This is a genomic window from Streptococcus salivarius, assembly GCF_000785515.1.
Classification (GTDB): domain Bacteria; phylum Bacillota; class Bacilli; order Lactobacillales; family Streptococcaceae; genus Streptococcus; species Streptococcus salivarius.
The window spans coordinates 127,672-243,014 of record NZ_CP009913.1; the positions used below are offsets into that span (position 1 = coordinate 127,672).

The window sequence follows — 115,343 nt, forward strand, 5'->3', positions numbered from 1 at the left end:
GAAGAGCCACCAGTGCTACCTCCTCCGACGGCTCCCATAATGATGATAATGATAAAAACAGGAAAAAAGAGAGGAAGAAGGCTAGATAATAGATACCATTTTAGTTTTTTCATCGACTCTCCTTTCTACTTAATGTCTGATATAAGCTGTAAATAGAACAGTCCCAAAGCGCCATTTAGCGTCTAAGACGACGGAATGAGCTTTCGTTTGTGCAATGATCTGGTCTTTGTCTTTTTCTGAGACTGGAAATAAAAGAAGGAAATCGACGGAGCGTTTCCCTTCTTGGTAGGCCTTAAAAAGTGTCTCTTCAAGCATTCTTGGAAAGGCTGTTCTTGAGCGTATTTTAGTATTCATTCTATTCTCCTCTCAATTGGTTTAGGCGTTGAGTTAAACGATCTCGTCGCTCGATATTGGCTCTTATCTTATCGTCTCGTGTCATAGTCTGACGATAAGCACGAGTGAAGGCATTGGAACCTTGGGCTTTATACATGGCTTGAGGATCCTTGTAAGCATCCAATCTCCGTTCTAGGGTATTGATACGGTGTTGTTTGAATGGTGACATCCACTCTTCTCTGAGCGTTTGGAATTCGTCTTCTGGACTAGGTATTCCTTCTGACATGATTGGTGTCTCATTTGGAGGTGTTGGGCTCTCTTCTTCAATCGGCTTGAAGTTATCAGGTGGTGTCTGTGTTGGAGGAATGATTGGTTCTGGATATTCTGGCGTTATTGGAGCCTCTGTTGGTACAGATGGCATGGCAGTTTCCGGTTGACTTGGTTCTTTACGGGTAAAGAAGGAACCAGCATTTTGGAAATGGCTCTTGGCATTCATCATTACTCCAGTCCCAAAACCGGCTCCAGCTAATGTAAAGTTTCCGAGGTGTTGAGCCGTCGCAAGGCTTCGTGTTGGGACTTGTGAAGCAACCTCTTTGGTCTTTGTGACGCCATGTTCAACTTTAGTCCCAATATCTGTCGCAACCATTCGAGCTTTGGAGCCAAGAACGAATTGGAGGAGTTGGCCTTTAAATCTCCAGATGAGGAAATAGATGACACCTTTAGAAACCACCGATACTAAGAGTTTGAAGACAAGACCAAATAAGAGAAGGGATGGTAAGGTTTTTAGAACTCCATCAAACCCATTTGTGACGATGTTTTCTATTATTTTTTCAATATAGAAAATAAGGAGTGTTAAGAGAGTTGTAATTGCTGGAAAAATCAAACCTCCAAACATAACTTTAAGCACTCCAAAGACCAACTCTTGCATCCTTGGGACGAATGACATGAGAAGGACTACTGGGAAAAGTAGAATCATGGTGAGGACAAGGATTTGAGCTACTACATTTAAGAGCCGGATAAGGATAATGGGGACGGCTAATACAAAGGCTTCTACAATTTTAAAAATCACATAGAACATCCGAGTGAAAATGAAGTCCGGCATAGCTGATACCCAACGGTTCTTTTCACCATCATCGTTGGCTCCGTCTCCTAAATCGTCTAAATACTTGGAACGGTCTTTGGCTTTGACAGCCTTAAAATTTCCATTCTTATCACTAGTTCCAAGGACTTTACTGTCGTCAAAGGCTTCTTCTTTCCCGTCTTGGCTGTTCTTGTATTTTCCATTTTCTTGGCCGGTATTGACAAAGACATAGGCTTTATAGGACGTTTCTGCAATGTAGCTATCCGACATCGATTTTCCAATTTTAATCGACTTGTCTTTGGCGTAGTCCACCTTAATACCTGCAATCTTTTTGGTAACGTCTTTAGAGACGTTATTGACGGTATCAAGGAGATAGAGCCCACCAGAAGTTCCAGCAACTGTCCCAAAGTACCCCAGAGCTAATAGAAGTACTAGACAGACATGAAGGAGTGTTCTTGAAAAGGAGCCTTTTGAAAAGAAATACTGGTAGAACAGGTAGAAAGCTAAAACCAAAAGCAAGGTGCCTACAAGTGATTTGTTGGTAATGTTGCCAGAATTAGAGCCCGTAAATCCGTGCCAAATACTGCTTGCTCCATGAAAGACATAGGTTTTATAGGTGGCGTAGAGATCAATCTTTTCTAAGATGCGAATGAGGAGGGAAAAGAAGCCAACGACGGCATTAAGAATGAAAAAGAAGAGGTTTACGAAGAGTTCATTAATTAGGACCCAGGCTCCATTAAAGGAGCCAAAGTTGGTTGGTTCCATGTAGGACTTTAGGGAGAAGATATCCACTCCCTTGAGCTTGGCAAAAGCTTCTTGCATCAGTTCACCTCCTAACTAGCGTATTTATTTTCGAGACTTGAAGAGACTGTTGCTTTCATTGGTTTTAGAAGCATGTCAATATCCTCAAAGAGATTATGGACGGAAATCATATTAAGATTACCGTAGACATCGTAGTAAAGGCACTGACCAGAAATCATATTATCAATCCATTCAAGGTTACTTTCAGTGACTTCGAGATTGACGTGTCTGAGAATATCTTCACGTTCAGATTTTTCATAGAAGGCAAAGATAGTCCCAAATCCAGTCGTGTCATCTTCATTTTCTGCATCGTGGACAGATTGTGTAATCAGTGCTAAGGTATTGTTTTTGGAGCGTCCAATACGTCTCATATTTTTGATAACGGCTTTTCCCTCTGCGGACTTCATGAGAATCCAAGCTTCGTCAAAGAACTCAATGGTATCTTCATTTTCATTGCGTTCTCCAAAGTGGGTACAAAAGGCCCCAAGCGCAAACATGAGGGCAATAGAGTTCCGTTCGTGGTCTGAAATCTTTGTGGAATCATCCTTTGGGAGCTTGAGGTTATTGACTTCTAGGATAGTGACTCGGGACTCATAGTTAAGACCTGGTGTGCTACCATCTGAGAAAGCGAGTTCCAAGATGGAGTTTGTCACAATGGACGTCAGGTAGCGACCCACTGAGGCAATTTCAGATGAGGAAGCCTGTCTTAAGGCTTCTAGGACATGTTTAAAGCCGACGTTTTCACCAGCTACTCGACGTTCTACGATAGCATTGATGGCTTCTGTGATGGCTGTTTTCTGGTCCATTGTGACATCATCTACGGCTTGTAGTAGAAACTCAAGCATGTTCTTTGCGACTTCTACAGCTTGTTCCTTATCAAGGACAACAATGGGGTCTAGAACTCCGTGGTTTGATGGCAGTGAGCTGTCTAGTGTCACAAAGTTAAAGTTGTCAATCTGTTTTTTGCGTTCAGGGTAGCGTCGTGCAAATTCAGGGGAATTGATTACCTCTTGATAGTGATTTCTAAGTTCTCGTTTGGGGTCAATATAGAGGGTTTTGACATTTTGTAAAGCCACACTCAAAAAGATAATCTGAGCGAGGAAAGATTTTCCTTGTCCTGTCGCACCCGTAATAATGATATGTGGGTTCTTGGTAATCTTTCCAGCGATATCTTCTTTGTTTCCGACTGTGGCATTGTAGAGGACGATATTTTTAGAGGAATCAATGGCTTTAGCGATAGAGTCCCAACGTCCCGTCCAGTTATCTACTCGTCCTATATACCAACCGATACGGTTTCCTGAGGACGTATTGGTAAAGGGCATGAGTTCTGAAAACCCACGGGCTGTGACCATATGTGTCCAAGTACGTGTTCTCTTTTGGAGGTTTTCCCCGTAGAGTAGGGCTTGAAAGAGGTAAGGACCATCTTGTGAAGCTTCACTGATTTCAACACCCATATCATCAAAATAGTTGAGAACTACTTGTCGTCTTTGACGAAGCTGATTGACGCTAGAAGCAGAGACGATTAGATAGGCTCCATATTCAATGATCTCTTCCTTGTTTCCAACTTTCTTCATCAAGTCTTTTAGGGAGATAGATCCCATGATGATTTCATCTTGTTGGACGGTGTCCGTATTTTCAGCTTCCTCCATGATGTTTCGATAACGGGTATTGGAACGTCCCATTCTCCCCTTAATTTTGTTGGTATCAATGAATTCTGCCTTGATGCGTAGTTCTACGGGAAAGTTCAAGCGTTGGACAAATTCGCTTAGGTGAAAGCCGTTGAATTGCACGGGAAACTTTCCAACAGGAAGAATAGTCACAAAAGAGGAACCATAAGGACTTTCGAGCTTGAGGAAGCCTCCTTTTAGGACTTTAATCAGGGTGTCTGTGATATTAAATTGGGAGCGATTAGCAAGGACCTCCTTTTTGTAGTGGGGAATATAGCGGAGGTATTGCATCCGCTGGTAGTAAAAGAGTTCTTCATTGGTCAGACGTTTGGCACGTAGTACAGAGAAGGCTTGGAAAATAGTGAATTCGTCACTTCTGTAATCGTCATACCATGTGGGACTCAATGCGTATTCGTAGCCAAGACCTTTTGCGATTTTCTCCGAGAACTCATTAAAACTCTCATAGGCCAAGTCTTTCACCGTTGCCCCGTGATTTTGTTTGCGTAAGGTCACTCCCACGACCCAGTCAAACTGATAAGGAATTTCCATTTCATCCGTGAGACGGTCAACCGTGTAAAGAAGGAGTTCTTCTCCCAGATCACGGCTATCATCTGCCAATGCTTCTGAAAAGTCCCTCATTTTCTCTTCTAAGAGATAATCTTTAGGAATGAGTGAAATCTCAAAGGACTTATTTTTCTGGAGCTTTTTTATCATTTGAGCAACTGTAATCTTGTGTTTGTCCTTTTTCTCTTCATCTGTAATGGTAATGGGAGTATTGGGAATACGGTAATAGGCTACCACCGTTCGATCTTTTTTGAGGGCTAGATTTTCATAGGTTTCCTTAATGGGATAGGTTAAGGTAATACTCATAAGACCTCCTTTTCTATAGTTTTGTTTTTTCAAAGACAATTTCTTCTAATAGCTCTATTCGGTCTTCATGGTAGATTGCTTTTTTATTGAGCTTGAAATCCCAGAAGTAAATCAGGTAGTCCCCAATAAAAACGTGCATCTTCTTACCGTGTGGCTCGTATTCGGTGTAGAATTTAGCAAGTTTATAGGGGAGGTACCAGTAGAGCAGTAGTGAAATAGAGTGTGTGAGTTTTGCGAGGGGAACCAGGATGACTCCTCCAAATAGCAACATAGCTACAAAAACGAAGGTAAAGACAATGAAAAAGGACAATTGCATTGGTGTCGCAAAGTACCAGAGGCGAGTCCCCTTTTTTGTCTTGATTTCCTGGATCCAATAGGGGGCATTCAAGCCCTTACTGTAGTCATAGAGTCTTTCTTCAGCCATACTTAAAGTCCTGAATCGATACCAAAGAGTCGTAGGAACCAGCCGACCACTTTTAGGATGTCTTGTCCTTTTGCGATTGAGACAATGACGGCATAGAAACCAACGACTGAGAAAAGTTGAAGCCAAGAACTGTTTCGCCAAGCCTTAATAGCCAACAAAACAGCGATAGCGGTGAGAATCCAAATCCCATCGCCTTGGAGGAAGGTACGTAGATTGTCTGTATTCATAGAGTTCTCCTAATCTTTATCGTTTGCGTAGTTGAGAGGAATGGTGTGTTCTAGTTTTGTGACATAGTAGCTCTTGTCTTTTTCTGAGAGCGTGAAGGTGAAGTTTTCAGAGTGTGTCGTTCCTCCCACCTCAAAGGTTGCTTGTACATAAGCAATGAGACCAGCCCCATCTTTCTTAAGATAGGTGTAGTCAATCGTTTTAAAGGTGGTATTAGCTACAATAGCAACGTTCTTAGCAATAAGGTTTAGGTTATCTTGGTTAGTGGTATAGTTGATAAAGAAAACCTTGAGGAACTTTTCAACCTTCTTGTGTTGCCTGTCTGAGACGTGGTCGTTGGCTGTGAGTTGGAGTTGATCGTCTTCGCTAAAGTGTCCAGCTTGTGAAGAGTCAATCGCTGAGAACCAAGGGAGTCCAGAAATGTAATATTTCCCTTCTTTTTCATCAAAGGGAATATTAAATCCCGTTACCAGTTCTTTTTCCTCAGTGTCTTTGTCATGTTGGATTATTTCCTTATATTTGACCTTGTAGGTGGCTACCTTACCTTCTACCGTGACTAATTGTGAGTAGAGCAAGGTACTTGGGTTACGCACTTGACCTTGTGCTTTGACGTCTGGAACGAAGTTATAGAAACTGTTGAGGTGTTCGACTTGTGCTTGTTGTTTATCCCCTTCTTGTGGGAGGGTGAAGTAGGCGTAGACATAGTCATTGAGGTAATACTGGAGCTTGTAGTCATACTTGCGATTAGCGTCAACAGGCTGTTCTTTTTGTTTTTGAGTCGCTTTCACTTGAGCTTGTAGTGTTCCCACTTTATTTGAGAGTGTGATGGCACGGATGGATCCCATAAGACCAACAAAAAGGAGGAATGAAATTCCTCCGATAATAGATAGATTGACGGTCTTTTTAGTGGTGACTTTTAGCTTTGGTGGACCTCCTTTCTTCTCTACCTTTTTAAAATTTGAGAGGTATTCTCTTGCTTTTAGTAAGTATCGTTTAGCTTTTATCATAGGACCTCCTTCTAGAGACTAGCGAGTTCAATGAGTTTAGAACCTTTAGCATAGAGGCGTTTATTGGCTTTTTCAATCTCACTGTTAATGTAGTAGTAGCCTCGTAATTCATTGTGGAGTTGTTCCACTAATTCAGGCTTTAGGTCTTTGACTTCTTCTTTTTTGAGAAGGGCATTTAGTTCTCCCGCCTTGGTCCAAGCTTGTTTGTGGTCTTTCTTTTTGAGTAATTCTCCAAGTTCGTTGGTAACCTGTCCAACTTTTGTTTCAAACATCGTTTTAGTAGCCATATCAATTTCCTTTCTAAATGTTTCGTGATTGTCTTTGATGGTCTGTTGAATATAAGCAATGAGAGAGGGACGCATCCGTTTATTGAGACTCAGAACCTGACCGTCTAGGGTGAAACAGGCATGTTCATAGTCGTAGAAGCCCCTATCATTTGGAGGTTTTTCGGTACATCTTCCAGCACATTCATAGTAGAAATCCTTCCCTTTTCTAAGGAGGATATACATGTTCCAAAACTCCTGATCAGGAAGAAGGAGGAAGTCTGCTTGATAGATTTTCTTGAGCATGTATTAACCCTCTAGGAGGTCCTCGTAGCCTAGTGCTTGGTAAATAAAGTCTGTATCAAACCAGAGCCAATCATTGATTTGAGTGTCGGTAGGGGTATTCCCAGAAAAGAGGTCTTCACAGATGGTGGTTAGGGTATCTATACCACCACGTTCACGGACAGTGTTTAAGGTACTCAGTCCACCAGACCAGGCTTTAAAGTTGTTTAGTGAATTGATTTCGACTTTGTATTCCATAAGAGATTTCCTTTCTAGTGTTCATAGTGTTTGTTGGTTTTGAGGAGTCTTAAGATGGCCTTCCCACGATCAGTGATTTCACCACTATTTTGAATCATTTTCATGTATTCTGTTTGCATGATCTTGTCTGCTTCAGAAACGAGTGCAAGAGAGTTTGCGACTTGATAGGTTAACCAGCGAATGGTCCGTTCGATACTGTAGGGTTGTGGACTGGTTGAGAGTTTTAGGGGTTCAACCCCTCCAAAGAGCCTTTGCCATTTTTCATCGGGCTTATAGGCTCCAAACCGGGTAACACCATCATAGACTTGGATTTCCTTGTTCACGATGCCTCTTGCGATTTCTCCGAGGTCTACTCCGTTGATGTATTCCTCCACAACCCCTTGGGCTTTCTGGTCTGAAAAGCGTAGTTCGTAGCGGTTCCAGATACCAAAAATCTCCAAGGATTCTTCCAAGGAGATATTTTCCATACGGGCGATTTCGTATCGCTTTTCATAAAAATTGAAGTAGAGCTGACTTTGACGACTCCCAAAGTAAAGGGAAAGACCGTGATTAGCTTCCATATCGTCGTTATCGGTGAAGGAGCCCCCACCTGTGATATTCCATTTTCGAATGGTATCTAGGACAATTTCTTTGGCATAGAGCTTATCAATGAGCTTTGGGATCTGGATATGTTCCTCCTCATGCCCATAGCCTTTATAGAGCTCATCTAGGGCGATATCAAGGCGTTTTACCCTGACCTCTTCGTAAGCATAGAGAATATTTTGAAGAAAGGTATGCCAAGAAATCCCCTTGTGTTCTAAGAGGAGTTCCATCTCTCGACAACCTTGACCAGAGAGTTGTAGACAAGTTTGGTAGTTATTGGTCGCAGATTTATCAAAGAAATCGAAAATCCAAATGTTTCCCCGTTGCCACAAGTGGGTATAATTCATAAGCCGTGTTTCTTGGTCAGTGAATTCGCTTAAGTGACAAAAAAGAAAGTTCTCACAGAAAGCTTCTAAATCTCGGAGACTAGGGAAAGTTAATCGCAAGTAGTCGATGTGAGCCCTGAGATTGTTTTTGTGACACTCTTGATAGTAACCGAGTTTTTCCTTGAGTTCTCGGAACTTGTCAATGGTGAGACCTCTTTCCCCTGATTCATAGGAGCGGTAAGTTCTTATCGGTAAGTTAACTGCTTGTGCAAAGGACTTTTGGCTAAGGCCTGTTTGTTTTCTGAAGTTTTTGATCTGAAAGGGACTTATTTTAGTCATTCATGGGAACACCTCCTTTTGATTAAGTGACACACTTTTTTGACCAAAGTGACACACTTTCTAAATCTTGAAATCCCAACTCCCACAAGGAATGAGGAGGGGTGGACGTGGCACTTTGGCCAAATGTAACCCCCCTATTAGAAATCGGGGGTTGAAGTCTCATCATGGCCTAGGAACTTCGGGCTACGGTCTGCGTCTGACCTGTGGTCAGGCTTGCCCTTGCCCTTGTCCTAGCCCATGATGACTAAGCGTCGCTTCAACGGCTTTTGGATAAGATTTGCGTCCTCCCTCCTCAAAGTGGATGAGACTTTCAAGAAGAAGTTCTTCTTGAAAAGGGTTGACTAGAATGGCGGATTCCGTCCGTTCAAAAACAATGCCTTGTTCTTGCAAGAGATAAATAATCTTTCGAAGTGTCACCATTTTAAGGTCCTGTTCCTCCGCAAACTCCTTGAGCGGACGTCCGTTGGTTCCAGTGTCTAGAGCTTCTTCCTCCTCTATTGGTTCAATCGGTTCTGATTGTTGGTGGCCTTCTCCAAAGACTTCAAATTCTTCGCCATTAAATTCCATAATAGGGATTTTTGCGTAGGCATCATAGAAGGAGAAGCCTTGGTCGAGAGGTACGTAAGGGGAGAAGAATTCGCCAGCCAAGTCACCGTTATTAGCGATATAGCCTCGTCCTTTAACTTTGACGCCATTGATTTCATCGAGCTTTTTAAACTCCTTGGTTTTGTTAGCATCTCCAAACATCATATCGTAACCCGTTGATTCCAAGTGACCAACTGAGAGACGCTTCATAAAGTTATCTCGAAGAGCTGTTTTGATAAACTCACCGTCAGGTCGTTGCATGGCAAAGATGATAAAGACACCAGCTTGACGGCCCTCTAGGACGAGTTGAGAGAGGTATTCCATGAGTTCCGATTGGAGGCTATAGTCACGGTCAATCTTAGCCATAAGGGCTGCCCACTCGTCCACAAGGATGAATTTGGGTGTCATACCGTAGTGCGTAAAGTTCTTCCCAGCTTGGAATTTAGGTGACGTAGACATGAGCTCGTAGCGTTTTTCCATGAAGTCAACATTTTCTTTAAAACACTGGATGATATCCTCTTTACTTGTATAGACACGACCATGAAAGACAGGAATCTTTTTGAGACCAGCTAAATCAGAGTTCTTTGGATCACAAATATCTACAAAGCCAATCTTAGCGAGTGCATAGATAATGGTCATAAGGACAACGGTTTTACCGCCACCAGTTCCCCCGCCAATGAGCAGGTGAGGCTCTTCAATATAATCCCAAGTGACGTCATTCATAAGTTGGAGTTTAGAGCCCTTGACTTCGACCTCATTAATGGTGATACGACTATCAATACGGTTGATGGCAATATCATAGGTGATGAAACGTTTATCAAAGGTTTTATTGCGAAAGTCTCCGTTAAACATGACTTCGAGAGTCGACCCAAGATTGAGAAAACGGTCCTGAAATTTATTCCCTTCTAGGATAAAATGGACTTCAATCTTGTAGCGAGACTGCTTCAGGTACACCTGAGGAAGGACAATCTTTTCAATCGTTTTGTTTTCACGTCTGATATTTTTAATCAAATAGAGGTTATTTTCTATCAGGAAGCGAGACAAAATCCGTAGGCTATTGAGCTTTTGGAAGAAGACGATTTTCTCGTAACACATGCGATTTAGTAGGTAAGCAATCAAACAAGAAGCAACAAGGATACCCCCAATATAGTAAATTTGTGGCAAGGGGTGGTCTTTTAATTCTTCTAGGTTAAGATAACAATAATTTCCAATCGCTAACAAAGAAGGGAACCACCAGATAAACCAGGTGATTCCCCGAATATGACGATAAAAGGCCCTAACTCTTATCCCACGATAGGTAAAGAGTTTCATAGTATATCACCTCCTAGTTTTCTTTCTTGTTGTCTAGAGGTTTATTTTCCTTGATGGGTGTTCCTCCACTTTTTTTCTTGATTTTAGAAGCAAAGAGCTTGTAAATATCATTACGGTTAACGTGCGTATGGGTAATCACAATATCTTCCAGCTCTACCTCTTCTCGGTATTTAATGCCTAGATCTTCAATTTCAGACTGCGCCATATCAGCAATGGTGAAAAAGAGGGTTTCGTGTTGGATAGAAGAGTGAATCGCTACAACAATACCACGGATTTCTCCTGTATTGACTTGAACGAAAGAGCCGTCAGGGTTGCGTTGGGTGCGGTCTTCTTCATAGATGATATCTGGCCCTTCAATGCCACGGAAAGAGAGCTTTCCAAGGACTTCAGGCACGTTTAGACCATCTGTAATGACACGATAGGTCTTGTCTGCAATTTGTAGTTTTTCTCCGTAGTTTAATCCGATTTTAGCCATATGTATTTCTCCTTTACTTTCTTATTTTTTTAGGACCAATTTTTCCGCAAAGACATTGAGGGCTGGGGCAACTGAATTGCCGTTTAGAGCCGTATCTGAGAGAAAAACCGGGTTGACGGCTTCTACGAGAGCGTCTTCTGGGAAGACCGTTGTAGAAGCAGGGGTAATAACGTGGAAAGCTCCGTGCTTTTCGCTATTAAGGATATGGCGTTGGTATTTGCCTTCTTTCCCAAAAATAAAGCGAGGCGCATTCCCTAATTTTTCGTAGTAGGCAGTGCCGATAAAATCTGGTTTCATAACAAGTGTTTCTGGAATCATAGGATTCTCCTTTCTGGTTTAAAGCAAAAGAAAAAGAGTTAAGCTAATTGCTTCACTCTTGAGTAATAGTGGGTAAATAGTTTCCGTTTAAACTGTCGGCTATAGAACTGAATATCACCGCTAGGGTAGTTGTTTCTGCGAGCTTCTTGGACTAAATGATTGAGGTCAAGAAGAGCTTGTGTATAGAGTTTTGCTTGTAGTTTAGGCGAGTAGCCAAACATGGCATAGGTGAATTCATAGTTATCATAGAGACGTTTACATTGTAATGCGAAAAAAAGTTTGTCATAGGGTTTCTCCTTTATTGTAAGCATAAAAAAGCTACTAAGATATAAGAAAGACTTAGTAGCTTGAGAGTAAGTCTATCTAAAAGATAGACAGCAGTAAAGAAAAGTTGTTTGGTTGGAAAGATCCCTCTTTCCACGGTGGCAACGTTTAGCAAGGTGCATTGCATGAATTACCATCGCTTTCCCGGCCAATCTCTTTAGGTAGTCCTTGTCATACCCTAGGGATTCTCTTACGCAATCTTGCGCAACCAGTTCACTTTACTATTCGGCAAAAGTGCTAATGGTCCGAAATGCGTGGAAGCCCACAAATACTTGTTTTAATCTTCACTTCAACCATTAACGGACTTGACTTTACTTATCAAAACAATTACAATAAAGGTACGAAGTTTAGTGTAGTTTGATAGTCAGTCCTCTGGTTGTCAGACGCACTTTTTATTTAATTGTCAATGATCTCACTCTGATAGTGATTATTATTTTTTTAAAAATATCGCTATCAGCTATATATATATAATATCGCTGTAGGCGATATTTGTCAAGGGTTATTTGAAAAAAAGTAAAAAATATTTTTTGAGGTTTAAAATGGAATTTTCGGAACGCTTAAAAGAGCTAAGAAAACAAGCTCATCTGACACAAGTTGAACTAGCCGGTAAATTGGGAATAGTCCAATCTTCTTATGCAGACTGGGAGAGAGGAAGGAAAAAACCAACACAAGATAATTTAGTTAAGATAGCTCAGGTTTTGAATGTATCTGTTGATTATTTAGTTGGAAATTCAGAGAAGAAAGCAGATGAGTTAGATAATATTGAATTGCTTTTTCGTATGAATTCAAAGGGATTGACTGAAGAAGAAAAAAAAAGTTTTTAGAAAAGAGTTGATAGAGTTTATGGAAGAACGGAAGAAAGCGTTTAATAAAGGGAATTAGGAAGCATATGATTAAAAGATATAGTAAATTGAACGAGTTGGTAAGAAGACTAAAAAAGGATGAAAAGAAGTCTGGAGAAAAATATTATTACAGAGGTCAAATCCATTGTTGGCCCATCCAGTCATCAGTTTCTCGTGTTAATAATAGTCCCGAAGAAATCGAAAAAACAGAATTCTTTGTGAAGAAACTTAGAGAAAATAGAACCTTAAATTTACAAAATGATGATGAATACTTGAATAAATGTCTTGCTATAGCTCAACATTACGGATACAAAACAGACTTCATAGACTTTACGACTAGTATTGAGGTGGCAGCCTATTTTGCAACGGATGGAATAGGAATGCATCCAGAATATAAATATGGTTATTTATGGAGAATTTCGGGAAAGGAAATAGAATCTATAAAGTCTGTCATTAAAAAAAGCTGTCAGACTGCTTGAACAAACTAATAGCTTAACAAATTTTCAAAAAGAGAATCTTGAAAGATTAAAGACTGCTGATTATAATCCTTTCTTTGATTTCTCTATTCCTGAACTATCAAGAATGAACAATCAAAAAGGGATATTTCTTTGGGATTTTTTAAATATAGTTACATTCTATTACTTTAAGGATAGAGAAGCAGACTTTGAATTTAGACATGATGGACAGGTATACTCAAGTAATACAATAAATACAGAGATTATTTATCCTAAACCTAATGTACTAGAATCAGAAATAGAACGGTTCAAATCAATTGAAGCAATGAAAGAATTTAAAACGTCAGATATTTTCAAAGAAGCTAATAAATTAGTCTTGAGACCACGAAATTCTCTTACTTCTTGCTACTTAAGAGATAATAAATGGCCTTGTGATTTCGGTAAAACTTCGGGATTATTTGAGCGCTCGATTAAGGAAAATATAGTAAAAAAAAGTAAATATAGAAAATGATGAAAATAATTTAGTAAATATTATAAGAAACAATCGTAATAATATAGAAAATGGAACAAAAATATCAGTTGATATTGGAAATTCGAATTTAAACAGTATTATTAATGAAACAATTGATACATTGGTTTACTTTCCGTACACTGAATCAGAGATAAAAGAAGTAGTCAAAAATATTGTTGAGTTTAATAAAATTAATGATAGTAATGTATCAGAATTGCTTTATATAGGAATGAAAGACTCTATGGGGGTAGAAAGCTATGGATATGTTCCGTTTAATATCATAGAAGAAATTATGGAAAAGAAAAGGAAAGAAATTAAAGAGAGTAATGATAAAAATCTTTCCAGTGAACTACAGCAAATGATAGATAAAAAGTACACTTGGAAATTATTTTTAGATTTAAGTCGTTACCCTAAAAAAGTATTTGAGTTTTCAGAGATAAAAAATATCTTTATTCAATATATATTACCTTATCAATTTTTATATAGATCCAAAGAGTATAGAATTTATGTTCCGACTTTCTTAGAGATTTTTGGTCCAGAGTGAATATAAATTATTGTGGACAAGCGTCCACTTTTTTTTATATACTAAACTCAACCTAAAAGGTTTAGTTAGTTTGTAGGTTGTACTTAAAGGAGGTACCATTCTTTGGATGAATTGTATACAAGAGTAAGCAGTGCAACAAAACAGGAGTTATATCAGTATATGAAGGATGACGATATTTCATTATTAGGTTATAATTTCACTTATTTTTTTCAATATTGCATTGAAGAGAATCAAATCCAAGTGATTAGCCACCACTTTTCTAATCACAAGATAGAAGGCTTGACAGTAGTTGATGAATTGGGAATCAGTTTTTCTTATGAGATAGATAATCCAAAGGTAAAACAGAATTTTACCTTATGTCATGAGTTAGGACATTTTATTCTTAAACATGATGGAAATTATTTTGCAGAATCAATTGATAATCAAGAGAACTTGCTAGAGCGAGAAGCGAATATTTTTTCCGCTGTAGTGCTAATGCCTGATATTGTTCTTCTATCAAAAATCTACTATAACTACGAGACTTTTCAACGAGTACAAAATAGTCTCGAAGTTTCAAAACAGGCTTTGTTTTTTCGTCTTTTGGACTTTCTACGGGAATATTATCCTGACAAAGATAGTGAAGTCAAACAAGCAGTTGAGGCCTATATTGAAGGGAAAAACGCTTCTATTTTTCGTTTGTTTCATGATATTAGAGAAAAAATTATAGAGGAGTTCCATCAGTTTCAACCTTCCCTTATTAATCAGGTTAAGCAGAGAGTGAGTAAAGTAGGTTTTACAACGAGTCTAGAATACCCAGATCTCTTGATTCAAGATAACTGGAAAGCAATAAAAGCAAGCAGTATCAATTTAAAAACGTGGCTTGTTTATAACAAAGGAAAGTCTATTGCCTATGTCTGGGATAAAGAAAAATTCTCAGATGAAGAGGCAAGAAAAAAGGCAGAATTACAGTTACTATTAATGTGAGGTGAAATATGTATCAACCAGAAAAACTAAAAGCTCGTAGAAAAGAGCTAAAAATGACTCAAAAAGATATAGCGGATCAATTAGGAATCAGCTATCAAGCCTATTCTGCATGGGAACGAGGCGTAAAAGCACCATCCAAAGATAAAGTAAATCAGCTAGAACAAATACTCAGAGTACCAAAAGGCTATTTTACAGAAATTGAGATTGTTCGTCTGTATAATACATTGTCGAATAGAGGTAAAAATCAAGTAGTAGAATATGCACGTGACTTGGTACAAAAAGAGACAACTCAAAAAGTGATATCAGTTTCAGAAAATCTCTATGAGTACCATGTTTACGAAAAAATGTCTGCTGGTATTGGTGCATCAGTTTATGATGATAGGGATTATGATATTGTCTACTTTGATGAAGAATTAGCTCATGATTTTGCCTCTTGGGTATCTGGGGATTCCATGGAACCCAAATATCATAATGGTTCAGTAGCTCTTATCCGTGAGACAGGTTTTGATTATGATGGGGCAGTCTATGCTGTAGTATGTAATAACCAAACCTATATTAAACGAGTTTACCGTGAAGAAAATGGTTTGCGATTAGTTTCTATTAATCCAAAGTACAGGGCTATCTTTCTCCCATATGATGAAGACCCACGAGTAGTAGGAATCATTGTTGGGAATTTCATACCATTGAAAGAAAGGAGAAGCAAGCGATAAACTACTAAAACAGATATTTTAGATAAAAGTACTCTCAAGTATATCAAGGTATTTGATGGAAAATAGTTTGGGTTCCATAGTCAAACTAAGGAAATTGTCTTTTTTTGAACTAAAGTTTAGTGTAAAAAGTGTATACTAAACCAACACCGTATCTGGTGATTTTTTTGCTAAGGCGTTACAATAATATGGCATAAACGATTTTACCGATTTTGGGTAGAAGTATAATCGTAAAGTTTGTTATGCGTTATGAGGTAATACATTGTTCTAATGAGACGATGTATAGAGGCAATCGTGTGTGGTTTGGTTGAAGTCACTTGCGATTGTCTTTTCCATTTTAGTTTTACCTTAATTCGCTTGTTGTAATAATCAATATGGTCTACAATAGTTTGTTTCAATTGGTTAATTGACTTAAACATCTTCTCATAACCATAAAACATTGCCGATTTCAAAATACCAAAGAAGGATTCCATTATACCCTTTTATGTACTAATCCCTTTACGTGACATGTATAATTGGCTCTTTTTATCCCTTGAACATATAATTTAAGTACCTTGAATATACAATATAAGTGCACAATAAAAACTCATAAGATTTTCTAGTAAAATAGAATTGAACGAACTAATTAAATTACTTTTAGAAGAATGTCGAAAGGAAATTCTGTTACCAAATCTCGGACAATTTCCATTTTTCTTTTTGTTCTTTGGAGCACTCTCAACTTTTTTAGAACAGCATTCTCCGCTCTCAAGTACTCATTTTCTGCTTGAAGACGTTCTAATTCTGTCATCTTTTTTCGTTTTTTTCTTTGGTTTACATCCTATTTTAGGTGGTTTCCTTCTTATTTTTTCGACAATAGTATACTCGTTTTTCTTATATTGTATTATCCAATTTGGAAGTCATCTACTATTAGGATAGCATAATCTAGAGATACACTTCTTTGTGAACGACCTTCAAGCAGAAGTTTATCAATGATTTTTTATTTTAATTCAGGAGAATAGTAATGATTCCTTCCTTTTTGACGGCCCTTATTCCATAACGGTCAATTAATCTCACCATGTACTTTAGATCAGAAACATCTACTCCAAAATGATTCGAAAATCGCTTAAAGCTTTCCCCTTCCTTTCTAAGTTTATAGATCTGACAGTTGTCCTTATAAGTCAATTTCATAAAAAAAAACACCCCAAAAGTTAGACAGAAAAAAATCTAATTTTTGGGGTTCAGTTCAATGATAGAGAAAGAGATTAATTTATTTTCACAAACAAAACATAGTTCAAGTAATCTCCAAACTCTTATTTATCCATTTTTATGCGAGGCCTTTTCACCTATTAAATTGGTGCTATTACTAAAAAAAGCAACGAAATTCTAATTCTGAACTAATTCTGAACTTAATATAATATATTAAGTATGTTCGATAGAACAAATAAATTATTAAGGAGGTACTCAAATGAGTACAAAAGATTTTAACTTGGACTTGGTAGAAGTCTCAAAAAGCAATACCGGGGCTTCAGCTCGTATTACTAGCTATTCACTTTGTACACCAGGATGCATTACTGGTGTACTTATGGGATGTCACATCCAAAGTATTGGATGTAATGTTCATGTCCATGTCAGTAAATAGCGTAATAATAATTTAGAAAATATTATAGTCTTATTAAGAGAGTTTCACCACTGAAATATTAAAGGTAAATATAAGATGTCCGTTAGCCACATAATTCATTATTGTGTGAAAATAATGAATTATGACAAACGACAAAATCTTAATCTACGAGCCTTATATACTATAAGAACAAACAAATTATTAAGGAGGTGCTCAAATGAGTACAAAAGATTTTAACTTGGATTTGGTAGAAGTCTCAAAAAGCAATACCGGGGCTTCAGCTCGTATTACTAGCTATTCACTTTGTACACCAGGATGCATTACTGGTGTACTTATGGGATGTCACATCCAAAGTATTGGATGTAATGTTCATGTCCATGTCAGTAAATAGCGTAATAATAGTTTAGAAAACATTCTAGTCTTATTAAGAGAGTTTCATCGCTGAAGTATTAAAGGTAAACATAAGTCCTCATTGTGTATAAATAATAGAAGATCAAGAAATAAGGAATTCTGTATATTATCTTACAAATATTTATTAATATAAAGTTACTACACACGCACTATGGTAACAGATTAGTACTTAATTAGCAAGTATTCTGTACTATACTGATAAATTATTAAGGAGGTGCTTAAATGGCTACAAAAGATTTTAATTTAGACTTGGTAGAAGTCTCAAAAAGCAATAATGGAGCTTCAACTCGAATTACTAGTCATTCATTTTGCTCACAAGCTTGTAAGACTTATAAGATTTTAGGATGTAATTTACTAACACACGGATGTAGGTTTCCTAGGTAGGAAGACGCTGAAATATTTTGTTGGATAGTGCATTTTTACACTATCCTATTTTTATAAGTTACTGGAAATAGGTATTTAATAATTTATAAAAGTAATAAAGGAGTCATTATTTTGATTAATTCATTTGAAGCTAGAGATTTTTTAGTTAGAAATACATATTGTTCATATAAAAATGAAGAATTTATATCGTACCAACAATTAGTTGAAAACTGTTTATTAGATCAGGTGTTCTTAGAACAGTTAGCCTTAGCTAATCCTAAGCTATTCGAGACGTTAAAAAGATATAGTTTTGGCAATCTAAAAAAGAAGAGAGAAAAAAGTTTATTTTCGTCTATTTTTAAGTACTATAAGAGGAGTTTTCAACGCTCAACGCCATTTGGTTTATTCAGTGAAACTTCAATTGGAAAATTTGCTGAAGAAGGACAAAGTAGCTTATCCTCTAATACTATTAAATGTGTTTCACTTGACAGTCAGTGGCTAATAGAACTTGTCTATAAATTAGAGAATGAATTTTATGAGTCACTTTCATTTAGTATTAATGGTTCGAACTTTGAATCAGGTGATCGTATTTTTCAACTTTATACAGTGAATAACACAGATTTAGAAGAAATTAATATCAAATTAACTAATGTTTATAAAATTATTGAAGAAGCTTGTAGAGATAAGTTCTGTAGTTATTCAGTTATCTTAGATAAAATTTTAAAAGAGTATGGACTTGAGTATCGCAGTTTGGCAGAACAGTATATTTTGGGTCTAATTAAGAACCATTATTTATTATCTAATTTACAGAAAGACTTAGTTTCGAGATTTAATCAAGAGAATTTTATAAGAATACTTCAGAATATTGACTATGAGGATAAATATACTTCTTCTTTCAAACAAATAGTAAGTTTAATTAATGAGTATAAAACCCTTAAAATCGGAAAAGGAACAAACTTGTTGTTGGACATTTATCAAAAAATGTCTAGTCTAGTTGAAAATGAAAATTATCTTCAAGTTGATTTGTTAAGTGATTCTAAGGTTAAACTAAACGTTCAACATAAGAAGGAACTTGAACGTTTTGCTAACTTTATAGGAAATACACAAAAGTCAGTTAGACGCAGCTATTTGGATGATTATAGAGATAAGTTTATCGAGAAATATGGAGTTGATCAAGAGGTTCCGTTATTAGAATTATTAGATCCTACGTTTGGAATCGGTGCTCCGTATGGTTATGTCCATCCAAAAAGCAATTTCTACGAGAATGAACCGCTTACAGAGTTTTATAGTACTCAGGAGCAAAGTAAATATCTGAGTGAATATATCCATTCAATTAGAGAAAATGTAGATATAGACTTAGAAAAATTTGAGGATTATTATCAACTAGAAGAGAATAATAAGTTTAATTTGCAAGGTTTGGAATTATTTTTTAATATTGTCGAAAATAATGGAAAACCAGCTTTCTCATTAAGTAATATTGTTGGTGGAAGTGATATTGGTAGTGCATCAGGACGTTTTTCAATTTTATCAGATGAACTTAGGAAATATCAAAAATCATTATTAGATTTTATTGAAGAAGAGGATTCAACTAAGAAAATTACGTCCTGTGAGATTGAATTTATTCCTGAAAATTTAAGACATCGGAATATCATGAGAACAATGAATGTAAGAGATAAAACTCTTTCTTTATTTACTAATAATAGTAAGAAACAAATTCATTTGAAAGATATTTATATTGGTATAAATAATGAAGAAAAATTTTACGCCAAAGATATAATAAATAATGATATTGTAAAGTTTCATGTTACGAATATGTATAATAAAATGTTATTTTGTAATGAAATTCGTTTTTTGTATGAAATTTCTTTAGATATTGATTCTATCAATTTACCATGGGAATTAATATATAGCAATTTCGATTATGTACCTAGAATTATGTTTGGTGATATTATAGTTGCTCCTGCTAGATGGAAAATTTGTGAAGGAGATATCGAGAAACTTTCTGATATTAATACCTTTTTCATAAATAAGCGAATCCCTCAGAAATTTTATCTTATCAATGGAGATAATAGGATTTTACTTTCACGTAAAGACAAATTAGACGTTGAATTTATTAAAAATGAGCTAATAAAAAAATTAAAAAAAGATAGTATCGTAGAATTACAAGAATATATTCAGGATTTTGGAATTTTTACAAAGGAAGTGACTGACAGAGTAGCTGACGTAGTAATTCCGTTTGTTAATAATGTGAAAAAAGATATTGGTATAACTGCACATGCTAAGAGAATAGATATAGAATCACGAGAAAAATTACCTTTTGATGAATGGTTATATTTGAAATTATATATTGGAGATAATAGGCAAAATGAGTTTATTAAAGAATATCTACCTAATATTCAAGAGGTAGTTGATAGCTATCAAGGAGAATTGTTTTATCTTAGGTATGCTGATCCCAATTCACATATTCGACTACGCATGAAGTGTGATAATTTATTTGATTTGTATAAACAAATTTTAAATATTATCTCTGAAGGAAGAAAGAATCGTTTGATTTCGAGTGTAGATATTTCTACATATGATCGTGAGATTGAGAGATATGGTGGCGAGGATCTGCTGTTGGAAGCCGAAAAAATTTTTTGTACTGATTCAAGATTGATGCCACGATTATTGAAGATTTGTGAAACAAATGAAATGGGGTTTAACTTAGACAGTCTGTCCATTGTAAGTGTTTATTTGTATCTTGTATTCTTCTTTGATAATGACCTTCATGAGATTATTTCTTTCTTAGAGACAGTGAGTCCTAAGAGAAATGATAAAAATAAAGATATAAATAGTGATGTTAAGGAGTATCAGAAAATTATTGAAGCTAATTGTAATGAAAAATTCTTTCTATGCTTAAAAAATCCAATAAAAAGCTTAAACAATAAAATGTTACTAAATAAACTTACAAAGCAACAACATTATTCGATAATTGATAGTATTATTCATGTTCATAATAATCGTTTAATTGGGATTGATAGAGAAAAAGAAAAATATATTTATTTTGTTCTTCGACGCATATTCATTAGTAAAACACATATTAAGTAGGAGTATATAATGGACAAAATCGAGAGCCTGACTGCAAAACAGTTTATTAGGACTATACTTACTATTCCAAATACATTGAAATTGATTTTCAATATTGAAAAAAGATATGCGATTTATTTAATTATTTTAAATGTTTTGACAGCGATGTCTTCATTGGTTAGTCTTATTATTTTTCAAGAATTGATTAATTCTATTTATTTATCATCAAGTTATTTAATTTTTGTAGTAATTATTTATTTTATTTTGCAAATACTTATCTCATTGTTGGGTCAAGTTGAGAGTTATATTGATGGGAAATTTAATTTCAATCTGTCCTATAGTATTGATAGAAAATTAATGGAAACGATTAACTCCCTTGAGTTAAGTGAACTTGAGCAGTCTGATATGTATAACATTATTGAGAAAATAACTCAAGAAAGCACCTATAAACCATATCAATTATTTAATGCAATCTTACAGGTGCTATCATCAGTAGTTACGATGATATCTAGCTTGATATTCATTGCAACATGGAATATCAGTATGGCTATGTTATTAGGAGTTATTCCTATTATTTCTTTAGTAATGTTTTTGAGGATTGGTCAATTAGAATTTTTGGTTCAATGGGAGAGAGCTAATGAAGAACGGGAGACATGGTACATAAGATATCTACTTACTCATGATTTTTCATTTAAAGAGATTAAGATAAATGATTTAAGTAGTTATTTTATTGAGAAATTTTCAAAATTTAAACAAAGCTTTATCAAGCAGGATCTTAAGATTGCTAGAAAAAAAGCATATTTTAATATAATCTTAGGTATCATATTAAATACAATTAATTTATTTATTGCTTTATCAATTATTATTTATGTAAGAGCAGGAAAACTTCTTATAGGTAATTTTGTTAGTTTAATACAGGTTGTTGCACGAGTGAATAGTTCCTCACAGTCATTAATTCAAAATATCTATATAGTGTATAATACAAGTTTATTTATCGAGCAATTATTTGAATTTATGGAGACTAATAATGTAAAGAAAGAGAACAAACAAGCTAATATTACGCATCTAAATAAGTTAGATGAAATTAATATTCATCAACTTAACTACAGATACCCAAATACAGAAGATTATGCTTTAAAAGACATCAATTTATCCTTTACAAGGGGTGAATTAGTAGCTATTGTTGGTGGAAATGGCTCAGGTAAGAGTACACTGGTTAAATTAATTTCAGGATTATATACACCATCAAGTGGTGTAATAGAATATGATGGTATGTCCGGAAAATTTTTGGATGATACATTCTATAAAGAGAATATATCAGTGCTTTTTCAAGATTATGTTAAGTATGAGTTATCATTAAGAGAGAATATAGGACTGAGTGATACTAATTCGATGAGAAAGGACCACGAAATTATTCAATTATTAGAAAAATTGGGACTAGATTTTCTTAAAGTTAATGGTAGCTATGATCTTGATTTACAATTAGGTACATGGTTTAGAAATGGTAGACAACTGTCAGGAGGGCAGTGGCAAAAAATTGCTCTAGCAAGAACTTTCTTTAAAAAATCATCCATCTATATTTTAGATGAACCAAGTTCGGCCCTTGATTCAATATCTCAAAAAGAAATTTTTGATCATTTCATTGAGTTGTCAAAAAATGATATCTCTATTTTTGTATCACATGATTTAGAAGCAGCTAAAATAGCAGATAGAATTATTGTTATGAGAAAAGGAAAAGTTGAGGACATTGGAACACACAGTGAATTATTTTCACGATGTAAGTATTATAAAGAACTATATAAATCACAGCAGTATGAGGAAATAAATGAATACGGAATTAAAACAACAGGCTATAGAGAAGATTATTGAAAAGTGGGATCGTAAACTTATCGAAAATAGAAATGAAATGGACTTCACGGAGCTAACATTTTCAAGTGGTATACCAGGAGTTGTTCTCTTACTAGCGGAGTATGGTCTCCGAGAGGGGTTTCCAAATTATAGCAATAAAATAGAAACTTACATCGAGTATATGGTTTATAAATTATCCAGATATGGTATGTTGACTGGTTCAATTTATTCCGGAGCTAGCGGAATAGCATTAAGTATTCTTCATTTACAAGAGCAACCTAATTATCATAATCTTTTTAATAGTCTTAATGACTATATAGTATATTATGTTGAGGAGCAAATTAAATCTATTGATATTGATGAAATCTCACCTCTAGATTATGATATTATTGAGGGATTGGCAGGAATACTGAACTATTTACTTCTCCTAAACGATTCTCACTATGATGAGCAGAAAGTAAAGATTGTAAATTACTTATCAAACTTAGCTAATATGGAAGATAAGCTATTAAAATTTTATATCAAATCAAATAATCAAATGTCTGAATTGGAGAATAATGTATATCCAACGGGATGCCTTAACTTAGGACTAGCTCACGGCCTTTCTGGTGTTGGTTGCGTTTTATGCTATGCGTATAGGAAGGGATTTGGGAATAATCAGACTTTAATAGCAATTAAGAATATTCTCAATATATATGAAGATTTTGAATTGACGGATTGGCAACCGTTTATTTGGAAAGATTCTTTAACTAAGGAAGAGATTACTACTAATAAGATTATCCATCAGGCAAACTTTATAAGAGATGCGTGGTGTTATGGTAGTCCAGGTATAAGCTTATTTTACTTATATAGTGGATTAATTTTAAATGATACCTACTTAAAAGACAAGGCGGAAAAAATATTAAAGGCATCTATGGATAGATTATATGGTGTAGACACAAATATGCTTTGTCATGGTTATACTGGAATAATTCAAATCTGTTCATTATTTAAAAAAATTCTTGGAACGAATTCTTTTAATAACTATATTGAAGAGTTTATTGGGAAAGAGGATGAAGTAATAAAGAGTTTTGGAGACGATGAATTAGAGTTTCTTGAAGGACTGAGTGGATGTTTACTTGCTTTTAATGAACTTGAAGATTCGACAAAATTGTCATATTGGAAACAACCATTACTACTTTTTGAAGATTTTAGCTAGAAAGGAATATAAATGGGACGACGAACAAGCATTATAGTGTCTATTTTACTTGTATTGTTGACAGGATGTGGACTAAATAATACGGAGAAAATAGAGTTTTCTAAAACAGATTTTAGACATATAACGTTTAATCACAAAGATTATTCAATCACTGATAATGAAATTTCTAAAGATAATATAAGGAATGTTTTGGTAAAAGACTATAAAGTGATTTGGATTAACTCTCATACAGGAAAAATTCTCTCAAAAGTATCAAATAACAGTTGTACACTGGCAATAATGAATATATTTCAAACAAGTGATAAACTACTGTGTATTGGTATTGATGATAAGTATTTTCAAATTGCTCCGAAAGATCAAACATCTAATCTGTTAAATATATCTAGATTCAGTAGCAAAAACACAAATATTGAATTGGACAGTGGAGACGATATTTTAATCGATGATAATAATTGTAGGAGAATATTCTACCGAGGAGAAGCTTATTACATAACAAGTGAAGAAGTATCGAGTGATAAGGTAGGAGTTTATATTGACAATTTGGCAGAGGTAAGACTCTTTGATGCTGAGACTGGAAAGAAAATTTCGAATGAGGAGCGTTATGCAATTTATAATAAGGGAGAAGCTAAAGATCGAGTGAATTGGTTTTATGGAGAAGTATATTCCATAAAGAATTCAAAAGATGATGAGTCCCTTGTGGTTAAGATTAATAATGTTTACAGGCGTGCAATGAAGGAAGAGTAGGATGAAAAGAATCATAGTTTTATTGTTTTTGGTAACTTGTATTGGGACAGTAGGAGTAAGCTATGCAGATACCGAAGATGAACCAGGTGGTCCGATAGTTTCTACAAAAGTATTTACAGATGGAGAATTACAAAACAAGAGGGAAAACTCTTCAGAAAATAAGAATATCAATTCAGATTCAAATCGATTAAATGATACTAGTAATCAAACTGGCTTAAGGGATGACTTGTCAACTGATAGTGATAATGCTGATAGTACACTGATAAATGAAGAGAGTCATAGTTTTTGGAATTATCAGTGGGACATGCAGTATGTTACCGATAATGGTAAAAGCTATGAACAATACACTCCTTCTAAGGATATTTCTGTTGGAGTAATCGATTCAGGTATTACTTTGGATCATCCGGATTTAACTAATAGTTTAGGTAGCCATTTAGAAAATTTTGTTCCCCAAAATGGTTTTGATGGTGAAGAACAAGAAGAAACAGGGGTGCTAAATTATGTCAATGATAAATTGGGACATGGTACCGAAGTTGTAGGGCAGATAACAGCGAATGGACGAGTTTTGGGAGTCTCCCCAGGTATCATTGTAAATATTTATCGTGTCTTTGGAGATTCACTTGCTGATCCTAAATGGATTAATAGGGCAATAAGAAAAGCAGCTGATGATGGTAATAAAGTTATTTCACTTAGTATGGGACAATATTTATTAATTTCAGGTTCTTATGATGATGGAACGAATGATTTGGAGACTTATGTTATATATAAAGATGCCATTGATTATGCAAGTGAGAAAGGATCCATTGTAGTTGCTTCTCTAGGGAATGAGGGTTTAAATGAACAAGATAATTCACAAATGTTGCATTATCTTAGCAGTTTTCATCATGTAAAAGAAGCAGGGATAGTAGTGGATGCGCCTTGCATATTCGACCAGGTTGTTGCGGTCGGAGGACTCGATATGTATGGGAATATTTCAGACTTTAGTAACTTCACTGATAAAGCAATCTATGCTCCTGCGGGTTCAACAATTAATCTTAAAAAGTATGGTCCTATAGAATTTTTAAATAAAGGTTTCTATTTAAAAGATTGGATTTTTACAACTAGTTCTACAGGGTGGTATCAGTATGTGTATGGAAATTCTTTTGCTGCTCCGAAAGTTGCTTCAGCTATAGCATTAATAGCAGATAAGTATCATATTACGTCACCAGAACAATTGAAACAATTTCTTTTTAAAAACTCACCGACTATTAACGGAAATAAGGTACTAAAATTAACTGATCTTTTGAATGTGGGAAATGCAGATATGTTTCTCTATATGAGTATAGAAAATAGTATATCAAACTTTAATATATATTCTAAGTCGAGTATTGATCATTCAAAGATAACACTTCAATTAAAGGATGTCCCGAAACAACTTTCTTATATTATTACCGATACTAGTATTGATCATCTGAATAATAAAATGTTGCCTCCGATGGGTGAGAAGGTAGGCTCTGATATATTGCTAATTGGTTTTTTGATGATTGATTTGTCTGCATTATTAATTTGTAATAATTTAATTATAAAGTATAATAGTGATAAGGAGGTAGAAAGTGCATAAAATTCTTATTGTAGATGATGATATTGATATTTTAAAAATGATGGAATCAGCTCTTCGATTAAAAAACTATAAGGTGGAGACGCGATCAGAAATTAATGTTCCAGTACGAACTCAAGAATTTCAAGGATTTGATGTTATATTATTAGATATTATGATGTCGAACATTGAAGGGACAGATATCTGTAAATGTATCAGAGATTCTATTTCAACTCCAATAATTTTTGTTAGTGCTAAAAATGATGAAAGAGATATTTTAACTGGATTCGACGTAGGTGGTGATGACTACATTACTAAACCCTTTAGTTTAAAACAGCTAGTTGCCAAAGTAGAAGCAAATATTAAGCGTGAGGAGCGTCGTAGGGGGATACACCAAACCTTTACTGATGTTAGACGTGACTTTGGACCTTTAACCTTCTATCTCGAAGAGAATCGTGTTTGCATTGATGGTAAAACGATTCCCTTTACTAGTAGGGAATACGATATTTTGGAACTTTTATCAAGCCATCCTAGAAAAGTATTTACAATTGATGATATTTATACACGTGTTTATGATGAGGATGCGGATGCACTTCTTCGTTCTATTTCGGAATATATTTATCAAATAAGAAAAAAACTATCATGTTATGGTGTAGAACCTATAAAAACCGTTAGAGGTAAGGGGTACCAGTGGAATGTTTAAACGATACTCTATACGCCAACGTATTTGGCAATTTATTGTTGAAATCATAACTGGTTCTCTTCTTGTGATTACTCTTACCATGGGTATGGGAGTATTGTTGAAACAAACGGGACAACTGACCTTACCATCTTCTTCGAGTTTCTCGGTTGATTTGGGTGATGTCTCTATATCAGCAATTAACCAAAAAAATGAGGCACATTCCTTATGACTATGTAATCTTTGATAAAAAATCAGGTAATATTTTGGGTGGAACCTATCAAAAAAGTGATTTACTAGCATATAAACTTGCAAATAACAATAGTGGAGATGTTGAAAAAAAGGGGGTTACTTATACCTATGCAAGTAACGAGGCAGTATCTATAGTTGTAAGACATAGCACTCTTCCAGAATTTACCAATGCTAGACTACGCCATATTAGTTATAACAAGTTTTCCTATGTAACTGTAATTGTTGGAATTTTCTTAATAATTGTTGTTTCGGTATATCGTTTAGCTAGGGAATATCAGGCTAATTTTAAAGAAATTCAAAAACTAGCATTAAATATGGGAAAATCAACTCTAGATTTTAACAACCATTTAAAAATATTAGAATTTAACGATATTTTGAACAATCTAACAGAAAAAAATAACGAATTAGTATATTTAATAAATAAAGAGAGACATGAAAAAGAAGATTTATCATTTCAAGTAGGAGCGCTTTCACATGATGTAAGAACACCCTTGACTGTTCTGAAGGGTAATATAGAGCTTTTGGAAACGACGATTATTTCTAAGGAACAAAGTGAGTTTTTAGAAGCTATGAAGCGTTCATTGTTACGATTTGATAATTATTTTTCTCAAATGATGGATTATACTAAATTATTAAATGAAGATGATCATAAGGAGTATATTTCGTTAGAATTATTTTTATCAGATACATGCTTATTATTAAAGGAGTTTGCTAATACGTATGGTGTTTCCTATCATGAAGATATTCAAGTCCATAACTTAGATATTTATATCAATAGTCATGCTTTGTCAAGAGCGATAACTAATATTTTTGTAAATGCATGCCAATATGCTAGAAAAGGTAGTAAACAGGTTTATTTAAACGTATATTTGAAACAAGATAGGTTATGCTTTTCAATATGGAATAATGGGGAACCATTTTCTGAAGGTGCAAAAGAAAATGCGAGTAAGCTATTTTATACAGAGGATTCTGGAAGGACTGGTAAACATTATGGGATAGGCTTAGCTTTTGCTAAAGAAGTAGCTTTCAGACATGATGGAATTTTAGAGTTGAGAAATCCCCCAGGGGGTGGAGCAGAAGTGATTTTACAAATTAAAGTATGATACGAGAAAGGTTGAAGCAAATGATAAACTACCCAAAAGAGATATTTTAGATAAAAGTGCTCTCAAGTATCTGCTGACTCCAAAAAAATTAGACAAATAATTTAAGTGGCTCTTTTCTACCATTTGTCAAGTCTATCATGAAATATGACAGTAGCTTTTCTGAAGTCGCTGTCTTATTTTTAACACTTATTTAGCTATAAAAGGGCATGCAAAATAACACCTCATCTAGGTATTTTTAAACAAGGTGTTACAGTAATACAGCATAGACAACTATATCGATTATGGGCGGAAGAGTAATCGTAAAGTTTGTTATGCGTAATGAGGTAATAGTAATGAGGTAATACATTGTCCGAATGAGACGATGTATAGAGACAATCGCATGTGGCTTGGTTGAAGCTATTGTGGCTCTCTGTCAACTGTAGTGGGTAACGAAAAGCTAACATCTAGAGAAGACCGGATAGGGAGCCCACTGAAAAAGTAATCTCTACAGTTTAAATAAAATAAAAAGGAGTAATCTACCTAAATATGAGATAGATTTCTCCTTTTGTTTACTTATTTTGAATTTATTAAAGTTATAATCCTCTTCATATTGACCCCGAATATAGTTGTTGTCGCTTGTAACACCATATTGAAAAGACCTGATGCTCTAGCCATATCAAGACTATGTTTGTGTTTAAGTTCCGCATTTTGAAGGGCAGATTTGACAATACTTAATATCAAAACAGTGGGTTTCCTGAGAATTATATTTCCCCGTTGTTCTTCCTATCTTAGCTTTCTTTAGTATCTGGACAAACAAAGAGACCTGCATCCTTGTTATAGAAGAATTCATCTTCTTTCCGACGAAAGCCTCTTGAAACAGCAGGATGTAGCTTAGCGACTAAATGCACACATTCTTTTTTGGTAAATTGAATATTATCTTTCCCAGAATAGGCCTTATCCCCTAGAATAGCTTCTTTGCTTACACCATTATCCTTAGATTTATGATAGAGTTCTTCTAAGACAGGACTATCACTTTTTTCACTGGATGTCACGACACAGGCTGTGATCACACGTTCATCTGTCATGGCGAGATGCTCTTTATAGCCATAAAAGGAACTATTCGCAGATTTATGGTCAAGACGATCTTCTTCTTTAACAGAGGATACCAAGTGTTCTAAATCATCCTCCATAGCTTCTTTAAGGTAATTTAATTTTTGCGAAACCGCAAGTAAAGTTATCAATTCTTTATGTTTTTCTAGGACTGATACCAACTCTTGTATATATCTTAATTCATCTTCAAAATTATCTTCTTGAGGCTTGCTAGGAAACTTCTTTGATATCTTCTGAGCATTGGTAAATTGTTTTACGCAAGACTTTTGAGTGTTCACGGAGAACCTCTTGGGGTTTCTTATGATTGTAGTGAGCTTTAGTATGGTCGCATCCATAATGAGAATTTTACTTTTAATCAAGCTATGCTCAAGAGCGCTTTGTACAGATTTAGTGATGAGTAAATCAAGTAATCGTTCATCTTTGATTCGAAGTTTGCGAAATTTAGTCAATGAAGAGGGTTCAATAATGCTATCCTCTAGAGATAGACCAAGGAAGTATTTAAAAGCCATATTAGAAAAGGACTCCACATCGGATAACTTATAGATGTCTTTTAATAAGAGATATTTGAACATCATAATCGACGAATAAGTTTTACGTCCAAAGTCAGGACGAAAATTCTTTTCTAACTCATCGTAAATAAAGCTAAAATCACAGATTTCCGTTAGCTGACGCAAAAAATGATTCTTTGGAACAACAATATCATATAGACTGGAATAGGGACTAACTTCTAAAGTTAACTGATTATCAAGTATACAATCACCTCGAGTTTAGTATAACAAAAAAGCCATCGATTGATGACTTTTTCAGTGGGCTCCCGGCTAGGTCTTCTCTTTTTTTATGTTCAGAGTCATGAATACACGCTTCTTAAAGCTGATGAAGTTTCTAAAACCGAAGCCCAGGCGTTTGATGTCTTTGATCAACTTATTAGTTGCTTCGAGTTTCGCGTTTGAATAGTCTGTTTCTAGTGCATCTTTGATGTATTATTTGTATTTAAAGTTTACAAAATAGATAAATAATAGCGTGATTCCTACAAGCCAATAAGGAAGAGTGTTGAGTGGAGTCCACTCTGTAGTGAGAACACTGTTAATAGGAAAAGTAATAGGAAGCCAATGAATAGTTAAGAAGACTTTATTACTAGCGAAAATAATAAAAATGATTTCAACCATAGAAATAACGATGTTACTCGTACTATTTAGACAAACTTGTATAAAATAATGAAAATGATTAAGAAAGACAATTAGCATCCAACTTGATATCATTAGCAGGAGACCATTAATCCAATTCTTAAGGAGGAGGTTTATGATTAACCACCCAAATAAAGAAGGCAGGGTAAGGACTAAGTCTGTTATTAAAAGTTTGACTAGCCACAGGAGTCTTTTCTTAGGGTAACTAGAGATTTCTTGATAATGATTAGCGAGTTTTTCTTGTTCAATTCCTAAAATGGATAAGAAAGCTGTCAATAGAGGATAACATAAAAAGGATAAGATAGCTAGATTAGTTAGAGAAATGCCATTAGGGACGAATCTTACATAGAGGGGAATTGAAAGAGTTTGTAGTATAGAAAAACTGATAATAAGATAGAGACATGTAGTATTCTTTAATTTAAGTAACTCACTCCGTAGCATTTGACTCCCTCCTTTTTAGGACATATGATAAAAGTAATGTCATTATCATTGATAAAATAATAATAAGTGACACTTGCAAAATGCTGGTTTGGTTTTGATTTGTAATAACGTCGCCCGATGGTTTAAGGTTTAATAAAAATTGAGCTATTTTATAGTGATAGGTATAGGGCAAGACGAACCAGAGTGGACTTTGAGCAATAAATGGTGCTATTAAAAGACAAACCAGTGTATTAAGCGCTAATAGAATGAAATGACTCATGTATTTAGACATCAGATACAGAAAAGGAATATTCCATAAAGTTGTCATCCAAATTAAGATTAATGAAGTAGATGTTTTAGTAATGTTTATTGGGATAATATCTGTGTAAATAAAAGCAACGAGATACAGGAAAGCTAGTAAGAATAAACTAGAAATCAATGTTCTCATTCCGATAAGCACCATTTTCATCAAGGTAATTTTCCAAGTGAAATGCTTGTTAGTAATATTTTGAAAATACCCTGCCTGATCTTCCAAACGTCTATCAACTATGAATAAAAGACCATTTACGAGATATAAAAAGATAGCTTCCCACCAATAGACTGAAAAAGGAACAAAAATCTGTAGTCCTCCCATTAAAAAGGCTATTAGGACAGTTAAAAACGGTATGATAATTAAGAATCTATTGGATCCTAAATGTCGTAATTTGAGCAATTCTGAGTAGAATATCTTTTGCATATCAGTACCCCCTATGAACGATTTTAAAGAATAAACTTTCCAGACTATCTACATTCTTATTCTTACCGTCATATTGTATCTTTCCTTGATGTAGAATTAGAATGTGATCGGCAATTTTGCTGATTTCTAAAAGTTGATGGCTAGAAATCAGAATTGTCATCCCTGTTACTTTTAATGAACGAATAAGGTTTAACAGTTCGTTTATACCATCAGGATCAAGTCCATTAGTAGGCTCATCGAGAATTAAAAATTGGGGATCAGTTAAAATAGCCATGCCAATTCCTAGTCTCTGCTTCATCCCTAATGAAAATTTACCCGCTTGTTTTTTCCCGGTGTTAGAAAGACCAATTATTTCTAAGGTTTCAAAAATTTTTGAATCAGGAATGTCATATAATAGCGCTTTCGTTTTTAAATTGTCATAGGCTGAAAGGTTATGATAAATAGCAGGTGTTTCAATTAATGCGCCTAATGATTGTTTGTTTTTTGATAATCCATCAAATTGAATCTCTCCATCACTTTTTGGAACCAAACCAAAGAGAATTTTCATCAGAGTTGACTTACCAGCACCATTAACCCCTAATAGACCACAAATTGTACCCGATTCAATGGTAAAAGTGACATTGTCCAATATAGTTTTATCTTTATAGGATTTTGAAAGTTGATTGATATTTATTTGCATGTGAATGCCTCCTATCAGTTATTGTTACATTCATTATAAGATCTGATTTTCAGAGTTATGTCAGAAATAACTGTTTAAATGGAAGAATTGACTGCATCTTCATAGCTAGATTGACTATTTAGTGAATTATTAAGGAACTTATATTGAATTACTCAAAAGTTAGCAGTATTTATAAAATTTCTATGGTACTAACTTGGTAGCATAAATTTTTCCAATATTATAGGATCAATTCAATATTACAGGTAGAAATATTGTATCAGTCTTGAAAAATACTGTGTTAGGTCATTACAGTACCAAAATAAAGCACATTAATCTTTTTATTGAAGATGGGGAGTTTAAATGGATTATCTATTAAAAATCGTTTTACAATCTTTGACATGAGCTACGATTATGTATTTGGAAAGTTATATTTAGAAATTGAATAATACTGGTTGAATATTTCTGGTGAAGATGCCCAGAGCGTGAATATGTGATAACATATATTTTTACTAAATTTGTATCTTTAGTTAGAATGTTAAATTAACAGAATAGATATTAGTGACTACTGTTCATATTGAGAAAATTTCAGAGAAACTCTACTTTTGATATGGTTTGAAATTAATTTTTGAATTGGAACTATTATAAAGTGGTAGAGATACTAAACTATGTAAACAAATATTTGTTGGAATTTCCCTCATCTAGTAATACCTATTAAAATTTTTTGAATTAAAGAAGTAGTATAAAACGGTTAGATGTTAATATATGGCTATTCTAAAACTATATGAAATTTAACCCTGTCAAACCAGGCTTGAAGAAAGCTCGTAAAGCATCACAATTCTCAAAACGTTAATCAATACGATACTATCAACGTTTACAGACATTCAAGAATTTTCTCTTGGATGTCTTTTTTGTATAAAAAATAGTTGTTTATCGGAAAGTTAGCTATTAATATTTATCAATGATAAAAATAGCATGTTTTAAGGGACTGACCCCAAAAAGTGAGAATTTAATAAAAAGACTTGACATAATTCGTTTACAATGGTAAACTTATTTTAAACATATTCGTTTACATCTGTAGACAACTAGGAAGGAAGGAGAATGAGCACAATAGAATTTAATACTTATATCACAGATGCAGAATGGGAAGTCATGCGTGTAGTTTGGGCAAATGATCGAGTAACTAGTAAAAAAGTCATTTCCGTATTGCAAGAAAAAATGGACTGGACACAATCCACTATCAAAACGATCTTAGGTCGATTAGTTGGAAAAGGCGTACTAAATACAGTGCATGAAGGTAGAAAGTTTATTTACACTGCCAATATTGAAGAGACAGAAGCCGTAAGGGATTATGCAGAAGATATTTTTAACCGTATTTGCAATAAGAAAGTCGGAAATGTAATAGGAAGCATCATTGAAGATCATGTTTTAAGCTTCGATGATATAGATCGACTAGAAAAAATATTAGAGATGAAAAAATCTTTTGCAGTAGAAGAAGTGGATTGCAATTGTCCAGAAGGACAATGCGAATGTCATTTACATCATCATTAAGCATAAGGAGGAATTTAAAATGAATAATGACAACAAATATTCGTCCCATAATCATTGCGGGCACAGTGGGCATGACCACAGCGGGCACAGTGGACATGATCACAGCGGGCACAGTGGGCATAATCACAGCGGACACAGTGGGCATGCCCACCATCATCACGGAAGCTTTAAGGAACTTTTCTTAAAGTCATTGCCACTAGGAATCATTATTATGTTCTTTTCCCCTTTGCATGGATTTAAACTACCATTCCAGTTTACTTTTCCATATTCTGATATTGTAGTAGCTATTTTATCTACTATATTAATTATTTATGGGGGACGTCCATTCTATCAAGGTGCAGTTGACGAATTTAAACAAAAAAAACCTGGAATGATGGCACTCGTTTCTTTAGGTATAAGTGTTTCATATTTATACAGTATTTATGCTGTGATCATTACCTACGTAACGGGTGAACACGTGATGGACTTTTTCTTTGAATTTGCTTCATTACTATTAATCATGCTATTAGGTCACTGGATTGAGATGAAAGCTATTGGAGAAGCAGGAGACGCACAAGCAGCATTGGCTAAGTTAGTACCGAAAGATGCTCACGTTGTATTAGAAGACGATTCAATTGAAACACGACCAGTTGCTGACTTACAGGTAGGTGATTTAATTCGTGTTCAAGCCGGAGAAAATGTGCCAGCAGACGGGATTATCGAGCGTGGCGAATCACGTTTAAATGAAGCTCTTCTAACTGGGGAGTCAAAAGCAGTTAAAAAAGGCCCTGGCGATGAAGTAATCGGGGGGTCAACAAATGGAGAAGGGGTTCTTTATATTAAAGTGCTTGAGACAGGTGATCAATCCTTTATCTCTCAAGTACAGAATTTAATCAGCCAAGCTCAAAGTCAGCCTTCTAGGGCAGAAAATATTGCGCAAAAGGTTGCAGGGTGGCTCTTCTATATTGCTGTTATTGTCGCGCTAATTGCTTTTGTAGTGTGGATGATTATTGGAGATATCCCAACGGCAGTTATATTTACTATTACTACATTAGTTATTGCTTGTCCGCACGCATTGGGTCTGGCTATTCCATTGGTAACCGCCCGTAGCACAAGCTTAGGAGCTAGCCGTGGCTTACTAGTAAAAGACCGCCAAGCCTTAGAAATAGCTCAAGATGCAGATGTGATGATTTTAGATAAAACGGGTACTTTAACAACTGGTGAATTTAAAGTATTAGATGTAAAACTTCTTAATGACAAATATACAAAAGAGGAAATCATTGCCTTATTGGCAGGTATTGAAGGAGGATCTAGCCACCCAATTGCTCAATCAATTATAAGTTTCGCCGAGCAGCAAAATATACGTCCAGCATCTTTTGATTCGATTGATGCGATTTCCGGTTCTGGAGTAGAGGGTAAAGCAGGTGGGCACCGTTACCAATTAATCAGTCAAAAAGCCTATGGACGTAATCTTGATATGGATACTCCAAAAGGAGCAACTCTTAGTGTCTTAGTAGAAAATGATGATGCCATTGGTGCTGTAGCTTTAGGGGACGAATTAAAACCAACGAGTAAAGAGTTAATTAAAGCTCTTAAAAAGAACAATATTCGACCAATTATGGCAACAGGTGATAATGAAAAAGCGGCTCAAGGCGCGGCAGTAGATTTAGGGATTGAATATAGATCAAATCAATCTCCACAAGACAAATATGAGTTAGTTAAAACACTTAAAGATGAAGGAAAGAAAGTTATCATGGTAGGTGATGGTGTAAATGATGCTCCTTCTCTTGCCTTAGCAGATGTTGGTATAGCTATAGGTGCTGGAACTCAAGTTGCGTTGGATTCAGCTGATGTCATATTGACTCAATCCGATCCAGGAGATATTGGATCATTCATTGATTTAGCACACAAAACAACTCGTAAAATGAAACAAAACCTATTTTGGGGAGCTGGTTATAACTTTATAGCTATCCCTCTAGCTGCAGGAATTTTGGCTCCTATTGGTATCACATTAAGCCCTGCATTAGGAGCAATCCTAATGTCTGTGTCAACAGTCATCGTCGCCATTAATGCTATGTTATTACGTTTGGATCCAAAAAATAACGGTTAACAGATTGAATGATGGAAACTCCTTAAAGTATCAAGATACAATAGTTTTACAGGAGAAAAAGAGATGTAAGTAATGGCTCTTTGTAAAATCGTGTTGGTAGAAGTAGACGATTTTTCTACCAACACGATTTTTAATTTATTATAGAACTGATTTCTGTTAAAATCCTAAAAGCCACCTATTTCGACAGTTTTATAGCTTGTTATTCTATTTTCTTGACAATAATACCACCGTCTCCACACGTTTTTTAACCATAAAAAGACACCTCCATGAGCATTTGATTATATTGTACCAAATCCAACTTGGAGGTGTTTTTATTTAATTCTCATTTACGGGGGTCAGTGCCAATTAAAATTGCGTATTTTTATTTAAAATGTATTAGAATTAAATTCATATAAAATATGCACGAAAAATAAATCAAAATTAAAAAGTACAAATTAATGAAGTGATTATTGATAAAAATAGTTAATAATTGGTTAAACAAAATATATAACTCGTTTATAAATTTATAGAAATGAACCATTATAAATCTCCTCTTAAATATTGAAAAAACCATTGGCAGTGGACATACTTTAAGACTATATATTTCTGAAACTAGTTTCACAATACAAATATTGACATGCAATTATTAATTGGTGGATTTTAAGTTGACATCTACAAAGCTTAATGTTAGAATACATTCAAAAATATATTTGAATGAGGTATTTTATGATTCAAAATGTTGTTACTTCAATAATCCTGTATTCTGGGACAGCCGTAGACTTACTTATTATCCTAATGTTATTTTTTGCCAAAAGAAAAAGCAGAAAGGACATCATTAACATCTATTTAGGACAATTTCTAGGCTCTGTTAGTCTAATATTCCTAAGTTTGCTTTTTGCATTTGTCTTAAATTATATTCCTAGTAAAGAGATTTTAGGTTTACTCGGTTTGATTCCAATTTTCCTAGGCCTCAAAGTTTTGCTTTTAGGAGATTCTGATGGAGAAGCTATTGCAAAAGATGGTTTGCGAAAAGACAATAAAAACCTGATTTTTCTAGTCGCTATGATTACTTTTGCAAGTTGTGGCGCTGACAATATTGGTGTCTTTGTCCCATATTTTACCACCTTAAATTTAGCGAATTTGATAGTGGCTTTACTTACCTTTCTAGTCATGATTTATCTCTTGGTTTTTTCTGCCCAAAAATTGGCACAAGTCCCTTCTGTTGGAGAAACTTTGGAGAAATATAGCAGATGGTTTATTGCCGTTGTTTATTTAGGATTGGGGATGTATATCCTGATTGAAAACAACAGCTTTGACATGCTAAGGACTGTGTTCGGCTAGGAGAAAAAATTATGAAAAAAGATAGTATCTGCCAAGTGAATATTATAAATCAACAAAATGTTACAACCGCAACGAACTACCTTGAAAAGGAAAAAGTCCAAAAATCACTTCGTATTTTATCAAAGTTTACCGATAATAAACAGATAAATATCATCTTTTATCTCCTTGCTGTTGAAGAACTCTGTGTCTGTGATATAGCCTGTTTACTAAATCTCAGTATGGCATCTGCCTCCCACCATCTTCGTAAACTAGCCAATCAAAACATCTTGGATACTAGAAGAGAGGGGAAAATTATATATTATTTTATAAAAGATGAGGAAATCAAAGACTTTTTTAATCAACTAGGATAACAACTATTTTTACTACTTTACCATGATTATATATAGGACTTATCTATGAAATTTTTTGATGAAAATTACTCACAAGAAATACCTACTCGTATCAAATGTTTAAGAAAAAAGTATAATTTAAAGCAAAGCGACCTAGGTAATGCAGGTCAAGTTAGCCAAGTTGAAAAGGGAGGAATTTGAAAGAATTTGTATCTTTTATTTTTTGTTTCATTTATGCCATATGCTACTGGAATAGTTAGTAGTCATTTCATGAATCATATGGCACAGCTCTTTTATGGACTGATCGTTATTGTTTCAACGGTAGCAAACTGGTTTTTACATAAAGTAATTGATAAACCCAATATAGATCAGAAAGAATTACTTGAAGCTACCGCACAATATAGGAAGTTATTGATACCTGACCTAATAATTAAAGGAGTGGGATTGATTCTATCCTTAATTCTCTATCCTCCGATTATGATGTATAGTGTTTTAATTGCGGCATTTTACATCATAACTTTAAAAACACTATCCGAAAAAAGAGTGAATAACTAAAAAACGGTGACCAAAGTTAGGTGTATTATTTTAATGCTTAGAGACCTAAACTATTCCCCTATTTTAAAAATATTGATTCAGATTTTATGAAATTAAAAAGTAGATATTGTTCAGAAAATCCTTGATATTACGCTGTTTTTAGTCCAACTGAAATCCATACTTTCCAAACCAGGTCTTAAGAAAGCTCGTAAAGCTAGCCAGTTCTCAAAACGTTAATTCGTTACTGGACAGCAGAGTACAAACGAAAACACTTTGCAGCTTGCAAGGTGTTTTTTTGTATAGATTTCTGAAAAGTGTTCAAAATCTTACTAGAGTTTTGTCTTCATCTTGAAATTCTTATAACAATGTGATATATTTATAACAGACAAGGTGTGATATATTTATAACATATTAAAAAGAGGTGACTGAAATGAAAATGTCGAAGAACTTAAAGATAATCCTTTATATCGCTAGCGTGCTTATTGTTGTATGTTTAGTATTATTTCTGGGGAATCACCTACCGATTCTAGCGAAAGGTGCTATTATGACGACGGCTTGGCTTCCTTCGTATTTGGTTTGTACGATGGTATCGGTCCTCTCAAAATCAACCTATCAAAAGAAAGAAAAAAACATGTTTGGGATTACTGCAAAATTATATACAGTGCTTGTACTTCTCTCGTCCTCGATCTATACTATTGGAGTTTGGCTGCTAACTCCTGGTTCTTTGATTAAGAATATAATGTTAGGAATTGGATTAAGTATTCAATTGTTATTAATGTTTTACTTCTTATTCAAGAGAATTAATGAAGAACCCGATGAACGATTTTATAGAAATATTGCAAAGTCCTCTTCCATTTTGTTTACAATAGCAATCTTTATATTATTGGGAATGGCAACCTTGATAGCTGTCTGTAAAGTTTTCGTTTTGAATGCTGGATTCCTTTATATTTTGGTGGCTTTTTTACTCTTATTATTTGCCATTACTTACTTTATCACTGAAAAAAGGGGATGAAATATGGCGAAAGAAAGTAAAATAAAGACTAACTTGAAAGAAGTAAGGGAAGCTTATGGTATGACTCAACAAGATTTAGCAGATCAAGTAGGAATACGGAGAGAAACGATTGTTCACTTGGAAAATAACCGCTACAACCCTTCGTTGGAAATGGCTTTAAAAATAGCACAAGTCTTTAATAAACAAGTAGAAGAACTATTTCGTCTGAAATAAGAGAAGTAAAACAATCCAATTGATTTGTGTATCAGTTTTTGGAAACTTGTTATTCTGAGACGAGGTCTTGGTAAGAGGGAGTAGTTTCAAAGGAGTTATTTTTGACTACATCTTAGTTAAAACGCTTTCAAAAATAAGATAATAGTTTATTTTTCAAGCATTTTAACCCAATAATAGAACTTTTTAGGTCGAAATGCTCTCAAAAATGCTAATGTTTCTCTAATCTATTCACTTTTGAGATCTTGCATATTATGTAGTTATCATACAAAAATGATAAAAGTGAATGAATACATTTATTTGAAAGATAATATTGTTATATACTTCAAACATATTATCAGTAAGAGGGTTTTATACGTCTATTAAATATCTTTTGATTTTTAGCCATAAAACCTCACATAATAATGAATGTATATTTTACAAATTATGCTTTTATATATGATTTAAATATGTATTTAAACTTAGCAAAGGACATAATAAATTACCTAAAATAACATTAAAATTAAAAATGATTAATTATTACTATTTGGTAACACACCTCAAAAAACCTTTGTTTGTAGGAATTGTAGGATATATTAAAAATTTAAAAAAGTTTTTAAAATTTGTTGACATATCTCTAGATAGTGTTATAATCTATAGATGTCAGGGAGGTCCTGATACTAAATATATAATAATCCATTAGAGGAGAAACAATTATGAAAAAAGTATTGCTTACATCAGCTGCAGTTCTTGCAGTATTCGCTTCATCAGCAGCAGTTTTCGCTAACGACGGTAACGTTCACACTGGAAACCTTGATAACAAAACTGAAGCAACTGGTGGTGACTTCTTCACAAACAACGAAGGTGGTCTTACTCAAGCTGCTAAAGATGGTCTTAACAACGTTGACGCAGATTCAACTAAACAAAAATTTGAAGATGCTGGTGAACACATCGAACCAAAACGTGATGCTAACGGAAACATCATCAAAGATGAGTTTGTAGTTACTGATAAAGCTAACGCTAACAAAGACGCTAAAGAAGAAGCTAAAGCTGTTAAAGCTGCAGAAAAGAAAGCTCCAGCAGCTAAAGCTGAAGCTAAAGCTCTTCCAAACACAGCAGCTGTTAAATAATTAACTGCTATTGCTAAAAAGAATATCACTGGGGCTAGAGCTTCGGTGATATTTTTCTATGGATAAAGAAAAGGATTTGACATTTCATGAGTAATCATAATCGTAAATCTACTGGATCTCGCAAAAAACTGATTGCTGGGATTTCAGCCTTAGTCATTGCTGCTTTGGCTATCTTCCTTGGCTTCCAGTTTATGTCTCCGACAGCATCGTCCTCTAATGGTGTTAAGAGTGTTTTAACGACTAAAAAAGCAAACACTTATAAAGTTTCAGATGAGGAGAAAGCCTACCTCAAAAATAAATTTGATGGTCTTGAGGCGACAAACCCTGATACTATCGCTTATGTCTATGCACCAGGGACTAAATTGGATGAGCCAGTTGTTCAAACAACGGACAATTCAACCTACTTAGATAAAACATTTGATGGAGGAAACGTTCCATATTTGGGAACGGTCTTCATGGATACAGACAATAAGAAAGATTTCAGCGATCGTTTGACTTGGCTCTTCGGTCATGCTCGAGGAAGTAAGGTTGCTGATAGTCGTATGTTCAACGATGTTAACTACTATAGTGATCAGTCGTTCTTTGATAAACACAAATATGTTGTTATTGAGACGCCTCAACGTAAGTATTATTATGAAGCACTTGCTATGGTAATTGTGCCTGAAGACACAGCTTTCTATCGTACATCATTTGAAAGTGATAAAGACTTTAAACAACAGTTGGATATCATCTATGATCAAGCAAGTGTTAAAAACAAGGATTTGAAGGTTAATGCTTCGGATAAATACCTCGTTCTTTCGACTTGTCGTGAGGAAGATGAAACGATTCGTGCTAATCTCTACTTGCGTCAAATTCCAGACTCTGAAATGTCTGATTTTGTAGCTAAACATGGTAAAGATTTGGAATACACACCAACACGTTAATTATTAACAGAACTCTACTTCGTATGAAGTAGAGTTTTTATCTTGTCTAAGAAAACAGATGCTTTCAATCGTCATGGAATTGAGATGTAACCGTTTATTAATCTTTTTTATCATCAATGGATAAGTTTTTTTGGTACACTAGAAGTATGAAAAAGGAGAGTATTATGAAACAGAGCCAGGCTAAAAAGCGTGACAATGCGATGACTAATAAGATTTTGATGGGGTTGATTGCTCTCGTCTTAGGTTTGCTTTTTCTTGAGATTTTAATTGTTCATAGTAAGAACGAACAGCAAAAGAATGCCTCGAACCAGGTACAGACAGCACGTATCATGGCTAATGGGGACTTGCTCTATCATGACGGTCTCTATATGAGTGCCCTTCAGTCAGATGGTAGCTATGATTTCACGGAGAATTTTACTTATGTGAAGCCGTGGTTACAGCAGGCTGATTTGGTCTTGGGTGATTTTGAGGGAACGATTAACCCTGATTATCCTTTGTCAGGCTATCCTCTGTTTAATGCTCCTCAATCAGTGACAGCAGCTATCAAGGATGCTGGCTATGATGTTATGGATTTGGCTCATAATCATATCTTGGATTCTGGCTTAGAGGGAGCTTTTACAACGGCTGATGCTTTTAAAAAAGTGGGAATTGATCCTATTGGTGTTTACGAAAAGCCGGTGCGAGACAAGGCGCCACTGCTCATCAAGAATGTTAATGGTATCAAAGTTGCAATACTTTCCTATGCTTATGGTTACAATGGTCTAGAGTCGAACTTGACGGATAAAGAGGTTGCAGACCACTTATCGAATTTGGATGAAAAACGTATGAAAGCCGAGATTCAGCGTGCCGAAAAAGAAGCAGATATCACGGTTATCATGCCTCAGATGGGTGTTGAATATCGTTTGGAACCGACAGATGAACAGGTTAAACTCTATCATAAGATGATTGATTGGGGTGCTGATATTATCTTTGGAGGTCATCCTCATGTGGTAGAGCCTTCTGAGGTGGTTAAAAAAGATGGACAGCAAAAACTTATTATTTACTCAATGGGGAATTTCATTTCTAACCAACGTATAGAGACAATGGATGGTGTGGATAGCGCAGAGTGGACAGAGAGGGGTGTCTTAATGGATGTCACCCTTGAGAAAAAGAATGGTCAAACCACGATTAAGACTGCTCAAGCACATCCGACTTGGGTTAACCGTACGCCTAAAGGAACGAGTTCGCCAGAGGGATACCCTTTGTATACTTACCAAACTTATATTTTAGAGGATTTCATTAAAGGTGGTAAATATAGAAATAAACTAGATGAAGAAACCAAAGAGCGTATAGATACTGCTTATAAAGAAATGAATGCCCATGTTAATTTAAAATGGAAATAAAGCTAAGATATCGCCTGAATTTGGCGATATTTTTTTGTTTATCGACAAGTTACCCACAGACTTATCCACAGGTGTGGAAAAGTCTGTCGATAGTGTTGAATCTTGATTTTTCAAGGTTTTAAAAGAAGGAAATTATTTAGGTTGTGAACAAGTTTATCCACAAGTAGTTGGGTCAGAGAGAGGATATTTTTATAAACGATATTAGTTAAATTCCTCGGAAACATTCGTCTTTTTCAAGAAAAAAGATGCAAATTTCATAAAAAATAGCATTTTTAATCAAAATATGCTAAAATTATACAAAATAAAATGATGGAGGCTTCTCATGAAAGCGATTATTACAGTTGTAGGTAAGGACAAAGCAGGTATTGTTGCGGGTGTTGCGACTAAGGTGGCAGAACTTGGCTTGAATATTGATGATATTTCTCAAACAGTTCTTGATGAATTCTTTACCATGATGGCGGTTGTATCATCGGAAGACAAACAAGATTTTACACACCTACGTGCTGAATTGGAAGCCTTTGGAGAGTCATTGAACGTTAAAATCAACATCCAAAGTTCAGCAATTTTTGATGCTATGCACAACTTGTAAGATAGGAGTAGCTTAAAATGGATATTAAACAGGTCACAGAAACCATTGCCATGATTGAGGAGCAGAACTTTGATGTTCGTACCATTACCATGGGGATTTCACTCCTAGACTGTATCGATTCAGATATCGATAAGGCGGCGGAAAAAGTCTATAACAAGATTGTATCTAAGGCTAAGAATTTGGTAGCTGTTGGTGACGAGATTGCGGCTGAACTTGGTATTCCGATTGTTAATAAACGTGTGTCTGTTACTCCGATCTCAATCATCGGTGCGGCAACAGATGCAACAGACTATGTACCTTTTGCGAAGGCGTTAGACCGAGCAGCTAAGGAAATCGGTGTTAACTTTATTGGTGGTTTCTCTGCACTCGTTCAAAAGGGCTACCAAAAAGGTGATAAGATTCTTATTAATTCTATTCCACGTGCGCTTGCAGAGACTGATTTTGTCTGCTCATCTGTCAACATTGGTTCAACAAAGACTGGTATTAACATGACAGCGGTACGTGACATGGGACGTATCATCAAAGAGGCTTCTGAGGCAGATCCAATGGGCCCAGGTAAATTGGTGGTCTTTGCTAATGCGGTTGAAGATAATCCATTTATGGCAGGTGCCTTCCACGGTGTTGGTGAGGCTGATGTTGTAATCAATGTTGGGGTTTCAGGTCCTGGTGTTGTGCAACGTGCAGTTGAGAAAGTTCCGGGCGAAAGTTTCGATGTTTTAGCTGAAACAGTTAAGAAGACCGCCTTCAAAATCACACGTGTTGGTCAGTTGGTTGGTCAAATGGCCAGCGAACGCCTTGGTGTCGAGTTCGGTATTGTAGATTTGTCTCTTGCGCCAACACCAGCAGTTGGTGATTCAGTAGCCCGTGTACTTGAAGCTATGGGTCTTGAAGTTGTTGGTACGCATGGTACTACTGCAGCTCTAGCCCTTCTTAACGACCAAGTTAAAAAAGGTGGTATCATGGCATGTAACCAAGTTGGTGGTTTGTCAGGTGCCTTTATTCCAGTTTCTGAAGATGAAGGTATGATTGCGGCGGTTCAATCTGGTCATATCAACCTTGAAAAATTGGAAGCTATGACAGCTATCTGTTCTGTTGGTCTAGACATGATTGCTATTCCTGCTGATACGCCAGATACAACAATCGCGGCCATGATTGCTGATGAAGCGGCTATCGGTGTCATTAATCAGAAAACAACAGCTGTTCGTATCATTCCTTATGGTAAGGAAGGTGACATGTTGGAACTTGGTGGTCTTCTTGGTTATGCACCAGTAATGAAGGTAAACAAAGCTTCATCGGCTGACTTCATTGCGCGTGGTGGTCAAATCCCAGCTCCTGTTCACAGCTTTAAAAACTAAGCGGATGTTAAATGCTTTGCCAATTGGTAAGGCATTTTCTGATGGTCTCGCTGGCTAGATAGTGGAGGGGATTTGTGCTATAATGAATTCAAAAATGACGGAAAGAAGGGGCGCTATGAGTGAGGTTAAGTTGTATATTGCGAGACATGGCAAAACTATGTTTAACACCATTGGTCGTGCACAAGGTTGGTCTGATAGCCCTTTGACCCCGTTCGGTGAAGAAGGTATTCGTGAATTGGGGGTAGGTCTGAAAGCAGCAGGTATTCCTTTCAAGGTCGCATATTCTAGTGATTCAGGTCGAACGATTCAAACCATGGATATCATTTTACGTGAGACGGGTTTAGAAACTATTCCTTATAAACGTGACAAACGTATTCGTGAGTGGTGTTTTGGTAGTTTAGATGGTGGCTATGACGGTGAACTTTTCTACGGTGTGCTACCGAGAACAGATGCTTTTCAAGGTAAGGATTTGCATGAGGTAACTTATCCTGAGCTTGCACAGGGTATCCTTGATGTGGATACGGCTGGTTGGGCAGAGCCTTGGGAAGTGCTCAGAAAACGTATTTTAGAGGGGTTCACAGCTATTGCAGAAAATCTTGAGAGGTCTGGTGGCGGTAATGCTATTGTCGTTAGTCACGGTATGACCATTGCAACCTTTGCTTGGTTAATTGATTCTTCTGTCGAGCATCCTTCATTGGACAACGGTTCGGTTACTGTTGTTGCTTATGAAAATGGTAAATTTACATTAGAAGCACTTGGCGATATGACTTATCGTCAGGTTGGGCGAGAGATAATAGAAAAAGAAAATGGTAAAAAATAACTATCCAAGTCGCCGTCAGGCGAAAAAGCAAACCAACTGGTTTTTGGTTATCAGTAGTGTCTTGATTGCAGTTCTTTTAGTTGTAGCAGGACTTTATTCAGTATTTGGTGTCAGTCGTACAGTCCAACAAACCAATGGATCGTCAGTAACAAAAAGTAGTAAGCAAGCTACCGATGCGACTCAAAGCAAGGATGCAAAGGGACTACCTGATGTATCGCCTAAAGACTGGCAGTTGCTTTTGGTAAATCGAGATAATAAGTCTAAAGAACTTAACCCTGAGATTGCTGATGTCGATGGTGTTTCTGTAGATGCAAGAATTGCTAAGAACGTTAAGGAGTTTTTAGCAGCTGCTCAAGAAATTGATCCAAGTTATCACTTGATATCAGGTTATCGTAGTGTTGCTTATCAGACTGAACTTTATAACAGTTATGTTCAGCAGGAAATGGCTGCTGACCCAAGTTTGACGGAGTCTCAGGCGGAGAAAAAGGTTCAAACCTATTCACAACCACCAGGAGCGAGTGAACACCAAACAGGTCTTGCGATTGATATGAGTACTGTAGATAGCTTAAATGAAGCAGATCCAGATACAGTAGCTAAAGTCAAAGAATTGGCGCCGAAATATGGCTTTGTTCTTCGTTTTCCAGATGGTAAAACATCGTCAACGGGTGTAGGCTACGAGGATTGGCATTTCCGCTATGTTGGTAAAGAGTCAGCAGAGTATATGACTGAACATAATCTTACTTTGGAAGAATATTTGGCATTATTAAAGGAGAAAGCTAAGTGAGACGACGTTTTAAACTAAAAGCCTTCATTACCTTAGTTGTTGTTTTTGCTTTAGGTATTCTCTTACCTTTGATTCTTCATGCCTCTACAGATGATAATGCTCGTGCGGTAAAGGTTGCTTACACACAGCAAGAATTTATTGAGACCTTAGCTCCAACAGCTCAAAAGATGTCTAAAAACTATGGTGTACCTGCGTCTATTCTCCTTAGTCAAGCTGCATATGAGTCAAATTATGGTAGCAGTCTTTTATCTGTTAAATATCATAACATCTACAGTCTCCCTGCTCAGCCAGGTCAAGAACGTATTCGTTTAAAGGATAGTATCTACAGTAAAGGGAAATGGCAATACCAAAAGGTGGATTTTGCAGTTTTTAAGGATTGGTCAAGTTCTATGATGACTTATTTAGAAGAACTTCGCCAAGGAACATGGGGCGAGTCGACCTATAAAGAGGTAGCAGGAACGACTAGTTATAAAGTTGCGGCAGAAAAACTACAAGCTGCGGGTTTTAGCAGTGATCCAGATTATGCCAAACACCTCATATCTATTATTGAGACCTATCATTTGTCAAAATATGATTGATAAGATTAGAGTGCCTCTGAGGTGCTCTTTTTTTGCTTTTCTAGGTCTTAAGATGTATTTTTAGCACTCTTTTTATAAGAGTGCTAATTTTTTGGTTTTTTGGGTTGACATGTTCAAGTTTAGGTGTATAATAGAATCATAAGTTAGCAGTCGATGTGTTAGAGTGCTAATAAATAGAAATGAGGTGACATCGTGATTACGCAAAGGCAAAACACTATTTTGAATTTGATAGTTGAGATGTTCACTCGTACACATGAACCGGTTGGTTCTAAAGCATTACAAGAATCAATTGATTCGAGTTCAGCGACCATTCGTAATGACATGGCCAAGCTTGAAAAAATGGGCTATCTTGAAAAAGCTCATACTTCTAGTGGGCGTATGCCAAGCCGAGCAGGTTTCCAGTATTTCGTCGCTAATTCTTTGAATCTTGATACGATTGATCAACAAGATGTTTATCAAGTGGTCAAGGCCTTTGATTTTGAAGCCTTTAAACTTGAAGATATCTTGGATGCAGCGGCGAAGCTGCTGGCAGAAATGACAGGATGTACAGCAGTGATTCAAGATGTGGAACCGACACGACAACGTCTGACTGGATTTGACATTGTTCATCTATCCAATCACGACGCTTTAGCGGTTCTTACTCTAGATGAATCTAAGCCTGTGACAGTTCAATTTGCTATTCCAAAAAATTTCTTGTCTAGTGATTTGGAAATTCTTCATAAGCTTGTTCAAGAACGTTTTTTGGGAAACACTGTCTTAGATATCCATTACCGATTGAGAACTGAGATTCCTCAGATTGTGCAAAAATATTTCAAAATAACAGATAATGTTTTAGACTTGTTTGATTATATCTTTTCACAACTTTTTAAGGAATTGATTTTCATCGAAGGTAAGGTTGCATCATTGACTTATGCCGACTTAAAAACCTATCAATTTTTGGACAATCCACAACATGTGGCACTTGAGCTTCGATCAGCTATCTCCGATGATGAAGTGACCAAGATTTCGGTTGCAGAATCAACTGAAGAAGCGCTTGAAAATGTCACAGTTATGAGTCATAAATTCCTGATTCCTTATCGTGGGATGGCACTCATGCATGTGATTGGTCCAGTTGAAATGGATTATCGTCGCATGGTTAGTTTGGTCAATGTTATTAGTAGAGTTTTGGTTATGAAGTTGACGGATTATTACCGTTACCTCAATAGTAACCATTATGAAGTTAGCTAAGATATAACATTTAAAAAGTATAGAAAGAGGTGTATGCCTTGACTGAAGATATTAAAAAAGAAGAAGTGAAAGAAGAGGAAGCTACGGAGACAACTGAAGAAGTTGTAGAGGAAGTAAGCGAACCTTCTGAACTTGAAGAAGCCCAAGCGCGTGCCGAAGAATTTGAAAACAAATACCTTCGTGCCCATGCAGAAATGCAAAACATTCAGCGACGTGCAAATGAAGAACGTCAACAATTGCAAAAGTATCGTAGCCAAGATCTGGCAAAAGCGATTTTGCCATCACTTGATAACCTTGAACGTGCTCTTGCCGTTGAGGGCTTGACTGATGATGTCAAAAAAGGTTTGGAAATGGTGCAAGAAAGTTTAGTGCATGCTCTTAAAGAGGAAGGAATTGAAGAAATTCCAGCAGATGGTGATTTCGATCATAACTTCCATATGGCAATTCAAACAATGCCTGCAGATGATGAACATCCAGCAGACACGATTGCACAAGTTTTCCAAAAAGGGTATAAACTCCACGAACGCGTCTTACGCCCAGCTATGGTAGTTGTATATAATTAATTGAAAACTTGTCCGAAATGACAGAAAACTATGAATGAAAGATAAAAAAGCAAAATAGAAATTAAAGTAAAAAGGGGAAAAACATATGTCTAAAATCATTGGTATTGACTTAGGTACAACAAACTCAGCAGTAGCAGTTCTTGAAGGAACTGAATCAAAAATTATCGCAAACCCAGAAGGTAACCGCACAACTCCATCTGTTGTGTCATTCAAAAACGGTGAAATCATCGTTGGTGACGCTGCAAAACGTCAAGCAGTAACAAACCCAGATACAATCATCTCTATCAAATCTAAGATGGGTACTTCTGAAAAAGTTTCTGCAAACGGTAAAGAATACACACCACAAGAGATTTCAGCTATGATTCTTCAATACTTGAAAGGTTATGCTGAAGATTACCTTGGTGAAAAAGTAACTAAAGCAGTTATCACAGTTCCTGCTTACTTCAACGATGCACAACGTCAAGCAACAAAAGACGCTGGTAAAATCGCTGGTCTTGAAGTAGAACGTATCGTCAACGAACCAACAGCAGCAGCTCTTGCTTACGGTTTGGATAAGACTGATAAAGAAGAAAAAATCTTGGTATTCGACCTTGGTGGTGGTACATTCGACGTATCTATCCTTGAACTTGGTGACGGTGTCTTTGACGTGTTGGCAACTGCAGGGGATAACAAACTCGGTGGTGATGACTTTGACCAAAAAATCATCGACCACATGGTTGAAGAATTCAAGAAAGAAAATGGAATCGACTTGTCAACAGACAAGATGGCTCTTCAACGCTTGAAAGATGCAGCTGAAAAAGCTAAGAAAGACCTTTCTGGTGTTACTTCAACACAAATCAGCTTGCCATTCATCACTGCTGGTGAGGCTGGACCTCTTCACTTGGAAATGACATTGACTCGTGCGAAATTCGATGATTTGACTCGTGACCTTGTAGAACGTACGAAAACTCCAGTTCGTCAAGCCCTTTCAGATGCAGGTTTGAGCTTGTCAGATATTGACGAAGTTATCCTTGTCGGTGGTTCAACTCGTATCCCTGCCGTTGTAGAAGCTGTTAAAGCTGAAACTGGTAAAGAACCAAACAAATCAGTTAACCCTGATGAAGTAGTTGCCATGGGTGCTGCTATCCAAGGTGGTGTTATCACTGGTGATGTCAAAGACGTTGTCCTTCTTGATGTAACTCCATTGTCACTTGGTATCGAAACAATGGGTGGAGTGTTCACAAAACTTATTGACCGCAACACTACTATTCCAACATCTAAATCACAAGTCTTCTCAACTGCAGCAGATAACCAACCAGCTGTTGATATCCACGTTCTTCAAGGGGAACGCCCAATGGCAGCGGATAACAAGACTCTTGGACGTTTCCAATTGACTGATATCCCAGCTGCACCTCGTGGTATCCCACAAATCGAAGTTACTTTCGATATTGATAAGAACGGTATCGTATCTGTTAAAGCTAAAGACCTTGGAACTCAAAAAGAACAAACAATTGTCATCCAATCTAACTCTGGTTTGACAGACGAAGAAATTGAAAAGATGATGAAAGATGCTGAAGCAAATGCTGAAGCAGATGCAAAACGTAAAGAAGAAGTAGATCTTCGTAACGAAGTTGACCAAGCTATCTTTGCGACTGAAAAAACAATCAAAGAAACAGAAGGTAAAGGCTTCGACACAGAACGTGATGCTGCTCAATCAGCTCTTGATGACCTTAAGAAAGCTCAAGAATCAGGCAATCTTGATGACATGAAGGCTAAATTGGAAGCTCTTAACGAAAAAGCTCAAGCTCTTGCAGTTAAACTTTACGAACAAGCTGCAGCAGCACAACAAGCTCAAGCAGGAGCAGAAGGTGCACAAACAGCAGACAACTCAGGCGACGATGTTGTAGACGGAGAGTTTACTGAAAAGTAAGATGCAAAGTCCGTTAAAGCCTCACAGTGAAAATAGGAAGATTTCTCTTTTTCACCAAGAGGTTAGGGCGTGCTCAGTTCGGTAAGGTGTTGAGCTTAGCTAGTAAATGATAAAAAGAAATCCAGAGGTTGCAAACCAGCCTCTGTTTTTCGGTAAAATAGAGGATGTCGCTTATGAAAAAAGTGCTTTGTATCATTTATCCTAATTTTTCTCTCTACGAGATAGCCTCTTTAACGAGTACTTTAGCTCTGTCTTTCGATATAACGATTGATTATGTAGCCTCAGATTATTCGATTGTGGTATCTGAGGACGGCTTGCCCTGTCAACCGACGAAAACATTGGATCAAGTACGTATAGAAGATTATTCTTGCGTGATTTTGCCAGGAATGGTCAACATAGGACCTGCCCTACAGGATGAGAAATTGATTTCGTTCTTGAGGGGCCTTGGTGAGCAAGGTATCCTCATTGCAGCCATTTCTTCAGCGCCTCTTTTATTAGCAAAAGCAGGTCTGTTGAAGGACACGAAATTTACAGGTGGAATTTGGCAAAACTTCTTTGACTATTTTGAATTTCTTCCACGTGAAAATTTCCAACCTAAAGTGGTTGTACAAGATAAAAAAATCATTACAGCCATAGGCTTTGCACATCAAGAGTTTGCAAGAAAAGTGATTCTTAGTCTAGGGTTGTCAGATTATACGGACAACTATTTTAAAGAACAGAACGAGTACGCTGAAGAGGATTTGATATTTACTCTATCAGACGAAGAGTTTGATGAAGTGAAGCGAAGTATAGAAAAGACCCTCTAAAGATTTACATGAAAATTATAGAAAGGAACAAAGAGTGTTCGAGGAATTGAACACGAGCGGAAAGCTAGGAAATTAGATAAACCTCCTAAGAAATCATGATTTCTTGTCGGTTTCCTAAATTTCAGTCGCTTTCTGTTCGCTCTTAGTATCTTGTATGAACAATACCGAATATTACGATCGTCTTGGGGTATCTAAGGATGCCTCTCAAGATGAAATTAAACGTGCCTATCGTAAGATGTCTAAGAAATACCACCCAGATATTAATAAAGAACCAGGTGCGGAAGAAAAATATAAAGAGGTCCAAGAGGCCTATGAAACTTTAAGTGATGACCAAAAACGTGCAGCCTATGACCAATACGGACCAGATGGTGCGAATGGTTTTGGAGGTCAAGGAGGCTTTGGTGGCTTCGATGGTGGTGCAGGCTTTGGTGGCTTTGAGGATATCTTCTCTAGCTTCTTTGGTGGTGGTGCTACTCGTAACCCAAATGCTCCACGTCAAGGTGATGATCTTCAGTACCGTGTCAACCTAAGCTTCGAAGAAGCGATTTTTGGTGCCGAAAAAGAAGTTCACTACAATCGTGAAGCAACATGTAAGACATGTTCGGGATCTGGTGCAAAACCTGGAACAAGCCCTGTAACTTGTGGTCGCTGTCATGGTCAAGGGGTTATCAATGTCGATACGCAAACACCACTTGGTATGATGCGTCGTCAAGTAACCTGTGATGTCTGTCATGGAACAGGTCAAGAAATTAAAGAGCCATGTCAAACTTGTCATGGAACAGGACATGAAAAACAAAGCCATAAAGTATCTGTCAAGATTCCAGCAGGTGTTGAAACAGGTCAACAAATCCGTCTTGCGGGTCAAGGTGAAGCTGGTTTCAATGGTGGTCCTTATGGAGACCTCTTTGTAATCATCAATGTTAATCCAAGTGATAAGTTTACTCGTGATGGATCAACAATTTACTATACACTTAACATTTCCTTTGTCCAAGCTGCTCTTGGTGATACTGTCGAAGTACCAACAGTTCACGGAAATGTTGAGATGACCATTCCAGCAGGAACTCAAACAGGCAAAACTTTCCGTCTAAAAGGAAAGGGTGCTCCACGTCTTCGTGGAGGTTCACAAGGAGACCAACACGTTACAGTTAAGATTGTAACTCCTACGAAGCTAAACGATGCTCAAAAAGAAGCTCTCCTTGCATTCGCCAAGGCAAGTGGAGATGAAAAAATCGCACCACAGAAAAAAGGTTTCTTCAATAAAGTAAAGGATGCCTTAGAAGATTTATAAAGGAAGGACGCTGAAGGCGTCTTTTTCTTTATGTCAAAAAATTGTCTGGGGTCAGTTGCTAATCGACCTACTTTTTATCCTTGAAAAAATCTGATATGATAATTTTATGGTTAGATACAAAGCGATAATTTCCTATGATGGTACACTTTTCTCAGGTTTTCAAAGACAACCAAATGCACGTTCTATTCAAGAAGAGCTTGAAAAGACTCTTTTACGGTTAAATAGTGGTACACCTGTCACCGTTCATGGAGCGGGGCGTACAGATGCAGGTGTTCATGCCTATGGACAAGTTATCCACTTCGACTTGCCCCAGAAGCGGGATCCAGAGAAGTTACGTTTTGGTTTAGATACGCAATGTCCAGATGATATTGATGTTGTTAGTATTGAACTTGTATCAGAAGAATTTCATGCACGATACAATAAACATAGTAAAACTTATGAGTTTCTAGTAGATGCAGGACGACCTAAGAACCCTATGATGCGTAATTATGCGACCCACTATCCCTACCCTTTAAGTTTAGCACCTATGCAGGAGGCTGCTAAGGATTTGGTCGGCACACATGATTTTACAGGCTTCACAGCTTCAGGAACTTCTGTAGAAAATAAAGTACGCACAATTACACAAGCTAGTGTATCTATCGATGAGAAAACTGGATTTTATATCTTTACTTTTTCTGGCAATGGTTTTCTCTATAAGCAAGTTAGAAATATGGTCGGCACCTTGTTGAAGATTGGAAATGGTCGCATGCCTGTTTCGCAAGTTAAGACAGTGTTGGAAAGTCGTAATCGTAATCTTGCAGGACCAACGGCAGCAGGAAATGGGTTATATTTGAAGGAGATTAGATATGAGTGATGAATTGATTTTAGCGATTTCAGGGAATGATATTTTTAGTGGTGGCGGACTTCATGCAGATTTAGCGACATTTACCACTAATAAACAGCATGGATTTGTGGCCCTTACCTGTCTAACAGCTATGACTGAGAATGGTTTTGAGGTCATTCCGGTTGATACTAATGTTTTTAAACAACAACTTGACTCACTAAAAGATGTCCCATTTTCAGCAATTAAAATTGGTTTGTTGCCTAACGTTGAAATCGCAGAATTAACGTTGGATTTTGTTAAAAAACATTCTGATATTCCAATTGTCTTGGATCCCGTTTTAGTATGTAAGGAGACTCATGACGTTGAAGTTTCTCAACTACGTGATGAATTGGTTAAATTTTTCCCTTATATCACGGTTATCACTCCGAACTTACCTGAAGTCGAACTGCTTATAGATAGAAAGGTTAAGACTCTTGATGATATGAAGCATGCCGCTAGCTATCTCAATGAATTAGGTGCTAAGACTGTCGTTGTCAAAGGTGGAAACCGCTTGGATGGTAATAAAGCGATAGATGTCTTTTATGATGGAACAGATTACAAATTGTTTGAAGAAGCTGTGCTAGACAAAAACAATACCGGTGCAGGGTGTACATTTGCTTCGAGTATAGCTAGTGAATTAGTTAAAGGGTGTTCAGAAACTGAAGCTGTGGCAAATGCTAAAGCCTTTGTTTATGAATCAATTAAACAATCAAATGAATTTGGAGTAGTTCAATATGCAAAATAAGAAAACAAAAGAGCTAACATTATTAGCTATCTTAACAGCTTTATCAGTGACCTTTGGATTCGTAGCTAAAATTCCGACTCCAACAGGGCTTTTAACTTTGGTAGATGCAGGAATCTACTTCACAGCCTTTTATCTTGGCAAGAAAGAAGGGGCAATTGTGGGAGGACTATCTGCATTTTTGATAGATTTGCTATCATCTGCTCCGCAATGGATGTTTATTAGTTTGTTAATCCATGGTGCACAAGGTTATTTTGCTGGATTTAAAGGTAACTATCGTATCCTAGGCCTTCTGATTGCTACAATTGTGATGGTGGGTGGTTATGCACTTGCTTCAGTATTTATGTATGGAACAGGAGCTTCAATCGCAGAAGTGATTCCTAATTTCTGCCAAAATGCTCTTGGCCTAGTCGTTGGATGGGTATTGTATCAAGGATTCAAAAAAGTTCAATCAAAAAAAGATTAATAGCTTTACTAAACCCTATTGACAAGCATTGATTTGGGTGATAAGATATAAAAGTTGTCTTAACTGACTTGCCACAAACTTGAAAAGGTTCCAAAACTTTAAAAAAGTTATTGACAAGACAGGTCAGAGATGATATTATAAATAAGCTGTTTCGGGAGAGACAGCGGACACGAGAAGTAAAAAAAACTTCAAAAAAGTGTTGACAAGGTGTTCTAGATTTGCTAGAATATAGAAGTTGTCTTAAGAGAGACAAAGACCTTTGAGAACTGAATAAGAAACCAAGTGCAGGGTTATGATAGAAGAATTATAACCTGTCAATTTACAAGAATAAATCGTCAGACGACGGTAATGAGTTAACGCTCGAACAATTATTAAAGTTTTTAATGAGAGTTTGATCCTGGCTCAGGACGAACGCTGGCGGCGTGCCTAATACATGCAAGTAGAACGCTGAAGAGAGGAGCTTGCTCTTCTTGGATGAGTTGCGAACGGGTGAGTAACGCGTAGGTAACCTGCCTTGTAGCGGGGGATAACTATTGGAAACGATAGCTAATACCGCATAACAATGGATGACACATGTCATTTATTTGAAAGGGGCAATTGCTCCACTACAAGATGGACCTGCGTTGTATTAGCTAGTAGGTGAGGTAACGGCTCACCTAGGCGACGATACATAGCCGACCTGAGAGGGTGATCGGCCACACTGGGACTGAGACACGGCCCAGACTCCTACGGGAGGCAGCAGTAGGGAATCTTCGGCAATGGGGGCAACCCTGACCGAGCAACGCCGCGTGAGTGAAGAAGGTTTTCGGATCGTAAAGCTCTGTTGTAAGTCAAGAACGAGTGTGAGAGTGGAAAGTTCACACTGTGACGGTAGCTTACCAGAAAGGGACGGCTAACTACGTGCCAGCAGCCGCGGTAATACGTAGGTCCCGAGCGTTGTCCGGATTTATTGGGCGTAAAGCGAGCGCAGGCGGTTTGATAAGTCTGAAGTTAAAGGCTGTGGCTCAACCATAGTTCGCTTTGGAAACTGTCAAACTTGAGTGCAGAAGGGGAGAGTGGAATTCCATGTGTAGCGGTGAAATGCGTAGATATATGGAGGAACACCGGTGGCGAAAGCGGCTCTCTGGTCTGTAACTGACGCTGAGGCTCGAAAGCGTGGGGAGCGAACAGGATTAGATACCCTGGTAGTCCACGCCGTAAACGATGAGTGCTAGGTGTTGGATCCTTTCCGGGATTCAGTGCCGCAGCTAACGCATTAAGCACTCCGCCTGGGGAGTACGACCGCAAGGTTGAAACTCAAAGGAATTGACGGGGGCCCGCACAAGCGGTGGAGCATGTGGTTTAATTCGAAGCAACGCGAAGAACCTTACCAGGTCTTGACATCCCGATGCTATTTCTAGAGATAGAAAGTTACTTCGGTACATCGGTGACAGGTGGTGCATGGTTGTCGTCAGCTCGTGTCGTGAGATGTTGGGTTAAGTCCCGCAACGAGCGCAACCCCTATTGTTAGTTGCCATCATTCAGTTGGGCACTCTAGCGAGACTGCCGGTAATAAACCGGAGGAAGGTGGGGATGACGTCAAATCATCATGCCCCTTATGACCTGGGCTACACACGTGCTACAATGGTTGGTACAACGAGTTGCGAGTCGGTGACGGCAAGCTAATCTCTTAAAGCCAATCTCAGTTCGGATTGTAGGCTGCAACTCGCCTACATGAAGTCGGAATCGCTAGTAATCGCGGATCAGCACGCCGCGGTGAATACGTTCCCGGGCCTTGTACACACCGCCCGTCACACCACGAGAGTTTGTAACACCCGAAGTCGGTGAGGTAACCTTTTGGAGCCAGCCGCCTAAGGTGGGATAGATGATTGGGGTGAAGTCGTAACAAGGTAGCCGTATCGGAAGGTGCGGCTGGATCACCTCCTTTCTAAGGAAAAACGGAATGTACTTGAGTTTCTTATTTAGTTTTGAGAGGTCTTGTGGGGCCTTAGCTCAGCTGGGAGAGCGCCTGCTTTGCACGCAGGAGGTCAGCGGTTCGATCCCGCTAGGCTCCATTGAATCGAAAGATTCAAGTATTGTCCATTGAAAATTGAATATCTATATCAAATTCCATATGTAATTAAATACATATAGATAGTAACAAGAAAATAAACCGAAACGCTGTGAATATTTAATGAGTTAGGTCGAAAGACCAAAATAAGGTTAAGTTAATAAGGGCGCACGGTGGATGCCTTGGCACTAGAAGCCGATGAAGGACGTGACTAACGACGAAATGCTTTGGGGAGCTGTAAGTGAGCAATGATCCAGAGATGTCCGAATGGGGGAACCCGGCAGGTAATGCCTGTCACTCATTACTGTTAAGGTAATGTAGAGGAAGACGCAGTGAACTGAAACATCTAAGTAGCTGCAGGAAGAGAAAGCAAAAGCGATTGCCTTAGTAGCGGCGAGCGAAACGGCAAGAGGGCAAACCGAAGAGTTTACTCTTCGGGGTTGTAGGACTGCAACGTGGACTTAAAGATTATAGAAGAACTACCTGGGAAGGTAGGCCAAAGAGAGTAATAGCCTCGTATTCGAAATAGTCTTTATACCTAGCAGTATCCTGAGTACGGCGAGACACGAGAAATCTCGTCGGAATCTGGGAGGACCATCTCCCAACCCTAAATACTCTCTAGTGACCGATAGTGAACCAGTACCGTGAGGGAAAGGTGAAAAGCACCCCGGGAGGGGAGTGAAATAGAACCTGAAACCGTGTGCCTACAACAAGTTCGAGCCCGTTAATGGGTGAGAGCGTGCCTTTTGTAGAATGAACCGGCGAGTTACGATATGATGCGAGGTTAAGTTGAAGAGACGGAGCCGTAGGGAAACCGAGTCTTAATAGGGCGCATTAGTATCATGTCGTAGACCCGAAACCATGTGACCTACCCATGAGCAGGTTGAAGGTGAGGTAAAACTCACTGGAGGACCGAACCAGGGCACGTTGAAAAGTGCTTGGATGACTTGTGGGTAGCGGAGAAATTCCAAACGAACTTGGAGATAGCTGGTTCTCTCCGAAATAGCTTTAGGGCTAGCGTCGATGTTAAGTCTCTTGGAGGTAGAGCACTGTTTGGGTGAGGGGTCCATCCCGGATTACCAATCTCAGATAAACTCCGAATGCCAACGAGATATAATCGGCAGTCAGACTGCGAGTGCTAAGATCCGTAGTCGAAAGGGAAACAGCCCAGACCACCAGCTAAGGTCCCAAAATATATGTTAAGTGGAAAAGGATGTGGGGTTGCACAGACAACTAGGATGTTAGCTTAGAAGCAGCTATTCATTCAAAGAGTGCGTAATAGCTCACTAGTCGAGTGACCCTGCGCCGAAAATGTACCGGGGCTAAAACATATTACCGAAGCTGTGGATACCTTTATAGGTATGGTAGGAGAGCGTTCTATGTGCGAAGAAGGTGTACCGTGAGGAGTGCTGGAGCGCATAGAAGTGAGAATGCCGGTATGAGTAGCGAAAGACAGGTGAGAATCCTGTCCACCGTAAGACTAAGGTTTCCAGGGGAAGGCTCGTCCGCCCTGGGTTAGTCGGGACCTAAGGAGAGACCGAAAGGTGTATCCGATGGACAACAGGTTGATATTCCTGTACTAGAGTATATAGTGATGGAGGGACGCAGTAGGCTAACTAAACCAGACGATTGGAAGTGTCTGGCCAAGCAGTGAGGTGTGATATGAGTCAAATGCTTATATCTATAACATTGAGCTGTGATGGGGAGCGAAGTTTAGTAGCGAAGTTAGTGATGTCACACTGCCGAGAAAAGCTTCTAGCGTTAATTATACTCTACCCGTACCGCAAACCGACACAGGTAGTCGAGGCGAGTAGCCTCAGGTGAGCGAGAGAACTCTCGTTAAGGAACTCGGCAAAATGGCCCCGTAACTTCGGGAGAAGGGGCGCTGACTTATGGTCAGCCGCAGTGAATAGGCCCAAGCAACTGTTTATCAAAAACACAGCTCTCTGCTAAATCGTAAGATGATGTATAGGGGGTGACGCCTGCCCGGTGCTGGAAGGTTAAGAGGAGTGCTTAGCAATAGCGAAGGTATGAATTGAAGCCCCAGTAAACGGCGGCCGTAACTATAACGGTCCTAAGGTAGCGAAATTCCTTGTCGGGTAAGTTCCGACCCGCACGAAAGGCGTAATGATTTGGGCACTGTCTCAACGAGAGACTCGGTGAAATTTTAGTACCTGTGAAGATGCAGGTTACCCGCGACAGGACGGAAAGACCCCATGGAGCTTTACTGCAGTTTGATATTGAGTATCTGTACCACATGTACAGGATAGGTAGGAGCCTATGACCTCGGGACGCCAGTTTCGAGTGAGGCGTTGTTGGGATACTACCCTTGTGTTATGGCTACTCTAACCCAGATAGGTTATCCCTATCGGAGACAGTGTCTGACGGGCAGTTTGACTGGGGCGGTCGCCTCCTAAAAGGTAACGGAGGCGCCCAAAGGTTCCCTCAGAATGGTTGGAAATCATTCGCAGAGTGTAAAGGTATAAGGGAGCTTGACTGCGAGAGCTACAACTCGAGCAGGGACGAAAGTCGGGCTTAGTGATCCGGTGGTTCCGCATGGAAGGGCCATCGCTCAACGGATAAAAGCTACCCTGGGGATAACAGGCTTATCTCCCCCAAGAGTTCACATCGACGGGGAGGTTTGGCACCTCGATGTCGGCTCGTCGCATCCTGGGGCTGTAGTCGGTCCCAAGGGTTGGGCTGTTCGCCCATTAAAGCGGCACGCGAGCTGGGTTCAGAACGTCGTGAGACAGTTCGGTCCCTATCCGTCGCGGGCGTAGGAAATTTGAGAGGATCTGCTCCTAGTACGAGAGGACCAGAGTGGACTTACCGCTGGTGTACCAGTTGTTCTGCCAAGAGCATCGCTGGGTAGCTATGTAGGGAAGGGATAAACGCTGAAAGCATCTAAGTGTGAAGCCCACCTCAAGATGAGATTTCCCATGATTTTATATCAGTAAGAGCCCTGAGAGATGATCAGGTTGATAGGTTAGAAGTGGAAGTGTGGTGACACATGTAGCGGACTAATACTAATAGCTCGAGGACTTATCCAAAGAAAGTAACTGAGACATATTGACAACGATTTGGTTTCTTGATACAGTATAGATATTCAATTTTGAGTTGAGAATACTCAGAGTTAAGTGACGATAGCCTAGGAGATACACCTGTTCCCATGCCGAACACAGAAGTTAAGCCCTAGTACGCCTGATGTAGTTGGGGGTTGCCCCCTGTTAGATACGGTAGTCGCTTAGCGCATAGGGAGTTTAGCTCAGCTGGGAGAGCATCTGCCTTACAAGCAGAGGGTCAGCGGTTCGATCCCGTTAACTCCCATAGGTCCCGTGGTGTAGCGGTTATCACGTCGCCCTGTCACGGCGAAGATCGCGGGTTCGATTCCCGTCGGGACCGTCAAGTAGAAATATTTGAGACTCGTTAGCTCAGTTGGTAGAGCAATTGACTTTTAATCAATGGGTCACTGGTTCGAGCCCAGTACGGGTCATATATGCGGGTGTGGCGGAATTGGCAGACGCACCAGATTTAGGATCTGGCGCTTAACGGCGTGGGGGTTCAAGTCCCTTCACCCGCATTAGAAAAGTTAGCCGGCTTAGCTCAGTTGGTAGAGCATCTGATTTGTAATCAGAGGGTCGCGTGTTCAAGTCATGTAGCCGGCATAAAATGCGAACGTAGTTCAGTGGTAGAACACCACCTTGCCAAGGTGGGGGTCGCGGGTTCGAATCCCGTCGTTCGCTTGAGGAGCCGGGGTGGCGGAACTGGCAGACGCACAGGACTTAAAATCCTGCGAAAGGAAACTTTCGTACCGGTTCGATCCCGGTCCTCGGCATAATATAATAATGAGCACCCTTAGCTCAACTGGATAGAGTACCTGACTACGAATCAGGCGGTTAGAGGTTCGACTCCTCTAGGGTGCATTTTTATCGGGAAGTAGCTCAGCTTGGTAGAGCACTTGGTTTGGGACCAAGGGGTCGCAGGTTCGAATCCTGTCTTCCCGATTTAGACCTTTGAGAACTGAATAAGAAACCAAGTGCAGGGTTATGATAGAAGAATTATAACCTGTCAATTTACAAGAATAAATCGTCAGACGACGGTAATGAGTTAACGCTCGAACAATTATTAAAGTTTTTAATGAGAGTTTGATCCTGGCTCAGGACGAACGCTGGCGGCGTGCCTAATACATGCAAGTAGAACGCTGAAGAGAGGAGCTTGCTCTTCTTGGATGAGTTGCGAACGGGTGAGTAACGCGTAGGTAACCTGCCTTGTAGCGGGGGATAACTATTGGAAACGATAGCTAATACCGCATAACAATGGATGACACATGTCATTTATTTGAAAGGGGCAATTGCTCCACTACAAGATGGACCTGCGTTGTATTAGCTAGTAGGTGAGGTAACGGCTCACCTAGGCGACGATACATAGCCGACCTGAGAGGGTGATCGGCCACACTGGGACTGAGACACGGCCCAGACTCCTACGGGAGGCAGCAGTAGGGAATCTTCGGCAATGGGGGCAACCCTGACCGAGCAACGCCGCGTGAGTGAAGAAGGTTTTCGGATCGTAAAGCTCTGTTGTAAGTCAAGAACGAGTGTGAGAGTGGAAAGTTCACACTGTGACGGTAGCTTACCAGAAAGGGACGGCTAACTACGTGCCAGCAGCCGCGGTAATACGTAGGTCCCGAGCGTTGTCCGGATTTATTGGGCGTAAAGCGAGCGCAGGCGGTTTGATAAGTCTGAAGTTAAAGGCTGTGGCTCAACCATAGTTCGCTTTGGAAACTGTCAAACTTGAGTGCAGAAGGGGAGAGTGGAATTCCATGTGTAGCGGTGAAATGCGTAGATATATGGAGGAACACCGGTGGCGAAAGCGGCTCTCTGGTCTGTAACTGACGCTGAGGCTCGAAAGCGTGGGGAGCGAACAGGATTAGATACCCTGGTAGTCCACGCCGTAAACGATGAGTGCTAGGTGTTGGATCCTTTCCGGGATTCAGTGCCGCAGCTAACGCATTAAGCACTCCGCCTGGGGAGTACGACCGCAAGGTTGAAACTCAAAGGAATTGACGGGGGCCCGCACAAGCGGTGGAGCATGTGGTTTAATTCGAAGCAACGCGAAGAACCTTACCAGGTCTTGACATCCCGATGCTATTTCTAGAGATAGAAAGTTACTTCGGTACATCGGTGACAGGTGGTGCATGGTTGTCGTCAGCTCGTGTCGTGAGATGTTGGGTTAAGTCCCGCAACGAGCGCAACCCCTATTGTTAGTTGCCATCATTCAGTTGGGCACTCTAGCGAGACTGCCGGTAATAAACCGGAGGAAGGTGGGGATGACGTCAAATCATCATGCCCCTTATGACCTGGGCTACACACGTGCTACAATGGTTGGTACAACGAGTTGCGAGTCGGTGACGGCAAGCTAATCTCTTAAAGCCAATCTCAGTTCGGATTGTAGGCTGCAACTCGCCTACATGAAGTCGGAATCGCTAGTAATCGCGGATCAGCACGCCGCGGTGAATACGTTCCCGGGCCTTGTACACACCGCCCGTCACACCACGAGAGTTTGTAACACCCGAAGTCGGTGAGGTAACCTTTTGGAGCCAGCCGCCTAAGGTGGGATAGATGATTGGGGTGAAGTCGTAACAAGGTAGCCGTATCGGAAGGTGCGGCTGGATCACCTCCTTTCTAAGGAAAAACGGAATGTACTTGAGTTTCTTATTTAGTTTTGAGAGGTCTTGTGGGGCCTTAGCTCAGCTGGGAGAGCGCCTGCTTTGCACGCAGGAGGTCAGCGGTTCGATCCCGCTAGGCTCCATTGAATCGAAAGATTCAAGTATTGTCCATTGAAAATTGAATATCTATATCAAATTCCATATGTAATTAAATACATATAGATAGTAACAAGAAAATAAACCGAAACGCTGTGAATATTTAATGAGTTAGGTCGAAAGACCAAAATAAGGTTAAGTTAATAAGGGCGCACGGTGGATGCCTTGGCACTAGAAGCCGATGAAGGACGTGACTAACGACGAAATGCTTTGGGGAGCTGTAAGTGAGCAATGATCCAGAGATGTCCGAATGGGGGAACCCGGCAGGTAATGCCTGTCACTCATTACTGTTAAGGTAATGTAGAGGAAGACGCAGTGAACTGAAACATCTAAGTAGCTGCAGGAAGAGAAAGCAAAAGCGATTGCCTTAGTAGCGGCGAGCGAAACGGCAAGAGGGCAAACCGAAGAGTTTACTCTTCGGGGTTGTAGGACTGCAACGTGGACTTAAAGATTATAGAAGAACTACCTGGGAAGGTAGGCCAAAGAGAGTAATAGCCTCGTATTCGAAATAGTCTTTATACCTAGCAGTATCCTGAGTACGGCGAGACACGAGAAATCTCGTCGGAATCTGGGAGGACCATCTCCCAACCCTAAATACTCTCTAGTGACCGATAGTGAACCAGTACCGTGAGGGAAAGGTGAAAAGCACCCCGGGAGGGGAGTGAAATAGAACCTGAAACCGTGTGCCTACAACAAGTTCGAGCCCGTTAATGGGTGAGAGCGTGCCTTTTGTAGAATGAACCGGCGAGTTACGATATGATGCGAGGTTAAGTTGAAGAGACGGAGCCGTAGGGAAACCGAGTCTTAATAGGGCGCATTAGTATCATGTCGTAGACCCGAAACCATGTGACCTACCCATGAGCAGGTTGAAGGTGAGGTAAAACTCACTGGAGGACCGAACCAGGGCACGTTGAAAAGTGCTTGGATGACTTGTGGGTAGCGGAGAAATTCCAAACGAACTTGGAGATAGCTGGTTCTCTCCGAAATAGCTTTAGGGCTAGCGTCGATGTTAAGTCTCTTGGAGGTAGAGCACTGTTTGGGTGAGGGGTCCATCCCGGATTACCAATCTCAGATAAACTCCGAATGCCAACGAGATATAATCGGCAGTCAGACTGCGAGTGCTAAGATCCGTAGTCGAAAGGGAAACAGCCCAGACCACCAGCTAAGGTCCCAAAATATATGTTAAGTGGAAAAGGATGTGGGGTTGCACAGACAACTAGGATGTTAGCTTAGAAGCAGCTATTCATTCAAAGAGTGCGTAATAGCTCACTAGTCGAGTGACCCTGCGCCGAAAATGTACCGGGGCTAAAACATATTACCGAAGCTGTGGATACCTTTATAGGTATGGTAGGAGAGCGTTCTATGTGCGAAGAAGGTGTACCGTGAGGAGTGCTGGAGCGCATAGAAGTGAGAATGCCGGTATGAGTAGCGAAAGACAGGTGAGAATCCTGTCCACCGTAAGACTAAGGTTTCCAGGGGAAGGCTCGTCCGCCCTGGGTTAGTCGGGACCTAAGGAGAGACCGAAAGGTGTATCCGATGGACAACAGGTTGATATTCCTGTACTAGAGTATATAGTGATGGAGGGACGCAGTAGGCTAACTAAACCAGACGATTGGAAGTGTCTGGCCAAGCAGTGAGGTGTGATATGAGTCAAATGCTTATATCTATAACATTGAGCTGTGATGGGGAGCGAAGTTTAGTAGCGAAGTTAGTGATGTCACACTGCCGAGAAAAGCTTCTAGCGTTAATTATACTCTACCCGTACCGCAAACCGACACAGGTAGTCGAGGCGAGTAGCCTCAGGTGAGCGAGAGAACTCTCGTTAAGGAACTCGGCAAAATGGCCCCGTAACTTCGGGAGAAGGGGCGCTGACTTATGGTCAGCCGCAGTGAATAGGCCCAAGCAACTGTTTATCAAAAACACAGCTCTCTGCTAAATCGTAAGATGATGTATAGGGGGTGACGCCTGCCCGGTGCTGGAAGGTTAAGAGGAGTGCTTAGCAATAGCGAAGGTATGAATTGAAGCCCCAGTAAACGGCGGCCGTAACTATAACGGTCCTAAGGTAGCGAAATTCCTTGTCGGGTAAGTTCCGACCCGCACGAAAGGCGTAATGATTTGGGCACTGTCTCAACGAGAGACTCGGTGAAATTTTAGTACCTGTGAAGATGCAGGTTACCCGCGACAGGACGGAAAGACCCCATGGAGCTTTACTGCAGTTTGATATTGAGTATCTGTACCACATGTACAGGATAGGTAGGAGCCTATGACCTCGGGACGCCAGTTTCGAGTGAGGCGTTGTTGGGATACTACCCTTGTGTTATGGCTACTCTAACCCAGATAGGTTATCCCTATCGGAGACAGTGTCTGACGGGCAGTTTGACTGGGGCGGTCGCCTCCTAAAAGGTAACGGAGGCGCCCAAAGGTTCCCTCAGAATGGTTGGAAATCATTCGCAGAGTGTAAAGGTATAAGGGAGCTTGACTGCGAGAGCTACAACTCGAGCAGGGACGAAAGTCGGGCTTAGTGATCCGGTGGTTCCGCATGGAAGGGCCATCGCTCAACGGATAAAAGCTACCCTGGGGATAACAGGCTTATCTCCCCCAAGAGTTCACATCGACGGGGAGGTTTGGCACCTCGATGTCGGCTCGTCGCATCCTGGGGCTGTAGTCGGTCCCAAGGGTTGGGCTGTTCGCCCATTAAAGCGGCACGCGAGCTGGGTTCAGAACGTCGTGAGACAGTTCGGTCCCTATCCGTCGCGGGCGTAGGAAATTTGAGAGGATCTGCTCCTAGTACGAGAGGACCAGAGTGGACTTACCGCTGGTGTACCAGTTGTTCTGCCAAGAGCATCGCTGGGTAGCTATGTAGGGAAGGGATAAACGCTGAAAGCATCTAAGTGTGAAGCCCACCTCAAGATGAGATTTCCCATGATTTTATATCAGTAAGAGCCCTGAGAGATGATCAGGTTGATAGGTTAGAAGTGGAAGTGTGGTGACACATGTAGCGGACTAATACTAATAGCTCGAGGACTTATCCAAAGAAAGTAACTGAGACATATTGACAACGATTTGGTTTCTTGATACAGTATAGATATTCAATTTTGAGTTGAGAATACTCAGAGTTAAGTGACGATAGCCTAGGAGATACACCTGTTCCCATGCCGAACACAGAAGTTAAGCCCTAGTACGCCTGATGTAGTTGGGGGTTGCCCCCTGTTAGATACGGTAGTCGCTTAGCGTTTATCCGCCATAGCTCAGTTGGTAGTAGCGCATGACTGTTAATCATGATGTCGTAGGTTCGAGTCCTACTGGCGGAGTATAGATTTCATTGCTGGACGTAGGTCTAGCTTTTTTTTTGTTTTTATCACCTTTTATAGTGACATATATGTCACTATTTTATTTCTTATTTATCTCTTATAATAGGTCTCGTAATTAATTTAATTACAAAAATTATATCTATTAATAGGAGGTTGAATGGAACAAGAAGTTTTTGTTCACGCATATGAGGTTGTTAGGCCGATTGTACTTAAGGCTAGTCGACAATATTTCATCCAACTTTGGGACCAAGCTGATATGGAGCAAGAAGCTATGATGACGCTTTATCAGCTTTTAGAAAAGTTTCCTGAATTAAAGTCTGATGATGATAAGTTACGGCGTTATTTTAAAACGAAATTTAGGAATAGACTTAATGATGAGGTTAGAAGGCAGGAGTCTGTAAAACGACAAGCCAATAGACAATGTTATATTGAAATTTCAGATATTGCTTTTTGTCTTCCAAATAAAGAGTTAGATGCTGTTGATAGGCTTGTTTATGATGAGCAGCTTAATGCTTTCCGTAATCAGTTGTCTTCGGAAGATGCTACTAAGTTAGACCGTTTGCTAGCTGGGGAGTGTTTTAGAGGTCGGAAAAAGATGATTCGAGAGTTAAAATTTTGGATGGTTGATTTTGATCCTTACAATGAAGATGATTAATTCTTAATATAGAACCTTGACTGGCAATATTGTTTAATATGAATAAAAAACACTTCGAAAGTAGATTCATCTTATCTATCTTTTGAAGTGTTTTTAATGTAATGAATTTATTTTACTGCTATAGGGTTTCCAATAAATCTTGGAAGTTCAATATTTTCTTTGATTAGGGCTTCCTGGTAAAGTTTCAAGAAGTCTGCATAGATATGAGTTTGTTGTCCATTTTTTGTAAAGATATCAATACGAAATACCAGTTGTCCAGAAGGAGTTGTGCTTAATCCAATGATATTTGGTGCTCCACAGATTTGAGGATAGTTTTCAATGTTTTCTTGATTTACTTCTTGGATGATGCTTGTCACCTTATTGATATCGGTTGACGGATAGACTGGGATATCAATTTGAGCTCTCATATCCCCTCGAGATTTGTTGGATACAATTGTGATATTTCTGTTAGGTATAAAGTGGAGAGTTCCATCAAATCCTCGAATTTGAGTAGTTCGAATACCTACGGTTGAAATAAGGCCTGTAACGGGTCCTACTTCAACTGAGTCACCGACTTCAAATTGGTTTTCTAACAAGATGAAAAAACCATTAACGACATCTGATAGGAAGCCTTGAGCTCCTAGACCAAGAGCAACCCCAGCAAGTCCTGCACCAGCAAGGAGGCTAGATACTGGAACCCCAAGGATACTAAGAAGCCAGTAAACAAGGAAAAAGTATAGCACGTAGTTCATGCAATTGTGTAGTAAACGTTCAATGGTTTTTTGTCGAGCAGGTGTTTGAATTGTCCAAGCTAGAGAGCGTCCAACTGTATGTTTAAAAAGGAAGTTGATAATCTTCTTACTAAGAAGAAAGATGATGAGAAGAATGAGGAGCTTAATCCCTTTTGTAATGAGTACCATTAGGGTCTCTTCAAAATTAAATTGTTGGATGTATCTTTGTAAAATATTCATAGCTTTAGTTTATCAAAAATTTGAAAAAGTAACAGTTCCTAACGATTTTCTTGTGATTAAATTGGAGAAAAAAACTTTTAAAAGGCTTTGAAATATGGTAAACTAAACTGTATCTATAAAAAATTTTAAGGAGAATGACTACATGTCTGTATCATTTGAAAACACAGCCACTAACCGTGGTGTGGTGACATTCACTATCGGTCAAGATAAAATTCAACCAGCTTTGGATCAAGCGTTTAACAAGGTTAAAAAGAATTTGAACGCTCCAGGCTTCCGTAAAGGACACATGCCTCGTGCCGTATTTAACCAAAAATTTGGTGAAGAAGCTCTTTACGATGATGCTTTGAATGCAATTCTTCCAGCAGCTTATGAAGCAGCGATTGCTGAACTTGGTCTTGATGTTGTTGCACAACCAAAAATTGATGTAAAATCAATTGAAAAAGGTCAAGATTGGACACTTACTGCAGAAGTTGTTACAAAACCTGAAGTAAAACTTGGTGCATATAAAGATCTTGAAGTTTCAGTTGAAGCTTCTAAAGAAGTTACTGATGAAGAAGTTGATGCTAAGCTTGAAAACGAACGCAAAAACTTGGCTGAATTGGTCGTTAAAGAAGGTGCAGCTGAAAATGGCGACACTGTTGTTATCGACTTTGTTGGTTCAGTAGATGGTGTTGAATTTGACGGTGGTAAAGGTGAAAACCACTCTCTTGAACTTGGTTCAGGTCAATTTATCCCAGGATTCGAAGACCAATTGGTTGGAGCAAAAGCTGGTGATGAAGTAGAAGTTAAAGTAACTTTCCCAGAAGACTATCAAGCTACTGATCTTGCAGGTAAAGCTGCTGTATTTGTTACTAAAGTTAACGAAGTTAAAGCTAAAGAAGTTCCTGCTCTTGATGATGAGTTGGCTAAAGATCTTGACGATGAAGTTGAAACTCTTGATGAGTTGAAAGCTAAATACCGTAAAGAACTTGAAGCAGCTAAAGAAATCGCATATGATGACGCTGTTGAAGGTGCTGCACTTGATTTGGCTGTTGAAAACGCTGAAATCGTTGAATTGCCAGCAGAAATGGTTGAAGACGAAGTTCACCGTGCTATGAACGAATTCATGGGTAACATGCAACGTCAAGGTATCTCTCCTGAAATGTACTTCCAAATCACTGGTACAACTCAAGAAGATCTTCACAAACAATATGAAGCTGACGCTGACAAACGTGTGAAAACTAACCTTGTTATCGAAGCTGTTGCTGCTGCTGAAGGATTCGACGCTACAGAAGAAGAAATCCAAAAAGAAATCAATGATCTTGCAGCTGAGTACAACATGGAAGTATCACAAGTTTCTGCACTTCTTTCACCTGAAATGCTTAAACACGATATCACTATGAAGAAAGCTGTTGAAGTTATCACAAGCACAGCAAAAGTTAAATAATATGACTAAAATCAAGTTTCTGTTGAGACTTGATTTTTTCTTCTATAAATGCTTTGACTATTGACTCTTTTTAGCGTAAAATAAAAGGTAGCGAAAAATTGATTGCTGAGCTATTTCTGATGGAAACTAGCTTGAGTAAGAATGAAGGAGAACCACTTTGGAACTAGACGTATTTGCTGGACAAGAAAAAAGTGAATTATCAATGATTGAAGTGGCCCGTGCTATCTTAGAAACACGTGGTCGTGATAATGAAATGTATTTCAATGATTTGGTCAATGAAATTCAAAATTACTTAGAAAAATCGGATGCTGATATCCGCAATGCTTTGCCATTCTTTTATTCAGATTTGAATACGGATGGAAGTTTCATTCCACTAGGTGATAACAAATGGGGCTTGCGTTCATGGTATGCAATTGATGAAATCGATGAAGAGGTCATCACATTGGAAGATACTGATGAAAATGCACCAAAACGTAAGAACAAGAAAGTTAATGCCTTCATGGATGGTGATGAAGATGCCATCGATTATAATGACGATGATCCAGAAGACGAAAACTTCACACCTGATTCTGATAGTCTTGAATATGACGACGATAGCGAAGATGATGAGAAAGCCGAAGTGGAATCTTATGACTCTGAGTTGAATGAAATTATTCCAGATGATGATTTGGATGATGTTGAGTTGTCAGAAGAAGATGATGACGATGACTATGAGGATGAGTCAAACGACTAAGTTTTCATTGACAAATGGTCTTGGATAGTTTAGACTATTTATCGGGCACCTCTTTTGAAGAGGTCATGATTAAGGCTCCCAGAGTGAAACTCTTGGGGGTCATTTTTGTTTTTAGTCATTTACTGGACTTGTCTAAGGTGAGGTACTTTGTACTGCTCCAATCAGGTACTAGGAAAGGGCTGTCGTGATTATTTGAGTGGGTAATCAATCTACTATCTGTAGTTGTTTTGAATAATATTATAAGGAGTTAACATGACAAAATATATTTTCGTCACTGGTGGTGTGGTATCTTCAATTGGTAAAGGGATTGTAGCTGCAAGTCTTGGACGTTTGCTTAAGAACCGTGGTCTTAAGGTTACGATTCAAAAATTCGATCCTTACATCAATATTGACCCAGGGACAATGAGTCCTTACCAACACGGTGAAGTTTATGTCACTGATGATGGTGCTGAAACTGACCTTGACCTTGGTCACTACGAACGTTTTATTGATATCAATCTTAATAAATACTCTAACGTGACTACTGGTAAGATTTACAGCGAAGTTTTGCGTAAGGAACGTAAAGGGGAGTATCTTGGTGCGACTGTTCAGGTGATTCCGCATATCACCGATGCTTTGAAAGACAAGATTAAGCGTGCAGCGACAACGACTGATTCAGATGTCATTATCACTGAAGTTGGTGGTACGGTTGGGGATATTGAAAGTCTTCCATTCCTTGAAGCTCTTCGTCAAATGAAGGCTGATGTGGGTTCTGATAATGTTATGTATATCCACACAACGCTTCTTCCTTATTTGAAGGCTGCTGGTGAAATGAAGACAAAACCAACGCAACACTCTGTTAAGGAATTGCGTGGTTTGGGTATCCAACCAAATATGTTGGTTATTCGTACAGAACAACCTGCTGGTCAAGGAATTAAGAATAAATTGGCTCAGTTCTGTGATGTTGCACCTGAGGCTGTTATCGAATCACTCGACGTGGAACATATCTATCAAGTGCCACTTAATATGCAGGCTCAAGGTATGGATCAAATCGTTTGTGATCATTTGAAACTAGATGCTCCAGCTGCAGATATGACAGAATGGTCTGCTATGGTTGATAAGGTACTTAATCTTAAGAAGACAACTAAGATTGCCCTTGTCGGTAAGTATGTGGAGCTTCACGATGCTTACTTGTCAGTGGTTGAAGCACTTAAACACTCTGGTTTGGCAAATGATACTGCTATTGATATTGACTGGGTCAATGCTAATGATTTGACTGCTGAAAATGTTGCCTCTCGTTTGGCTGATGCTGATGGTATCATCGTTCCTGGTGGTTTTGGTCAACGTGGTACTGAAGGAAAGATTCAAGCTATTCGTTATGCACGTGAAAATGATGTGCCAATGTTGGGTGTCTGTCTTGGTATGCAATTGACATGTATTGAGTTTGCTCGTCATGTCCTTAACTTGGATGGCGCTAATTCAGCTGAGCTTGATCCAAACACAAAATATCCAATTATCGATATTATGCGTGATCAAATTGACATTGAAGATATGGGTGGTACTCTTCGTCTCGGTCTTTACCCATGTAAGTTGAAACCAGGTTCTAAGGCAGCTGCAGCTTATGGTAATCAAGAAGTTGTTCAACGTCGTCACCGTCACCGTTATGAATTTAATACTAAGTTCCGTGAACAGTTTGAGGCTGAGGGCTTTGTATTCTCAGGTGTGTCACCAGATAATCGTTTGATGGAAGTTGTAGAACTCCCAGACAAGAAATTCTTTGTGGCAGCGCAATACCACCCAGAATACCATAGCCGTCCAAACCATGCTGAGGAACTTTACACCGCCTTTGTGACAGCAGCGGTTGAAAATGCTAAATAATAAACTAGGACAGAGTGGGGCAGCCTACTCTGTTTTTTATTGGCTCCTTTTATGCTAAAATAAAGGGAATAATAAGAAAGAACGAGGAAAACAAATGGCTAAATTCGGCTTTTTGTCAGTATTAGAAGAAGAATTGGATAAGCACCTGGACTATGATTTCGCTATGGACTGGGATAAAAAGAATCACGCTGTAGAAGTAACGTTTATCCTAGAAGCACAAAACAGTAGCAATGTGGAGACTATTGATGATAAGGGTGAAGTGTCTGATGAAGATGTCATTTTTGAAGACTACGTGCTCTTTTACAATCCAGCAAAATCACGTTTTGATGAAGAGGACTACCTAGTGACAATCCCATATGAACCTAAGAAAGGTCTATCTCGTGAGTTTTTGGCCTATTTTGCGGAGACTTTGAATGAGGTGGCGACAGAAGGATTGAGTGACTTGATGGATTTTCTATCTGATGATGGACCTGAGGAATTCGGTTTGGTTTGGGACAAAGAAGCTTTCGAAAAAGGGGAAGCTCAACTTGAAGAGAAGGAATTTTTTTGCTTATCCGAGGTATTAAAGGGAGCGAAAAAGGATGGATGCTTATTTAAAAAATCAGTTTGATTTTACAGGTGTTAAGGTTGCCTTACTCGTAGCGCAAAGTATTTTGGTTATTCTTAGAGATAATAAACCAGATATTCCTTGGCCAAATACATGGGAGTTGCCAGGTGGTGGAAGAGAAGGTCAAGAAACGCCTCTTGAATGTCTTCAACGTGAGGTCTGGGAGGAGCTTGGATTGGCTCTGAAAGAGGAATCGATTATTTGGTCGAAAATCTATCCTAGTATGTTGGATAAAGATAGGTCAGCCGTTTTTGTGGTTGGCCAAATTAGTCAAGAGCAGTATCGTGAGATTCATTTTGGTGACGAGGGGCAGGAATTTAAACTAATGCCTGTAGAGGATTTTATAAAAGCAGAAGGTGTCATTCCCCAGTTGCAGGAACGTTTTAAAGACTATTTATCAGAAAAGGAAGAAAATAATATATGGACAAATGGCAAGAACTAACGATTGAAGTTAATCGTGAGGTCGAAGAGGCGGCTTCTAATATTTTAATTGAATCTGGTAGTCAAGGTGTGGCTATTGATGATAGTGCAGATTATTTGGAAAATGCAGACCGTTTTGGTGAGCTTTATCCTGAGGTTGAACAGGTTGAGACGGTTAAAATTACGACTTATTATCCGGAGTCAGCAGATATCGAAGCTATTACTAAGCAGGTTAATGAGCGTTTGGCTGAGTTGACAGATTTTGGTCTTGAAACTGGAGATATTCACTTGGCTACTCAAGAATTGGTTGAAGAAGACTGGGCTGAGAATTGGAAGAAGTACTATGAACCAGCTCGCATTACCCACGATTTGACTATCGTACCGTCATGGACGGATTATGAGGCATCAGTAGGTGAGAAGATTATCAAGCTAGATCCTGGCATGGCCTTTGGAACCGGAACACACCCAACGACTAAGATGAGTCTTTTTGCACTCGAACAGGTGCTTCGTGGTGGCGAGACGGTGATTGATGTGGGAACTGGTTCGGGTGTCCTCTCGATTGCTAGTTCTCTTCTTGGAGCTAAGGAAATCTATGCCTATGACCTTGACGATGTGGCGGTTCGAGTGGCACAGGAAAACATTGATATGAATCTTGGCATGGAAAATATCCACGTTGCTGAAGGTGATCTTTTGAAGGGTGTAACTCAAGAAGCTGATGTTATCGTGGCTAATATTTTGGCGGATATTCTCATCCATCTGACGGAAGATGCCTACCGTTTGGTTAAGGACGAAGGTTATTTGATTATGTCAGGGATTATCTCTGAAAAATGGGATATGGTGCGTGCATCGGCTGAGAAAGCAGGTTTCTTCCTAGAAACTCACATGGTTCAGGGAGAGTGGAATGCTTGTGTCTTCAAGAAGACAGATGATATTTCAGGTGTGATTGGAGGCTAAATGCAACAGTATTTTATAAAGGGGCAAGTTGAAAATCCAGTAACTATCAAAGACAAGGATACTGTAAAGCATATGTTTAACGTTATGCGTTTAACAGAGGATGATCAGGTTGTCTTAGTTTTTGAAGACGGTATCAAGCGTCTTGCGCGTGTGACTGACCGTGAGAATCATGTCTTTGAAGTGATTGAAGACTTAAATGATAATGTTGAGATGCCTGTATCTGTAACCATTGCCTCTGGCTTTCCCAAGGGAGATAAGCTAGAGTTGGTGACACAAAAGGCAACAGAGCTTGGAGCTCAGGCTATCTGGGCCTTCCCTGCCGACTGGTCTGTGGTCAAGTGGGATGGTAAGAAGCTTGCCAAGAAGGAAGATAAACTTGCCAAGATTGCTCTAGGAGCTGCAGAACAATCCAAGCGTAATCGTGTGCCAGAAGTTAGATTGTTCGAGAAGAAGGGAGAATTTCTATCAGAATTAGATAATTTTGATAAGATTTTTATCGCCTATGAGGAAACAGCCAAAGCAGGCGAGTTGGCTACTTTAGCTCGTGAGTTGGCTCAGGTAGAGAATGGTCAGAAAATTCTCTTTATCTTTGGACCAGAAGGTGGTATTTCTCCGTCTGAGATTGATGCATTTGAAGAAGCTGGTGGCCTTAAAATTGGCCTTGGACCGCGTATTATGCGGACGGAAACGGCTCCTCTCTACGCTTTGAGTAGTGTCAGTTATGCCCTAGAATTGAATAAATAAAAGAAAGTTGGCCTTGTTCCAACTTTTTTGTATTTGACACTTTTAAGCTAAGATTGAATCTTGTCATTGGTTTTGTATGACAAATCGAGTATTTCTAAAAAAGTTGATAATCTTATATAGGTTTAATATAATTGTATTATCTTTATAAAAGGGGAAGATTTTTAATGAAAACGAATCGTTATGTGACTCAATCCGCTGTGGTTTTGGGCCTCTTTGCTCTCTTGACTGTGCCACAAGTCGTAGGGCAAGCCGATGAAGCAACGGCACCAGTACCAACTGCTTCTACCGAAACTGTGGCAGATAGTGGTACTTCTGTAGTATCAGGACAAGGAACTTCTGGGACAGCTGTTCAAGGAGGAACAGAGACTGTCTCTGCTACACCAACAACAGTAGCGACAAATGCGTCTGCAGAGCCATCAGCTAATACCTCAACGACCCAAGCAAGTCAAGAAGCCAGTGCTGTTTTGACGAATGCCAATCAGGTGACACCAGCAGTGCCAGTACAGGCTGAAACTGTAACAGAGCCTGCTCATGAGGGGCAGACCGTTGATATGCAGATTTTGTCAACAACAGACCTTCATACCAACTTGGTTAACTATGACTATTATCAAGATAAGCCGTCTCAAACAGTTGGTTTGTCTAAAACTGCTGTCCTTATCAAAAAAGCTCGTGAAACTAATCCAAATACGGTCTTAGTGGACAGTGGGGATACGATTCAGGGGACTCCTTTTGGGACTTATAAGGCCTTGATTGACCCTGTTGCCCAAGGTGAGACTCACCCTATGTACAAGGCTTTCGAGATGCTTGGGTATGACGCCGAAACGCTTGGAAACCACGAGTTTAACTATGGCCTAGAATTTTTGGATCGCATGGTTAAGGCTGCTAAGATTAATATTATCAATGCCAATGTGCGTAATGCTCAGACTGGTGATTACTATTACAACCCTTATAAGATTGTTAACAAGACCTTTACTGATACGGACGGCAAACAGGTAACACTAAAAATCGGTATTACTGGTGTCCTTCCAACACAGATTTTGGTTTGGGATAAGGCCAACCTTGAAGGTAAGGTAACCGTTGATGATCCAATGGAGGCTGTTAAGGCTATCGTTCCTAAGATGAAGGCTGCAGGAGCTGACTATATTCTTGTTGCTGCTCACTCTGGTATTGGTGATAATGAATACACTAAGAACGAAGAAAATGAGGGTTACCAAATTGCTGGTATCGAAGGCGTTGATGCTGTTGCGACAGGGCATTCTCACGCTGATTTCCCAAATGGAGATGGCACAAGTTTTTATGCGAAATATCCTGGTGTAGATGATGTCAATGGTATCATCAATGGGAAACCTGTGGTTATGGCTGGTAAATTCGGAGATCATCTAGGTATCATGGATGTTAAATTGACTTACACGGACGGCAAATGGAAAGTTGTTAACAGTAAGGCTAAGCTTGAAAAGATTGATACTAAGTCAGATGTTGCGGACAAGGACTTAATTGACATGGCAGCTCATGACCATAATGGAACAATCAACTATGTTCGTAAGGAAGTTGGTGAGACTACTGCACCAATTACTAGCTACTTTGCTCAGGTTCAGGATGATCCATCTATTCAAATCGTTAATAATGCACAACTATGGTATGCTAAAAAACAAGTAGCGGGAACAGCAGATGAGAATCTCCCAATCCTCTCAGCGGCTGCACCTTTCAAGGCAGGGACTCGTGGGGATGCGACCTACTATACCGATATCCCAGCTGGTCCATTGGCCATTAAGAACGTCGCAGATCTCTACCTCTACGACAATGTTACTGCCCTACTCAAAGTGACTGGGGCACAAATTAAAGAATGGTTGGAAATGTCTGCAGGACAGTTCAATCAAATTGATCCTAACAGCAAAGAACCACAGCAACTCATTAACAGTAGCTATCGCTCATACAATTATGATGTGATTGATGGGTTGACTTATAAGTTTGATTTGACACAACCTAACAAATACGATCGTGAAGGTAAGTTGGTTAATCCAGACGCTAGTCGTGTTCGTGACTTGGCTTATCAAGGGAAACCTATTGATTTGAATCAGACTTTCCTTGTCGTGACTAACAACTATCGTGCGACTGGTAACTTCCCTGGTGTTAAAGATGCTGCCGAAAAACGCCTCCTCAATCTTGAGAATCGTCAGGCCATCATTGATTATATCGTTAGCGAGAAGACAATTAACCCAACTGCCGATGGAAATTGGAGTTTCGTCCCTAATATTACGAATGCAGATATCCGTTTTGCTTCATCTGACAATGCGCGTGCCCACCTTGCTGGTCAGGATGCCATTAGTTATGTAGGACCATCAACACAAGCCGGATTTGCAGAGTACCGCTTGATTGTTAAGGAAAAGGCAAATCAAGTTGAGGATACGACTAAGAAAGAATCTGAGAAGTCACCAAAAGGTTCTGAGACAGCGGATCAAACTAAGCGTGAGACACCAAAAGCTACTGTAGGTGCTAGCGTGGCTAAACCTGCCCCAGCTATCCAATTGTCAAATGCTCAAGTCGTTATCTTGCCTCAAGCTCAAGTACAAGAAGCCCAAGGTTCAAGTTCAGTTAAGGCCTTGCCAAACACTGGTTCAGACGAATCTGTGTCAGCAACTTTAGCTGGTCTGGTTCTTATGACCTTGGCTGGATTCTTTGGAATCAAAAAACACGAAAAAAATTAAGCAAAGGAAAAAGCCCCTATCAGGGCTTTTTTGCTCTAGTTTTAGCGTTGGTTAAAGTTCTTTTGTGCTTCTAGGATAATAGGTGCCAGACGTTCTATATCGGACTGTGTACCGCGTAGCTCGAAGTCTCCCAACATTGGGAAACCAAAACGTTGACTGTACTGTTTGGCGGTTAGGCAGTACTGGTTATTGAAGTTACGGTTACCAGAACCGATGATACCAAAGCAACGTTTGTGATTATCATGGGCTGCGATAAAGTCCCCCAGTGGATTGGTTAGGATCTCAACATCCCCATTGTCAACGCCATTTCCTCCTTCAAGGTAGGTTGGTAAGAGTGCGACAAAGGGTTCATCTACTTGGAAGGTTTCATGATTAAGCTCTTTAATATTGATTTGGCGACATTCAATCCCGTGGTTGAGGGATAGATAGTCAGACATACGTTTGACAAAGCTTTGGGTATTGCCGCTTAGACTAATATAAACGAGGGTAAGTTGAGACATAAGCGTCCTCTTTCTATCTATATCTTGTGTTTGTTCAATCATTCTAACACAAGATATTGTGCTTTTCAAGTAAGCTCCTTGCGCTTAAGAATTGCCTATCTAGCTCTTTTTCTTTACTTGTAAAAGTGATAAAATAAAGGTTATTAAAAGAAGCGAAGGAAGAAATCATGGCTAAAGATAAAAATGTAACAGGAGAAGAAATTTTAGACATTTGCTCGGCCTATATGTCAGCAGATGATTTGAAATTAGTTGAAAAAGCCTGGCATTATGCGACAGATGCTCATAGTGGGCAATCTCGTCAGTCAGGAGAACCTTATATTATTCACCCTATTCAAGTGGCAGGTATCCTGGCAGATCTCCATCTTGATGCAGTGACAGTAGCCTGTGGTTTCTTACACGATGTCGTTGAAGACACCGAAAAAACGCTTGATGATTTGGAAGCGGATTTTGGTACGGATGTACGAAATATCGTGGACGGTGTTACTAAGCTTGGTAAAGTTGAGTACAAGTCCCACGAGGAGCAGTTGGCTGAAAATCACCGTAAGATGCTTATGGCCATGTCTAAGGATATCCGTGTCATCTTGGTTAAATTGGCCGACCGTTTGCACAATATGCGTACCCTTAAGCATCTTCGTAAGGATAAGCAAGAGCGCATTTCTCGCGAAACTATGGAAATCTATGCTCCTTTGGCCCACCGTTTAGGTATTAGCCGTATCAAATGGGAACTGGAAGATATGGCCTTCCGTTACCTTAATGAGGTGGAATTCTACAAGATTTCTCACATGATGAAGGAAAAACGTCGTGAGCGTGAGGAACTTGTGGACGAGATTGTCGATAAAATTAAGACCTACACAGCTGAACAAGGACTTGTTGGTGATGTGTATGGTCGTCCAAAGCATATCTACTCTATTTACCGTAAGATGCGCGACAAGAAAAAGCGCTTTGATCAAATCTATGATTTGATTGCCATCCGTTGTGTTATGGAGACGCACAGTGATGTTTACGCCATGTTGGGATACATCCATGAACTCTGGCGTCCGATGCCTGGCCGTTTTAAAGACTATATTGCCAATCCTAAATCCAATGGTTACCAGTCTATCCATACAACGGTTTATGGACCAAAAGGGCCTATTGAAATCCAAATCCGTACCAAGGAAATGCACCAAGTTGCCGAATACGGGGTTGCAGCTCACTGGGCTTACAAGAAAGGTATCAAGGGCAAGGTAGATTCGAAAGAGTCTGCTTTGGGAATGAACTGGATTAAAGATCTTGTTGAACTTCAAGACGCCTCAAATGGTGATGCTATGGGGTTTGTTGACTCTGTTAAAGAGGATATCTTCTCGGAGCGTATTTATGTCTTTACGCCAAATGGTGCTGTTCAGGAACTGCCTAAAGATTCAGGACCTATTGACTTTGCCTATGCCATCCATACCCAAGTTGGTGAGAAGGCCACAGGTGCTAAGGTTAATGGCCGTATGGTGCCCTTGACAGCCAAACTCAAGACAGGTGATGTGGTTGAGATTGTAACTAATGCCAATTCCTTTGGTCCTAGCCGTGACTGGATTAAGATGGTCAAGACCACCAAGGCCAGAAATAAAATTCGTCAATTCTTTAAAAATCAGGACAAGGAAGCCTCTATCACCAAGGGTCGTGAGCTTTTGATTGCCTACTTCCAAGAGCATGGCTATATTGCCAATAAGTACCTAGACAAGAAACATATTGAGGAAATTCTCCCTCGTATGAGTGTGCGTAGTGAAGAAGCTCTTTATGCCGCTGTTGGTTTTGGTGAAATTAGTGCTGCTGCTGTTTTCAATCGTTTGACGGAAAAAGAACGCCGTGAGGAAGAGCGTGCGAAGGCAAAAGCTGAAGCTGAAGAGCTAATGAACGGTGGCGAAGTTAAGACTGAGAAGAAAGAAGTTCTTAAGGTTAAGAGTGAAAATGGCGTCATCATTCAAGGTGCTTCAGGCCTCCTCATGCGTATCGCTAAGTGCTGTAACCCAGTACCTGGAGATGAGATTGAAGGATATATCACCAAGGGCCGTGGAATTGCAATTCACCGTTCCGATTGTAATAATATCAAGAGTCAAGAAGGTTATGAGCAACGTTTAATCGAAGTGGAGTGGGATGAACGTAATGCCAATAAATCTTATTTGGCAGAGATTGATATCTATGGTCTTAACCGTTCTGGTCTGTTGAATGATGTTCTTCAAATCTTGTCAAATACGACCAAGAGCATTGCTACGGTTAATGCACAACCGACTAAGGACATGAAGTTTGCCAATATTCACGTTAGCTTTGAAATTGCAAACCTTATTGAATTGACTGGTCTTGTGGATAAGATTAAAATTATTCCTGACGTTTACAGTGTTAAACGTACGAATGGGTAAGGAGTTACTGCGATGAAGATTGTAATTCAGCGCGTGCAAAGTGCCTCTGTAGTTATTGAGGATTCTACGGTTGGCGCTATTAAGCAGGGGCTCTTACTATTGGTCGGAGTTGGTCCCGAGGACACCAAAGAGGACCTAGAGTATGCAGTTCGTAAGATTGTCAATATGCGTATTTTTTCAGATGAAGATGGCAAGATGAATCTTTCTGTTAAGGATGTTGGTGGCCAGATTTTGTCGATTTCTCAGTTTACGCTTTTTGCAGATACGAAAAAAGGGAATCGACCGGCATTTACAGGTGCTGCAAAGCCTGACATGGCTAGCCAGTTCTATGACGATTTCAACCAATCCTTGTCAACTCATGTTCCTGTAGAAAGAGGACGCTTTGGCGCAGATATGCAGGTTAGTTTGGTCAATGACGGACCTGTGACCATTATTTTAGATACCAAAAATCGATAAACAAACCATTTCTCGCCTTGTGTGAGAGGTGGTTTTTTATTCTCATCGCAGGAACTATTTAGGTGATGGATTTTCATTATTTGGGATTTATTTTTTTATTTTAAGTAGACTGAATCAAGTGAATATTTAATGAAATTAGAAAATGTTGCTCTCAAATTTCTGAAAAAACCTGACCATTCATGATGAAAAAATTACCGTTTACGAGGATTACCGGAAATTCCCTTGTCTTACAAAAAAGATTAAGTTAACATTAGTTTCATAAGAAACACCAAGCGATTTTTATGAAACTAAAAATAACTCGAGTTTACAGCATGCAAATACAAATAGTGATAATTTGAAACGCCGAGGTGATTTAAACTTTTTTAGAGGGATAGAGAGATATGTCAAAGAAAGTAGCGTCAACTAAATTATTATCAGGTTTGTTTGTAGCCGGTGGTGTCCTAGGGATGAATCAGGTTGCCAAGGCAGATAACGTGGTCAGTTCAGAAGCAACAAAACCAGTTATTACAACTGAAGCAGATAACTTGGTGGTGGTACCAACTGAGGCCGTTGCTCCAGTAGCGACAACAGAAATAGGTCCATCAACTGCTACTGTTGCGACAGATACTGCAACAACAGCGACAGCTTCTACAATCTTTTCACAAGCTGTGCCAGCAGAAAGTGCTAGCTCAGAAACGCTTGTAGCCAGTGAAGCACTAGCTCCTGAGTCAGCTGCTGTGGAAACCATCACATCATCATCTGATAATGCTACTGAAGCAGGACGCCATTCAACTGCTCAAGTAACACCAGTTACAGAAGTGACAGAGCAAAACTTGAATGGTGATGCCTACTTGACAGATCCAGAAACAACAAAAGCAGCTTATAGCAAGACAGATGGTGATATTAATTATTCCGTTGTTGTGTCTAATCCAACAGCAGAAACTAAGACGATGACTGTCAACTTGACACTTCAACATGCTTCAGAAATTATCGGTCAAGATAACGTTGACCTTACGCTAGCGGCAGGAGCTTCAGCCAAGGTTTCAAACTTGACAGTAGCGTCAGAGTGGTTGACAAACAATACAGGTTACTTGGTGACAATCAGTGTCAACGATAAATCAGGCAATGTCTTGTCAAGCAAGCGCGCTGGCTTGTCTGTTGAAGATGATTGGACAGTTTTCCCACGTTACGGTATCGTAGCAGGTTCACCAACTGATCAAAACAGTATTCTTGTTAAAAATCTTGAAGCCTACCGTAAAGAGCTTGAGCTCATGAAGTCTATGAATATCAACTCATATTTCTTCTATGATGCTTATAATGAAGCTACAGATCCTTTCCCAGAAGGTGTCGATAGCTTTGTTCAAAAATGGAATACCTGGAGTCACACTCAGGTTGACACTAAGGCTGTTAAAGAATTGGTTGATCAAGTTCATAAGTCAGGTGCTGTTGCCATGCTTTATAACATGATTTCAGCAGATTCAAATCCAAAGAATCCGGCCCTTCCACTTGCTGCTTTGGCTTATAACTTCTACGATAGCTTTGGTAAGAAGGGTGAACCGATGACTTACACTATCGGTGATAACCCAACTCAAGTTTACTATGATCCGGCGAATCCAGATTGGCAAAAATACATCGCAGGTGTCATGAAATCAGCTATGGATCGTATGGGATTCGATGGTTGGCAAGGTGATACAATTGGTGACAACCGTGTGACTGATTATGAGCACCGTAACAGCACAGACGAGGCTGACTCACACATGATGTCTGATTCATATGCGTCATTTATTAATGCCATGAAGGACCTCATCGGTGAAAAGTACTACATCACAATCAATGATGTTAATGGTGGTAATGATGATAAACTAGCCAAGGCACGTCAAGATGTTGTTTATAATGAGCTTTGGACAAACGGTGGTTCAGTTATTCCAGGACGTATGCAGGTTGCCTATGGTGATTTGAAAGCACGTATCGATATGGTACGCAATAAAACTGGTAAATCACTTATCGTTGGTGCCTACATGGAAGAACCAGGGATTGATTATACTGTTCCTGGCGGAAAAGCAACTAACGGTGCTGGTAAAGATGCCCTTGCTGGTAAACCATTGCAAGCTGATGCGACTCTTCTCGTAGATGCGACAGTAGCTGCAGCAGGTGGTTATCACATGTCCATTGCAGCCCTTGCAAATGCTAATGCGGCCCTTAACGTCCTTCAAAGTGCCTATTACCCAACGCAATACCTCAGTGTGGCTAAAGACACTATTCGTAAGCTTTACAATTACCAACAGTTTATCACTGCTTATGAAAATCTTCTCCGCGGTGAGGGTGTGACAAACAGCACTCAGGCTGTATCTACAAAGAATGCTTCTGGTGAAATCCTTTCTAAAGATGCTCTTGGTGTGACAGGAGATCAAGTTTGGACATTTGCTAAATCAGGAAAAGGTTTCTCAACTGTTCAAATGATTAATATGATGGGCATCAATGCGGGCTGGCATAATGAAGAGGGTTATGCGGACAATAAAACACCGGACGCACAAGAAAATCTCACAGTTCGTCTTAGCCTAGCAGGTAAAACAGCCCAAGAAGCAGCTAAAATTGCTGATCAAGTCTATGTGACGTCACCGGATGATTGGGCAACTTCAAGCATGAAGAAGGCACAAGCAAGCCTTGAAACAGATGAAAATGGTCAACCAGTGCTTGTCATTTCAGTTCCTAAACTAACTCTTTGGAACATGCTTTATATCAAGGAAGACACAACAGCAACACCGGTAGAACCAGTTACTAACCAAGCTGGTAAGAAAGTAGATAATACCGTAACATCTGAAGCAAGCTCAGAAACAGCTAAATCAGAAAATACAACAGTAAATAAAGGTTCAGAGGCTCCAACTGATACGAAACCATCTGTTGAAGCTCCTAAACTAGATGAAACAACTAAACCAGCACCATCAGTTGACGAGTTAGTAAACTCAGCAGCTGTTCCAGTGGCGATAGCTGTGTCAGAGACCGCACATGATAAGAAAGATGACAACTCAGTATCTAATACGGATCAAGGTACAGTAGCATCAGATTCAATCACTACACCAGCTTCAGAGGCTGCAAGCACAGCTGCCTCAACAGTCTCATCAGAAGTATCAGAAAGTGTAACAGTATCATCGGAAGCATCAGAAACTGAAAATAGTTCAGAAGCATCAACTTCAGAGTCAGCAACTCCAACGACGACAGCAATTTCAGAATCACATGCAGTAGTTGAACCAGTGGCTTCTTTGACAGAATCAGAGAGTCAGGCAAGCACTAGCCTTGTTTCAGAAACTACAAGCACAATTGTCTCAGTTGCTCCGTCAGAAGTATCAGAAAGCACATCAGAGGAAGTCATCCTTGATGGACTATCAGAAAACATCAATAGTTGGAATAGACTCTCTGTAGCTCCTCGCGTCTCAGAAACCTTACCAAGTACTTCTGAAACGATTACAGAAGCAGCATCACTCTTTAGCAACTATGCAAGATATTCAGAAACAGCAAGCTCAGAATCTCACTCTATGGTAGCAGCTTCTTCAGAAGTTTCTATTGAAAAATTAGCAGTATCTATCTTGAAAGATACTGAGGGAGGCTTGTATGATGCAACAACAATCAGAAATATTGTTGAGATGATTGATAGCATTACAACAAATGTCAGCTATACTCGCAGTAGCCGTCAAGACCTTGTCAATACAGCTTCGTCAGATAACACTTACAATGGTAGTCAAGATCTTAACCTTGCAAGTAAGACAACGACGCAAGCAGGTGAAAAAGGAACAACTGAAGATCTTAAGGCTACAATTGCTAAAACAGCAAAATCTCACAAGTGGGGAGAACATGCTGTAGCTATCCTTACAGCTATTGTCCTTGCAGGTGCGGCAACCCTTGCAGCTCTTCGTAACTTCTTGATGTCAAAAAAAGTTGATAAATAATAAGTAGAACTCTTTGTGTAAACAAGGAGTTTTCTTTATACTGGCTGCTATTTTTTCTGAAAATTGTGATACAATAGAAATAGTTTGAATATTGTGTCAAAGGAGAGCCAATGATTACTGCAAATGATATCGTAAAGGCTAATGAAGTCTTAAAAAACGTGGTGGAACGCACGCCACTAGATTTTGATCGCTACTTATCTGAAAAATACGGGGCGACTATTTATATTAAAAAAGAAAATATGCAAAAGGTACGCTCTTTCAAATTGCGTGGAGCTTACTATGCTATCCATCAATTGAGTGATGAGGATAAGGCGCGTGGTGTGGTTTGTGCATCAGCCGGAAACCATGCTCAAGGGGTTGCCTACACTTGTAACGAGATGAAGATTCCGGCAACCATCTTTATGCCAGTAACAACGCCTCTCCAAAAAATTGGTCAAGTCCGTTTCTTTGGTGGCAAGTTTGTAACAATCAAATTGGTGGGAGATACCTTTGATGCTTCTGCTCAAGCAGCGCAGGAATATACCAAGTCTGAAGGGATGACTTTCATTGATCCATTCGACGATTATAATGTCCAAGCGGGGCAAGGAACTGTTGCTTATGAAATTTATGAGCAGGCTCAAGAGGAAGGTGTTTCCTTTGATAGTATCTTAGTTCCAGTCGGAGGCGGTGGCCTTATCTCTGGTGTAGCTACCTATATCAAGGATGTGGCACCATCTATGGAGGTTATTGGTGTTGAGGCTAGTGGTGCTCGTAGTATGCGTGCTGCCTTTGACCGTGGTTATCCTGTAAAACTCGAAGAAATTGATAAGTTTGCGGACGGGATTGCTGTTCAAAAGGTAGGTGCCAAGACCTATGAAGTCGCACGTAAATACGTTGACCGCCTCTTGGGAGTTGATGAAGGATTGATTTCAGAAACCCTAATTGATATGTACTCTAAGGTTGGTACCATTGCAGAACCCGCAGGTGCGGCATCAGTGGCAGCTTTGGAAGTGCTTAAAGATGAGATTAAAGGAAAAACCATCGTCTGCATCATTTCAGGTGGTAACAATGACATCAACCGTATGCCAGAGATGGAAGAACGTGCGCTTATCTACGATGGTATCAAGCATTACTTTGTGGTTAACTTCCCACAACGTCCTGGTGCCCTTCGTGAATTTGTAAATGATATCTTGGGACCAAATGATGATATCACTCGTTTTGAGTACATCAAACGTGCTAATAAAGGAAAAGGTCCGGTTCTCATTGGTATAGCTCTTAGTGACAAGAATGACTATGATGGACTTCTCGAGCGTCTTTCGGCCTTTGACCCAAGTTATATCAACCTTCACGGTAACGAAACACTATACAATATGCTTGTCTGAGGACAGGTTCAGATAATGAAAAAAGAATCGACGAACGTCGGTTCTTTTCTACTTTAACTTAGCTATAAAATGTCACTAGGCCTTATCTTCAAACTAAAACCCCAGTATTTCTACTGAGGTTTTCTTTATTCGATAATTAAGAGTCCATCTTTGATGGCGAATGGATTGTCTTTATTGATGCGGTCGTAGAACATGATACCGTTAGTATGGTCGATTTCATGTTGAACAACGATTGAGTTGTAACCACGGAGTTTAACACGTTGCTTTTCGCCTTCTTTGTTGAAGTATTCAACAGTTACACGAGCATGACGAACCACGTAACCAGGAACGTCGCGGTCAACTGAGAGGCATCCTTCGCCATCGCCCAAAGCAGCATCTTGAACAGAATGGGCAACTACTTTAGGGTTGTACATGATTTCTTGAAGGCTATATGCTTCTTTTGGTGGATTACCTTCAGCGTCTTCAGGGTTTGGAACGAGAACAGCGATAATGCGTTTTGAAATATCTAATTGAGGGGCTGCAAGACCGACTCCCCCACGAAGCCCCATTTTTTCGGCAATAACAGGATCTTGTGAGTTACGAAGAAACTGCATCATTTTTTCGCCTAGGATAATGTCTTCGTCTGATAGTGGGAAGGTTACATCTTCAGCGACAGCACGCAAGGTTGGATTTCCTTCGCGAATGATATCATTCATATCAATCATATGGCTGGCGCGGATAATTTTGGTTTGAGCGTCCATTTGTTTACCTCTATTTTCTTTGATTTACTTGTTTATAACTATAGCACAAAAGGGTTGAAAATTAAACCATCAAGGGTTAAAGTGAGGCTTTTTCTAATCGATAAAAGCCAGTTTTTCCAAGGTTTTTTTCTCTAAAATACGATAGGTTTTAAAGGCCTCTTTTTCGATAATTCCCTGGTCGATAAATTGTTTGATGACTCGCTGTACATGACGATAGCTAGTCCCAAAACGGGAAGCTAAAATGGATGGCGATAATTGAAAGATATTCTCTTCTTCACTATTCAAAATATGGGTGGCCAGACGCTCTTTGACAGAGTAGCTCGCATTCGTTGAAGCAGTGATACCTTGCTTATGCAGTGCCCTAGCCAGGTTACGTCCAATTTGGTAGAGAAAAACAGGGTCTTTGAGGAGTTCTTCTTTATTATTTAATGGGAGCTGAACTGCTTGAACCTCTTCTAAAGCAATGACTGATGATCCTGCTGGTTGGTTGGTCATGAGTTCTACATCTCCCAATATCTGAGGCTGATTGAGCGTTTCTAGGATATGTTCTTTACCATTGAAGAGAGAACGAACAATTTTTACCTTTCCTGATAAAATGTAGGTCAGCTCAGTGATAGCTTGCCCTTGGGTACAAATATAATCGTTCTTTTGAAAGGTGACTTTCTGTAATTGGTTGAGGTAGGGGGGTGGAAAGACCTGGTCAAGTTGAGGTCTTATGGTATGATTACGCATACATCTCCTTTTTTAGGACCTAGGTCCTATTTTTTAAAGTCTCCTTAGATTATAATGAAAAAATAACTATTAGACAAGTAAGGAAAGGATGTTCTTATCCCTATATTATGACACGAATTTTAGAAAAAATGAGCCTGCTTGGGCTATCCTTGCTCTTGATTTCGGCCTTTTCGATTTCAACAGCGTTACCACCTATGTTGGACTACTATAGCCCAACCTTTTCTGCCGCGCAAGTGGAGCTTCTAGTATCTGTCCCTTCATTTTCCGTAGTAGCGATGCTCTTGCTTAATTCATTTATTGACAAATGGCTAAGTGATAGACAGCTAATTGTGACTGGATTGCTCTTACTTAGTAGTGCTGGGATTTTTCCTTTTTTTGTACAAGCCTATCCTCTTGTCTTATTGTCACGTATTGCTTTTGGAATGGGGATTGGTCTTATCAATGCTAAGGCGATTGCCATCATCAGTCAACGTTATCAAGGTAAAGAGCGAGTTCAGATGTTAGGTATTCGTGGCTCCATGGAGTTGATTGGTGGAGCTTCTTGTTCTCTTTTAGTTGGACAATTACTGAAAATTCATTGGACCTTTGCCTTCCTTATCTATGGTTTTGGTTTTGTGATTTTGATTATGTATCTCCTTTTTGTGCCAACGATGGAGCAAGTGGAGAAGAAGCAGATTACAAAAAGAAAACAAGTTCTGAACAAAAAAGACCTTGGTATGATTCTTGGCATGGCTCTTTTAGCAGGTTTTGTCATCTGTATCAATTCTTCGATTAGTTTGCGCGTGCCTCTGTTTCAAGTTGCCGGTAAGACTATTGAGAGTGGTCAATCAGCCTTAGTACTGAGTTTAGAGCAGGGAATTGGAATTGTAGCTGGACTGAGCTTCGCCTCGCTTATAGGACATTTTAAAAATCGTCTTTTGACTATAGTGATGTTCTTGTTAGCGGTTTGTCTCTTTGGGATGTCAGTGGCTGGTAACTTACCGATTTTGATTTTATCTTCAGTTGGTGTTGGTTTCTTCTATAGTATTGTTTTGACAATTATCTTTAATCGACTTTCTGAGTCTATTGATAGAAATCTGTTGAACAAGGCGACAGCCTATGTCCTCTTAGGGTGTAACCTAGGGTCAGCTATTTCCCCTTATGTTTTGAAATTATTGGCACTCATATCTCCAAGTTTTAGTTGGATTTTTCTAGCCTATGCTATCGTAAGTTTCCTACTTTTCCTTGGATTTTTTCTGAATGCAAAAATGGTTAAAAAAGTCTAAGCTTCAAAAACTTAATCAGTGAAATCTTGCGATTGACAAAGATTAGTAGATGAGCTAAAATAGAGAGGTCGTAAAGACAAACCAACTCTTTCTTGGTTTTAGGAGAGCCAATCCTAAGACTCGGATGGAGCAAAAAAAGGAGAAAAAACATGGCAATCTCAAAAGAGAAAAAAAATGAAATCATTGCTCAATACGCACGTCACGAAGGTGACACTGGTTCAGTAGAGGTTCAAGTTGCTGTCCTTACTTGGGAAATCAACCACCTTAACGAACACATTAAACAACACAAAAAAGACCACGCTACTTACCGTGGTTTGATGAAAAAAATCGGTCACCGTCGTAACTTGTTGGCATACCTTCGCCGCACAGACGTTAACCGTTACCGTGAGTTGATTAGCTCACTCGGACTTCGTCGTTAATTCAAGATACAAGTGCCTAGGCCTTGTTCAATTGAATACACGAAAATGGAACTGCTCTATGATGGGGCAGTTTTTCTTTTTCACTCGGATTTTACCCGAGTGAAAAACAGCTCTCTAGATATAGAGGGCTGTTTTTTTGTATTCCTCTAAAAATTTTCTGACGATGATTAATCTATCGAACAAAAAAACTCCAAAATTAATTCTGGAAGTTTTTCTATTTTAAAATCTTTTTGATAACTGTTTGAAATTGAGGGAGTTGATGGATAGCAGTTCCGATAAGGATACCTAACATATTTAAGGTGATATCTCCCAAATCAAAGACTCCTAAATGTCCGAAGTACTGAATGGATTCGACGGAGAAAAGGGTAAGGAGACAGAGTAGGAGATTACTCAATCGTGAAGAAAAGAGGAGTCCCAGAGGGATGAACATTAACAGGTTCATGATGGGAACGAAGTGGCTGCCCCAGTATAATTCCCGAGCGAAGGAGAGGGGGTTAAGTGAGAGACCTTGGGTACCAATGTTTTTCAAGAAAAGTAGGTAGAAGAGAGCAAGAAAGTAAATGAAGTAGAGTAGGAGTAGTGTCTGTTTTTTCAGCTTTCTAGTAAGAAGGAGTTTCAAAAAAGCGTAGACAAAGTAACTCAGTAGGACAATAATGACTAGGTTGAGTAAGACTTGAAAGTAGGAGCCATAATGGGCGATGTAATGAACGTACTGTTCGAGATGCCCCCTATAAAACCAATAAGACAAGGCCAGTGAGAGCATTCCTAGTAAGATGTTACTCAATGTTTTTAATGTTTTTGCCACTTTGCTCCTCCATTTGCATATGATGAGTACACATTATATCAAAAAAAACGTTTAAAGAAAGTTAAGAAACTGTAACGAAGTTTTGATAGAATAAAAGGATAAGGCAGAATCAAAGACTAAAAAAGGACTTTGAAACAGCAACTCTACTTTTGACTAACAATTTAATGATTTTTGTAAACAGGCTATGAAAGCTTATAAAATAATTAAATTTTAAAAATTAGGAGTCAGCATCTTGTTTCAGGATTATTAAAATGTTATTATATAGTAGTGAATTTTTAACATAAAAAGGAGTTCGTCTTATGAATAAAAAGGTTTTGGCGACAGCCGGAATTGCAGCACTTGCAGTTTCTGCTACAGTTGCTAAAGCTGATGAGGTAACGACAAACGATCAAGCCTCAACAACAGCATCAGTATCATCGACAGCTACACAAGCTGTCCCAACTCAAGCCCAAGTTGAAGCGGCTAGAGAACAAGCCAGCGCTGCAAATCAAGCAGTATCGCAACAAGAGTCAGTAGTTGCTAATCATGAAGCAGCTGCCAACCAGGCTCAAGCAAACCTAGCGACAGCAGATGCTAACTTGCAAAAGGCACAAACAGCAGCCGATGAAGCAAGTCCAGAAACTATTGCTGCCGCTCAAGGTCAAGTAACTACTGCGGAAAATGCGGCTAAGGAAGCTAAGTCAGCAGTCGAAACAGCTCAATCAGCAGAAAAAACTGCCAAAGATGCAGCAGACAAACAGCAATCTGTCGTTAATACAGATCAAGCTAATGTCAATGCTAAAGCTAGTGAAGTTGCTAATGCTCAAAAATCAGTAGATGCTGCTAAAGCAGCTCTTAATGGTTCTAGCGCTTCTGAGGCAGCTTCTAACCAAGCTAAAGCACAATCAGTTTTTGACGCTGCAACAGTAGCTGAGAAAAAAGCTCAAGAAGAACTGGCAGCAGCTCAGGCAGCTGATAAAGAAAAAGCTACTGCTATTTTAGCTAAAGAAGGTCAATTGACTGCAGACCAAAATGCAGCAAACCAAGCTAAAGCAGCCTATGAGACTGCTCAAACAGTAGCTAATGAAAAGGCAGCTGCCCTTGCAGCCGCTGAAGCAGCTAAGAAAAAAGCAGAATCTTCAACAACTTCAACAGCTAATGTTCGTCAAAAATTCTCAGTGTCACAAGAGTATGTCAATGCTCTTAAGATTCATGAGTCTAAAACAGCGACAGCAGCAGAAATAGCTCAAGCTGAACAAGTCTTGAAGAACGTTAATAAACGTGATCGTGGTAACAATAGTTATCAAGACAATGAAGCAGATAAAAATGTTAAAATTAGTGATTTGAATAATCTTAGTGAAGCTCAAATTACAGATTTGTCATTGTATGCTTCAAGTTTGATTAACCAAATTCGTACAGCCTTTGGTACAACTCAAACATCTGTTTCAAAAGGTAGTGTTCTTGCAGCTGATCGTGTTTCAGATGGTTATGTAGCAGATAACTGGGGTTGGGAAGCTATTACCCATAAAAGACATGATAGTGCCGCCCTTGACCGTGCTGGTAAGTCATTTAATAGTGTAAGTATTGGTGAAAACCTTAATACATGGCAAGGTTTGACAGGACCATTTACACTTAACGACATTAAGAAATATGTCTATGAAGCTATGCTCGACTTCATGTTTAATGGTAATGAGTGGAACCATGCTCGTTCTATCTCTGGACTTACAGCAGATGGTGGTGAGGCTTACATTGGTACAGACATCAGTGTTGTTGCCGGTGCCTTTAACGTTCACGTAAACAATGTCAATAAAAATTCTATCGCTTCTGATAGTAGCTTTGACACAACTAAGATTGCTAACCCATATGTAGGTAACCAATCTCAACCATCTTCAAATGCAAATCTAGCAGCTGCAAAAGCAGCTTATGAAGCTGCTAAACAAGCTAACGATCAAGCTCAAAGTGATTTGGCTAGCAAGAAATCTGCTTCTGAGTCAGCAACTCTTAAACTTAAGAATACTCAATCAGAACTTGCAGCTCTTAAAGCGACTGCAAGCAAGTTGGCAGCTGCTCAGAATAACCTTTCTGAAAAACAAGCCGCCCTTGCAACTGCTAAATCAGAATTGGAAAAAGCTAATGCTGCAGTTGAAAATCTTAATGCTAATGCACAAGAAAAAGCAGCAGCCCTTAGCAAAGCTCAAGCAACTCTTGATGAAAAACAAGCAGAGCTTCAAACAGCTAAAGATAAACTTGCGACAAGTTCTGCGACCTTGCAACGTTTGACAAATGCATACAACGCTGCTAAGCAAGATACTGCTAAGAAACAAGTAGCATTGACACAAGCTAACCAAGCTTTGGCTTCTGCTAAGAACCGTGTAGCAGCTCTTACAAATGCTTCAGCTAACCTAGCTAAGGCTAAGGCAGAACGTGCAACGGCCTTTGCTAAATTTACTGCGGCGAAAGGTGCTCTTTCAACTGAACGTGCGAAACTGGTTGAATTGTCTGCTAAACGTGATAAATTAACGAGCGAATACACGACAGTTCAAACAGCTTTCGATAACTATATGAAAGCTAAGGCAGACAAAGAGCTTCAAACACAATTGGCTAAAGAGTATGCTAACATCATCTCTAAAGGTCTTACACCAGTACCTGTTTACGATGTAGATGGTAAAGTTGTTGCTTTCACAACACAAGAACAAGCAGCTCAAACGGCGGCTCAAATTCCTGTAAATTATGGTCAAGCAAAAGCAGAGAAACAAGCTCCTGTACAAGAAACAGACAGCTTGCCAGAAACAGACAGCTTGCCAGAAACAGGTGAGTCAACTGCAGTAGGATTCAGTCTTGTAGGTCTCTTTATGACACTATTGGCCTTCCTTGGTTTTGTTGACAGACGTACACGTCGTAACTAATCATAGAAAAAAACGGCAACTGCCGTTTTTTTATTATGAAAATGCAATCTTCTACTGAGTCTTTCATTATGTGATGGCGGACGTCAGCGACCTTCTGCGAAGTTCCATGACTAAGTTTTGAGTCTAATGTCTCAAAACTTCCGAATGCCAGAAAACTTAATAGTTTTCTGGCATTTTTTTTTCACATAGGAAAGACTCATTTGCTGATTAATATATTATCAACAAACAATAATTATTTTAAAATTATAGAGCAGAATCATATTCAATTTGATAATGGAGTTTAGTTTATCTTTTATATGAAATATTCTTAAGCGACTTTTGATATTAATTTAAAGCAATATTCTAGATAATCTTCTATTTCAGATTTAGAGAATTTGTGAAAATTAATGACTCCTAAAAATCCGATATGGCTTCTGAAAAATTTGGTGTGGTCCATAGTGGTTGAAACTAATATCAGAATAGATTTTGGTTCTATTTGTCTGATTTTTTTGGAGATATGTAATCCATCCCAAGATTTTAGTTGAGGATCGTATATGATAAAATAGACATTAGTGGGGGTACCTAGTTTTTGTTTTTGAATATCACCTTGTCTATGTTTAATTTTTAATCTGGTATTAGGGTATTTTTTCTTAAGCAATTGTTTAAGGATTTTGGTCAGTGGTTGTTGATATCTAAATGGTTGAATTATATAGATTTTATCACTCATAATTTTACCTTTCTTTTTATTATCAATTTTATCATGATGAGTAAATAAGAGGTTTGGCTTGTCGTGAATGGTGTTTATTTTGTAATGGTAGAGATAATTTTACCGTTTATGACAAAAAAAAGTACCGTTGGATGTAATTTTAGTTTTTTAAGAGAACTCTTTGTTATGATTAAATTATGTTATAGTAAGGGGGAAATGATGGATTATATTGTTGCTAAAAAAGATAGCATGTCGGTTAAAATCCCAATTGGAGAGATTCTATATATCGGTACAATGTCAGATTGTCCAAGACTTTTGCAGTTTATAACTGATAATGGAATTTTTGAGACTTATGGAAAAATAAAAGACTTTGAAATAGATATGGGGTTAGTTTTTAGGCGCTGTCATAGAAAATATTTAGTTAATCTTAAGCGTATAAAAGCTATTGATTTAGGAACTAGACGAATTATGTTTGATAATAGTAAAGTTAATTCCATTGTCTGTTCGCGACGAAAACTTACTGAAGTTTTAAAGGATTGGAAGAATTTATAGTTTAAGAGGATATATATGTTAAATATTTTTGTTCTAGAAGATGATTTTTTTCAGCAAACTCGTATTGAGACAGCGATTAAGAAATGTATGTCTGATAATAAAATGAGGTATAGGTATTTAGAAGTCTTTGGTAAGCCTCAACAGTTGTTAGATGCAATTAAAGAGACAGGAAATCATCAATTTTTCTTTCTTGATATTGAAATTAAAGGAGATAAAAAGAGAGGAATGGAGATTGCGCGTGAAATCCGTGAAAAAGATCCTAGTGCGTCGATTGTCTTTGTGACGACTCACTCAGAATTTATGCCAGTCACCTACAGTTACCGTGTATCTGCTTTGGACTTTATCGACAAAGGGTTAAGTGATCAAGATTATCAGGAAGCTATTTCGTCTGTTTTGATACATGCTACTGGTAGTGTTAATAAAACAATAGGTGAAGATTCATTTTGTTTTAAATCAGAACATTCCCAAATACAAGTTCCTTTTTCAGATATTCTTTATTTTGAGACCTCACCTACGATTCATAAGGTAATTTTAACGACGAAGAAAGGCCATATGGAATTTTATGGTAAAGTTTCAGATATTGCGAAGGCAGACAAAAGACTCTACCAAAGTCATAGATCTTATGTAGTGAATCCAGAGAATATTATTCGTATTGACAAATCAAATCATACTGTTTTCTTTGAAAATGATGAATCTTGTTTTGTATCTCGTATGAAATTAAAAGGTTTAGTTGAGAGGATTACTTTGAGATGAAATTTGAGTATGAGGGAGTATTTTTTATTGGGTGGGTTATTAGATTAGTCATCTTTCAACAAGTTAGTGATTACAAATTTAAAGTTAGACACTTATTTATTATTCCTATTTTATTTACTCTTGTGGAATACTTTTTTTTATGATATTGTATTCTGGGGTGAATTCTTTTTCCTACCTTTAATTGTTTTATTCATAAAAACAAAAAAACATTGGTCTTGGGTTCAATCCTTATTCTATTGCTTTTTCACTTTAGCTATCTATGAGATAGTTAGTAGTTTGTCTTCTCTTTATTTTCAATTTGTATTTAAAATACCAGAGACTACTTTGGAAAATAACGTTTGGCTAGATTGGATTCCTACACTTTTATCCTTTCCTCTATATGTTTTGTTTTTAAAATTAGTAAGAATAGATTTAAATACACTGTCAAGAGAAATTAAAAATGATAAGTTAACAAGAGTTGTTTACTTATTTACTATAACAATGATTTTATATTATATATCTAGCTATATTTTACGAAGTATACCTACATTAGAGTATGCGGGCTGGATCTCTTTTAATATAGAAGATATATATATTAATAGGGTAATTATTTATAGTTACTTTCCAATATTCTTGGGTTTTTTATTATACATTCAGTATCTTGTTAAAGAAAATATAAATAGGGAGCTAGAAAAAATTAAGGACTCACAGATTTCATCGATGAGTATTTATAGTGAGCATATAGAGTCATTGTATAAAGAAATCAAGAGTTTTCGTCATGATTATACAAACATATTAGTTAGTTTAAATGAATCCATAAAAAATAGAGACATAGATGGGATTGAAAGCATATATGATTCAGTGCTTTTGGATTCAGATAAAACTTTTTATAATACGCATTATGATATTGCTAACTTGGTAAATCTAGAGGATTTAGCAATGAAATCTATTGTTTCAGCAAAAATGTTTGAGGCACAAAGTAAGGGGATTAGACTTTCTATAGAGATAGAAAAGGTTATTAAAGCTCCGGCTAGTATAGATTCAATAGATTTGTTGAAATTATTAGCCATCTTTTTGGATAATGCTATAGAGTCCTCATTGGAATCAGCTTCACCAGAGCTTTCATTTGTATATTTTCAAGAAGAAAATCGTAAAATAATGATTATTGAAAATTCAACAAAGCAGGAGAGAATTAATACAAAGGCCATTTTTAATTATGGCTACTCAACTAAAGGTAATGGTAGAGGGATAGGGCTAGCTAATGTATATGAGATTCTATCGACTTACAGTAGAGTATATTTAAAAACTTATAGTAATGAGTATAAATTTCGACAAGAATTGGTTTTTGAAGATTAAAAAGTAGACATATAATTCATGTCTACTTTTTTGTATTTAGGAAATCTTTCAAGATTGAACAAAGATATATTAATACTGAAATAGTGCAATTATAAATATTAGTGTTGCTACTAAAAAGAATTATCTGTAATTTTTTGCCCGTTTATTACTAATAATGTGCTGTTTATTATATTTAAGATGCGAACTATTAAGTTTAATATATACTAATTTTTGTAAGAGCAAGTTCAGAAAAATACTTAGCTTAAATCATTTATGAAAGGAATCTACTATATTTAATTTATTGGATTATATGCAAAACGTTATTCACAATCTAAATAGATTTGATATCAAATATTGTTTTTTAACTACTAATGAAATAGAAAGCGAGATTATATATGTCGTTATTTAAATCAGTTTTCAAATCAGTTTTTAAGAGAAAGGATGTTAATATTTTTCTTACATTTGCCTTTCTCCCTGTTTTAGTTCCATTGTTATCAGGGTTCATGGAAGGAATGAGTTCAGAATATACAGGTAATTTTCTTTCTTTTTTTAGAGTCAGCAGTGAGTACGCAATATCGCTTTGTATTGCCTATACTTTTATTTTCTTTGGTTGTATCTTCAGTTTTTAAGGATGAAATAGACTCAGGTATTATGTTTCTTTATAAAGATATTAATAGAAAGAAAATTTTTAATGCCAAATTATTGAGTTTAGTTGCAGTATACAGTATTTTTTTGGGGTTAACTATTTTTACGAGTATTGTATCTTATTATGGATTTATGTTGCCCAAAGGAGAAGTTTCATCAAACTTTATCGCAAATCAATCTTCAGCTACAATTAAGAGTTTATTTACCTTAATTTCAACTATTAATTTAAATCTAATTACAATTACTTTAGTTGTGATGGTATCTATCACCTCTAAAACTATCAAGTCAGTATTGGCTGGGGTTTTCTTTTCACTAGCGGCATCTGTTTCTCCGATGTTAATCGGTATTCAGTACCTCTTTCCAAATGGATATATCCACTTTATTCAAAGTAATTGGGTTTTATCATATATGGCTGCAGTTGTTATTTCCATTATCTACTTCGTTATTTTTTACGTAAGAGGTATGCATAAATTTAAAAATGTGGAATTCTAGGAGGAGAAATGAAGAATAATATTCAATCGCTAGTTTTTCCATATAGATTACTTGCTATAGCTACCTCGATATATAGTGCAGGTACATCAACTATTTTCTTAGATTTAACAGGAGATTTTGAATAATGTTAATCTTATTAATTACCCTAATTTATTTACTTACGACTTTGGCAACTATCTTTTTATTGCCTCATATGTCTGTTCCAATCCTTTTATTTTCTTTATATGTGTTACCATTGATTATTAATTTTATTGGATATAAGCTAAAGCAACTTAAATGTAAAACGTTTCTGACTTTCTTATTACCCACAATGTCTTTATTAGGGTATATGGTATTTGCTTACGTTACTGTTAAATCAGGTACTTGGACAAATTTTGTTAATATTAATACGTTTTCAAATAGTGATATGAGTGTAAAAGTTGGAATGAATTTGTTATCAGTAGCTCAACTAGTATTTGTGACATTGCTGTTTTATGGAGTGTCACTGACAACGCACTTTATTAATAAAAAAATTTCAGTGAATAAAGGAGCTAAATATGCTTAAAATAGAAAATCTTTCAAAAAAATTTCCCGGTAATGATTTTTATTCGCTATCAGATGTATCTCTCGAAATTGAGAAGGGAGAAATTGTAGGCCTTATTGGAAAAAACGGCGCTGGTAAGTCAACATTAATGAAAATGATGGCAAAATCACAAAAACCAACTTCAGGTAAGATTAGTTATAATGGTACGGATATAAATAGTAATGATAATGTTTTGGAAGACTTTGGAATTATGATTGAACCAGTATTCTATCCAGAAATGTCAGTTATAGATAATCTAAAGTTTTATTTGAAGCTTCATGGAAAAAAAGAGTTATATCCTAATATCGAGAGGACTTTGAAATTAGTTGAGTTGTGGGAATCTCGAAATCGTAAACCCAAAGGATTCTCATTTGGGATGAAGCAGCGTACAGCCTTGGCTATTGCTCTAGTAGCTGAACCAGACTTTCTAATTTTGGATGAACCATTTGTAGGGCTGGATCCAGTAGGTGTTCAAAAGTTAATTGATATTTTAAAAAAATGGTCCAGTGAACGTCAAATTTCTATGTTGATTTCTAGCCATCAACTTGGAGAATTGGAAGCTTTGTGTAATAGATATATCTATATTGAAGGTGGGAAACTTGCGGAGTCCTTTATTGGTAAGGCTCAGCCAAGTTTAGTGGTTCACCTAAATTCTAAGTATCATATGTGTAATCTTAAAGATCATATTTCACAAGGAATTACTTTAAGCGATGGTTTGCTAGATATTCCAATATCTGTTGATAAGGAAGCGCTTAATGATATTTTTGGAGTATTAGCTAGTGAATCTCTGATAGAATCAATCGAAGTGAAAGAGAATCACCTTAAGGAAGTATTTATGAAAGGATGAGGTTATGAAGCAAATTTTTTCCGCAGTATTTGAATCAGTTTGGAAAAGAAAAGAGACAAAAATATTCCTATTATTTAGTTTGTATCCTCTAGTTTACTGGGTAGCCTCACTTTTTGGTGATTCTAATTTCATGCAAATTACAAACTCTGGGAATTCAAAAGTTGGTTATCTTGATTTTGCTGATATGATTTTAAATTCTATGGATACTATGATTTTACCAACCTTAGCTCTTTATTTCCTAACCATCTCAGTTTTTAGAAGAGAAACAGATGATCATACAATGTTCATGTATAAGGATATTAACAGAAAAAATATTTTCTTGTCAAAATACTTTAGTTTGTTATTAATCTTACTCGTATATTTTGGAGTTTTCTTGTTATCTTCATTAGTTGTTCACTATACTAGAGTAGTACATATGGATTTTGGGACAACTCGCTTTTTATCTGAAAATACTTACTATACTTTTTTGGGGTTACAAAGTATTTTTATAATATTTTTAAAAGGAGTCCTCTCTATTTCTGTGTCAGCTTTTATTTCTCTTAGATTTGGTATAGGTACAACAATGATTACAGGAATTGGATTATCTGTAGTTATGATGATTACCTCAATTGTAGGTGGTCCTATCGCAACACTTTTTCCGAATGGCTATAGTCAGTTTACGACAACAGTGAATAACGCTTGGATTGGCTTAGTTGGTCCTACTATGTTAACGATGTTTTATAGTATTATTCTAAGTCTGTTTGGCCTAAAAAAATTTAATAGCCTGGAGTACTAAGTTATTATAGAAAATTTTGAGGAGTTAAGTGAGTAAATAAAAAAGTTAAGGTCGAAACCTTAACTTTTTTGTTTTTAACCCAAGAAACGTTTGAGGAATTCCTTAGTACGTTCTTCTTTAGGATTTTCAAAGATTTGTTCTGGGCTACCTTGTTCAGCAATTACCCCTTTATCCATGAAGATGACACGGTCTGAAACATCACGTGCGAACTCCATTTCATGGGTAACGATAATCATGGTCAAACCAGTTTCAGATAGCTCCTGCATAGTCTTGAGTACTTCCCCTACCATTTCTGGGTCAAGGGCTGAAGTTGGCTCGTCAAAGAGGATGGCTTCTGGATCAACAGAGAGGGCACGAGCGATTGCTACACGTTGTTTTTGTCCCCCTGAAAGTTGCTTTGGTTTAGCTTTCCAGTATTGTTCCCCCATACCAACTTTCTCCAAGTTAGCTTTGGCGATGCTTTCAGCTTCTTTACGGTCACGTTTGAGAACAGTTGTTTGAGCTACGATAGCATTTTCCAAGACATTAAGGTTTTCAAAGAGGTTGAAGGATTGGAAAACCATACCGAGTCTTTCACGATAGGTAGTGAGGTCGTAACCTTTTTCAAGGACGTTGTCCCCATGATAGAGGATTTCACCACCTGAAGGTGATTCGAGTAGGTTAATAGAGCGAAGGAAGGTTGATTTCCCTGAACCTGAAGAACCAATAATTGAGATAACCTCACCCTTTTTGACGCTGAGGGAGATATCTTTGAGGACTTCATTTTTTCCGTATGATTTTTTGAGGTTTTTAATTTCTAAAATCGTCTCAGTCATTAGTGAACCCCTCCTTGTGTGTAAGTATCTTGATCCAAACGGCGTTCTACATAACGCAAGATGCGTGTCACTGTGAAGGTAAGGACAAAGTAGATTGCTGCGATAACAAAGAATGTTTGGAAGTATTGATAAGTTTGGCTTGCGACAGTGTTACCTGCGAAGTAAAGTTCCACAACAGAGATAACGTTCAAAACAGAGGTATCCTTGATATTGATAACGAACTCATTACCAGTAGCTGGCAAGATGTTACGGATAACCTGTGGAAGAACAATCTTACGCATGGTTTGACCATGGGTAAATCCAAGAGCAGTTGCAGCTTCAAATTGTCCTTTATCTACAGCGAAGATACCACCACGAACGATTTCACTCATGTAGGCTCCAGTGTTGATAGAAACGATGAAGACAGCTGCTAGGGTACGGTCAATATTGATACCAAAGGCCTGGGCAGTACCGTAGTAGATAACCATAGATTGTACAATCATTGGCGTACCACGGAAAACTTCGATATAGACATTAAGCACCCAACCGAAGAGTTTTTGGAGCAAGGCTACAAATTTATTAGCAGCCTTAGGAGCTGTGCGGTAAACACCAATCATAAGACCGATGAAAGTACCCACAACTGTACCGATAATTGAGATAAGAAGGGTAATTCCTGTACCACGTAAGAATTGTGGCCAGTTCTTAGCGATGATATTGCTCATCTGACTAAAGAAGTTTCCTTTTTTAGCCTCATCAGTCTTATCTGCAGGTTGGATGTCAATGATGTGATCCATCAGTTTAGCACGTTCCTCTTGGCTGATTCCAGCAAGGACCTTATTGACTTGTTCCATTTGCTGGCTGTCTCCTTTGCGAAGGCCGACGGCCAAGGAGACGTCATCGTCTGAAACCTGGAAACCACCATCTTTAAGCGTAATCATCTTATATTTTGAGCTAGCTTCTTCGGCAGTTTTTGCTTCAGGACGCTCTGAAACATAACCATCGATGATACCAGATGCAAGGGCTTGGCGCATAGCACCGAAGTCTCCCATAGCGGTTTGTTTGCTGACACCTGGGATTTGGTCAATCAAATTATAGAGATAAACCCCTTGTTGAGCTGTGATTTTAGCATCCTTGAAGTCTTTGAGACTCTTAGCGTTGGCATAATCACCGTCTGAGCTGACAACCATGACAGGTTCGCTTCGGTAATAGCTGTCTGAAAAGTCGATTTCTTGACGACGTTCAGCTGTTGGGCTCATACCTGCGATGATCATATCGATTTTGCCGGAAGTGAGGGCAGGAATCAAACCTGTCCAAGCTGTTTTGACTACCAAGGGTTTCTTGCCTTGAGCTTCAGCGATTTTTTTAGCGATTTGCACGTCATAACCGTTGGCATACTGTTTGGTACCTTCGATTGGAACGGCTCCGTTTGAGTTATCGTCCTGCGTCCAGTTGAAAGGTGCATAGGCAGCCTCCATACCCACACGGAGATACTCGTCTGCTTGAGCGCTTGATACTCCGCCAAAAACGAGGAGGAGCGCTGCAAAGCAGGCTATAATAATTTTTTTCATTGAAACAATGTCTCCTATAAAAATGTCATACCTTACTATTTTACAGGAAATTAGGATTAATGACAATAAGTTGGGATTAGAAAAACAATCTCTATATCAAGATTGTCTTCAAATACAAGTTGTAATTTGATATAATGGGAAGGACGATTTGGAGCCTTGATCATTTTTGGTGTGATGAGGCTAGCATTTTAAAACGGAGATAATTATGCAAACGGCACAATTTATTATTGAATTACTAAAAGCAGTCTTTCTTGGGATTGTCGAAGGTATCACTGAGTGGCTACCGATTTCATCTACAGGTCATTTGATTTTGGTGAATGAATTCTTGAACTTGAGACAAAGTAAGGATTTCATTGATATGTTTAATATCGTTATCCAACTTGGTGCTATTCTTGCGGTTATGGTCATTTACTTTAAACGTTTGAATCCCTTCCAACCTGGTAAGACAGCACGTGAAGTGCAATTGACTTGGCAACTTTGGCTCAAGGTGGTCATTGCCTGTATTCCTTCAGCCTTTTTTGGTCTTCTTTTAGATGACTGGATGGAGGCCCATCTCAGTAATTTCTTTGTAGTAGCTATCATGTTGGTAGTCTACGGGATTGCCTTTATTTGGATTGAGGACCGCAATCGACGTGTAGAGCCTAAGGTAACGGATTTGGCACGTATGTCTTACAAGACAGCTTTCTATATTGGTCTTTTCCAAGTCTTGAGTATCATTCCAGGGACAAGCCGTTCAGGTGCTACTATTCTTGGGGGTATCATCGTTGGTACTAGTCGTAGCGTAGCTGCTGACTTTACCTTCTTCCTTGGTATTCCAACCATGTTTGGTTATAGTGGACTTAAGGCGGTTAAGTATTTCATTGACGGGAATACCTTGACAGGTGGACAAGTGGCTATTCTCTTGGTAGCTAGTGTGACAGCCTTTGTTGTCAGCTTGTTCGTGATTCGCTTCTTGATGAATTACATTAAGAAACATGACTTCACTGTTTTCGGAAAATACCGTATCGTGCTTGGTATTATTGTGCTTCTTTATGGAGCTGTCAAACTTATTTTCGGATAATTACTTTTAAGTAAACTGAAAAGGACTTCAATTGAAGTCCTTTTTATCTGGTTTAGAGATTATTTGTGGATAAGTTTTCCAAAGATAAGGTAAGCTAGCAACCATAGGACCAGTCCACAAGTCAAGAAGCTAGCTAGGATTTTCAAGAAGTCCACGATATTATGCAAGGGATACCATCCGGACAAACAGAGAATTGGAAGGATGGTAACACACATGATTGAGAAGTGGAGAAGAGATTGCTGTTTGAGCGATAAACGGTTATCGTCGTAAATGGGTGCAGTTGCTAGTATGATGGCGACGATTAGCCCTGTAAGAAAGGTAGATTTGTTTACTTGATAAGGTTGCCCCGATAAGTAGAGAAAGAGCGTCAATAAACTCGTTATTCCTCCAGCAATGCTAGCTCGTAGCCACCCTTTTTTATAGGCAGTCATGGTCATCACCTCCATGTATATCTTCACTTTTATTATACTCCAATCTAGGATAGATGACAGGTATAAATGGGGAAATACAAGGTTTTGTTAGTATTAAGAAGTTTTTAGAAATCCTTTCCAAAATAAGACTCAAACTTGCTCAGAAATTGCTATCTCTTGGCTTTTCTAGTATAATGAAATAACTACTCGTGCGAGGTTTTTTACATATGGAAATGAAACAAATAAGCGAGACAACTCTAAAAATCATGATTACCATGGAAGATCTTGAAGAACATGGTATGGAATTGAAGGATTTCTTGATTCCCCAGGAAAAAACAGAGGAATTTTTCTATACTGTCATGGATGAGTTGGACTTGCCTGATAACTTTAAAAATAGTGGGATGCTGAGCTTCCGTGTCACGCCACGCAAGGATCGTGTGGATGTCTTTGTGACTAAATCAGATCTTAAGGAAGACCTTGATTTCAACGATTTGTCAGATATGGATGACTACTCAGGGCTTTCTCCAGAAGAGTTCCTCAAGGCTCTTGAGGGTAACTTTATGGACAAGGGTGACATCGAAGCACACCATAAGCTCGAAGAGCTTGAAAAGACCTTGGAAGAGGTTGATAAGGCTATGACAGAGCCTACCAAGGAAGTGGCTGAAGAAAATATTCGTGAAGACTATACCCACTATGTCTTGGCCTTCTCTGACTTTGATCAAGTGGTGACTTTTACGCAAGGTTTGAAGGATATACCTGTTGAAGGTTCTGAGCTTTATAAGCTGGGGGATGTCTACTACATGACGATTCTTCTTTACTTGGCTGATGAGCCTGATTATTACGCGAACAATATGTATGCGCGTTTTCTTGAATATGCGAATGTGGCAGACCGAACACGTGCCTACCTACAAGAGCATGCAACAATCTTGATGGAAGAGGACGCCTTACCGGTACTACAAGCAACGAAATGGAGCTAAGACATGCCTTGGACCATTAACTATATATTCGTTTTGATTGGGACCTTTTTGATAGCCATCGTGATGACCCCTTTGGTACGCTCTTTGGCCTTACGTGTCGGAGCTGTTGACAATCCCAATGCAAGACGTATCAATAAAAAGCCAATGCCTAGTGCTGGTGGTCTAGCTATTTTGTCGGCCTTTGTACTAGCGACCTTGGTCTTTATGCCTATGATTATCCATAAGGATATCTGGCATGTTTCCTACATCAGGTATATCTTACCGGTTGTTGTGGGTGGATCTGTCGTAGCTCTGACGGGCTTCATTGATGATATCTTGGAATTAAAGCCTCTACCTAAGATGCTTGGTATTGTTATTGGAGCTGTTATCGTTTGGGCTTTTACAGACTTCCGATTTGATAGCTTTAAGATTCCATTTGGTGGTCCCATGATTCATTTTGGGCCAGTATTGACCTTGATTTTAACGGTGTTATGGATTGCGGCCATCACCAATGCCATTAATCTGATTGATGGATTGGACGGCTTGGTTGGAGGAGTTTCTATCATTTCCCTTATGACTATGGGGGTGATTTCTTATTTCTTCCTCTATGATACTGATATTTTCTTGACCATGACCATCTTTGTCTTGGTCGCTGCCATTATGGGCTTCTTCCCTTACAATTATCATCCAGCGATTATCTATCTAGGTGATACGGGGGCGCTTTTTATTGGCTTTATGATTGGTGTCTTGTCATTGCAAGGATTGAAAAATGCAACTGCAGTGGCTATTTTGTCACCTGTTATTATCCTTGGAGTGCCTATTGTTGACACAGTGGTAGCCATTGTCCGCCGGAAATTGTCAGGGCGTCCAGCCATGGAGGCTGACAAGATGCACTTGCATCATCGCCTTCTAGCCATGGGCTTCACTCATCGAGGGGCGGTTCTGGTGGTTTATGCCATCGCTATCCTCTTTTCATTGATTGCCCTCCTGTTAAACGTTTCCAGCCGTTTCGGTGGTATTCTCTTGCTCTTGAGTTTACTTTTGGGAATGGAAATTCTGATTGAAGGGCTTGAGATTTGGGGCGTTGGTCGAACACCTCTCTTCAACTTCCTGAAATTTATCGGGAATAGTGATTATCGCCAAGCAACCATGTTAAAATGGAAGCAAGGGCGAAAAAATTAAACATTTGAAAAGCCAAGTAATGGCTTTTTTGTTATAATGATTCTAATTAAGGAAAATGGAAGTTCTCTTTTTATTTTCCAGAAAATAGCAAGACTATTTTCAAAAAAATAATGCAAATTAGCGAGCAAGTGCTCGCTGTATATATGAAAAAAGGAGTATACAATGTCTGTACTTGAAATCAAAAATCTTCATGTTTCTGTTGAAGATAAAGAAATCTTGAAGGGTCTTAATTTGACTCTTAAAACTGGTGAGATTGCTGCTATCATGGGGCCTAACGGAACTGGTAAATCTACCCTTTCAGCTGCTATCATGGGTAACCCAAACTATGAAATCACAGAAGGGGACATCCTTTTTGATGGCGAAAGCATCCTTGATTTGGAAGTTGACGAACGTGCACGCCTAGGTCTTTTCCTTGCTATGCAATACCCAGCTGAAATCCCAGGAATCACAAATGCTGAGTTCATCCGTGCGGCTATGAACGCTGGTAAAGAAGATGACGAAAAGATTTCTGTTCTTGATTTCATCACCAAATTGGATGAAAAGATGGAATTGCTTGGTATGCGTGAAGAAATGGCTGAGCGTTACCTTAATGAAGGTTTCTCAGGTGGTGAGAAAAAACGTAACGAAATTCTTCAATTGCTCATGTTGGAACCTAAGTTTGCTCTTCTCGATGAGATTGACTCAGGTCTTGATATCGATGCCCTTAAAGTGGTTTCAAAAGGGGTTAACGCTATGCGTGGCAAAGGCTTCGGTGCTATGATTATCACTCACTACCAACGTCTCTTGAACTACATCACTCCAGATGTCGTACATGTAATGATGGAAGGTAAAGTGGTTCTTTCAGGCGGTCCTGAATTGGCTGCTCGTCTTGAGCAAGAAGGTTATGCGAAAATCGCTGAAGAGCTCGGTTACGAGTACCACGAAGAAGCGTAAGTCTGTTACTCGAAATAACTAGAAAAGGAGTAACCTATGTCAAAAGAATCTATTATCGCTTTTTCACAAGCAAAAGCAGAGCCACTTTGGTTGCAAGACCTTCGTCAAGCATCCTTTGATAAGCTTGAAAGTTTGGCTCTTCCAAAAATCGAGCGTGTTAAATTCCACCGTTGGAATCTCGGTGATGGAACGATTACTGAAAATGAACCATCAGCAAATGTGCCTGATTTTACAGCGCTTGGAAACAACCCTAAATTGGTCCAAGTAGGAACAAATACTGTACTTGAACAATTGCCAGCTGACTTGATTAGTCAAGGTGTGGTCTTCACAGACCTTACAACTGCTCTTGAGGAAATCCCAGAAGTCGTTGAAGCCTTCTTTGGTAAGGCTGTAGCCTATGATGAGGACAAATTGGCAGCTTATAACTATGCCTATTTCAATAGTGCAGCAGTCCTTTATGTACCAGATAATGTTGAAGTTGACTTGCCAGTTGAAAGCTATTTTTACCAAGATGGAACTTCAAATGTTCCATTTAACAAACACGTTTTGATCGTGGCTGGTAAAAACAGTAAATTGACTTACCTTGAGCGCTTTGAAACGCTAGGTGAAGCGACTGAAAAAGCTAGTGCCAATATTTCAGTTGAAGTCATTGCTCAAGACGGTGCACAAGTCAAGTTTGCGGCTATTGACCGTTTGGGTGAAAACGTCACAACTTATATTAGTCGTCGAGGTCGTATCGGTCGTGATGCCAGCATTGACTGGGCTCTCGGGATCATGAACGAGGGCAATGTTATTGCTGACTTTGATAGTGACTTGATTGGCAATGGAAGTCATGCCAACCTTAAAGTTATTGGTCTTTCATCAGGTCGTCAGGTTCAAGGGATTGATACTCGTGTGACGAACTATGGTAACAACTCTGTGGGTCATATCCTACAACATGGTGTTATCTTGGAACGTGGTACTTTGACTTTCAATGGTATTGGTCACATTGTTAAAGGTGCTAAGGGTGCTGATGCACAACAAGAAAGCCGTGTGCTTATGCTTTCTGACAAGGCACGTTCAGACGCTAACCCAATTCTCTTGATTGACGAAAATGAAGTTACAGCAGGGCATGCTGCTTCAATCGGTCAGGTAGATCCAGAGGATATGTATTACCTCATGAGTCGTGGACTTGATCAAGACACTGCAGAACGTTTGGTTATTCGCGGTTTCTTAGGAGCAGTTATTACTGAAATCCCAGTTAAAGAAGTGCGCGATGAAATGATTTCTGTAACTGATACAAAACTAAACAAACGTTAGGAACTATCGACGCAGATAGTCTAACCTATGATATATCTAGATAGGGAGATAAGATGTCAGCTTTAGATGCCTATAAGATTCGACAAGATTTTGCCATTTTAGATCAGGTAGTTAATGATGAACCTTTGGTATACTTGGATAATGCAGCAACGACTCAGAAGCCTCAAGTAGTTTTGGACACTCTCATGGCCTACTATCATGAGGACAATGCCAATGTTCACCGTGGTGTGCATACTTTGGCTGAGCGTGCAACAGCTGCTTACGAAGCTAGTCGTGAAAAGCTTCGTCAGTTTATCAATGCTAAATCAACCAAAGAGGTCCTCTTTACACGTGGAACGACAACTGGTCTTAACTGGGTTGGTCGTTTTGCAGAGCAGGTTCTTGAGCCAGGAGATGAGGTGGTTATTTCAATTATGGAACACCACTCAAATATCATTCCTTGGCAGGAAGCTTGTAAGAAGACAGGGGCTAAACTTGTTTACGCCTACTTGAAAGATGGCCAATTGGATATGGAAGATTTGGCTAACAAGATTACTGAAAAGACAAAATTTGTCAGTCTAGCTCAGGTCTCTAACGTTTTAGGCTGCATCAATCCTGTCAAAGAGATTGCCAAGCTTGCTCACCAAGTTGGTGCCTATATGGTGGTGGATGGTGCCCAATCGGCGCCCCACATGGCCATTGATGTTCAGGATTTGGATTGTGATTTCTTCACCCTTTCTGGACATAAGATGTTAGGCCCAACAGGGATTGGGGTTCTTTATGGCAAGGAAGAGATTCTTAACCAGATGAATCCTATTGAATTCGGTGGTGAGATGATTGATTTCGTTTACGAACAGGAAGCCACTTGGAAGGAATTGCCTTGGAAATTTGAGGCTGGTACACCTAACATTGCGGGGGCTATTGCTCTTGGTACTGCTGTGGACTACCTCTCTGCTTTAGGCATGGAAAATATTCATGCTTACGAGCAAGAATTGGTAGACTATGTTTTGCCTAAGCTTCAGGCGATTGATGGTCTGACAGTCTATGGTCCAGAGGATCCTAGTCAGCATGCAGGTGTTATTGCCTTTAATATTGATGGGCTTCACCCTCATGATGTGGCGACAGCTCTTGATTATGAAGGAGTGGCAGTGCGTGCGGGTCACCACTGTGCTCAGCCTTTAATTAATCATTTAGGAATCTCATCAGCTGCCCGAGCAAGTTTCTATATTTACAATACCAAAGAGGATTGCGACAAGCTTGTAGAGGCAATTCTTGCGACGAAGGAGTTTTTCAATGGCACTCTCTAGACTAGATAGTTTATATATGGCTGTTGTGGCCGATCACTCTAAGAGCCCTCACCATCATGGTGTCCTACCTGATGTGGAGCAACTTCAACTGAATAATCCGACTTGTGGAGATGTTATCAATCTGTCAGTCAAATTTGATGGTGACGTGATTGAAGACATTGCCTTTGCTGGTGATGGGTGTACCATTTCTACAGCTTCATCAAGTATGATGACGGATGCAGTTATTGGAAAAAACAAGGCCGAGGCTTTGGAGCTAGCGGAGATTTTCTCTCTTATGATTCAAGGAGATCATAAAGATGAAGATAAGCTAGGCGAAGCCAAGCTCTTGGCGGGGGTTTCTAAATTTCCACAACGTATCAAATGTGCAACACTCTCTTGGAATGCCCTCAAAAAAGCCATAGAGAGAAGCGAGCTTTAGGAAGTCAAGGAGCAGTTAGTCTCCTTGACCAAGCAAAAAGGAAAACGAATCAAACCTTTAATAAAGGAAAATACTATGACTGAAACAAATGAAAAAGTAGAACCAAAACCCATTGATTTGGGGGAATATAAATACGGTTTCCATGACGATGTGACACCAGTCTTTTCAACAGGAAAAGGAATCAGCGAGGATGTGGTCCGTGCCATGTCTGCTGAAAAAGGGGAGCCTGAGTGGATGCTTGAATTCCGCTTGAAATCATTGGAAACCTTTAACAAAATGGCCATGCAAGAGTGGGGACCAGACCTTTCTGGTATTAACTTTGATGACTTGACATATTTCCAAAAAGCATCAGACAAACCTGCTCGTGACTGGGAAGACGTTCCTGAGAAAATCAAGGAAACTTTTGAACGTATTGGTATCCCAGAAGCAGAGCGTGCCTATCTTGCTGGAGCCTCAGCTCAGTATGAATCAGAAGTGGTTTACCACAACATGAAAGAAGAGTATGACAAGTTGGGTATTATCTTTACAGATACGGACTCAGCTCTTAAAGAGCATCCAGAGCTCTTCAAGAAGTACTTCTCAAAACTGGTTCCGCCAACAGACAATAAATTTGCGGCCCTTAATTCTGCCTTCTGGTCAGGTGGTACCTTTATTTATGTACCTAAAGGCGTCAAGGTGGATATTCCGCTTCAAACCTACTTCCGTATCAATAACGAAGCGACTGCCCAGTTTGAACGTACCCTTATCATCGTTGATGAAGGTGCCAGCGTTCACTATGTTGAAGGATGTACAGCGCCAACATACACAACGGCTAGCCTTCATGCAGCCATTGTTGAAATCTTTGCACTTGATGGTGCCTACATGCGCTACTCAACTATCCAAAACTGGTCAGATAGCGTCTACAACTTGGTAACTAAACGTGCTACCGCTAAGAAAAATGCGACTGTTGAGTGGATTGATGGTAACCTTGGGGCCGAAGTCACTATGAAGTACCCATCTGTTTACCTTGATGGAGAAGGTGCGCGTGGTACCATGCTTTCAATTGCCTTCGCCAATGCAGGTCAACACCAAGATACAGGGGCTAAGATGATTCACAATGCACCGCATACATCATCATCTATTGTTTCTAAATCAATCGCTCGTAACGGTGGTAAGGTTGACTACCGTGGACAAGTCACTTTCAACAAGGATTCTAAGAAATCGGTATCTCACATCGAATGTGATACCATCTTGATGGATGACTTGTCTAAATCAGACACTATCCCATTTAACGAAATCCATAACTCACAAGTTGCCCTTGAACACGAAGCTAAAGTTTCTAAGATTTCTGAAGAGCAACTCTACTACCTCATGAGTCGTGGACTTTCAGAACAAGAAGCAACAGAGATGATTGTTATGGGATTTGTGGAACCATTTACCAAAGAACTTCCAATGGAATATGCTGTTGAGCTTAACCGCTTGATTAGTTATGAAATGGAAGGATCAGTTGGGTAAAAACTCTGATAATTTAAAGGGACCAGATGGTCCTTTTTGTTTTGCTAGAAAAATCGAGCAATGAGCTCTAGATAACTGTTAGTAACAGAGTAATTGCAAAGTGTAGAAAGCGTTTACAATCGGTATTTAAAAAGATATAATAGATTTGAATAGCAAGTAATGGAGGGGACTAATATGGGAGTGTATAACAGTGACTGGCTACTCAATCAAATTCGAGGGACAGCTAATGTGGTCAGTAAGGCTTTTAAATTTGAGACTCTGGATATTGATTTAGGTCAGGTGGAGGACGAGCAAGGTCACACGATTGATGGCAATGACTACATTGACGACTTGTTAATCCATGAACAGTATGATCAGGCAACTACCTTCATTCATAGTCAACTCAAACGTTTGACAACTAATGACTATAATCTCCTTGTCAGCGTCTATATTGAGTATTTGGAGAATTTGCCACCTGTAATAAGGCAAAAACACCATTTTGATGATAGAAAAATAGCAAGTTTGAGGGAAAAACTGTCCGAATTTTCATGGTAATTTGGTAGAGGGTGTGGAAGCGAAACGCCGAGCGTTTACGATTTTTCCACCCTCTTTTTTGTGTTATAATAGAATCACTATGGATAAATTAATTAAAACAATTTCAGAATCAGGTTCTTTCCGTGCTTACGTTCTTGATAGCACAGAAACTGTTAGAACCGCACAAGAAAAACACAATACTCTATCATCATCGACAGTTGCTTTGGGGCGTACCCTTATTGCCAACCAAATCTTGGCTGCTAACCAAAAAGGTGAAAGCAAAATTACGGTTAAGGTTATCGGAAACAGCTCTTTTGGTCATGTCATCTCTGTAGCTGATACCAAAGGACATGTTAAGGGCTATATCCAAAATCCAGGTGTGGACATCAAGAAAACAGCGACTGGTGAAGTTTTGGTGGGGCCTTTTATGGGGCAAGGGCAGTTTGTCTCAATCATCGATTATGGAACTGGTAATCCTTACACGTCATCAACACCACTTATTTCTGGTGAAATCGGTGAAGACTTTGCCTACTATTTGACAGAATCTGAGCAAACGCCATCTGCTGTTGGTCTTAATGTACTTCTTGACGAAGAGGACAAGGTTAAGGTTGCTGGTGGTTTCATGCTTCAGGTTTTACCAGGAGCTAGCGAAGAAGAAATCGCTCGTTACGAAAAACGCATCCAAGAGATGCCAGCCATTTCAACGCTTTTGGAGTCTGATGACCATATCGAAGCTCTCTTGAATGCCATTTATGGGGATGAACCTTTCAAACGTTTGTCTGAAGAGGAGCTTAGCTTTGAGTGTGATTGCTCACGTGAACGTTTTGAAAATGCCCTCTTGACGCTTGGTAAGGATGAACTTCAAGCCATGAAAGACGAGGATCATGGGGCTGAAATCGTCTGCCAATTCTGCCAAACTAAGTATGAATTTTCAGAAGCTGACTTGGAGGAACTCATCAATGACTAAACTTAATTCGTCCTTCATGATTGGAAACGTGGAAATTCCTCATCGTACAGTATTAGCTCCGATGGCAGGTGTTACCAACTCGGCTTTCCGTACCATTGCCAAGGAATTCGGTGCTGGTCTCGTAGTTATGGAGATGATTTCTGAAAAAGGTCTCCTCTACAATAATGAGAAAACCCTTCATATGCTTCATATTGATGAGAATGAGCATCCAATGTCTATCCAGCTTTTCGGTGGTGATGCTGAGGGCTTGAAGCGTGCAGCCGACTTTATCCAGACCAATACCAAGGCTGATATTGTTGATATCAACATGGGTTGTCCAGTCAATAAGGTCGTTAAAAATGAAGCGGGTGCCAAGTGGCTCAAGGATCCAGACAAGATTTACCACATCGTCAAGGAAGTAACATCAGTACTTGATATTCCTTTGACTGTTAAGATGCGTACAGGTTGGTCAGACAGTGACTTGGCTGTAGAAAATGCCCTTGCAGCTGAGTCTGCAGGTGTTTCTGCCCTTGCTATGCACGGCCGTACTCGTGAGCAAATGTACACAGGTCACTGTGATCATGAGACTTTGGCCCGTGTTGCTAAGGCTATCACTAAGATTCCATTTATCGGAAATGGTGATGTTCGCAGTGTTCAAGATGCGAAACTTATGATTGAAGAACTTGGTGTAGATGCTGTTATGGTGGGTCGTGCAGCCATGAACAATCCTTACATTTTCACGCAAATCAACCACTTCTTCGAAACAGGAGAGGAGTTGCCAGAGCTTCCATTTGATAAGAAATTGGACATCGCTGAAGACCACCTCAAACGTTTGGTAGATCTTAAAGGTGAAAAGATTGCTGTTCGTGAATTCCGTGGTCTTGCACCACACTATCTTCGTGGAACAGCGGGAGCAGCCAAGGTTCGTGGCGAAGTCTCACGTGCCGAGTCTGTGGCTCAGGTCGAAGAAATCTTTGCAACTTTGCGATAAATCTATATCTGATGAAAACTTAACCAGCTTGGTTAGGTTTTTATTTTACCTTTATTCTTCCTTGATAGTGATGATAGCCCGTCGCTAATCTTTTTCTTGCTCCACCCTTGCAAAACCTCTGTGTTTTCGATATAATTAACTGGTTAAGTAAATGGAGAAAGCAATGCTAGAACTAGAAGAACAAGTAAATCAATTGATTAATCAGATTTTGCTTAAGGCTGAAAATCAGCATGAGCTCCTCATTGGTCAGTGCCGTAGTCAGGTTAAGTTGACCAATACTCAGGAGCATATTCTCATGCTTTTGTCTGAGGGACGAAAGACCAATTCTGAGTTGGCTAAGACCCTCAATGTTAGCCAGGCTGCTGTTACCAAGGCAGTTAAAACCTTGGTCAAAGAGGGCATGTTGGAGGCTAAGAAAGATAAGGATGATGGGCGCGTGACCTACTTTGTCTTGACACAAGAAGCTCAACCCATAGCCCAAGAGCATGAGGAACACCACCAAGAGACCTTGGGGGTCTATCGGTCTGTATTGGATCAGTTCGATAATCAAGAGCGTCAGGTGATTGGACGTTTCTTGACAAAATTAGCAGAAAAAATCGAGGATTAAGATGCGCTATATTACAGTTGAAGGACTGAGCTTCCAGTATGATTCGGAGCCTGTTCTGGACAATATTCACTATCATTTGGATTCTGGGGAGTTTGTGACCCTAACTGGGGAAAATGGAGCTGCCAAGTCAACGCTTATTAAGGCTACCCTAGGAATTCTCAAGCCTAAGAAGGGAACTGTAACCATCTCTGAAACCAATAAAGATGGTAAAAAGCTTCGCATGGCCTATCTTCCACAGCAGATTGCCAGCTTTAATGCAGGTTTTCCAAGCACGGTCTACGAGTTTGTTAAGTCTGGCCGTTATCCTCGCCAGGGCTGGTTCCGTCGTTTGACTAAGCACGACTTGGAGCATGTTCAACGTGCCCTTGAGTCTGTAGGAATGTGGGAAAATCGTCACAAGCAAATTGGTCATCTCTCAGGTGGGCAAAAGCAACGTGCCGTTATTGCTCGTATTTTTGCCTCGGATCCAGATATCTTTGTCTTGGATGAGCCAACGACGGGTATGGATGCAGGAACAGCCAATACTTTCTATGAACTCATGCACCACTCGGCTCACAAGCATGGCAAGTCTGTCTTGATGATTACCCACGATCCAGAGGAAGTCAAGGAGTACACAGACCGTAATATTCATCTAGTTCGTAACCAGAAATTGCCTTGGCGTTGTTTCAATGTCCATGAAAAGGATGGAGAGGAGCACAAACATGATTAGTGAATTATTAGCCTATGATTTTATGCAACGTGCTATTCTCGCCGTGATTGCTATCAGTATCTTTTCGCCAATTTTGGGGCTTTTCTTAATTCTTCGTCGTCAGAGTCTGATGAGCGATACCTTGAGTCACGTGTCCCTAGCTGGGGTGGCTGTTGGGATTTTCTTGGGACTATCAACCACTTGGATGACCCTTGTGGTTGTGGTTATTGCTGCTTTGGTTTTAGAATATCTCAGGGTTAGTTACAAGCATTATATGGAGATTTCAACGGCTATCCTCATGTCAATGGGATTGGCAGTGGCTCTTATTCTTAGTAACAAGGCAGGTAGCAGTAGCATGAGTCTAGATAGCTATCTTTTCGGTTCTATCATCACGATTAGCCCAGAGCAAGTGCGTGCCCTCTTTGTTATTGCGGCTATTATACTGGTCTTGACTCTACTCTTTATTCGTCCTATGTATCTTTTGACCTTTGATGAGGACACTGCTCATGTAGATGGCTTGCCAGTTCGTCTCATGTCTCTCCTCTTCAATATTGTGACAGGGATAGCGATTGCCCTGATGATTCCAGCAGCAGGATCACTTTTGGTTTCCACCATCATGATTCTTCCAGCAGCTATTGGTATGAAAATAGGTCAAACCTTTAAATCTGTCATTTTCTGGGCTATTGGTATTGGTTTGGTTGGCATGCTCTCTGGTATTTTTATTTCCTATTATTGGGAAACACCAGCTAGTGCAACTATTACCCTCATCTTCATCGCCTTCTTTGGTCTGGTATCCATCTTTGAACCTCTCTTAAAAGCAGAGTAAATAATAGAAGAAAAGGGCTTGAGAAATCAAGCTCTTTTTGTGATATACTAAAGTGGTTTTTGAGAGAAGTTAAAATAAGAATGGTAGATTTCTAGGCAGAAAAAATGATTAGTTTTTTCTGGTGTCTACTATTATTTGTAACAGTAACAAAAAAGGAGAAAACATGGAAATCTTTTTAA

At 38.8% G+C, this 115,343-nt stretch carries 101 protein-coding genes, 12 tRNA genes, 6 rRNA genes and 6 pseudogenes (2 of these 125 only partly in view); 96 read left to right on the plus strand and 29 right to left on the minus strand.

All coding sequences use genetic code 11. The features are described from left to right. The 14 genes from SSAL8618_RS00710 to SSAL8618_RS00775 all read right to left on the minus strand — a co-directional run. On the minus strand, window positions 1-113 hold the 5' end (the start) of the coding sequence (locus SSAL8618_RS00710) for a CHAP domain-containing protein (RefSeq protein ID WP_038675085.1). Its footprint begins 1,000 nt before the window's first position; 113 of the gene's 1,113 nt are visible here — the first part of the coding sequence; it begins with the start codon at window positions 111-113; the stop codon falls past the left edge of the window. A 16-nt stretch (window positions 114-129) separates the two neighbouring features. Next, window positions 130-354, minus strand: coding sequence for a hypothetical protein (locus SSAL8618_RS00715; RefSeq protein WP_038675095.1), 225 nt, complete (start codon window positions 352-354; stop codon window positions 130-132). Window position 355: 1 nt separating this feature from the next. Continuing rightward, complete coding sequence (locus SSAL8618_RS00720) at window positions 356-2,236, minus strand: hypothetical protein (RefSeq protein WP_038675097.1); 1,881 nt, start codon at window positions 2,234-2,236, stop codon at window positions 356-358. An 11-nt stretch (window positions 2,237-2,247) separates the two neighbouring features. Further along, entirely contained in the window at window positions 2,248-4,752 is a 2,505-nt protein-coding gene (locus SSAL8618_RS00725; protein WP_038675100.1) for an ATP-binding protein, read from the minus strand. A 13-nt stretch (window positions 4,753-4,765) separates the two neighbouring features. After that, entirely contained in the window at window positions 4,766-5,176 is a 411-nt protein-coding gene (locus SSAL8618_RS00730) for a conjugal transfer protein (RefSeq protein ID WP_038675102.1), read from the minus strand. A 2-nt stretch (window positions 5,177-5,178) separates the two neighbouring features. Further along, a complete protein-coding gene (locus tag SSAL8618_RS00735; RefSeq protein ID WP_021144863.1) occupies window positions 5,179-5,403 on the minus strand; it encodes a hypothetical protein in 225 nt (74 codons plus the stop codon). A gap of 9 nt (window positions 5,404-5,412) precedes the next feature. Then, window positions 5,413-6,408 (minus strand): conjugal transfer protein, encoded by a 996-nt coding sequence (locus SSAL8618_RS00740; protein WP_038675105.1) that lies wholly within the window; start codon window positions 6,406-6,408, stop codon window positions 5,413-5,415. Window positions 6,409-6,419: 11 nt separating this feature from the next. Then, window positions 6,420-6,977 (minus strand): hypothetical protein, encoded by a 558-nt coding sequence (locus tag SSAL8618_RS00745; RefSeq protein ID WP_038675107.1) that lies wholly within the window; start codon window positions 6,975-6,977, stop codon window positions 6,420-6,422. Between the two features lie 3 nt (window positions 6,978-6,980). Beyond that, window positions 6,981-7,211, minus strand: a complete 231-nt coding sequence (locus SSAL8618_RS00750) for a hypothetical protein (RefSeq protein ID WP_021144867.1) — start codon at window positions 7,209-7,211, stop codon at window positions 6,981-6,983. 14 nt (window positions 7,212-7,225) lie between these two features. Continuing rightward, complete coding sequence (locus SSAL8618_RS00755) at window positions 7,226-8,458, minus strand: replication initiation factor domain-containing protein (RefSeq protein ID WP_038675109.1); 1,233 nt, start codon at window positions 8,456-8,458, stop codon at window positions 7,226-7,228. A gap of 207 nt (window positions 8,459-8,665) precedes the next feature. Further along, the gene (locus tag SSAL8618_RS00760) at window positions 8,666-10,354 is read right to left on the minus strand and encodes an FtsK/SpoIIIE domain-containing protein (RefSeq protein ID WP_038675111.1); all 1,689 of its coding nucleotides are present in this window, start codon (window positions 10,352-10,354) and stop codon (window positions 8,666-8,668) included. 13 nt (window positions 10,355-10,367) lie between these two features. Further along, on the minus strand, window positions 10,368-10,829 hold the full coding sequence (locus tag SSAL8618_RS00765; protein ID WP_038675114.1) for a hypothetical protein: 462 nt from the start codon (window positions 10,827-10,829) through the stop codon (window positions 10,368-10,370). Window positions 10,830-10,850: 21 nt separating this feature from the next. After that, window positions 10,851-11,147, minus strand: coding sequence for a hypothetical protein (locus tag SSAL8618_RS00770; protein ID WP_038675117.1), 297 nt, complete (start codon window positions 11,145-11,147; stop codon window positions 10,851-10,853). A gap of 38 nt (window positions 11,148-11,185) precedes the next feature. Continuing rightward, on the minus strand, window positions 11,186-11,458 hold the full coding sequence (locus tag SSAL8618_RS00775; RefSeq protein WP_257001908.1) for a hypothetical protein: 273 nt from the start codon (window positions 11,456-11,458) through the stop codon (window positions 11,186-11,188). Between the two features lie 552 nt (window positions 11,459-12,010). Between SSAL8618_RS00775 and SSAL8618_RS00780 the strand changes: the two are divergent. The 6 genes and pseudogenes from SSAL8618_RS00780 (at window position 12,011) to SSAL8618_RS00795 (ending at window position 15,496) form a co-directional block, all read left to right on the plus strand. Beyond that, window positions 12,011-12,353 (plus strand): annotated as a pseudogene (locus SSAL8618_RS00780) (helix-turn-helix domain-containing protein). Window positions 12,354-12,360: 7 nt separating this feature from the next. Continuing rightward, window positions 12,361-12,792, plus strand: coding sequence for an FRG domain-containing protein (locus SSAL8618_RS10745; protein ID WP_257001909.1), 432 nt, complete (start codon window positions 12,361-12,363; stop codon window positions 12,790-12,792). Window positions 12,793-12,895: 103 nt separating this feature from the next. Then, window positions 12,896-13,279: a hypothetical protein gene (locus SSAL8618_RS10750; protein WP_257001910.1), complete on the plus strand. Its 384-nt coding sequence runs from the start codon at window positions 12,896-12,898 to the stop codon at window positions 13,277-13,279. A gap of 121 nt (window positions 13,280-13,400) precedes the next feature. Further along, complete coding sequence (locus SSAL8618_RS10755; RefSeq protein ID WP_257001911.1) at window positions 13,401-13,823, plus strand: hypothetical protein; 423 nt, start codon at window positions 13,401-13,403, stop codon at window positions 13,821-13,823. 102 nt (window positions 13,824-13,925) lie between these two features. Next, window positions 13,926-14,786 (plus strand): ImmA/IrrE family metallo-endopeptidase, encoded by an 861-nt coding sequence (locus tag SSAL8618_RS00790; protein ID WP_038675120.1) that lies wholly within the window; start codon window positions 13,926-13,928, stop codon window positions 14,784-14,786. Window positions 14,787-14,794: 8 nt separating this feature from the next. Further along, window positions 14,795-15,496 carry a helix-turn-helix domain-containing protein gene (locus SSAL8618_RS00795; protein ID WP_038675122.1) on the plus strand — a complete coding sequence of 234 codons (702 nt, stop codon included), beginning with the start codon at window positions 14,795-14,797 and terminating at the stop codon, window positions 15,494-15,496. A gap of 200 nt (window positions 15,497-15,696) precedes the next feature. On the opposite strand, the pseudogene SSAL8618_RS10950 reads toward SSAL8618_RS00795, so the two are convergent. Both SSAL8618_RS10950 and SSAL8618_RS10955 read right to left on the minus strand, forming a co-directional pair. Further along, window positions 15,697-15,948 (minus strand): annotated as a pseudogene (locus SSAL8618_RS10950) (IS3 family transposase); the annotation flags it as partial. A 173-nt stretch (window positions 15,949-16,121) separates the two neighbouring features. Beyond that, a pseudogene (locus tag SSAL8618_RS10955) lies at window positions 16,122-16,660 on the minus strand (transposase); the annotation flags it as partial. Window positions 16,661-16,937: 277 nt separating this feature from the next. Here SSAL8618_RS10955 and SSAL8618_RS00810 point away from each other — a divergent pair. The 10 genes from SSAL8618_RS00810 (at window position 16,938) to SSAL8618_RS00850 (ending at window position 28,330) form a co-directional block, all read left to right on the plus strand. Continuing rightward, complete coding sequence (locus SSAL8618_RS00810; RefSeq protein ID WP_038675129.1) at window positions 16,938-17,111, plus strand: gallidermin/nisin family lantibiotic; 174 nt, start codon at window positions 16,938-16,940, stop codon at window positions 17,109-17,111. A gap of 196 nt (window positions 17,112-17,307) precedes the next feature. Then, window positions 17,308-17,481, plus strand: a complete 174-nt coding sequence (locus SSAL8618_RS00815) for a gallidermin/nisin family lantibiotic (RefSeq protein ID WP_038675129.1) — start codon at window positions 17,308-17,310, stop codon at window positions 17,479-17,481. Between the two features lie 242 nt (window positions 17,482-17,723). Then, on the plus strand, window positions 17,724-17,885 hold the full coding sequence (locus SSAL8618_RS10260) for a gallidermin/nisin family lantibiotic (protein WP_072903626.1): 162 nt from the start codon (window positions 17,724-17,726) through the stop codon (window positions 17,883-17,885). Between the two features lie 111 nt (window positions 17,886-17,996). Beyond that, window positions 17,997-20,951 carry a lantibiotic dehydratase gene (locus tag SSAL8618_RS00820; protein ID WP_230955165.1) on the plus strand — a complete coding sequence of 985 codons (2,955 nt, stop codon included), beginning with the start codon at window positions 17,997-17,999 and terminating at the stop codon, window positions 20,949-20,951. 9 nt (window positions 20,952-20,960) lie between these two features. Then, a complete protein-coding gene (locus tag SSAL8618_RS00825) occupies window positions 20,961-22,799 on the plus strand; it encodes an ABC transporter ATP-binding protein (RefSeq protein ID WP_052124389.1) in 1,839 nt (612 codons plus the stop codon). Continuing rightward, entirely contained in the window at window positions 22,756-23,976 is a 1,221-nt protein-coding gene (locus SSAL8618_RS00830; protein WP_038675133.1) for a lanthionine synthetase C family protein, read from the plus strand. The genes SSAL8618_RS00825 and SSAL8618_RS00830 overlap by 44 nt, the downstream gene beginning before the upstream one ends. 12 nt (window positions 23,977-23,988) lie before the next feature. Then, window positions 23,989-24,720, plus strand: a complete 732-nt coding sequence (locus tag SSAL8618_RS00835; RefSeq protein WP_038675135.1) for a NisI/SpaI family lantibiotic immunity lipoprotein — start codon at window positions 23,989-23,991, stop codon at window positions 24,718-24,720. A gap of 1 nt (window position 24,721) precedes the next feature. Next, window positions 24,722-26,320 (plus strand): S8 family peptidase, encoded by a 1,599-nt coding sequence (locus tag SSAL8618_RS00840; RefSeq protein ID WP_052124390.1) that lies wholly within the window; start codon window positions 24,722-24,724, stop codon window positions 26,318-26,320. Beyond that, window positions 26,313-26,999, plus strand: a complete 687-nt coding sequence (locus SSAL8618_RS00845) for a response regulator transcription factor (RefSeq protein ID WP_038675137.1) — start codon at window positions 26,313-26,315, stop codon at window positions 26,997-26,999. The genes SSAL8618_RS00840 and SSAL8618_RS00845 overlap by 8 nt, the downstream gene beginning before the upstream one ends. Window positions 27,000-27,157: 158 nt before the next feature. Then, window positions 27,158-28,330, plus strand: a complete 1,173-nt coding sequence (locus SSAL8618_RS00850; protein ID WP_257001912.1) for a sensor histidine kinase — start codon at window positions 27,158-27,160, stop codon at window positions 28,328-28,330. A 552-nt stretch (window positions 28,331-28,882) separates the two neighbouring features. On the opposite strand, the pseudogene SSAL8618_RS00855 reads toward SSAL8618_RS00850, so the two are convergent. The 4 genes and pseudogenes from SSAL8618_RS00855 to SSAL8618_RS00870 form a co-directional block, all read right to left on the minus strand. Next, window positions 28,883-30,171 (minus strand): annotated as a pseudogene (locus SSAL8618_RS00855) (transposase). A gap of 66 nt (window positions 30,172-30,237) precedes the next feature. After that, window positions 30,238-30,396: pseudogene (locus tag SSAL8618_RS10525) on the minus strand (transposase); the annotation flags it as partial. A gap of 634 nt (window positions 30,397-31,030) precedes the next feature. After that, the gene (locus tag SSAL8618_RS00865; protein WP_038675141.1) at window positions 31,031-31,759 is read right to left on the minus strand and encodes a lantibiotic immunity ABC transporter MutE/EpiE family permease subunit; all 729 of its coding nucleotides are present in this window, start codon (window positions 31,757-31,759) and stop codon (window positions 31,031-31,033) included. A 1-nt stretch (window position 31,760) separates the two neighbouring features. Beyond that, window positions 31,761-32,438, minus strand: coding sequence for an ATP-binding cassette domain-containing protein (locus SSAL8618_RS00870; protein ID WP_038675143.1), 678 nt, complete (start codon window positions 32,436-32,438; stop codon window positions 31,761-31,763). A gap of 1,077 nt (window positions 32,439-33,515) precedes the next feature. On the opposite strand from SSAL8618_RS00870, the gene SSAL8618_RS00875 reads away from it, so the two are divergent. From SSAL8618_RS00875 to SSAL8618_RS01080, 43 genes are all read left to right on the plus strand, one after another. Continuing rightward, window positions 33,516-33,965, plus strand: coding sequence for a CopY/TcrY family copper transport repressor (locus SSAL8618_RS00875; RefSeq protein WP_038675145.1), 450 nt, complete (start codon window positions 33,516-33,518; stop codon window positions 33,963-33,965). Window positions 33,966-33,984: 19 nt separating this feature from the next. Further along, complete coding sequence (locus tag SSAL8618_RS00880; protein WP_038675146.1) at window positions 33,985-36,054, plus strand: heavy metal translocating P-type ATPase; 2,070 nt, start codon at window positions 33,985-33,987, stop codon at window positions 36,052-36,054. Between the two features lie 705 nt (window positions 36,055-36,759). Beyond that, window positions 36,760-37,374, plus strand: coding sequence for a CadD family cadmium resistance transporter (locus tag SSAL8618_RS00885; RefSeq protein ID WP_038675148.1), 615 nt, complete (start codon window positions 36,760-36,762; stop codon window positions 37,372-37,374). An 11-nt stretch (window positions 37,375-37,385) separates the two neighbouring features. Further along, window positions 37,386-37,724, plus strand: a complete 339-nt coding sequence (gene cadX, locus SSAL8618_RS00890; protein ID WP_000711083.1) for a Cd(II)/Zn(II)-sensing metalloregulatory transcriptional regulator CadX — start codon at window positions 37,386-37,388, stop codon at window positions 37,722-37,724. A 45-nt stretch (window positions 37,725-37,769) separates the two neighbouring features. Further along, window positions 37,770-37,904, plus strand: a complete 135-nt coding sequence (locus tag SSAL8618_RS10760; RefSeq protein WP_002889641.1) for a hypothetical protein — start codon at window positions 37,770-37,772, stop codon at window positions 37,902-37,904. A gap of 69 nt (window positions 37,905-37,973) precedes the next feature. Further along, window positions 37,974-38,258: a hypothetical protein gene (locus tag SSAL8618_RS00895; RefSeq protein ID WP_230955166.1), complete on the plus strand. Its 285-nt coding sequence runs from the start codon at window positions 37,974-37,976 to the stop codon at window positions 38,256-38,258. A 409-nt stretch (window positions 38,259-38,667) separates the two neighbouring features. Next, on the plus strand, window positions 38,668-39,249 hold the full coding sequence (locus tag SSAL8618_RS00900; RefSeq protein ID WP_022496755.1) for a hypothetical protein: 582 nt from the start codon (window positions 38,668-38,670) through the stop codon (window positions 39,247-39,249). A 3-nt stretch (window positions 39,250-39,252) separates the two neighbouring features. Next, complete coding sequence (locus tag SSAL8618_RS00905) at window positions 39,253-39,462, plus strand: helix-turn-helix transcriptional regulator (protein ID WP_002886384.1); 210 nt, start codon at window positions 39,253-39,255, stop codon at window positions 39,460-39,462. A 692-nt stretch (window positions 39,463-40,154) separates the two neighbouring features. Continuing rightward, on the plus strand, window positions 40,155-40,568 hold the full coding sequence (locus SSAL8618_RS00910; protein ID WP_002889684.1) for an LPKTxAVK-anchored surface protein: 414 nt from the start codon (window positions 40,155-40,157) through the stop codon (window positions 40,566-40,568). Window positions 40,569-40,654: 86 nt separating this feature from the next. Beyond that, a complete protein-coding gene (gene srtB, locus SSAL8618_RS00915) occupies window positions 40,655-41,491 on the plus strand; it encodes a class B sortase, LPKTxAVK-specific (protein ID WP_004182180.1) in 837 nt (278 codons plus the stop codon). A gap of 164 nt (window positions 41,492-41,655) precedes the next feature. Further along, on the plus strand, window positions 41,656-42,873 hold the full coding sequence (locus tag SSAL8618_RS00920) for a CapA family protein (RefSeq protein WP_004182155.1): 1,218 nt from the start codon (window positions 41,656-41,658) through the stop codon (window positions 42,871-42,873). Between the two features lie 322 nt (window positions 42,874-43,195). Continuing rightward, window positions 43,196-43,462, plus strand: a complete 267-nt coding sequence (locus tag SSAL8618_RS00925) for an ACT domain-containing protein (protein WP_003092287.1) — start codon at window positions 43,196-43,198, stop codon at window positions 43,460-43,462. Window positions 43,463-43,479: 17 nt separating this feature from the next. Beyond that, window positions 43,480-44,817: a PFL family protein gene (locus SSAL8618_RS00930; RefSeq protein ID WP_022496753.1), complete on the plus strand. Its 1,338-nt coding sequence runs from the start codon at window positions 43,480-43,482 to the stop codon at window positions 44,815-44,817. Between the two features lie 115 nt (window positions 44,818-44,932). Further along, a complete protein-coding gene (locus SSAL8618_RS00935) occupies window positions 44,933-45,637 on the plus strand; it encodes a histidine phosphatase family protein (protein ID WP_004182152.1) in 705 nt (234 codons plus the stop codon). Next, window positions 45,624-46,421: a M15 family metallopeptidase gene (locus SSAL8618_RS00940; RefSeq protein WP_004182163.1), complete on the plus strand. Its 798-nt coding sequence runs from the start codon at window positions 45,624-45,626 to the stop codon at window positions 46,419-46,421. Before SSAL8618_RS00935 ends, SSAL8618_RS00940 begins: the two co-directional genes overlap by 14 nt. After that, a complete protein-coding gene (locus SSAL8618_RS00945; RefSeq protein WP_004182173.1) occupies window positions 46,418-46,999 on the plus strand; it encodes a glycoside hydrolase family 73 protein in 582 nt (193 codons plus the stop codon). Before SSAL8618_RS00940 ends, SSAL8618_RS00945 begins: the two co-directional genes overlap by 4 nt. Before the next feature lie 192 nt (window positions 47,000-47,191). Further along, window positions 47,192-48,226, plus strand: coding sequence for a heat-inducible transcriptional repressor HrcA (gene hrcA / locus SSAL8618_RS00950; RefSeq protein ID WP_038675154.1), 1,035 nt, complete (start codon window positions 47,192-47,194; stop codon window positions 48,224-48,226). A gap of 38 nt (window positions 48,227-48,264) precedes the next feature. Continuing rightward, window positions 48,265-48,789, plus strand: a complete 525-nt coding sequence (gene grpE / locus SSAL8618_RS00955; RefSeq protein ID WP_002886396.1) for a nucleotide exchange factor GrpE — start codon at window positions 48,265-48,267, stop codon at window positions 48,787-48,789. An 85-nt stretch (window positions 48,790-48,874) separates the two neighbouring features. Continuing rightward, entirely contained in the window at window positions 48,875-50,698 is a 1,824-nt protein-coding gene (gene dnaK, locus SSAL8618_RS00960; protein WP_002886397.1) for a molecular chaperone DnaK, read from the plus strand. A 173-nt stretch (window positions 50,699-50,871) separates the two neighbouring features. Continuing rightward, complete coding sequence (locus SSAL8618_RS00965) at window positions 50,872-51,504, plus strand: DJ-1/PfpI family protein (RefSeq protein WP_022496748.1); 633 nt, start codon at window positions 50,872-50,874, stop codon at window positions 51,502-51,504. Window positions 51,505-51,658: 154 nt separating this feature from the next. Next, on the plus strand, window positions 51,659-52,792 hold the full coding sequence (gene dnaJ / locus SSAL8618_RS00970) for a molecular chaperone DnaJ (protein ID WP_002886399.1): 1,134 nt from the start codon (window positions 51,659-51,661) through the stop codon (window positions 52,790-52,792). A 106-nt stretch (window positions 52,793-52,898) separates the two neighbouring features. Next, window positions 52,899-53,645 carry a tRNA pseudouridine(38-40) synthase TruA gene (truA, locus tag SSAL8618_RS00975; RefSeq protein ID WP_022496747.1) on the plus strand — a complete coding sequence of 249 codons (747 nt, stop codon included), beginning with the start codon at window positions 52,899-52,901 and terminating at the stop codon, window positions 53,643-53,645. After that, window positions 53,638-54,399 (plus strand): bifunctional hydroxymethylpyrimidine kinase/phosphomethylpyrimidine kinase, encoded by a 762-nt coding sequence (locus SSAL8618_RS00980; RefSeq protein ID WP_022496746.1) that lies wholly within the window; start codon window positions 53,638-53,640, stop codon window positions 54,397-54,399. Before truA ends, SSAL8618_RS00980 begins: the two co-directional genes overlap by 8 nt. Further along, complete coding sequence (locus SSAL8618_RS00985) at window positions 54,389-54,862, plus strand: ECF transporter S component (RefSeq protein ID WP_022496745.1); 474 nt, start codon at window positions 54,389-54,391, stop codon at window positions 54,860-54,862. Before SSAL8618_RS00980 ends, SSAL8618_RS00985 begins: the two co-directional genes overlap by 11 nt. A 379-nt stretch (window positions 54,863-55,241) precedes the next feature. Beyond that, window positions 55,242-56,789, plus strand: a 16S ribosomal RNA gene (locus SSAL8618_RS00990). Between the two features lie 54 nt (window positions 56,790-56,843). After that, window positions 56,844-56,916, plus strand: a tRNA-Ala gene (locus SSAL8618_RS00995). A 146-nt stretch (window positions 56,917-57,062) separates the two neighbouring features. After that, a 23S ribosomal RNA gene (locus SSAL8618_RS01000) occupies window positions 57,063-59,962 on the plus strand. 83 nt (window positions 59,963-60,045) lie between these two features. Further along, a 5S ribosomal RNA gene (gene rrf / locus SSAL8618_RS01005) occupies window positions 60,046-60,161 on the plus strand. A gap of 5 nt (window positions 60,162-60,166) precedes the next feature. Next, window positions 60,167-60,239 (plus strand) — tRNA-Val (locus SSAL8618_RS01010). A 2-nt stretch (window positions 60,240-60,241) separates the two neighbouring features. Then, window positions 60,242-60,314 (plus strand) — tRNA-Asp (locus SSAL8618_RS01015). Window positions 60,315-60,332: 18 nt separating this feature from the next. After that, window positions 60,333-60,405 (plus strand) — tRNA-Lys (locus SSAL8618_RS01020). A gap of 5 nt (window positions 60,406-60,410) precedes the next feature. Then, window positions 60,411-60,492 (plus strand) — tRNA-Leu (locus SSAL8618_RS01025). Window positions 60,493-60,504: 12 nt separating this feature from the next. Next, window positions 60,505-60,577, plus strand: a tRNA-Thr gene (locus SSAL8618_RS01030). A gap of 6 nt (window positions 60,578-60,583) precedes the next feature. Further along, window positions 60,584-60,655 (plus strand) — tRNA-Gly (locus SSAL8618_RS01035). A gap of 6 nt (window positions 60,656-60,661) precedes the next feature. Further along, window positions 60,662-60,747, plus strand: a tRNA-Leu gene (locus SSAL8618_RS01040). Between the two features lie 14 nt (window positions 60,748-60,761). Next, window positions 60,762-60,835 (plus strand) — tRNA-Arg (locus SSAL8618_RS01045). 7 nt (window positions 60,836-60,842) lie between these two features. Further along, window positions 60,843-60,916: transfer RNA gene (locus tag SSAL8618_RS01050), tRNA-Pro, on the plus strand. 129 nt (window positions 60,917-61,045) lie between these two features. Beyond that, a 16S ribosomal RNA gene (locus tag SSAL8618_RS01055) occupies window positions 61,046-62,593 on the plus strand. Between the two features lie 54 nt (window positions 62,594-62,647). Continuing rightward, window positions 62,648-62,720 (plus strand) — tRNA-Ala (locus SSAL8618_RS01060). A gap of 146 nt (window positions 62,721-62,866) precedes the next feature. Then, a 23S ribosomal RNA gene (locus tag SSAL8618_RS01065) occupies window positions 62,867-65,766 on the plus strand. A gap of 83 nt (window positions 65,767-65,849) precedes the next feature. Continuing rightward, window positions 65,850-65,965: ribosomal RNA gene (rrf, locus tag SSAL8618_RS01070) — 5S ribosomal RNA — on the plus strand. Together the 16S, 23S and 5S rRNA genes with 12 tRNA genes alongside form the textbook arrangement of a ribosomal RNA operon. 5 nt (window positions 65,966-65,970) lie before the next feature. Then, window positions 65,971-66,044 (plus strand) — tRNA-Asn (locus SSAL8618_RS01075). 157 nt (window positions 66,045-66,201) lie between these two features. Further along, on the plus strand, window positions 66,202-66,699 hold the full coding sequence (locus tag SSAL8618_RS01080; RefSeq protein ID WP_021143466.1) for a sigma-70 RNA polymerase sigma factor region 4 domain-containing protein: 498 nt from the start codon (window positions 66,202-66,204) through the stop codon (window positions 66,697-66,699). Window positions 66,700-66,806: 107 nt separating this feature from the next. On the opposite strand, the gene SSAL8618_RS01085 is transcribed toward SSAL8618_RS01080, so the two are convergent. After that, window positions 66,807-67,649 (minus strand): mechanosensitive ion channel family protein, encoded by an 843-nt coding sequence (locus SSAL8618_RS01085; protein ID WP_037605435.1) that lies wholly within the window; start codon window positions 67,647-67,649, stop codon window positions 66,807-66,809. Window positions 67,650-67,791: 142 nt separating this feature from the next. Here SSAL8618_RS01085 and tig point away from each other — a divergent pair, with 142 nt between their 5' ends. The 8 genes and pseudogenes from tig (at window position 67,792) to SSAL8618_RS01125 (ending at window position 77,095) form a co-directional block, all read left to right on the plus strand. Then, window positions 67,792-69,075 carry a trigger factor gene (gene tig, locus SSAL8618_RS01090; RefSeq protein WP_002885606.1) on the plus strand — a complete coding sequence of 428 codons (1,284 nt, stop codon included), beginning with the start codon at window positions 67,792-67,794 and terminating at the stop codon, window positions 69,073-69,075. A gap of 157 nt (window positions 69,076-69,232) precedes the next feature. Then, window positions 69,233-69,808 (plus strand): DNA-directed RNA polymerase subunit delta, encoded by a 576-nt coding sequence (gene rpoE, locus SSAL8618_RS01095; RefSeq protein ID WP_002885605.1) that lies wholly within the window; start codon window positions 69,233-69,235, stop codon window positions 69,806-69,808. A gap of 252 nt (window positions 69,809-70,060) precedes the next feature. Further along, window positions 70,061-71,665 carry a CTP synthase gene (gene pyrG / locus SSAL8618_RS01100; protein ID WP_022496517.1) on the plus strand — a complete coding sequence of 535 codons (1,605 nt, stop codon included), beginning with the start codon at window positions 70,061-70,063 and terminating at the stop codon, window positions 71,663-71,665. 94 nt (window positions 71,666-71,759) lie between these two features. Further along, window positions 71,760-72,231 (plus strand): annotated as a pseudogene (locus SSAL8618_RS01105) (DUF3013 family protein). A gap of 15 nt (window positions 72,232-72,246) precedes the next feature. Next, the gene (locus SSAL8618_RS01110; RefSeq protein ID WP_037611142.1) at window positions 72,247-72,714 is read left to right on the plus strand and encodes an NUDIX hydrolase; all 468 of its coding nucleotides are present in this window, start codon (window positions 72,247-72,249) and stop codon (window positions 72,712-72,714) included. Further along, window positions 72,693-73,646: a 50S ribosomal protein L11 methyltransferase gene (gene prmA, locus SSAL8618_RS01115; RefSeq protein WP_038675162.1), complete on the plus strand. Its 954-nt coding sequence runs from the start codon at window positions 72,693-72,695 to the stop codon at window positions 73,644-73,646. Before SSAL8618_RS01110 ends, prmA begins: the two co-directional genes overlap by 22 nt. After that, window positions 73,647-74,390 carry a 16S rRNA (uracil(1498)-N(3))-methyltransferase gene (locus tag SSAL8618_RS01120; protein ID WP_037611140.1) on the plus strand — a complete coding sequence of 248 codons (744 nt, stop codon included), beginning with the start codon at window positions 73,647-73,649 and terminating at the stop codon, window positions 74,388-74,390. A 164-nt stretch (window positions 74,391-74,554) separates the two neighbouring features. Then, window positions 74,555-77,095, plus strand: a complete 2,541-nt coding sequence (locus SSAL8618_RS01125; protein ID WP_038675165.1) for a bifunctional 2',3'-cyclic-nucleotide 2'-phosphodiesterase/3'-nucleotidase — start codon at window positions 74,555-74,557, stop codon at window positions 77,093-77,095. A 41-nt stretch (window positions 77,096-77,136) separates the two neighbouring features. On the opposite strand, the gene nrdI is transcribed toward SSAL8618_RS01125, so the two are convergent. Beyond that, window positions 77,137-77,595, minus strand: a complete 459-nt coding sequence (gene nrdI, locus SSAL8618_RS01130; protein ID WP_022496522.1) for a class Ib ribonucleoside-diphosphate reductase assembly flavoprotein NrdI — start codon at window positions 77,593-77,595, stop codon at window positions 77,137-77,139. Between the two features lie 167 nt (window positions 77,596-77,762). Here nrdI and SSAL8618_RS01135 point away from each other — a divergent pair, with 167 nt between their 5' ends. From SSAL8618_RS01135 to ilvA, 4 genes are all read left to right on the plus strand, one after another. After that, window positions 77,763-79,982, plus strand: coding sequence for a RelA/SpoT family protein (locus tag SSAL8618_RS01135; RefSeq protein WP_022496523.1), 2,220 nt, complete (start codon window positions 77,763-77,765; stop codon window positions 79,980-79,982). Window positions 79,983-79,994: 12 nt separating this feature from the next. Next, window positions 79,995-80,438 carry a D-aminoacyl-tRNA deacylase gene (gene dtd, locus SSAL8618_RS01140; RefSeq protein ID WP_022496524.1) on the plus strand — a complete coding sequence of 148 codons (444 nt, stop codon included), beginning with the start codon at window positions 79,995-79,997 and terminating at the stop codon, window positions 80,436-80,438. A gap of 380 nt (window positions 80,439-80,818) precedes the next feature. Beyond that, on the plus strand, window positions 80,819-84,361 hold the full coding sequence (locus SSAL8618_RS01145; RefSeq protein ID WP_038675167.1) for a glycoside hydrolase family 66 protein: 3,543 nt from the start codon (window positions 80,819-80,821) through the stop codon (window positions 84,359-84,361). A gap of 110 nt (window positions 84,362-84,471) precedes the next feature. Continuing rightward, window positions 84,472-85,722, plus strand: coding sequence for a threonine ammonia-lyase IlvA (gene ilvA / locus SSAL8618_RS01150; protein ID WP_038675170.1), 1,251 nt, complete (start codon window positions 84,472-84,474; stop codon window positions 85,720-85,722). Between the two features lie 125 nt (window positions 85,723-85,847). Here ilvA and def read toward each other — a convergent pair whose 3' ends face one another. Together def and SSAL8618_RS01160 are read right to left on the minus strand one after the other, a co-directional pair. Next, entirely contained in the window at window positions 85,848-86,462 is a 615-nt protein-coding gene (gene def, locus SSAL8618_RS01155; protein ID WP_002883663.1) for a peptide deformylase, read from the minus strand. Window positions 86,463-86,555: 93 nt separating this feature from the next. Further along, window positions 86,556-87,194, minus strand: a complete 639-nt coding sequence (locus SSAL8618_RS01160; protein WP_038675173.1) for a Crp/Fnr family transcriptional regulator — start codon at window positions 87,192-87,194, stop codon at window positions 86,556-86,558. A gap of 107 nt (window positions 87,195-87,301) precedes the next feature. Here SSAL8618_RS01160 and SSAL8618_RS01165 point away from each other — a divergent pair, with 107 nt between their 5' ends. Together SSAL8618_RS01165 and rpsO are read left to right on the plus strand one after the other, a co-directional pair. Continuing rightward, entirely contained in the window at window positions 87,302-88,459 is a 1,158-nt protein-coding gene (locus SSAL8618_RS01165; protein ID WP_038675176.1) for an MFS transporter, read from the plus strand. A 149-nt stretch (window positions 88,460-88,608) separates the two neighbouring features. After that, on the plus strand, window positions 88,609-88,878 hold the full coding sequence (rpsO, locus tag SSAL8618_RS01170) for a 30S ribosomal protein S15 (protein ID WP_002883618.1): 270 nt from the start codon (window positions 88,609-88,611) through the stop codon (window positions 88,876-88,878). Between the two features lie 214 nt (window positions 88,879-89,092). On the opposite strand, the gene SSAL8618_RS01175 is transcribed toward rpsO, so the two are convergent. Beyond that, window positions 89,093-89,641 carry a VanZ family protein gene (locus tag SSAL8618_RS01175; RefSeq protein WP_052124411.1) on the minus strand — a complete coding sequence of 183 codons (549 nt, stop codon included), beginning with the start codon at window positions 89,639-89,641 and terminating at the stop codon, window positions 89,093-89,095. Between the two features lie 341 nt (window positions 89,642-89,982). On the opposite strand from SSAL8618_RS01175, the gene SSAL8618_RS01180 reads away from it, so the two are divergent. Further along, window positions 89,983-92,568, plus strand: a complete 2,586-nt coding sequence (locus SSAL8618_RS01180; RefSeq protein WP_038675180.1) for an SEC10/PgrA surface exclusion domain-containing protein — start codon at window positions 89,983-89,985, stop codon at window positions 92,566-92,568. A 307-nt stretch (window positions 92,569-92,875) separates the two neighbouring features. Here the strand turns inward: SSAL8618_RS01180 and SSAL8618_RS01185 are convergent, their stop codons facing one another. After that, window positions 92,876-93,274 carry a hypothetical protein gene (locus SSAL8618_RS01185; RefSeq protein ID WP_038675182.1) on the minus strand — a complete coding sequence of 133 codons (399 nt, stop codon included), beginning with the start codon at window positions 93,272-93,274 and terminating at the stop codon, window positions 92,876-92,878. Between the two features lie 108 nt (window positions 93,275-93,382). Between SSAL8618_RS01185 and SSAL8618_RS01190 the strand changes: the two genes are divergently transcribed. The 7 genes from SSAL8618_RS01190 (at window position 93,383) to SSAL8618_RS01220 (ending at window position 99,193) form a co-directional block, all read left to right on the plus strand. After that, entirely contained in the window at window positions 93,383-93,805 is a 423-nt protein-coding gene (locus SSAL8618_RS01190) for a LytTR family DNA-binding domain-containing protein (RefSeq protein WP_167333136.1), read from the plus strand. Window positions 93,806-93,820: 15 nt separating this feature from the next. Further along, window positions 93,821-94,558: a response regulator transcription factor gene (locus SSAL8618_RS01195; protein WP_002889752.1), complete on the plus strand. Its 738-nt coding sequence runs from the start codon at window positions 93,821-93,823 to the stop codon at window positions 94,556-94,558. 324 nt (window positions 94,559-94,882) lie between these two features. Beyond that, on the plus strand, window positions 94,883-95,893 hold the full coding sequence (locus SSAL8618_RS01200) for a GHKL domain-containing protein (RefSeq protein ID WP_257001913.1): 1,011 nt from the start codon (window positions 94,883-94,885) through the stop codon (window positions 95,891-95,893). Window positions 95,894-96,433: 540 nt separating this feature from the next. Further along, the gene (locus SSAL8618_RS01205) at window positions 96,434-97,009 is read left to right on the plus strand and encodes a hypothetical protein (protein WP_052124394.1); all 576 of its coding nucleotides are present in this window, start codon (window positions 96,434-96,436) and stop codon (window positions 97,007-97,009) included. 124 nt (window positions 97,010-97,133) lie between these two features. Next, a complete protein-coding gene (locus SSAL8618_RS01210) occupies window positions 97,134-97,553 on the plus strand; it encodes an Msa family membrane protein (protein WP_052124395.1) in 420 nt (139 codons plus the stop codon). Beyond that, entirely contained in the window at window positions 97,546-98,418 is an 873-nt protein-coding gene (locus SSAL8618_RS01215; protein ID WP_038675187.1) for an ABC transporter ATP-binding protein, read from the plus strand. Before SSAL8618_RS01210 ends, SSAL8618_RS01215 begins: the two co-directional genes overlap by 8 nt. Before the next feature lie 4 nt (window positions 98,419-98,422). Then, complete coding sequence (locus tag SSAL8618_RS01220) at window positions 98,423-99,193, plus strand: membrane protein (protein WP_038675188.1); 771 nt, start codon at window positions 98,423-98,425, stop codon at window positions 99,191-99,193. A 74-nt stretch (window positions 99,194-99,267) separates the two neighbouring features. Here SSAL8618_RS01220 and SSAL8618_RS01225 read toward each other — a convergent pair whose 3' ends face one another. Together SSAL8618_RS01225 and SSAL8618_RS01230 are read right to left on the minus strand one after the other, a co-directional pair. Further along, window positions 99,268-100,008: an amino acid ABC transporter ATP-binding protein gene (locus SSAL8618_RS01225; protein WP_002886432.1), complete on the minus strand. Its 741-nt coding sequence runs from the start codon at window positions 100,006-100,008 to the stop codon at window positions 99,268-99,270. Further along, a complete protein-coding gene (locus tag SSAL8618_RS01230; RefSeq protein ID WP_022496531.1) occupies window positions 100,008-101,555 on the minus strand; it encodes an ABC transporter substrate-binding protein/permease in 1,548 nt (515 codons plus the stop codon). Before SSAL8618_RS01230 ends, SSAL8618_RS01225 begins: the two co-directional genes overlap by 1 nt. 205 nt (window positions 101,556-101,760) lie before the next feature. Here SSAL8618_RS01230 and SSAL8618_RS01235 point away from each other — a divergent pair, with 205 nt between their 5' ends. Further along, on the plus strand, window positions 101,761-102,615 hold the full coding sequence (locus tag SSAL8618_RS01235; RefSeq protein ID WP_002883622.1) for an undecaprenyl-diphosphate phosphatase: 855 nt from the start codon (window positions 101,761-101,763) through the stop codon (window positions 102,613-102,615). Window positions 102,616-102,674: 59 nt separating this feature from the next. On the opposite strand, the gene SSAL8618_RS01240 is transcribed toward SSAL8618_RS01235, so the two are convergent. Continuing rightward, window positions 102,675-103,046 (minus strand): DUF3021 family protein, encoded by a 372-nt coding sequence (locus SSAL8618_RS01240; protein WP_002886434.1) that lies wholly within the window; start codon window positions 103,044-103,046, stop codon window positions 102,675-102,677. A 206-nt stretch (window positions 103,047-103,252) separates the two neighbouring features. Here SSAL8618_RS01240 and mecA point away from each other — a divergent pair, with 206 nt between their 5' ends. The 14 genes from mecA to SSAL8618_RS01310 all read left to right on the plus strand — a co-directional run. After that, window positions 103,253-104,002 carry an adaptor protein MecA gene (mecA, locus tag SSAL8618_RS01245; protein ID WP_014633817.1) on the plus strand — a complete coding sequence of 250 codons (750 nt, stop codon included), beginning with the start codon at window positions 103,253-103,255 and terminating at the stop codon, window positions 104,000-104,002. Between the two features lie 3 nt (window positions 104,003-104,005). Continuing rightward, on the plus strand, window positions 104,006-105,163 hold the full coding sequence (locus tag SSAL8618_RS01250) for a glycosyltransferase family 4 protein (protein ID WP_038675191.1): 1,158 nt from the start codon (window positions 104,006-104,008) through the stop codon (window positions 105,161-105,163). A gap of 162 nt (window positions 105,164-105,325) precedes the next feature. Next, window positions 105,326-106,096: a Fe-S cluster assembly ATPase SufC gene (gene sufC / locus SSAL8618_RS01255; protein WP_038675193.1), complete on the plus strand. Its 771-nt coding sequence runs from the start codon at window positions 105,326-105,328 to the stop codon at window positions 106,094-106,096. A 36-nt stretch (window positions 106,097-106,132) separates the two neighbouring features. Continuing rightward, window positions 106,133-107,395, plus strand: a complete 1,263-nt coding sequence (gene sufD, locus SSAL8618_RS01260) for a Fe-S cluster assembly protein SufD (protein ID WP_038675195.1) — start codon at window positions 106,133-106,135, stop codon at window positions 107,393-107,395. A 53-nt stretch (window positions 107,396-107,448) separates the two neighbouring features. Then, the gene (locus SSAL8618_RS01265) at window positions 107,449-108,681 is read left to right on the plus strand and encodes a cysteine desulfurase (protein ID WP_037611136.1); all 1,233 of its coding nucleotides are present in this window, start codon (window positions 107,449-107,451) and stop codon (window positions 108,679-108,681) included. Beyond that, entirely contained in the window at window positions 108,668-109,099 is a 432-nt protein-coding gene (gene sufU, locus SSAL8618_RS01270; protein WP_037611135.1) for a Fe-S cluster assembly sulfur transfer protein SufU, read from the plus strand. Before SSAL8618_RS01265 ends, sufU begins: the two co-directional genes overlap by 14 nt. Before the next feature lie 75 nt (window positions 109,100-109,174). After that, on the plus strand, window positions 109,175-110,593 hold the full coding sequence (gene sufB / locus SSAL8618_RS01275) for a Fe-S cluster assembly protein SufB (RefSeq protein WP_002883666.1): 1,419 nt from the start codon (window positions 109,175-109,177) through the stop codon (window positions 110,591-110,593). A 174-nt stretch (window positions 110,594-110,767) separates the two neighbouring features. Beyond that, window positions 110,768-111,127, plus strand: a complete 360-nt coding sequence (locus SSAL8618_RS01280) for a hypothetical protein (protein WP_002883594.1) — start codon at window positions 110,768-110,770, stop codon at window positions 111,125-111,127. 79 nt (window positions 111,128-111,206) lie between these two features. Then, the gene (gene hslO / locus SSAL8618_RS01285; RefSeq protein WP_037611134.1) at window positions 111,207-112,073 is read left to right on the plus strand and encodes an Hsp33 family molecular chaperone HslO; all 867 of its coding nucleotides are present in this window, start codon (window positions 111,207-111,209) and stop codon (window positions 112,071-112,073) included. Then, entirely contained in the window at window positions 112,066-113,043 is a 978-nt protein-coding gene (gene dusB, locus SSAL8618_RS01290) for a tRNA dihydrouridine synthase DusB (protein WP_002883588.1), read from the plus strand. The genes hslO and dusB overlap by 8 nt, the downstream gene beginning before the upstream one ends. A gap of 163 nt (window positions 113,044-113,206) precedes the next feature. Then, a complete protein-coding gene (locus tag SSAL8618_RS01295; RefSeq protein WP_038675197.1) occupies window positions 113,207-113,650 on the plus strand; it encodes a zinc-dependent MarR family transcriptional regulator in 444 nt (147 codons plus the stop codon). 1 nt (window position 113,651) lies between these two features. Then, window positions 113,652-114,359, plus strand: a complete 708-nt coding sequence (locus SSAL8618_RS01300) for a metal ABC transporter ATP-binding protein (protein WP_038675201.1) — start codon at window positions 113,652-113,654, stop codon at window positions 114,357-114,359. Next, window positions 114,352-115,164, plus strand: a complete 813-nt coding sequence (locus SSAL8618_RS01305; RefSeq protein WP_038675203.1) for a metal ABC transporter permease — start codon at window positions 114,352-114,354, stop codon at window positions 115,162-115,164. The genes SSAL8618_RS01300 and SSAL8618_RS01305 overlap by 8 nt, the downstream gene beginning before the upstream one ends. Window positions 115,165-115,327: 163 nt before the next feature. Continuing rightward, window positions 115,328-115,343, plus strand: the 5' portion of a protein-coding gene (locus tag SSAL8618_RS01310) for an AEC family transporter (protein ID WP_038675204.1). The gene runs 923 nt beyond the window's last position; 16 of the gene's 939 nt are visible here — the first part of the coding sequence; it begins with the start codon at window positions 115,328-115,330; its stop codon lies off the right edge, out of view.

Coding starts and splice junctions, on each gene's coding strand:
- SSAL8618_RS00850 (WP_257001912.1), top strand. CDS start 27,158: ATGTCTCTATATCAGCAATTAACCAAAAAAATGAGGCACATTCCTTAT.
- SSAL8618_RS01250 (WP_038675191.1), top strand. CDS start 104,006: ATGCCTTGGACCATTAACTATATATTCGTTTTGATTGGGACCTTTTTG.
- SSAL8618_RS01125 (WP_038675165.1), top strand. CDS start 74,555: ATGAAAACGAATCGTTATGTGACTCAATCCGCTGTGGTTTTGGGCCTC.
- SSAL8618_RS00865 (WP_038675141.1), bottom strand. CDS start 31,759: ATGCAAAAGATATTCTACTCAGAATTGCTCAAATTACGACATTTAGGA.
- SSAL8618_RS00840 (WP_052124390.1), top strand. CDS start 24,722: ATGAAAAGAATCATAGTTTTATTGTTTTTGGTAACTTGTATTGGGACA.
- sufB (WP_002883666.1), top strand. CDS start 109,175: ATGACTGAAACAAATGAAAAAGTAGAACCAAAACCCATTGATTTGGGG.
- SSAL8618_RS00930 (WP_022496753.1), top strand. CDS start 43,480: ATGGATATTAAACAGGTCACAGAAACCATTGCCATGATTGAGGAGCAG.
- SSAL8618_RS01225 (WP_002886432.1), bottom strand. CDS start 100,008: ATGACTGAGACGATTTTAGAAATTAAAAACCTCAAAAAATCATACGGA.
- SSAL8618_RS00935 (WP_004182152.1), top strand. CDS start 44,933: ATGAGTGAGGTTAAGTTGTATATTGCGAGACATGGCAAAACTATGTTT.
- SSAL8618_RS00980 (WP_022496746.1), top strand. CDS start 53,638: ATGAGTGATGAATTGATTTTAGCGATTTCAGGGAATGATATTTTTAGT.
- SSAL8618_RS00885 (WP_038675148.1), top strand. CDS start 36,760: ATGATTCAAAATGTTGTTACTTCAATAATCCTGTATTCTGGGACAGCC.
- SSAL8618_RS01120 (WP_037611140.1), top strand. CDS start 73,647: ATGCAACAGTATTTTATAAAGGGGCAAGTTGAAAATCCAGTAACTATC.
- tig (WP_002885606.1), top strand. CDS start 67,792: ATGTCTGTATCATTTGAAAACACAGCCACTAACCGTGGTGTGGTGACA.
- SSAL8618_RS01175 (WP_052124411.1), bottom strand. CDS start 89,641: ATGCTCTCACTGGCCTTGTCTTATTGGTTTTATAGGGGGCATCTCGAA.
- SSAL8618_RS01185 (WP_038675182.1), bottom strand. CDS start 93,274: ATGAGTGATAAAATCTATATAATTCAACCATTTAGATATCAACAACCA.
- SSAL8618_RS00735 (WP_021144863.1), bottom strand. CDS start 5,403: ATGAATACAGACAATCTACGTACCTTCCTCCAAGGCGATGGGATTTGG.
- sufC (WP_038675193.1), top strand. CDS start 105,326: ATGTCTGTACTTGAAATCAAAAATCTTCATGTTTCTGTTGAAGATAAA.
- SSAL8618_RS01110 (WP_037611142.1), top strand. CDS start 72,247: ATGGATGCTTATTTAAAAAATCAGTTTGATTTTACAGGTGTTAAGGTT.
- pyrG (WP_022496517.1), top strand. CDS start 70,061: ATGACAAAATATATTTTCGTCACTGGTGGTGTGGTATCTTCAATTGGT.
- SSAL8618_RS01190 (WP_167333136.1), top strand. CDS start 93,383: ATGACAAAAAAAAGTACCGTTGGATGTAATTTTAGTTTTTTAAGAGAA.
- SSAL8618_RS00770 (WP_038675117.1), bottom strand. CDS start 11,147: ATGATTCCAGAAACACTTGTTATGAAACCAGATTTTATCGGCACTGCC.
- rpsO (WP_002883618.1), top strand. CDS start 88,609: ATGGCAATCTCAAAAGAGAAAAAAAATGAAATCATTGCTCAATACGCA.
- SSAL8618_RS10750 (WP_257001910.1), top strand. CDS start 12,896: ATGAACAATCAAAAAGGGATATTTCTTTGGGATTTTTTAAATATAGTT.
- srtB (WP_004182180.1), top strand. CDS start 40,655: ATGAGTAATCATAATCGTAAATCTACTGGATCTCGCAAAAAACTGATT.
- SSAL8618_RS00760 (WP_038675111.1), bottom strand. CDS start 10,354: ATGAAACTCTTTACCTATCGTGGGATAAGAGTTAGGGCCTTTTATCGT.
- dnaJ (WP_002886399.1), top strand. CDS start 51,659: ATGAACAATACCGAATATTACGATCGTCTTGGGGTATCTAAGGATGCC.
- SSAL8618_RS00815 (WP_038675129.1), top strand. CDS start 17,308: ATGAGTACAAAAGATTTTAACTTGGATTTGGTAGAAGTCTCAAAAAGC.
- SSAL8618_RS00910 (WP_002889684.1), top strand. CDS start 40,155: ATGAAAAAAGTATTGCTTACATCAGCTGCAGTTCTTGCAGTATTCGCT.
- SSAL8618_RS00725 (WP_038675100.1), bottom strand. CDS start 4,752: ATGAGTATTACCTTAACCTATCCCATTAAGGAAACCTATGAAAATCTA.
- SSAL8618_RS01235 (WP_002883622.1), top strand. CDS start 101,761: ATGCAAACGGCACAATTTATTATTGAATTACTAAAAGCAGTCTTTCTT.
- SSAL8618_RS01215 (WP_038675187.1), top strand. CDS start 97,546: ATGCTTAAAATAGAAAATCTTTCAAAAAAATTTCCCGGTAATGATTTT.
- SSAL8618_RS00795 (WP_038675122.1), top strand. CDS start 14,795: ATGTATCAACCAGAAAAACTAAAAGCTCGTAGAAAAGAGCTAAAAATG.
- SSAL8618_RS10760 (WP_002889641.1), top strand. CDS start 37,770: ATGAAATTTTTTGATGAAAATTACTCACAAGAAATACCTACTCGTATC.
- SSAL8618_RS01295 (WP_038675197.1), top strand. CDS start 113,207: ATGCTAGAACTAGAAGAACAAGTAAATCAATTGATTAATCAGATTTTG.
- SSAL8618_RS00745 (WP_038675107.1), bottom strand. CDS start 6,977: ATGCTCAAGAAAATCTATCAAGCAGACTTCCTCCTTCTTCCTGATCAG.
- nrdI (WP_022496522.1), bottom strand. CDS start 77,595: ATGTCTCAACTTACCCTCGTTTATATTAGTCTAAGCGGCAATACCCAA.
- SSAL8618_RS01195 (WP_002889752.1), top strand. CDS start 93,821: ATGTTAAATATTTTTGTTCTAGAAGATGATTTTTTTCAGCAAACTCGT.
- SSAL8618_RS01135 (WP_022496523.1), top strand. CDS start 77,763: ATGGCTAAAGATAAAAATGTAACAGGAGAAGAAATTTTAGACATTTGC.
- SSAL8618_RS00985 (WP_022496745.1), top strand. CDS start 54,389: ATGCAAAATAAGAAAACAAAAGAGCTAACATTATTAGCTATCTTAACA.
- cadX (WP_000711083.1), top strand. CDS start 37,386: ATGAAAAAAGATAGTATCTGCCAAGTGAATATTATAAATCAACAAAAT.
- SSAL8618_RS00750 (WP_021144867.1), bottom strand. CDS start 7,211: ATGGAATACAAAGTCGAAATCAATTCACTAAACAACTTTAAAGCCTGG.
- SSAL8618_RS00925 (WP_003092287.1), top strand. CDS start 43,196: ATGAAAGCGATTATTACAGTTGTAGGTAAGGACAAAGCAGGTATTGTT.
- SSAL8618_RS00830 (WP_038675133.1), top strand. CDS start 22,756: ATGAATACGGAATTAAAACAACAGGCTATAGAGAAGATTATTGAAAAG.
- SSAL8618_RS01220 (WP_038675188.1), top strand. CDS start 98,423: ATGAAGCAAATTTTTTCCGCAGTATTTGAATCAGTTTGGAAAAGAAAA.
- SSAL8618_RS00835 (WP_038675135.1), top strand. CDS start 23,989: ATGGGACGACGAACAAGCATTATAGTGTCTATTTTACTTGTATTGTTG.
- hslO (WP_037611134.1), top strand. CDS start 111,207: ATGGATAAATTAATTAAAACAATTTCAGAATCAGGTTCTTTCCGTGCT.
- SSAL8618_RS00730 (WP_038675102.1), bottom strand. CDS start 5,176: ATGGCTGAAGAAAGACTCTATGACTACAGTAAGGGCTTGAATGCCCCC.
- SSAL8618_RS00755 (WP_038675109.1), bottom strand. CDS start 8,458: ATGACTAAAATAAGTCCCTTTCAGATCAAAAACTTCAGAAAACAAACA.
- SSAL8618_RS00895 (WP_230955166.1), top strand. CDS start 37,974: ATGAATCATATGGCACAGCTCTTTTATGGACTGATCGTTATTGTTTCA.
- SSAL8618_RS01080 (WP_021143466.1), top strand. CDS start 66,202: ATGGAACAAGAAGTTTTTGTTCACGCATATGAGGTTGTTAGGCCGATT.
- SSAL8618_RS00920 (WP_004182155.1), top strand. CDS start 41,656: ATGAAACAGAGCCAGGCTAAAAAGCGTGACAATGCGATGACTAATAAG.
- SSAL8618_RS00825 (WP_052124389.1), top strand. CDS start 20,961: ATGGACAAAATCGAGAGCCTGACTGCAAAACAGTTTATTAGGACTATA.
- SSAL8618_RS00940 (WP_004182163.1), top strand. CDS start 45,624: ATGGTAAAAAATAACTATCCAAGTCGCCGTCAGGCGAAAAAGCAAACC.
- SSAL8618_RS01300 (WP_038675201.1), top strand. CDS start 113,652: ATGCGCTATATTACAGTTGAAGGACTGAGCTTCCAGTATGATTCGGAG.
- SSAL8618_RS01240 (WP_002886434.1), bottom strand. CDS start 103,046: ATGACTGCCTATAAAAAAGGGTGGCTACGAGCTAGCATTGCTGGAGGA.
- prmA (WP_038675162.1), top strand. CDS start 72,693: ATGGACAAATGGCAAGAACTAACGATTGAAGTTAATCGTGAGGTCGAA.
- SSAL8618_RS00905 (WP_002886384.1), top strand. CDS start 39,253: ATGGCGAAAGAAAGTAAAATAAAGACTAACTTGAAAGAAGTAAGGGAA.
- mecA (WP_014633817.1), top strand. CDS start 103,253: ATGGAAATGAAACAAATAAGCGAGACAACTCTAAAAATCATGATTACC.
- SSAL8618_RS00900 (WP_022496755.1), top strand. CDS start 38,668: ATGAAAATGTCGAAGAACTTAAAGATAATCCTTTATATCGCTAGCGTG.
- SSAL8618_RS00775 (WP_257001908.1), bottom strand. CDS start 11,458: ATGCTTACAATAAAGGAGAAACCCTATGACAAACTTTTTTTCGCATTA.
- SSAL8618_RS01265 (WP_037611136.1), top strand. CDS start 107,449: ATGTCAGCTTTAGATGCCTATAAGATTCGACAAGATTTTGCCATTTTA.
- SSAL8618_RS00965 (WP_022496748.1), top strand. CDS start 50,872: ATGAAAAAAGTGCTTTGTATCATTTATCCTAATTTTTCTCTCTACGAG.
- SSAL8618_RS01145 (WP_038675167.1), top strand. CDS start 80,819: ATGTCAAAGAAAGTAGCGTCAACTAAATTATTATCAGGTTTGTTTGTA.
- ilvA (WP_038675170.1), top strand. CDS start 84,472: ATGATTACTGCAAATGATATCGTAAAGGCTAATGAAGTCTTAAAAAAC.
- dnaK (WP_002886397.1), top strand. CDS start 48,875: ATGTCTAAAATCATTGGTATTGACTTAGGTACAACAAACTCAGCAGTA.
- SSAL8618_RS01180 (WP_038675180.1), top strand. CDS start 89,983: ATGAATAAAAAGGTTTTGGCGACAGCCGGAATTGCAGCACTTGCAGTT.
- SSAL8618_RS01085 (WP_037605435.1), bottom strand. CDS start 67,649: ATGAATATTTTACAAAGATACATCCAACAATTTAATTTTGAAGAGACC.
- SSAL8618_RS01230 (WP_022496531.1), bottom strand. CDS start 101,555: ATGAAAAAAATTATTATAGCCTGCTTTGCAGCGCTCCTCCTCGTTTTT.
- SSAL8618_RS00810 (WP_038675129.1), top strand. CDS start 16,938: ATGAGTACAAAAGATTTTAACTTGGACTTGGTAGAAGTCTCAAAAAGC.
- SSAL8618_RS01280 (WP_002883594.1), top strand. CDS start 110,768: ATGGGAGTGTATAACAGTGACTGGCTACTCAATCAAATTCGAGGGACA.
- truA (WP_022496747.1), top strand. CDS start 52,899: ATGGTTAGATACAAAGCGATAATTTCCTATGATGGTACACTTTTCTCA.
- SSAL8618_RS01305 (WP_038675203.1), top strand. CDS start 114,352: ATGATTAGTGAATTATTAGCCTATGATTTTATGCAACGTGCTATTCTC.
- SSAL8618_RS00740 (WP_038675105.1), bottom strand. CDS start 6,408: ATGATAAAAGCTAAACGATACTTACTAAAAGCAAGAGAATACCTCTCA.
- sufU (WP_037611135.1), top strand. CDS start 108,668: ATGGCACTCTCTAGACTAGATAGTTTATATATGGCTGTTGTGGCCGAT.
- SSAL8618_RS01160 (WP_038675173.1), bottom strand. CDS start 87,194: ATGCGTAATCATACCATAAGACCTCAACTTGACCAGGTCTTTCCACCC.
- SSAL8618_RS00875 (WP_038675145.1), top strand. CDS start 33,516: ATGAGCACAATAGAATTTAATACTTATATCACAGATGCAGAATGGGAA.
- SSAL8618_RS10745 (WP_257001909.1), top strand. CDS start 12,361: ATGATTAAAAGATATAGTAAATTGAACGAGTTGGTAAGAAGACTAAAA.
- SSAL8618_RS00720 (WP_038675097.1), bottom strand. CDS start 2,236: ATGCAAGAAGCTTTTGCCAAGCTCAAGGGAGTGGATATCTTCTCCCTA.
- sufD (WP_038675195.1), top strand. CDS start 106,133: ATGTCAAAAGAATCTATTATCGCTTTTTCACAAGCAAAAGCAGAGCCA.
- SSAL8618_RS00880 (WP_038675146.1), top strand. CDS start 33,985: ATGAATAATGACAACAAATATTCGTCCCATAATCATTGCGGGCACAGT.
- SSAL8618_RS00765 (WP_038675114.1), bottom strand. CDS start 10,829: ATGGCTAAAATCGGATTAAACTACGGAGAAAAACTACAAATTGCAGAC.
- SSAL8618_RS00715 (WP_038675095.1), bottom strand. CDS start 354: ATGAATACTAAAATACGCTCAAGAACAGCCTTTCCAAGAATGCTTGAA.
- def (WP_002883663.1), bottom strand. CDS start 86,462: ATGGACGCTCAAACCAAAATTATCCGCGCCAGCCATATGATTGATATG.
- dtd (WP_022496524.1), top strand. CDS start 79,995: ATGAAGATTGTAATTCAGCGCGTGCAAAGTGCCTCTGTAGTTATTGAG.
- dusB (WP_002883588.1), top strand. CDS start 112,066: ATGACTAAACTTAATTCGTCCTTCATGATTGGAAACGTGGAAATTCCT.
- SSAL8618_RS01210 (WP_052124395.1), top strand. CDS start 97,134: ATGTTAATCTTATTAATTACCCTAATTTATTTACTTACGACTTTGGCA.
- SSAL8618_RS01165 (WP_038675176.1), top strand. CDS start 87,302: ATGACACGAATTTTAGAAAAAATGAGCCTGCTTGGGCTATCCTTGCTC.
- SSAL8618_RS00870 (WP_038675143.1), bottom strand. CDS start 32,438: ATGCAAATAAATATCAATCAACTTTCAAAATCCTATAAAGATAAAACT.
- SSAL8618_RS10260 (WP_072903626.1), top strand. CDS start 17,724: ATGGCTACAAAAGATTTTAATTTAGACTTGGTAGAAGTCTCAAAAAGC.